Source organism: Paenibacillus sp. CCS19 (assembly GCF_033239625.1).
In the GTDB taxonomy this organism is placed as follows: domain Bacteria; phylum Bacillota; class Bacilli; order Paenibacillales; family Paenibacillaceae; genus Paenibacillus_T.
In genome coordinates, this window is record NZ_BTCK01000009.1 from 1 (window position 1) to 115,343 (window position 115,343).

Annotated in this window: 97 protein-coding genes and 1 pseudogene (1 of these 98 running past the window's edge); 66 read left to right on the forward strand and 32 right to left on the reverse strand. The window is 49.2% G+C overall.

Annotated elements, in window-relative coordinates; all coding sequences use genetic code 11:
• Window positions 1-539: 539 nt before the first annotated feature.
• The 10 genes from SBI19_RS08770 to SBI19_RS08815 all read left to right on the forward strand — a co-directional run bounded on the left by SBI19_RS08770 (window position 540) and on the right by SBI19_RS08815 (window position 7,747).
• Window positions 540-1,637, forward strand: a complete 1,098-nt coding sequence (locus SBI19_RS08770; protein ID WP_317967111.1) for a Gfo/Idh/MocA family protein — start codon at window positions 540-542, stop codon at window positions 1,635-1,637.
• Window positions 1,634-2,446: an HAD-IIA family hydrolase gene (locus SBI19_RS08775; RefSeq protein WP_317967113.1), complete on the forward strand. Its 813-nt coding sequence runs from the start codon at window positions 1,634-1,636 to the stop codon at window positions 2,444-2,446. Before SBI19_RS08770 ends, SBI19_RS08775 begins: the two co-directional genes overlap by 4 nt.
• A 36-nt stretch (window positions 2,447-2,482) precedes the next feature.
• The gene (gene mutM / locus SBI19_RS08780) at window positions 2,483-3,298 is read left to right on the forward strand and encodes a bifunctional DNA-formamidopyrimidine glycosylase/DNA-(apurinic or apyrimidinic site) lyase (RefSeq protein ID WP_317967115.1); all 816 of its coding nucleotides are present in this window, start codon (window positions 2,483-2,485) and stop codon (window positions 3,296-3,298) included.
• A gap of 1 nt (window position 3,299) precedes the next feature.
• Window positions 3,300-4,136 carry a deoxyribonuclease IV gene (locus tag SBI19_RS08785; protein ID WP_317967116.1) on the forward strand — a complete coding sequence of 279 codons (837 nt, stop codon included), beginning with the start codon at window positions 3,300-3,302 and terminating at the stop codon, window positions 4,134-4,136.
• Window positions 4,133-4,468 carry a cyclic-phosphate processing receiver domain-containing protein gene (locus SBI19_RS08790; protein ID WP_317967117.1) on the forward strand — a complete coding sequence of 112 codons (336 nt, stop codon included), beginning with the start codon at window positions 4,133-4,135 and terminating at the stop codon, window positions 4,466-4,468. The genes SBI19_RS08785 and SBI19_RS08790 overlap by 4 nt, the downstream gene beginning before the upstream one ends.
• 35 nt (window positions 4,469-4,503) lie before the next feature.
• Window positions 4,504-5,292, forward strand: a complete 789-nt coding sequence (locus SBI19_RS08795; protein ID WP_317967118.1) for an ABC transporter ATP-binding protein — start codon at window positions 4,504-4,506, stop codon at window positions 5,290-5,292.
• Window positions 5,289-6,341, forward strand: coding sequence for an SAM-dependent methyltransferase (locus SBI19_RS08800; protein WP_317967119.1), 1,053 nt, complete (start codon window positions 5,289-5,291; stop codon window positions 6,339-6,341). Before SBI19_RS08795 ends, SBI19_RS08800 begins: the two co-directional genes overlap by 4 nt.
• Before the next feature lie 231 nt (window positions 6,342-6,572).
• A complete protein-coding gene (locus SBI19_RS08805; RefSeq protein WP_317967120.1) occupies window positions 6,573-7,109 on the forward strand; it encodes a DUF6886 family protein in 537 nt (178 codons plus the stop codon).
• Between the two features lie 139 nt (window positions 7,110-7,248).
• On the forward strand, window positions 7,249-7,596 hold the full coding sequence (locus tag SBI19_RS08810; RefSeq protein WP_317967316.1) for a helix-turn-helix domain-containing protein: 348 nt from the start codon (window positions 7,249-7,251) through the stop codon (window positions 7,594-7,596).
• 16 nt (window positions 7,597-7,612) lie between these two features.
• A complete protein-coding gene (locus tag SBI19_RS08815; RefSeq protein ID WP_317967122.1) occupies window positions 7,613-7,747 on the forward strand; it encodes a hypothetical protein in 135 nt (44 codons plus the stop codon).
• Between the two features lie 141 nt (window positions 7,748-7,888).
• Here the strand turns inward: SBI19_RS08815 and SBI19_RS08820 are convergent, their stop codons facing one another.
• Window positions 7,889-8,149: a VOC family protein gene (locus SBI19_RS08820; RefSeq protein ID WP_317967124.1), complete on the reverse strand. Its 261-nt coding sequence runs from the start codon at window positions 8,147-8,149 to the stop codon at window positions 7,889-7,891.
• 48 nt (window positions 8,150-8,197) lie between these two features.
• Here SBI19_RS08820 and SBI19_RS08825 point away from each other — a divergent pair, with 48 nt between their 5' ends.
• Window positions 8,198-8,578, forward strand: a complete 381-nt coding sequence (locus SBI19_RS08825) for a hypothetical protein (protein ID WP_317967126.1) — start codon at window positions 8,198-8,200, stop codon at window positions 8,576-8,578.
• A 157-nt stretch (window positions 8,579-8,735) separates the two neighbouring features.
• Here the strand turns inward: SBI19_RS08825 and SBI19_RS08830 are convergent, their stop codons facing one another.
• Window positions 8,736-11,054, reverse strand: a complete 2,319-nt coding sequence (locus SBI19_RS08830; protein WP_317967128.1) for a helix-turn-helix domain-containing protein — start codon at window positions 11,052-11,054, stop codon at window positions 8,736-8,738.
• Between SBI19_RS08830 and SBI19_RS08835 the strand changes: the two genes are divergently transcribed.
• The 9 genes from SBI19_RS08835 to SBI19_RS08875 all read left to right on the forward strand — a co-directional run bounded on the left by SBI19_RS08835 (window position 10,981) and on the right by SBI19_RS08875 (window position 23,065).
• The gene (locus SBI19_RS08835) at window positions 10,981-12,699 is read left to right on the forward strand and encodes an extracellular solute-binding protein (RefSeq protein ID WP_317967130.1); all 1,719 of its coding nucleotides are present in this window, start codon (window positions 10,981-10,983) and stop codon (window positions 12,697-12,699) included. The two genes, SBI19_RS08830 and SBI19_RS08835, sit on opposite strands and share 74 nt — an antisense overlap.
• Before the next feature lie 207 nt (window positions 12,700-12,906).
• Window positions 12,907-14,469: an extracellular solute-binding protein gene (locus SBI19_RS08840; RefSeq protein ID WP_317967132.1), complete on the forward strand. Its 1,563-nt coding sequence runs from the start codon at window positions 12,907-12,909 to the stop codon at window positions 14,467-14,469.
• 139 nt (window positions 14,470-14,608) lie between these two features.
• Entirely contained in the window at window positions 14,609-15,541 is a 933-nt protein-coding gene (locus SBI19_RS08845) for an ABC transporter permease (protein ID WP_483312260.1), read from the forward strand.
• A gap of 30 nt (window positions 15,542-15,571) precedes the next feature.
• Window positions 15,572-16,447 carry a carbohydrate ABC transporter permease gene (locus SBI19_RS08850; RefSeq protein ID WP_317967134.1) on the forward strand — a complete coding sequence of 292 codons (876 nt, stop codon included), beginning with the start codon at window positions 15,572-15,574 and terminating at the stop codon, window positions 16,445-16,447.
• Window positions 16,448-16,469: 22 nt separating this feature from the next.
• Window positions 16,470-17,564, forward strand: coding sequence for a glycoside hydrolase family 88/105 protein (locus tag SBI19_RS08855; protein WP_317967136.1), 1,095 nt, complete (start codon window positions 16,470-16,472; stop codon window positions 17,562-17,564).
• A 112-nt stretch (window positions 17,565-17,676) separates the two neighbouring features.
• Window positions 17,677-19,275 carry a serine/threonine-protein kinase gene (locus tag SBI19_RS08860; RefSeq protein WP_317967138.1) on the forward strand — a complete coding sequence of 533 codons (1,599 nt, stop codon included), beginning with the start codon at window positions 17,677-17,679 and terminating at the stop codon, window positions 19,273-19,275.
• Between the two features lie 121 nt (window positions 19,276-19,396).
• Window positions 19,397-20,950, forward strand: coding sequence for an ABC-F family ATP-binding cassette domain-containing protein (locus SBI19_RS08865; protein WP_317967140.1), 1,554 nt, complete (start codon window positions 19,397-19,399; stop codon window positions 20,948-20,950).
• Window positions 20,951-21,011: 61 nt separating this feature from the next.
• The gene (locus SBI19_RS08870; protein WP_317967141.1) at window positions 21,012-21,710 is read left to right on the forward strand and encodes a response regulator transcription factor; all 699 of its coding nucleotides are present in this window, start codon (window positions 21,012-21,014) and stop codon (window positions 21,708-21,710) included.
• Window positions 21,707-23,065: a HAMP domain-containing sensor histidine kinase gene (locus tag SBI19_RS08875; protein ID WP_317967143.1), complete on the forward strand. Its 1,359-nt coding sequence runs from the start codon at window positions 21,707-21,709 to the stop codon at window positions 23,063-23,065. The genes SBI19_RS08870 and SBI19_RS08875 overlap by 4 nt, the downstream gene beginning before the upstream one ends.
• A gap of 337 nt (window positions 23,066-23,402) precedes the next feature.
• Here the strand turns inward: SBI19_RS08875 and SBI19_RS08880 are convergent, their stop codons facing one another.
• Window positions 23,403-23,891, reverse strand: a complete 489-nt coding sequence (locus SBI19_RS08880) for a C40 family peptidase (protein ID WP_317967145.1) — start codon at window positions 23,889-23,891, stop codon at window positions 23,403-23,405.
• Window positions 23,892-24,078: 187 nt separating this feature from the next.
• Here SBI19_RS08880 and SBI19_RS08885 point away from each other — a divergent pair, with 187 nt between their 5' ends.
• The 3 genes from SBI19_RS08885 (at window position 24,079) to SBI19_RS08895 (ending at window position 26,281) form a co-directional block, all read left to right on the forward strand.
• Window positions 24,079-24,864, forward strand: a complete 786-nt coding sequence (locus tag SBI19_RS08885) for an MBL fold metallo-hydrolase (RefSeq protein WP_317967147.1) — start codon at window positions 24,079-24,081, stop codon at window positions 24,862-24,864.
• 152 nt (window positions 24,865-25,016) lie between these two features.
• Complete coding sequence (locus tag SBI19_RS08890) at window positions 25,017-25,799, forward strand: trimeric intracellular cation channel family protein (RefSeq protein ID WP_317967320.1); 783 nt, start codon at window positions 25,017-25,019, stop codon at window positions 25,797-25,799.
• Window positions 25,796-26,281 carry a low molecular weight protein-tyrosine-phosphatase gene (locus SBI19_RS08895; RefSeq protein ID WP_317967149.1) on the forward strand — a complete coding sequence of 162 codons (486 nt, stop codon included), beginning with the start codon at window positions 25,796-25,798 and terminating at the stop codon, window positions 26,279-26,281. The genes SBI19_RS08890 and SBI19_RS08895 overlap by 4 nt, the downstream gene beginning before the upstream one ends.
• A gap of 361 nt (window positions 26,282-26,642) precedes the next feature.
• Here SBI19_RS08895 and SBI19_RS08900 read toward each other — a convergent pair whose 3' ends face one another.
• On the reverse strand, window positions 26,643-27,377 hold the full coding sequence (locus SBI19_RS08900; protein WP_317967151.1) for an alpha/beta hydrolase: 735 nt from the start codon (window positions 27,375-27,377) through the stop codon (window positions 26,643-26,645).
• 283 nt (window positions 27,378-27,660) lie between these two features.
• Here SBI19_RS08900 and pdhA point away from each other — a divergent pair, with 283 nt between their 5' ends.
• The 11 genes from pdhA to SBI19_RS08955 all read left to right on the forward strand — a co-directional run bounded on the left by pdhA (window position 27,661) and on the right by SBI19_RS08955 (window position 40,937).
• Window positions 27,661-28,743 (forward strand): pyruvate dehydrogenase (acetyl-transferring) E1 component subunit alpha, encoded by a 1,083-nt coding sequence (gene pdhA, locus SBI19_RS08905; RefSeq protein WP_317967153.1) that lies wholly within the window; start codon window positions 27,661-27,663, stop codon window positions 28,741-28,743.
• A gap of 37 nt (window positions 28,744-28,780) precedes the next feature.
• Window positions 28,781-29,758, forward strand: coding sequence for an alpha-ketoacid dehydrogenase subunit beta (locus SBI19_RS08910; RefSeq protein ID WP_317967155.1), 978 nt, complete (start codon window positions 28,781-28,783; stop codon window positions 29,756-29,758).
• 70 nt (window positions 29,759-29,828) lie between these two features.
• Entirely contained in the window at window positions 29,829-31,136 is a 1,308-nt protein-coding gene (locus SBI19_RS08915) for a dihydrolipoamide acetyltransferase family protein (RefSeq protein ID WP_317967157.1), read from the forward strand.
• Between the two features lie 6 nt (window positions 31,137-31,142).
• A complete protein-coding gene (lpdA, locus tag SBI19_RS08920; RefSeq protein WP_317967159.1) occupies window positions 31,143-32,558 on the forward strand; it encodes a dihydrolipoyl dehydrogenase in 1,416 nt (471 codons plus the stop codon).
• 155 nt (window positions 32,559-32,713) lie between these two features.
• Window positions 32,714-33,223, forward strand: a complete 510-nt coding sequence (locus SBI19_RS08925) for an acyl-CoA thioesterase (protein ID WP_317967161.1) — start codon at window positions 32,714-32,716, stop codon at window positions 33,221-33,223.
• A 98-nt stretch (window positions 33,224-33,321) separates the two neighbouring features.
• Window positions 33,322-34,281 carry a thymidylate synthase gene (locus tag SBI19_RS08930; RefSeq protein ID WP_317967163.1) on the forward strand — a complete coding sequence of 320 codons (960 nt, stop codon included), beginning with the start codon at window positions 33,322-33,324 and terminating at the stop codon, window positions 34,279-34,281.
• A 34-nt stretch (window positions 34,282-34,315) separates the two neighbouring features.
• Entirely contained in the window at window positions 34,316-34,807 is a 492-nt protein-coding gene (locus SBI19_RS08935) for a dihydrofolate reductase (RefSeq protein ID WP_317967165.1), read from the forward strand.
• Between the two features lie 325 nt (window positions 34,808-35,132).
• Entirely contained in the window at window positions 35,133-36,620 is a 1,488-nt protein-coding gene (locus SBI19_RS08940; protein WP_317967167.1) for a glutamate synthase subunit beta, read from the forward strand.
• A 244-nt stretch (window positions 36,621-36,864) separates the two neighbouring features.
• Entirely contained in the window at window positions 36,865-37,185 is a 321-nt protein-coding gene (locus SBI19_RS08945; RefSeq protein ID WP_317967169.1) for a hypothetical protein, read from the forward strand.
• Between the two features lie 80 nt (window positions 37,186-37,265).
• Window positions 37,266-38,435, forward strand: coding sequence for a hypothetical protein (locus SBI19_RS08950; protein ID WP_317967171.1), 1,170 nt, complete (start codon window positions 37,266-37,268; stop codon window positions 38,433-38,435).
• A gap of 168 nt (window positions 38,436-38,603) precedes the next feature.
• On the forward strand, window positions 38,604-40,937 hold the full coding sequence (locus SBI19_RS08955; protein ID WP_317967173.1) for a DNA topoisomerase 3: 2,334 nt from the start codon (window positions 38,604-38,606) through the stop codon (window positions 40,935-40,937).
• Window positions 40,938-41,063: 126 nt separating this feature from the next.
• Here SBI19_RS08955 and SBI19_RS08960 read toward each other — a convergent pair whose 3' ends face one another.
• Window positions 41,064-41,804 (reverse strand): HAD family hydrolase, encoded by a 741-nt coding sequence (locus tag SBI19_RS08960; protein WP_317967175.1) that lies wholly within the window; start codon window positions 41,802-41,804, stop codon window positions 41,064-41,066.
• Between the two features lie 197 nt (window positions 41,805-42,001).
• Between SBI19_RS08960 and SBI19_RS08965 the strand changes: the two genes are divergently transcribed.
• Complete coding sequence (locus tag SBI19_RS08965; protein ID WP_317967177.1) at window positions 42,002-42,139, forward strand: hypothetical protein; 138 nt, start codon at window positions 42,002-42,004, stop codon at window positions 42,137-42,139.
• Between the two features lie 117 nt (window positions 42,140-42,256).
• Here SBI19_RS08965 and SBI19_RS08970 read toward each other — a convergent pair whose 3' ends face one another.
• On the reverse strand, window positions 42,257-42,478 hold the full coding sequence (locus SBI19_RS08970) for a hypothetical protein (protein WP_317967179.1): 222 nt from the start codon (window positions 42,476-42,478) through the stop codon (window positions 42,257-42,259).
• Window positions 42,479-42,640: 162 nt separating this feature from the next.
• Between SBI19_RS08970 and SBI19_RS08975 the strand changes: the two genes are divergently transcribed.
• The 8 genes from SBI19_RS08975 to SBI19_RS09010 all read left to right on the forward strand — a co-directional run bounded on the left by SBI19_RS08975 (window position 42,641) and on the right by SBI19_RS09010 (window position 50,437).
• Window positions 42,641-43,366, forward strand: a complete 726-nt coding sequence (locus SBI19_RS08975; RefSeq protein WP_317967181.1) for a phosphonate ABC transporter ATP-binding protein — start codon at window positions 42,641-42,643, stop codon at window positions 43,364-43,366.
• 77 nt (window positions 43,367-43,443) lie between these two features.
• Entirely contained in the window at window positions 43,444-44,052 is a 609-nt protein-coding gene (locus SBI19_RS08980; RefSeq protein ID WP_317967183.1) for a DUF3298 and DUF4163 domain-containing protein, read from the forward strand.
• 42 nt (window positions 44,053-44,094) lie between these two features.
• The gene (locus SBI19_RS08985; RefSeq protein WP_317967185.1) at window positions 44,095-44,685 is read left to right on the forward strand and encodes a response regulator; all 591 of its coding nucleotides are present in this window, start codon (window positions 44,095-44,097) and stop codon (window positions 44,683-44,685) included.
• A gap of 139 nt (window positions 44,686-44,824) precedes the next feature.
• Window positions 44,825-46,489 carry an amino acid permease gene (locus SBI19_RS08990; protein ID WP_317967187.1) on the forward strand — a complete coding sequence of 555 codons (1,665 nt, stop codon included), beginning with the start codon at window positions 44,825-44,827 and terminating at the stop codon, window positions 46,487-46,489.
• 433 nt (window positions 46,490-46,922) lie between these two features.
• A complete protein-coding gene (locus SBI19_RS08995) occupies window positions 46,923-47,576 on the forward strand; it encodes an MOSC domain-containing protein (protein WP_317967189.1) in 654 nt (217 codons plus the stop codon).
• 52 nt (window positions 47,577-47,628) lie between these two features.
• Window positions 47,629-48,648, forward strand: coding sequence for a phosphotransferase (locus tag SBI19_RS09000; RefSeq protein WP_317967191.1), 1,020 nt, complete (start codon window positions 47,629-47,631; stop codon window positions 48,646-48,648).
• 60 nt (window positions 48,649-48,708) lie between these two features.
• A complete protein-coding gene (locus tag SBI19_RS09005) occupies window positions 48,709-49,617 on the forward strand; it encodes a polysaccharide deacetylase family protein (protein ID WP_317967193.1) in 909 nt (302 codons plus the stop codon).
• Window positions 49,618-49,777: 160 nt separating this feature from the next.
• Window positions 49,778-50,437 carry a class I SAM-dependent methyltransferase gene (locus SBI19_RS09010; protein ID WP_317967195.1) on the forward strand — a complete coding sequence of 220 codons (660 nt, stop codon included), beginning with the start codon at window positions 49,778-49,780 and terminating at the stop codon, window positions 50,435-50,437.
• A gap of 95 nt (window positions 50,438-50,532) precedes the next feature.
• Here the strand turns inward: SBI19_RS09010 and SBI19_RS09015 are convergent, their stop codons facing one another.
• On the reverse strand, window positions 50,533-51,546 hold the full coding sequence (locus SBI19_RS09015; protein ID WP_317967197.1) for a YpdA family putative bacillithiol disulfide reductase: 1,014 nt from the start codon (window positions 51,544-51,546) through the stop codon (window positions 50,533-50,535).
• Between the two features lie 168 nt (window positions 51,547-51,714).
• Between SBI19_RS09015 and SBI19_RS09020 the strand changes: the two genes are divergently transcribed.
• The 9 genes from SBI19_RS09020 to SBI19_RS09060 all read left to right on the forward strand — a co-directional run bounded on the left by SBI19_RS09020 (window position 51,715) and on the right by SBI19_RS09060 (window position 61,147).
• The gene (locus tag SBI19_RS09020) at window positions 51,715-52,248 is read left to right on the forward strand and encodes an ADP-heptose synthase (protein ID WP_317967199.1); all 534 of its coding nucleotides are present in this window, start codon (window positions 51,715-51,717) and stop codon (window positions 52,246-52,248) included.
• Between the two features lie 365 nt (window positions 52,249-52,613).
• Window positions 52,614-54,431 carry an ABC transporter ATP-binding protein gene (locus tag SBI19_RS09025; protein ID WP_317967201.1) on the forward strand — a complete coding sequence of 606 codons (1,818 nt, stop codon included), beginning with the start codon at window positions 52,614-52,616 and terminating at the stop codon, window positions 54,429-54,431.
• Between the two features lie 97 nt (window positions 54,432-54,528).
• On the forward strand, window positions 54,529-56,358 hold the full coding sequence (locus SBI19_RS09030; RefSeq protein WP_317967203.1) for an ABC transporter ATP-binding protein: 1,830 nt from the start codon (window positions 54,529-54,531) through the stop codon (window positions 56,356-56,358).
• 144 nt (window positions 56,359-56,502) lie between these two features.
• The gene (locus SBI19_RS09035) at window positions 56,503-57,894 is read left to right on the forward strand and encodes an outer membrane protein assembly factor BamB family protein (protein ID WP_317967205.1); all 1,392 of its coding nucleotides are present in this window, start codon (window positions 56,503-56,505) and stop codon (window positions 57,892-57,894) included.
• A 165-nt stretch (window positions 57,895-58,059) separates the two neighbouring features.
• Window positions 58,060-58,368: a hypothetical protein gene (locus SBI19_RS09040; RefSeq protein WP_317967207.1), complete on the forward strand. Its 309-nt coding sequence runs from the start codon at window positions 58,060-58,062 to the stop codon at window positions 58,366-58,368.
• A gap of 36 nt (window positions 58,369-58,404) precedes the next feature.
• Complete coding sequence (locus tag SBI19_RS09045; protein ID WP_317967209.1) at window positions 58,405-59,259, forward strand: SDR family oxidoreductase; 855 nt, start codon at window positions 58,405-58,407, stop codon at window positions 59,257-59,259.
• Between the two features lie 293 nt (window positions 59,260-59,552).
• Window positions 59,553-59,828 (forward strand): hypothetical protein, encoded by a 276-nt coding sequence (locus tag SBI19_RS09050; RefSeq protein ID WP_317967211.1) that lies wholly within the window; start codon window positions 59,553-59,555, stop codon window positions 59,826-59,828.
• A gap of 50 nt (window positions 59,829-59,878) precedes the next feature.
• Window positions 59,879-60,421, forward strand: a complete 543-nt coding sequence (locus SBI19_RS09055; protein WP_317967213.1) for a DUF3221 domain-containing protein — start codon at window positions 59,879-59,881, stop codon at window positions 60,419-60,421.
• A 114-nt stretch (window positions 60,422-60,535) separates the two neighbouring features.
• Window positions 60,536-61,147, forward strand: coding sequence for a hypothetical protein (locus SBI19_RS09060; RefSeq protein ID WP_317967215.1), 612 nt, complete (start codon window positions 60,536-60,538; stop codon window positions 61,145-61,147).
• Window positions 61,148-61,237: 90 nt separating this feature from the next.
• Here SBI19_RS09060 and SBI19_RS09065 read toward each other — a convergent pair whose 3' ends face one another.
• Both SBI19_RS09065 and xerS read right to left on the reverse strand, forming a co-directional pair.
• On the reverse strand, window positions 61,238-62,242 hold the full coding sequence (locus SBI19_RS09065) for an LLM class flavin-dependent oxidoreductase (protein WP_317967217.1): 1,005 nt from the start codon (window positions 62,240-62,242) through the stop codon (window positions 61,238-61,240).
• A gap of 23 nt (window positions 62,243-62,265) precedes the next feature.
• Window positions 62,266-63,342, reverse strand: coding sequence for a tyrosine recombinase XerS (gene xerS / locus SBI19_RS09070; protein WP_317967219.1), 1,077 nt, complete (start codon window positions 63,340-63,342; stop codon window positions 62,266-62,268).
• Between the two features lie 182 nt (window positions 63,343-63,524).
• Between xerS and SBI19_RS09075 the strand changes: the two genes are divergently transcribed.
• The 6 genes from SBI19_RS09075 to SBI19_RS09100 all read left to right on the forward strand — a co-directional run bounded on the left by SBI19_RS09075 (window position 63,525) and on the right by SBI19_RS09100 (window position 73,016).
• The gene (locus SBI19_RS09075; protein ID WP_317967221.1) at window positions 63,525-68,123 is read left to right on the forward strand and encodes a DEAD/DEAH box helicase; all 4,599 of its coding nucleotides are present in this window, start codon (window positions 63,525-63,527) and stop codon (window positions 68,121-68,123) included.
• Window positions 68,124-68,187: 64 nt separating this feature from the next.
• The gene (locus SBI19_RS09080) at window positions 68,188-69,150 is read left to right on the forward strand and encodes an AAA family ATPase (RefSeq protein ID WP_317967223.1); all 963 of its coding nucleotides are present in this window, start codon (window positions 68,188-68,190) and stop codon (window positions 69,148-69,150) included.
• A gap of 12 nt (window positions 69,151-69,162) precedes the next feature.
• Entirely contained in the window at window positions 69,163-70,266 is a 1,104-nt protein-coding gene (locus SBI19_RS09085; protein WP_317967224.1) for a DUF58 domain-containing protein, read from the forward strand.
• Window positions 70,263-71,591 (forward strand): DUF4129 domain-containing protein, encoded by a 1,329-nt coding sequence (locus SBI19_RS09090; protein WP_317967225.1) that lies wholly within the window; start codon window positions 70,263-70,265, stop codon window positions 71,589-71,591. The genes SBI19_RS09085 and SBI19_RS09090 overlap by 4 nt, the downstream gene beginning before the upstream one ends.
• An 84-nt stretch (window positions 71,592-71,675) precedes the next feature.
• Window positions 71,676-72,260, forward strand: coding sequence for a signal peptidase I (gene lepB, locus SBI19_RS09095; protein ID WP_317967226.1), 585 nt, complete (start codon window positions 71,676-71,678; stop codon window positions 72,258-72,260).
• 111 nt (window positions 72,261-72,371) lie between these two features.
• Window positions 72,372-73,016: a hypothetical protein gene (locus tag SBI19_RS09100; protein ID WP_317967227.1), complete on the forward strand. Its 645-nt coding sequence runs from the start codon at window positions 72,372-72,374 to the stop codon at window positions 73,014-73,016.
• An 85-nt stretch (window positions 73,017-73,101) separates the two neighbouring features.
• Here the strand turns inward: SBI19_RS09100 and SBI19_RS09105 are convergent, their stop codons facing one another.
• The gene (locus SBI19_RS09105) at window positions 73,102-73,713 is read right to left on the reverse strand and encodes a TetR/AcrR family transcriptional regulator (RefSeq protein WP_317967229.1); all 612 of its coding nucleotides are present in this window, start codon (window positions 73,711-73,713) and stop codon (window positions 73,102-73,104) included.
• A 194-nt stretch (window positions 73,714-73,907) separates the two neighbouring features.
• On the opposite strand from SBI19_RS09105, the gene SBI19_RS09110 reads away from it, so the two are divergent.
• The 5 genes from SBI19_RS09110 (at window position 73,908) to SBI19_RS09130 (ending at window position 79,535) form a co-directional block, all read left to right on the forward strand.
• Window positions 73,908-75,080 carry a YhgE/Pip domain-containing protein gene (locus tag SBI19_RS09110; protein WP_317967231.1) on the forward strand — a complete coding sequence of 391 codons (1,173 nt, stop codon included), beginning with the start codon at window positions 73,908-73,910 and terminating at the stop codon, window positions 75,078-75,080.
• A gap of 139 nt (window positions 75,081-75,219) precedes the next feature.
• Window positions 75,220-76,800 carry a spore germination protein gene (locus SBI19_RS09115; RefSeq protein WP_317967233.1) on the forward strand — a complete coding sequence of 527 codons (1,581 nt, stop codon included), beginning with the start codon at window positions 75,220-75,222 and terminating at the stop codon, window positions 76,798-76,800.
• A 20-nt stretch (window positions 76,801-76,820) separates the two neighbouring features.
• The gene (locus SBI19_RS09120) at window positions 76,821-78,020 is read left to right on the forward strand and encodes a Ger(x)C family spore germination protein (RefSeq protein WP_317967234.1); all 1,200 of its coding nucleotides are present in this window, start codon (window positions 76,821-76,823) and stop codon (window positions 78,018-78,020) included.
• A 20-nt stretch (window positions 78,021-78,040) separates the two neighbouring features.
• On the forward strand, window positions 78,041-78,301 hold the full coding sequence (locus SBI19_RS09125; RefSeq protein WP_317967236.1) for a hypothetical protein: 261 nt from the start codon (window positions 78,041-78,043) through the stop codon (window positions 78,299-78,301).
• Window positions 78,302-78,305: 4 nt separating this feature from the next.
• Window positions 78,306-79,535, forward strand: a complete 1,230-nt coding sequence (locus tag SBI19_RS09130) for a GerAB/ArcD/ProY family transporter (protein ID WP_317967238.1) — start codon at window positions 78,306-78,308, stop codon at window positions 79,533-79,535.
• 60 nt (window positions 79,536-79,595) lie between these two features.
• On the opposite strand, the gene SBI19_RS09135 is transcribed toward SBI19_RS09130, so the two are convergent.
• Window positions 79,596-80,186: a TetR/AcrR family transcriptional regulator gene (locus SBI19_RS09135; protein ID WP_317967240.1), complete on the reverse strand. Its 591-nt coding sequence runs from the start codon at window positions 80,184-80,186 to the stop codon at window positions 79,596-79,598.
• A 131-nt stretch (window positions 80,187-80,317) separates the two neighbouring features.
• On the opposite strand from SBI19_RS09135, the gene SBI19_RS09140 reads away from it, so the two are divergent.
• A complete protein-coding gene (locus SBI19_RS09140; protein ID WP_317967241.1) occupies window positions 80,318-80,965 on the forward strand; it encodes a peroxiredoxin-like family protein in 648 nt (215 codons plus the stop codon).
• An 84-nt stretch (window positions 80,966-81,049) separates the two neighbouring features.
• Here the strand turns inward: SBI19_RS09140 and SBI19_RS09145 are convergent, their stop codons facing one another.
• The 5 genes from SBI19_RS09145 to SBI19_RS09165 form a co-directional block, all read right to left on the reverse strand.
• Window positions 81,050-81,655: a P-loop nucleotide/nucleoside kinase family protein gene (locus SBI19_RS09145; protein ID WP_317967242.1), complete on the reverse strand. Its 606-nt coding sequence runs from the start codon at window positions 81,653-81,655 to the stop codon at window positions 81,050-81,052.
• Window positions 81,656-81,839: 184 nt separating this feature from the next.
• A complete protein-coding gene (locus SBI19_RS09150) occupies window positions 81,840-83,294 on the reverse strand; it encodes a SulP family inorganic anion transporter (protein WP_317967244.1) in 1,455 nt (484 codons plus the stop codon).
• A 950-nt stretch (window positions 83,295-84,244) separates the two neighbouring features.
• Window positions 84,245-84,946 carry a hypothetical protein gene (locus SBI19_RS09155; protein WP_317967245.1) on the reverse strand — a complete coding sequence of 234 codons (702 nt, stop codon included), beginning with the start codon at window positions 84,944-84,946 and terminating at the stop codon, window positions 84,245-84,247.
• 137 nt (window positions 84,947-85,083) lie between these two features.
• Window positions 85,084-85,464 carry a hypothetical protein gene (locus SBI19_RS09160; protein WP_317967246.1) on the reverse strand — a complete coding sequence of 127 codons (381 nt, stop codon included), beginning with the start codon at window positions 85,462-85,464 and terminating at the stop codon, window positions 85,084-85,086.
• Between the two features lie 52 nt (window positions 85,465-85,516).
• Window positions 85,517-86,668 carry an ABC-three component system protein gene (locus tag SBI19_RS09165; protein WP_317967248.1) on the reverse strand — a complete coding sequence of 384 codons (1,152 nt, stop codon included), beginning with the start codon at window positions 86,666-86,668 and terminating at the stop codon, window positions 85,517-85,519.
• A 459-nt stretch (window positions 86,669-87,127) separates the two neighbouring features.
• Between SBI19_RS09165 and SBI19_RS09170 the strand changes: the two are divergent.
• A pseudogene (locus tag SBI19_RS09170) lies at window positions 87,128-87,810 on the forward strand (transposase); the annotation flags it as partial.
• Window positions 87,811-87,818: 8 nt separating this feature from the next.
• A complete protein-coding gene (locus tag SBI19_RS29635) occupies window positions 87,819-87,959 on the forward strand; it encodes a hypothetical protein (protein WP_483312261.1) in 141 nt (46 codons plus the stop codon).
• A gap of 261 nt (window positions 87,960-88,220) precedes the next feature.
• Here the strand turns inward: SBI19_RS29635 and SBI19_RS09175 are convergent, their stop codons facing one another.
• From SBI19_RS09175 to SBI19_RS09255, 16 genes are all read right to left on the reverse strand, one after another.
• Window positions 88,221-88,649 (reverse strand): contact-dependent growth inhibition system immunity protein, encoded by a 429-nt coding sequence (locus tag SBI19_RS09175; protein ID WP_317967249.1) that lies wholly within the window; start codon window positions 88,647-88,649, stop codon window positions 88,221-88,223.
• A 13-nt stretch (window positions 88,650-88,662) separates the two neighbouring features.
• Window positions 88,663-94,674, reverse strand: coding sequence for a polymorphic toxin-type HINT domain-containing protein (locus tag SBI19_RS09180; protein WP_317967250.1), 6,012 nt, complete (start codon window positions 94,672-94,674; stop codon window positions 88,663-88,665).
• 94 nt (window positions 94,675-94,768) lie between these two features.
• Entirely contained in the window at window positions 94,769-97,060 is a 2,292-nt protein-coding gene (locus SBI19_RS09185; protein ID WP_317967252.1) for a hypothetical protein, read from the reverse strand.
• Between the two features lie 942 nt (window positions 97,061-98,002).
• Window positions 98,003-99,043 (reverse strand): polysaccharide pyruvyl transferase family protein, encoded by a 1,041-nt coding sequence (locus SBI19_RS09190; protein WP_317967253.1) that lies wholly within the window; start codon window positions 99,041-99,043, stop codon window positions 98,003-98,005.
• 45 nt (window positions 99,044-99,088) lie between these two features.
• The gene (locus SBI19_RS09195) at window positions 99,089-99,706 is read right to left on the reverse strand and encodes an NUDIX hydrolase (RefSeq protein ID WP_317967254.1); all 618 of its coding nucleotides are present in this window, start codon (window positions 99,704-99,706) and stop codon (window positions 99,089-99,091) included.
• A 20-nt stretch (window positions 99,707-99,726) separates the two neighbouring features.
• Window positions 99,727-100,194, reverse strand: coding sequence for an NUDIX hydrolase (locus SBI19_RS09200; protein WP_317967322.1), 468 nt, complete (start codon window positions 100,192-100,194; stop codon window positions 99,727-99,729).
• A gap of 528 nt (window positions 100,195-100,722) precedes the next feature.
• Window positions 100,723-103,242 (reverse strand): cellulase family glycosylhydrolase, encoded by a 2,520-nt coding sequence (locus tag SBI19_RS09205; RefSeq protein ID WP_317967255.1) that lies wholly within the window; start codon window positions 103,240-103,242, stop codon window positions 100,723-100,725.
• A gap of 1,108 nt (window positions 103,243-104,350) precedes the next feature.
• Window positions 104,351-105,637, reverse strand: a complete 1,287-nt coding sequence (locus SBI19_RS09215) for an ABC transporter substrate-binding protein (protein ID WP_317967256.1) — start codon at window positions 105,635-105,637, stop codon at window positions 104,351-104,353.
• A 788-nt stretch (window positions 105,638-106,425) separates the two neighbouring features.
• Window positions 106,426-106,647, reverse strand: a complete 222-nt coding sequence (locus tag SBI19_RS09220) for a hypothetical protein (RefSeq protein WP_317967257.1) — start codon at window positions 106,645-106,647, stop codon at window positions 106,426-106,428.
• Window positions 106,644-108,077 carry a dihydropyrimidinase gene (gene hydA / locus SBI19_RS09225; RefSeq protein ID WP_317967259.1) on the reverse strand — a complete coding sequence of 478 codons (1,434 nt, stop codon included), beginning with the start codon at window positions 108,075-108,077 and terminating at the stop codon, window positions 106,644-106,646. The genes SBI19_RS09220 and hydA overlap by 4 nt, the downstream gene beginning before the upstream one ends.
• Before the next feature lie 3 nt (window positions 108,078-108,080).
• A complete protein-coding gene (gene preA / locus SBI19_RS09230; protein WP_317967261.1) occupies window positions 108,081-109,367 on the reverse strand; it encodes an NAD-dependent dihydropyrimidine dehydrogenase subunit PreA in 1,287 nt (428 codons plus the stop codon).
• Window positions 109,368-109,424: 57 nt separating this feature from the next.
• Complete coding sequence (locus SBI19_RS09235) at window positions 109,425-110,843, reverse strand: NAD(P)-dependent oxidoreductase (protein ID WP_317967263.1); 1,419 nt, start codon at window positions 110,841-110,843, stop codon at window positions 109,425-109,427.
• A 39-nt stretch (window positions 110,844-110,882) separates the two neighbouring features.
• Window positions 110,883-112,163: a M20 family metallo-hydrolase gene (locus SBI19_RS09240; RefSeq protein WP_317967324.1), complete on the reverse strand. Its 1,281-nt coding sequence runs from the start codon at window positions 112,161-112,163 to the stop codon at window positions 110,883-110,885.
• A 54-nt stretch (window positions 112,164-112,217) separates the two neighbouring features.
• Window positions 112,218-113,582 (reverse strand): aspartate aminotransferase family protein, encoded by a 1,365-nt coding sequence (locus tag SBI19_RS09245; protein ID WP_317967264.1) that lies wholly within the window; start codon window positions 113,580-113,582, stop codon window positions 112,218-112,220.
• A 21-nt stretch (window positions 113,583-113,603) separates the two neighbouring features.
• Window positions 113,604-115,070, reverse strand: a complete 1,467-nt coding sequence (locus SBI19_RS09250; protein WP_317967265.1) for a CoA-acylating methylmalonate-semialdehyde dehydrogenase — start codon at window positions 115,068-115,070, stop codon at window positions 113,604-113,606.
• A gap of 138 nt (window positions 115,071-115,208) precedes the next feature.
• On the reverse strand, window positions 115,209-115,343 hold the 3' end of the coding sequence (locus tag SBI19_RS09255) for an ABC transporter substrate-binding protein (RefSeq protein ID WP_317967267.1). The gene runs 921 nt beyond the window's last position; 135 of the gene's 1,056 nt are visible here — the last part of the coding sequence; its start codon lies beyond the right edge, outside the window — the gene reads right to left on this strand; its stop codon occupies window positions 115,209-115,211.

Genomic DNA, 115,343 nt, shown 5'->3' on the forward strand with positions numbered 1-115,343 from the left:
TTTTAGTTTTATTTATTGTATCAGGTCGCTCTTGCAGAGTGTCTACTTTTTAGTCTAGCTCCAAAGCTCGGTGAAGTGACGATTGTAGGTGCAGAAACGCACCTTCAATCGTCACTTATGGGAGGTAAAACCGACAAACACACTAATCACCACAACAGTAAGCTGTGCCCAAAGGGCACGCGAGTCCTAGCAGTCATGAATTGATACGCGTCTCTATCTATCCAACGTTATTCCATCCGGGGTCCCGGGGTTGAAAACCCCGGAGGTCCTCCCTAGCAGGGAGGATTTAGGTGGGTAGAGAAAATTGGTTTAAATGGGTTACAGGGGCGAAGCCCTAATGTACTTAGCGGGGTTCAAGGGGCGAAGCCCCTTAATCGGGGTCCAAGGGGCTCCGCCCCTTGAGTCCTCCCTCATAGGGAGGAATTAGGTGGGTAACTTGGCAACAAGCGCGTTGCTATGGTATTGTGGCAGAGGGCTGTTCTTCCTCTAGTAGGCGTTTAGTAGGACGGCTGAAGTGACTGCAACAGGGGGAAATGACAATGAAAACGATTCGATTCGCATTCAGCGGCTTCGGTAATATAGCGAAGACACATATGACAGCGCTTCGTGCGCTGCCGATTATTAAGCAAATACCGGCGCTGCCTGTACTTGATACGATTATTACCCGCAATCCAGACGCAAACCGTGCACAAGCAGAAGCAATCGGCTTCCGCCGGGTTGTGTCCACCGTAGAGGAAGCGGCATCTGACGAGCAAGTTGATGTTATCGATATTTGTTCGCCGAACAATCGCCATGATGCAGATGTACGAGCAGCTATTGCTGGCGGCAAAGCTATTTATTGCGAGAAGCCGATAACGGACCAGTTCCTACAGTCTGAGGCGTTGGAAGCTGCAGTAAATGAATCCGGCCTCATGCAGCAACTTGCATTTACATTCCGCTATCATCCAGCAGCGATGCGAATCCGAGAGCTCGTGCGCGAGCAGGTCGTCGGAGATATTTTGCAATGTAAAATCGCTTATCGCCGTTCCGGCTACTTGAATCCAGAGCGTCCGATCAGCTGGAGGCTGGATAACAAAATGTCTGGCGGCGGCGCGATCAGTGACTTAGGCGTGCATGCGCTTGATTTGTTCCGTTATTGGTTCGGAGATATCGAGCATGCAGAAGGCCGTGTACATACGCATGTCAAGCGTCGTCCATCGGCTGCGGGAAGCAGCGAGTTGGTCGATGTTCACGTAGATGATTGGGCAATTATTCACCTGACGACTTCCTCCGGCATTAATGGTATGGCGGAAGTATCTCGAGTTGCACTAGGCTCGGATGCATTCGACATTCAAATCGTCGGTACGCGCGGTTCGATCACGTGCGATCTGGAACGCGATGCAGTTCCGGCTGTACATTTGTTGAAAGGCAGCCTAGGGGCGCGGCCTGAGCCTTCGTCCTTGGCACTTATTCCAGATGAGAAATCGACGATGGGCTTCTCCGTTGATAATCATTTTGGCGCGCTGCATCACTACATTCTTCGTCTTGCAGGGGACGATCGTTGGTCTGATCTTGCTCCGACGTTGAAGGACGGCGTTATCGTAGAAGGCTGGATCGACCGCATTCTGCAATCGAAGGCAGGCGAAGGTTCGGTATGACAGCACAACTACCACCGATGAAGGGTGTTCTGCTCGATCTCGACGGAACGCTCTATCATGGCAATGTAATGATTCCAGGTGCGGACCGACTGATGCAGCTGTTGATCGATAACGGCGTTCCGTTCCGATATGTGACGAACAATTCTTCTCTTACGCCAGGCGCTTTCGCTGATCGGCTACGCGGGATGGGGCTGCCAGCATCGCCAGAAGACGTCTGTACATCAGCAAGTGCAGCAGCAGAATATGTTGCCTCTATTCATCCCGGAGCGAGAGTATACATCATAGGTGAGACTGGACTGCGTGAAGCGGCGAAGGAAGCAGGTTTGGAGCCTGTAGACAATGCCGCAGATATCGTCTTGCAGGGAATTGACCGCGAATTGACTTATGCGAAGGTAGCAGGCGCTGTGGACCAGCTTCTGAAAGGCGCGAAGTTCGTAATGACGAATCCAGATCTTCTGCTTCCTTCTGAACATGGGCTAATTCCTGGCGCTGGCTCGATTGGCGCGATGATTCAAGCAGCCAGTGGTCAGGCGCCAACTGTAATCGGCAAACCATCGCCGATCTTAATGAATTATGCGCTTAAGCGTCTTGGTGCACGTGCAGATGAAACATGGGTCGTCGGCGACAACCTAGCGACTGACATCGGTGCTGGCAAAGCAGCTGGCTGCGGAACGGCGCTTGTGCTGACCGGTCTAACGACTGCCGAGAACATGGAAACGTACGCAGAGAAGGCGGGCTGCCGTGCTGATGTCGTATGCGCGGATTTGGATGCACTCGGCTCGTATATATTGGAACGAATCAGGCAATAAGAGAAGCAAACGTACGGACAGGAAGGAAGATGATGGATGCCGGAGCTGCCTGAAATGGAAACCTATCGCAAGCTGCTGTCGGAGCGAATTGCCGGCAGAACGATAACAGGCGCTGTCGTAACACGCGACAAAACGATTAATATACCGCCAGAACAGTTCATTGAAGCGGTTACTGGGCGAGTAGTCTGGTTCGTCGAACGCAGAGGCAAGCATTTGCTGCTTCATCTTGATGATGGACGGAGATTAATTATTCATTTGATGCTTGGCGGTTCCCTCTACTTTGGAGATGACGAGGATCGTCCTGATCGTACAGTTCAAGTGGAGCTGTCGTTCGGCGAACAGAAGCTGTTCGGCATCGGATTGCGCCTTGGCTATGTGCATCTAGTAACTGCGAAGGAAGCGATCGAACGCTTCCAAGAGCTTGGTCCAGAGCCGCTGGATACGAGACTGACGGTTGAGAAATTCAAGGAACGGTTCAAAGGCAAACGCGGCGCATTGAAGCCGGCCTTAGTCGACCAGCATACGATCGCTGGCATCGGCAACTGTTATGCGGATGAGATCTGTTTCACTGCATCGATTCGTCCCAATGTGCGAATCCCTGCAATCAAGCAGGAGGATTGGGAGAGACTGTTCCGTGCGATGCAGTCTGTACTGCGTGAAGCAACAGCCTATGGCGGCTATATGGAAGATCCATTCACCCGTGAGGATGCGCTGACTGGCGGCTACAATGAGCGCTGCCGTGTCTATGATCGCGGTGGCGAGCCTTGCGTGCAGTGTGGAACTGCAATTGTACAGGCGGAGGTTGCGACGAAGAAAGTGTTCTTCTGTCCGACCTGCCAGCCAGAAGCATAAGATGAGCTACGGCTGCCATGTAAGCACGCGTGGAGGTTATCGAGCGGCTGCTGTTCGAGCGGCGGAGGCAGGGGCGAGGTCGTTTCAATATTTTCCGAAAAATCCGCGTGGCTTGTCGGTCAAATCGTTCGATCGCGCGGATGCGGAGCGGTGTGCGGCATATTGTGCAGAGAACGGACTGGTGTCTATTGCGCATACGCCGTACCCAACGAATCTGGCAGCCGAAGATTCGGATCAGCGGCGGCGCACGGTTGATTCACTCTTGAACGATCTGGATATCGCTGAGAGCTGCGGCTCAATCGGCGTTGTTGTGCATTTCGGCGTCTATAAGGGACCCGAGCCGCTTGTCGGCTATCAGCATATTATCGCTGCACTCGATGAAGTGACGGCGCGATGGTCCGGCAGGACGAAGCTGCTGATCGAGAATCAAGCAGGCGATCATGCCTTCATGGGAACAACGTTCGAGGAGCTGGCGACGATACGGAAGCTGTGCAAGCTGCCGGAACAGATCGGATTCTGCCTCGATACATGCCACCTGTTCGCCAGCGGCGGTTGGAACGGCGAGCCTCAAGCACCTTGGCTGAGCAAGGCCGCAGATACGGATGTGCTGCCGCATATTGCGGCGATTCATTTTAACGACAGCTTGTTTGACTCAGGGATGAGACGGGATCGGCATGCTGTCATTGGAGAAGGTCGGATCGGAGAAGCAGGATTGCGCTGGATGCTGACGGAGCCTCTACTAACGCATATCCCATTCATATTAGAGACGCCTACGGACGGGACAGGCTCTCATACGAGTCAGTTGACGCGGATGCAGGAATGGGGAGCGAAGCGATGAATCATCTGTTTCTGGACGATTATCGGGCATGTCCCAAAGGCTTCATTCTCGCTCGGAATGCGGATGAATGCAAGCTGATGCTTAAGGAGCTGTCGATTGGCGTTTTGTCGCTCGACTATGATCTTGGATATGGGGAGCCCACGGGACTCGACGTTGTAGAATACATGGTCAGTCAACAGATCTGGCCGCAGGAAGTGTATTTGCACACCTCCAGCGATTATGGCCGGATGCAGATGTATCGGCTTCTGTCACAGCATGCGCCAATGACAACAGAGCTGCATTATGGTCCGATGTCGGATGAAGTGAAGAAGAAGGCCGCGCAGCAAGAGTAGAAGTGCGGAAGATACGGATGTAAGGGGGAACGACGATGATACATATGCAGGATATTACGTTCATTCGCGGTGATCGAACGATATTAAATGGCGTTAACTTTCATGTGCAAAAGGGCGAGCAGTGGGTCATTCTCGGTCGGAACGGATCAGGTAAGACGACTCTGCTTGAGTTTATGAATGGTTATCAATTCCCATCCAGCGGGACGGTTGATGTGCTCGGCAACCGATTCGGTGAATGCGATGTACGCGAGGTTCGTAAGAAGATCGGTTATATCTCGCAATCGCTGATGGAGATGCTGACGCTTCGCGATCCCGTGTGGGAGGTTGTCGCAACCGGAGAATACGCGTTTCTGCGTTTCTATCAGGAAATCCCTGCGGAAGTGAAGGAGAAGGCTCTTCGCTTAATCGATGAGGTAGGCCTGCTGCATACAGCGGAGCAGCCGCTCGCAACCTTGTCGCAAGGCGAACGCAAGAAAATTATGCTGGCGCGTGCATTGATGCAGGATCCGAAGCTTCTCATTATGGACGAGCCATGCTCGGGTCTCGACTTGTTTGAGCGGGAGAAGCTGCTCGTTGATCTGGATAATTTGCGCAAGCGGGATATTACCGTCATCTACGTCACCCATCATATTGAAGAAATTATGCCTTTATTTACGCATGTCGCGCTTGTGAGCGGAGGGCGGATTACAGCCGCAGGTTCGAAGGAAGAAGTGCTGCATCCTTCGGTTCTGAGTGAAGCGTATGAGCTTCCGATTGAAGTCGACTGGCAGCATGGGCGCCCTTGGATTCGCGTGGTGCCTTCGGAGAAGGGAGCCGCAGTGTGAGCAGTGTTACAGAAACCATGCCGGTTACGACATGGATCGGAACATCCAATACAGGTTATGCCCCGTTGGCGATGGAGGAAGTTCGCCGTACGATCGAAGGCGCAGCTGTCCGCATTCTAGCACCAGCTGAGACGTTCATCATCGAAAGTCCGTTAGACCGTGAAGAAACACTGCGACAGCTTCAAATGCAACCGCCAGTATTTCTGCGGCACATTCAGCCAATCGATGGAACGCTAGTTCTGTCAGAGGTCGAAGAGTCAGAAGTCCTTCCTTGGCTGGCAGCAGCGGTAAGTCAAGCCAGCGCTCAGCTTACGGGCAAACGGACTGCCGTGCACGTTCGTCGAGCAGAAGGATGTGCGTACACGCACTCCGTTTTCGATACGAAGACATCGCTTGACGGCGTGTTTCGTGATGTCGGCGCGACGGCGGACCAGCGTAAACCCGAGATTATCGTCTCCATCTACGCCGTGAAGGACCAGCTGTTTTTGGGGATTGGAACGCCCGAGGAGCTTATGTCGGACTGGCCTGGCGGCGCGATTCGGTTTCAACGGGAAGAGGAGCAAATCTCGCGCGCGAAGTTTAAGCTGCTTGAGGCCGAGCGTGCCTTTGGATTGGATTATACGCAATATCGGGAGGCGCTCGATATTGGCGCAGCACCGGGAGGATGGACGTCGCTTCTGCTCGAGAGAGGCGTATCGGTTACAGCCATTGATCCAGGTGCAATGCATCCGTCACTGCGTAATCATCCGAAGCTCACCTATCTGAAGCGTAACGCCTCGGAAGTGAAATTCAAGCCGAACACATTCGACCTGCTCGTATGCGATATGAGTTGGAGTCCGATGCAGATGGTGAAGCTTGTGCTTGATTTGAACGAGTCGTTGACGTATGGCGCGACGGCGATCGTTACGATTAAGCTCATGCACCGCAAGCCGTTGCAGACGATTCGCGATGTAATCGCAAAGCTGGAGTCGGCTTTCATCGTGCACCGAGCGAAGCAATTGTTCCACAATCGTGAGGAAATTACGTTGTTTATGACGAAACAATATTAACAATAGGAAGGCGTGCCACGGATGGTGGTGCGCCTTTCGTTTGTGCAGGGGAAGTGGGCACGTGCAGAAGAGTAGTCGTTGTTATAGCGGCGAGAAAGAACGATTTTACCAGACCGATAACTTCGTTCTAGTATCAAATTCTTATTGATGAAGTAAGGTGCGATATGCTAAAATGCAATTCCATGATTAGGAAGTATTTGTCCCATCCATTTTAATGCACGGAGGACAATAATGCGGCTGTTTCATTTTAGCGGTGAGAGCGATATTGAAGTTTTCTATCCGAGAGTGAAGGCGACGCGGCAGGACATGCCGCCGGTCGTATGGGCGATTGACGAAGAGCATCAATTTACTTTCTATGTCCCGCGAGATTGTCCAAGAATTATTTGCACGCGATCGGGGGATATGTCCGAGGAAGATATCGTCCGTTTCTTCGGCACCACGGCCTCAGACATCGTCATGACGGTCGAAACGGGCTGGTACGAGAGGATCAAGAATGCTGCCTTATTTCGATACGAGCTGCCCTCAGCGACATTCCGCCTATTTGACGAAAGTGCTGGTTACTATATTTCCGAAGAGGTTGTAACACCTGTCGGGATGGATGTCATCACCAATCCGCTCGACATGTTGATCCAACTCAATATTGATATTCGCTTCACGCCTAACCTTCATCCGCTTCGTAACGCCATCCTTGGTTCCACCTTGACTGACTTCGGCATTCATCGTTTTGGCAATGCGGCCCCAATGGCAGCAAGTCATGAAGCGCCTTGAGTAAATCGTTTAGCATGAATAGATTGCATACGATAAACATTGTACAGAACGACTTCTCGACGTTAATGGACATTAAGTGATATGATTAATACTAATACACTATACGACTAGATCGTGCTGGAGGATAGCGGTATTGGTTATGGGTAATAATAATCTTTCTTTTGCAGAGAAAATAGGGCAGCGATTGAAGCAAGTTAGACTTAACAAAGGACTCTCCGCAGTTGAAGTGTGCAAACAACTCAATATCGGTACGTCCTCAATGAGCAACTATGAACGCGGCGAACGGATGCCGAGTTTAGAAATACTGATTAAAATCTCTGAATTGTATGAGATGTCTATAGATGAACTGTTAGGTGTGGGCAAATACGCTAACGATGAAGACGCATGGCTTACGGATGTTAGATTCGCATCAGCCGTGAAGAAGAAAACATTGATGAACATCTGGATCATCCTCAACAAGATGGAAGGTGAGAACCCTGAGATCTGAAGATCAGATTAAACGAATGATCATCCAATTACAGCAGCTCCTTCAGAATATACATAGCGAAGAGAACAGAATCGAATTCGAATCGATTAAAGGTAAAATCGAAATGCTGGAGTGGGTCTTGAATGCGCCTGTAGAGAAGTACCATGTCTGAGTTCGTCTTGCATGGCTTCCTAGAACCAGGTCACTTCATATATTGAGAAGGATAGAACAGGTGTTATTCCTGACTCCCCTAGGAGAGCAGGGGCGTGTAACATCTCTCATTCCTTGAATGTACATCACCGGGAATAATCAACTACGTTGTCGGGTAGTCTTCCCACAGCTCAATCGCATTTCCATCCGGATCATAGATCTTGAATGACAGACCTGCATACTCGGACAACCTGCCTACCTGAATCCCCTTGTCGATGAATTGCTGATAAAGCGCTCGAACATCCTCGTCCACCGTAAAACCGTAAGCGGCTTGATCGCCATTCGAATAGTTGATTTGAGACGTTAAGCCAGTTTCATTAGAATGAGAAACACGCGAATCCCCGTCCTCGACCGCAAATTCCAAACAAATCGGATCTTCAATAATTTGTATTCAATTCAGGAGGCTGAACGAATGACAATGACGATACAACAGCGGTACGGTAGAGAGATTTGGAGACATATTCTTCATTCTGCAGTCGAACACAACCAATTGGTTACGAACCCAGATGATTTAAGCCCAGATACACCTACCGCTAATTTGTTTCCACCTGAAACAGACATCATTCGTTTTAAAGCTTTCATGGTGGACGTGTACAAATATGTCAATAAGTTAACATCCTCCAAGTACGAGATGACTTTCAGCATGGATAGCATATACGTTAATTTCGGCACCTTCAAAGATATATGGATTCACTTCATTCATCGATTGGAAATGGATGAGCGATATCCTGTAGAGGCAAAGCAACCGGATGCTGCAACAATGGGAGTCGTCGTTCCCTTCAGACGTAAATGATAGCAAATAGAGGAGCTGAACAATTTCAAATTGTGCAGCTTTTTTACTTTGTAAAGAACACAAGCGACTCCCGGCACATCGTACCTAAGAGCCGCTTGCAGGTTCTCGAGAGGCAATTGCCACAAGTGCCTTTCCCTCGAGGGAGGTTCTATGCATTTTATACCGCGATATGTTTCTCTCTATACTGCCCCGGCGTAATCCCTTCGGCCTTACGGAACGAGCGGATAAAGTTCTGCGGATTGTTATACTGCAGCTTGGCTGCAATATCCTTGATCGGCATGTTCGTCTCCGCAAGCCATTTCTTCGCCATATTGAGGCGGTACATCGCTAAGTACTCGCTGAACGAATAATTCGTCTCCTTGCGGAAGACGCCGCTCAAGTAGTTAGCGTTATAGTGCAGTGTTGCGGCACATTGCTCGAGCGTCAGATCCGTGTCGTAGTAGCGGCGCACTAACTCGATCATTTTCTCTGACAGGTTATGATACTGCGTGTTCTGCCTGTCATTCAGAATGCCGATGATCGGCTTGATGACGGTCGTCCAGAACCAATCCTCGATCTCGGCAACGATATGAAGATCGAGCATTTCCTCGAACAGAGAGTCATTGCCCTGATGGATCGCCTTCAGACTGATGCCGGATTCCTGCATCACAATCAACAGGTTGTTAAGCAGCCGGCTCATCGGAATCTGATACTCCTGCGGAGGCAGCTCGATCGTGAAGATCGCCTTCATCAACTGATTCAGCAGCGGTTTCGCTTTGTCTGGTTCAGTCAGCTTGATCGCATCCATCAGCTCGTTCTCCAGATGCGTCGGATAAGTTAGGTTAAGATAATGCTTACCCGAGCTGAAGCTTTCATACGGTACGATAATGCCTTCGCCAAGATGAATCCGATGCTTGAGCGCCTCCAGACCTTCGCGATAGGCGACTGCAATCGACGAGACCGAGTGGAAGGGGAGGCTGTGCCCGATACTAATATTCAAGCTCAGCACCGTCGCAATATGCTCCTGCACGCGTACCGCAAGGTCATTCAGACTGTCCTTGAACAACTTCAATTGTTCCGTCTCACTGCCAACAAGCGTAACGATCGTTCCATCGATAAAGACGGGATCGAGTCGATCATCGGCAGGGATAAGCTCTTGCAGCATATTGTGAACGGCGAACTGCAGCAGCTCCATGTCGCTCTTCTTATACCGCGTACCGTCTATGGAGTCGATCTGAACGTTCATAACGACCATGGTTTTCCATTGGGATAACTGCAGTCCATATCCGAATCGGATAAGCCGCTCCTCGACTTCGCTTTGCTTAATCGCCCCTTGGTAAGCCCGCATCAAGTCAAACAGCTTCACTTGCTGGAGATGCTGATTCGCCTCATCCTGCAGTCGTTCATTCGATTGGAACAAATGGTGCATATGCTCGCCGATGACCTGGAACTCATTCGCAAGGCGGCGGCCGGAAGACATGTCATTCGAACGAAGACGAAGCTGCGTCAGCAGCCGCTCGATCGGCGAGTACATGCGGCGAGAGCTTAGCCAAGCAACGATAATCGAGATGATGAGCATGATGAAGCAGACAGTTGCGGTGTACATACCGATTTTGTTCGATTCGCTGGTCAGACTGGCAATCGATGTTGCGGACAGGTAGGTCCAATTGTTCAAATCCGAGCGATGATACGTTATGGCAAAATTGCTTCCGCTCAGCATCAAGCGAAGCTGCCCGTCTGCTGCATTCCACTTAGCAAAGTCCGCCAAGCCTGCATCCGCGGCAGGGTGGCCGATCAGCTTTGGATCAGGATGCAGCAGCAGAAGGCCTTTGCTGTCGATAATAATAATGCTGTCCGATGCATCCGCCTCATCATCAAGCTGCACCATTTGCTGCAGGCTGCATACCGGAATGTTGGCAATTGCGGCACCATAATGCTCGAGGCCGGCAGACGGCCATTTCTTGATTAGACTGATGCTGTAATCACAAGAAGCCATATTCGTGTTTTCTTCGCTGTAGAACCATGTGGTTGGCGTCAGCTTCCAATCGGTATCGTCACTGCTATGAAGGAGTCCTGACAACTCAGGATAATGGTTATACTGCTCGAACGGATACAGCCCGGAGTTCTTCACCATCCAGTTGTAGCGTTCGTTCATAAGAATGACGTCCTCGACCTTCGTGTCGAACGACTGCATGTACCGAATTTCATTCTGAAGGTCGTTATACAGGGCAAAATCGCTTTCGGTCATCTTCTGCTTCATCGCCTTCTGGAAGACGGTGGAATGAATAACCTGATTTAGTGTTTGGTTGACAGTCATTAGCTTTTGCTCTACATTGGAGTTGATTTGACGAATGAGCTGCTGCTTGCCACGATTCACATGAGACTGAATTTCATTCGACGATGTGAAGTAGGAGAAGATGCCAATGAATAATACCGGTAGTGTACTTAACAGAAAACCGTATATCGTCAGCTTGCTCAGAAAAGTAAGCGATTTCAAGTTCATCAGCACCTTGTCTAGAAAATGGTCAGATATGCAGTCCGAAATTTATCCATTTGTGAATGACATTAATAAAATTATGCCAGCATTTGTCTCCTGGAACAAGGGGGAATTAGGACGAATCAGACGGATTCGCTGGAACCAGGCGCGCAATCAGGCAGTGCTAACCGTCTGCTCGGCTAGTCTCTTGCTGGTTTCAACAGGCTGTGCAATGGGCCAAGGCAATGCCCCAACCGCTTCAGCAGCGGAGGATCGACCGACAATTTCGATCATGGCGCCGCTCCATTTTCCAAGCCCGCCGAGTAATGATATAATCGACCGCATCGAGCAACAAACCAATACCAACGTTGAAATCACATGGGTGCCGGACGGCGTGTATTCGGACAAAATGGTCGCAGCGCTGACAACGAACTCGCTGAAAAAAGCAACTTTCGTGAAATTCACCGACTATATCTACATGGCCGATACAATGCGTTCAGGCGTGTTCTGGGATATTGGTCCTTACTTGGATGAATTCGAGAACCTGCGTCATTTGGACCATAATATCATGAAGCAAGCTTCCGTTGATGGTCATATCTACGGCTTATATACGGAACGACCTTCATCGCGGCAAGGTATTATTATTCGCCAAGATTGGCTGGAACACCTTCATCTGAAGCCGCCGACGACCATCGATGAGCTGTATGAGGTGATTCGGCAATTTACGTATAACGATCCTGATGGCGATGGGGTCAAGAATACAATTGGACTAGCAGATCGGAATGATCTGGTGTATGGCGCATTCAAAACGTTGGGTTCTTACTTCGGCGCGCCGAACAATTGGCAGCTGCAGGATGGGAAGTTCGCAGCGGATTTCGAGACACAGGCTTACGTCGACACGATGGATTTCATGCGCAAACTGTATGAGGAGAAGCTGATCAACTCCGATTTTGCAGTGACGAGCAAAGATATTCAGCGCAACCTGCTGATCACAGGAAAAGCCGGCGTCTATATCGGCAGTATATCGGATGCGCAGCGCCTGTCGACGGAAACAGTAGCGGTCAATCCGAAAGCAACCTTCACACTCGTGAATCGGATCGAAGGACCGCAGGGCTATCGGATCTGGTCGATGCCGAATTACAATGGTTTGTATTTGTTCTCCAAGAAAGCAATTAAGACGGAGGATGAACTGCGGGAGATGCTGGCGTACTTCGACCGTTCGATGGAGAAGGATGTAGCGAACATGATGTTGTATGGTCTGGAAGGCCGACACTATGAAGAGCGAAGCGGGATGGCTTATTTACCTGAGTCTACAAGTGAGCTGAGGATTAGTGAGGTTAACGCGCTTTATACGCTCATGATTGCAGATCTTAGTAATCCTAACGTCATGAAGGCGGCACAGAAGGAACCGTTAACGGAGTTGGCTGATCGGCTAGTAGCAGATAATGAGAAATTTCTAGTCAAAGATCCATCGGTTAGCTTGCACTCGAAGACATACGATGAGCATGGACAGGAATTAAACAATATCATTACGGAGGCGACCTATAACTATATGCTTGGTCAGATCGACCTAGAAGGCTTTAAGAATGAGGTGGACAAATGGAAGCGCAGCGGCGGGACGAAGGTCATCGATGAGCTGCAGGAACAGTATGAAGGCATGCAATAAGAACGAGATGAACCCCTGTTGTGCGGATGCACAGCGGGGGTTTTTCCATGAAGAGCAACTTAATTCCGCGTCATTACACCAATGCTCATTAGCTCACAATCCGCGCCGTTACAGGCTTTATGAGCTAATGATTGTTTCGGTAACCGCAACCATCCTTTATCGTAGACCTTGCAACCAACCACAAACAAATTCGGAGGTCTAAGCGCAATGAAGAGAAAATCTTTGTCCATTATGATGAGCGCAATGCTGTCCATCAGCGTATTCATGACAGCGTGCTCCAGTAAAACGGAAGACAAGCCAAGCGATGAGACGCAAGGTACGACGAAGACCGAAACAACGCAGACCGAACAAACAACAGACACGCCGAAAGCGGAAGAGCCGTTCCCGATTACAATTATGCTGCCGCTCAACATCGCAGAGACGCCGCCAGATGTCATTAAGAATGAAGTGGAGAAGCTGACAAACACAAAGCTGACGTATCAATTCTTCCCGGCTGATACGTATGAAGAGAAGCTGACGGCAACGTTCGCAACGGGTTCGCTGCCGCAAGTTACTTATTTGAAGAACCAAGCGACGTTCATGTCGATGAAGGAAGCGATCAAGGACGGTCAGTTCTGGGAGATCGGACCGCTGCTCGGCGAATTCCCGAACCTGAATAAGCTGAAACCGGAAATTCTGAATAATACGAAGGTGGACGACAAGCTGTACTCGCTTTATATCGGACGTCCGCTTGCTCGCCAAGGCATCATTTATCGCAAAGACTGGGCAGATGCACTCGGTTTGAAAGCGCCTGAAACAACGGAAGATCTGTACAACATGATGAAGGCGTTTACGGAAGGCGACCCTGACAAGAACGGCAATAACGATACGATGGGTTTGGCGGATCGTAATGACCTGATCTACGGCGCATTCAAAACCGTTGCTTCCTGGTTCGGTACGCCGAACAACTGGGGCGACAAAGACGGCCAGCTGCTGCCGGAATTCATGTTCCCGCAATACGTCCAGGCGATGGATTACATTAAGAAAATTCATGACGAGAAGCTGATGAACCAAGACTTCCTCGCAACAAGTAAAACAGACCAAACGAGCTTGTTCACGAGCGGCAAAGCTGGCGTATACATCGGCAGCATGCAGGACGTCGATTCGCTCAATAAGGACCTGATCAAGAACGTCCCAACAGCAGTCGTGGAAACTGCGGCGTTGATCAAAGGACCTGAAGGTCAACAATCGACTTGGTCGATCCCTGGCTACAACAACGTCGTTCTGTTCCCGAAATCGGCGATCAAAGACGAAGCCGAACTGAAGAAGATTCTCGGGTTCTTCGACAAAATGATGACGCCAGAAGTAGCGAACGTCATGTACTGGGGCATCGAAGGCGTTCACTACACCGTTCAAGACGGCAAAGCGAAGGTTGCCGATGACAAAGAGAAGGTCGAACGCGAAGTTAAAGGCTACAAAGACAGCGTAATCGGCGAGCCTGAGACGAACGGCATGTACCAGCCGCTCAACACGCTGCCAGCACGTATCCATGCGGATTCGGAGCTGATTCCAGCCAATGAGAAAATCGCAATTGCTGACCCGACGGCAGCGCTTGATTCGGCTACATTCGCTGAGAAAGGCGGCCAGCTGCAAGAAATCATTACGGACGCAACTTACAAGTACATGTATGGCCAGATCGATCAAGCCGGCTTCGAGAAAGCGATCGAAGATTGGAAGAGCCGCGGCGGCCAAGCAATGATCGACGAGTACAACGCATCGAACAAAAAGTGATCTCATTCAGTTCGTGCTTATAACAAATGAGTATCAATGATTAAAAATCGACGGGCTGTTCGGCTTCGGACAGCCCCGATCGCAAGCGAAACAACGTAAGAGGGGGATCAGCATGGAACAAGTCGTTGAGATGTCAGAGATGAAGCCGATGCCTCGCCGCGAACATGCGCTTGCCAAGCGTGTATGGCGTAACAAGTGGCTCTACGTCATGATCGCGCCTGGTGTCTTGTATTTTCTTATTTTCAAATACTTCCCGATGTTCGGCCTCATTATCGCCTTCGAGGATTATAAGCCTTATCCCGGCAAAGGGATTACAGGCAGCGAATGGGTTGGACTCGAGCACTTCCGCAGACTTTTCACTGAGCCTGATTTTCTGAACATTTTGGGCAATACGCTGACCTTGTTTGCACTGAATCTAGTCTTCTTCTTCCCGATACCGATCATCTTATCTTTGATGCTGAATGAGGTTCGACTCTCGATATTTAAACGGACGTTCCAGACGCTCGTTTATCTGCCGCACTTCATGTCATGGGTTATTATCGTTTCGATCAGCTTCGTCATGCTGACGATGGACGGCGGCATTATCAACTCCTTGCTCGAATATTTCGGCTTCAACAAAATCAACTTCCTGCTTAGTCCCGACTGGTTCCGCCCGGTCTATATCCTTCAGGTCATATGGCGTGAAGCCGGATGGGGAACGATTATCTACCTGGCGGCGATCGCATCTATCGATCCGCAGCTGTACGAAGCGGCGCGTATGGACGGTGCCGGACGGCTTCGCCAAATGTGGCATGTCACGCTTCCATCGATCCGCAGCGTCATCGTCGTACTGCTCATTCTGAAGATTGGCGATGTGCTGGAACTTGGCTTCGAACATGTCTATCTGCTGCTTAACTCGATGAACCGTGATGTGGCAGAGATCATTGATACGTATGTGTATACGGCGGGTTTGCGGCAAGGACAATTCAGCTACAGCGCAGCTATCGGACTATTCAAATCCGTTATCGGACTGGTACTTGTGCTGTTCGCGAATCGCCTTGCGAAGCGTATGGGCGAAGAGGGTATCTATTAATCGTTATTATTTAATAAGGAGGCAACCATCATGGTGGAAGATCGGACGTTCGGCAACCGAATGTTCAATGCGATCAACTATTTGCTGCTCACCGTGATCGCACTTATCACGATACTGCCGTTCATCCATATCGTGGCAGGCTCATTCACAACGAATGCGGAGCTTGCGGCGAAGCGATTCGTTCTGATCCCGACGCAGTGGAGCTTTGATGCGTACACGTTTATTTTCTCGACCAATACGATAATGCGGGCAATGGCTGTATCCGTCGGCATCACGTTATTCGGTACATTGTTCAGTATGCTCCTGACATCGCTTATGGCATATGGTCTCGCACGCAAGGACCTTGACGGCCGCCGTTTTCTTAACCTCTTCGTCGTCATTACGATGTTGTTCCATGGCGGTCTTATTCCAACCTTTATCGTTGTCAAAAATCTTGGGCTCATCAACAGCTACGCATCGTTGATTCTGCCCGCTGCGATCAGTGCGTTCAATATGATCATTCTGCGCAGCTTCTTCCAGAATATCCCCGACGGGCTGGAGGAATCCGCTCGCATCGATGGATGCAGCGATTTCGGCACGTTGTTCCGCATCGTACTGCCGTTATCGATGCCGGCGCTGGCTACGATCTCGCTTTTCTATGCGGTAACGTATTGGAATACGTATTCGAACGCGATATTCTATCTGTCCGATAGCGACAAATGGCCGATCCAGGTACTGCTTCGTCAGATCGTCGTTCTCGCAAGCGGCTTCGAATCCGATGCGAGCCTTGACAGTACCGTTCCGCCGCCGGATCAAGCGGTGAAGATGGCCGTTATCGTCGTCTCGACGCTGCCGATTCTGATCGTTTACCCGTTCTTGCAGAAGCATTTTGCGAAGGGCGCACTGGTAGGTTCAATTAAAGGATAACGAGAGATGGAGAGGAACTTCTATGAATAGACCAAATGAGATGCGACCGCTTGTTTGGGCGGCGACGGCTTGCGATTCGATCATAAGCCGCTATGCGCCAATCGAGCTGCCGCCAGCGCATCGCTGGCATTACCACCAGGGCGTATTTCTGTGCGGGATGGAGATGCTCGCAAGAGCAGTTTCGGAGGAGCGGTACTCGCGCTACATCCAGGGCTATGTCGACGAGCTGGTAGATGCGAACGGAAACCTGTATTTCGCTCGCGATGAGCTGGATGCGATCCAGGCTGGATTGCTGTTGTTCGATCTCGATGCCAGAGTAGGCGGGGGAGGCAAATATCGAGCAGCTGCCGGCAAGCTTCGCCGTTTATTCGATACGTTGAATCGCAACTCCGAGGGCGGCTTCTGGCATAAGGACAAATATCCTTATCAAATGTGGCTGGACGGCCTCTATATGGGCGGGGTGTTCGCGCTTAAGTATGCGAACGCGTTCGGTGACCATGAGCTGCGCGATATGGTGCTTCATCAGGAACGGCTCATGCGGCGCTTCATGTCAGACGAACGTACGGGCCTGCTGTTCCACGCTTGGGACGAGTCTCGCAGCATGTCATGGGCGGACTCGGACACCGGCTGCTCGCCGGAATTGTGGGGACGATCGTTGGGTTGGTATGGGCTTGCACTATCCCAGTTTATCGATTGCCTGCCTGAAGGTCATGCTGGACGGGCAGAGCTGTCCCAAGCGCTTGCTCGCTTCGTTCGGTCGATCATTCAATTCCAAGATCCGAACAGCGGATTATGGTTCCAAGTCGTGGATAAAGGCCACCTTCATGACAATTGGCTGGAAACTTCCTGTTCTTGTTTATTCATCTACGCTATCGCCAAAGCCGTTAAGCTGGGCATCGTGCCAGACAGCTGCGCGGAAGCGGCAGTGCGAGGGTATTATGGCTTGTTCGATTTCGTAAAGACAGATGAGGCTGGACAGTTCGTGTTATCCGGCATCTGCATCGGCACTTCGGCTGGCGATTACAACAACTATGTAACGCGGCCCACAAGCGAGAATGATCTACATGGCGTTGGCGCGTTCGTAATGGCTTGCGTAGAGGTTGAATCACTCGTATAATAAACCCATAATTGAATCGAACGTGACGGGAAAGAATCCCGGTATACTGCGCAGTGGGCTGCGTAATATGCCGGGATTTTTCTTGTTTCAATAAGGAGGTTGAATGGTGGGCATGGAACAAGATCAATCCACGATGCAAGTTGGCATGGGCGACCGAACATTGGAAGCGGGCATGATGATCGGGGGCCGATATCGAATTGCGGGCATTATTGGTCAAGGCGGGATGGGTGTCGTCTATGCGGCGGAGGATACGCGTCTGCAGGGCAAGCTTCGCGCTGTCAAGGCGGCAGGCCGGCACGGGTTCGACTATGACCAGTGCGCCGAAGAGGCGCGCATGCTGATGAGGCTGAGCCACCCGAACGTGCCTCAAATCGTCGACTATTTTCCTCCGGATCATATGGGGTTTGAATATGTCGTGATGGACTATGTCCACGGCGAAACCGTCGCGCAGCGGCTCAGTCGTTATCAAGGACGAATGCCGGTCGAGGAAATCGTCTCCATCGGGATTCAGTTATGCGACGCACTCTCTTATCTCCATGAACAGACGCCGCAGATCATTCATCGCGACCTGAAACCATCGAATGTCATGATAGATAAGCATGGACATGTTCGATTGATAGATTTTGGGATTGCCCGCTTCTATAAAGAAGGGGGGCGGTTCGATACCGTATTGCTCGGCACTCCTGGCTTCGCTGCGCCAGAACAGGAGGGAGGCAGTCAGAGTGATGCACGTACCGATGTTTACGGGCTTGGCGCACTGCTGTATTTCCTCCTGAGCGGCGGAATTACATATGCAGCGGGGAATACACGCCAGTTATTCGAATCGTCAGACCTTGAACTTGATGTTCCGCCGTCATTGCTCGCAGCGGTTCAGCGAATGCTGCTTGCGAATCCATCCATGCGATTTGCTGCGATGCGACAGGTTGAAGAGGCGCTTACGGATGCGATGCCGATCGGACGATCGATGAATCGAATGCTGGGAGGCCGTAATCACAGCAGGAGGCTGCCCAATCTATCGGTCGTTCTATCGTCTGCACCGGGAGCGGGCGCTACCTTCGTGACGATGACGTTAGCTCGTTTGTTGGCAGGCAGCGGTACGGCTGTCTCCGCGATCGAATCGACAGGCAGCAGGCCAGAGTGGCATGCATGGCTGAATGGCACTCGAGATGGAGGGACTGTTCATCCTGCTTCGGATGGCGTGTATTATCGAATGGAGCAGCCGAGACTGGATTGGTACTGCCAATCGCCGGATAGGCCGCCCTCCCATGCGGATGAGGAGGCTTCGTTTCGTCTGCTCGTAGAGCAGTCCTCGAGTATACGTAAGTCGCTGCTTGATCTGTCATCGGACTGGCATGAGCGAAGTAATCTTGGATGGCTGGGCAAAGCTTCTACTATAATCATTGTTGCCGATCCGAATCCGGCCAAATGGTCCGCAGTTCGGATGCGCCAGTTGATGAACGAATTGGCTGCTGCTCGCGAAGATGGGGCGAAGGTATTATGGGTTGCGAATAAGGATGTGAAGTTCGCTGCGCGAACGGAATGGCTGGCGATGTTTCCCGAGCAGCCAGCGGCTTCGGTGCCCTGCATTCCACATGAGGAATGGATAAAACTGCTGTGGGATGGGCGATGGGTAACGGATGTACCTGCGTATCGTCGAGCATTGACCGCTTCCTTACAGCAAGCGATTCGTGTCATAATCGGCGAGAAATGACAGCATCTGCGGCATTTGGTCATCCACAACGTTGCTTCGATATGGTACAATAAGTCCGGCGCATGCATGCTTCAAGGCGCATTTTTACAACCATATTAGATGAAGAAACGGAGTTTAATACATGAGTTTATTGACTGTCGAAGATTTGTCGCATAATTTTGGAGATCGGACGCTATTCAAGAACGTGTCTTTCCGGCTGCTTGCTGGAGAACATGTCGGACTTGTCGGAGCGAATGGCACAGGCAAATCGACAATGATGAATATTTTAACGGGATCGCTCCTGAAGGATAGCGGCCGCGTGGAGTGGACGCCGAAGGTCCGTTACGGTTATTTGGACCAGCATACGAAGCTGACGCCAGGGAAGACGATTCGCGATGTGCTGAAGGATGCATTCCTTCCGCTGCTCGAGCTGGAACAAGAACTGAATGATATCGCCGGTCAGATGGCCGACGCAGATCCGGATACATTGGAGCAGCTCCTGGAGCGCATGGGCGAAATTCAAGAAGCGCTGGATATCGGCGACTTCTATATGCTGGACGTGAAGGTAGAAGAGATGGCTAATGGCCTCGGTCTTAATGCGATCGGATTGGATCGCGATGTTTCTGCGTTGTCCGGCGGTCAGCGCACGAAGGTATTGCTGGCGAAGCTGCTGCTTGAGAAGCCGACCGTTCTGCTGCTCGACGAGCCTACCAACTATTTGGACGAAGAGCATATTACGTGGCTGACGAACTATCTGCAGAACTATCCATACGCATTCATGCTTATTTCCCATGAAACGAGCTTCATGAATGCGGTGGTTGACGTTGTTTACCACCTCGAATTCGCACGTTTGACGCGTTATTCGGGCAACTACGAGAAATTCCTCCAAATGGCCGATATTAATAAAAATCAACATATTGATGCTTACGAGAAGCAGCAGGAGTTTATTAAGAAACAGGAGGACTTTATTCAGCGCAATAAAGCCCGCTATTCGACATCCGGCCGCGCGAAGTCTCGTGAGAAGCAGTTGGACCGCATTGAGCGGATTGATAAACCGGAAGAAGCGCAGAAGCCGACGTTCGGCTTCAAGGAAGCTCGCACGAGCGGCAAGACCGTATTCGAGGCCAAAGGATTGTCGATCGGCTATGATCGTCCGCTGCTGCCGAAGATGGATGTGCTGATCGAGCGCGGCGACAAGGTCGCGATCGTTGGCTGCAACGGCGTCGGCAAGTCGACGCTGCTGAAGACGATTCTTGGCGTCATCGAACCGCTCGAAGGCAAGACGTACCGCGGCGACTTCCTGCACCCGGCTTATTTTGCCCAAGAAGTGAAAGCTCCAGGCATTACGCCGCTTGACGATGTATGGAACGAGTTCTCGAACTTGAACCAACACGAAGTACGTGCTGCACTTGCACGCTGCGGTCTTAAGAACGAGCACATCACACGTTCGCTCAATCAGCTCAGCGGTGGCGAGCAGGCGAAAGTTCGTCTGTGCAAGCTGATGATGCGCGAGAGCAACTGGATTCTGTTCGACGAACCGACGAACCACTTGGACGTTGTGGCGAAGGAAGAATTGAAGCGCGCGCTGAAGGAATTCAAAGGCACTGTCATCCTCGTTTCCCATGAACCTGACTTCTATGAAGATTGGGTCACGAAAACTTGGGATGTCGAATCGTGGTCGCTTCAGCCGCATTAAGGCATACTAATTGTATAATTGCGCGATAAACCTCAGAGAACAGAGAGCAGGTGAAGCTTACTTGAATGAACGAATTCTGGTTATTGAAGACGAAGAAGGCATATCGCGTGTCCTTCAGCTGGAGCTGGAGCATGAGAGTTATACGGTAGGAGTCGCTGGCGATGGCCGAACCGGACTCGAAATGGCACAAACCGGCAATTGGGATTTGGTGCTGCTCGATGTGATGCTTCCCGGCTTGAATGGGATCGAGGTTCTTCGTCGTCTGCGGCAGGGCGGGAACACTGTTCCCGTCATTCTGCTGACAGCAAGAGATACCGTTCCCGATAAAGTAAGCGGCTTCGAGCATGGGGCAAGCGACTACGTCACGAAGCCGTTCGCGATGGAAGAGCTGCTTGCGCGCGTTCGGAACATCCTTCGCATATTCGCGCAGCACTCGAAGGAAGTTGAAGGGTCCGACCTTATCAAGGTCGGCGACCTGACGATCGAGCTTCGCACGCGGAAGGTTTTCCGCAAGGAACTGGCAGTCGATTTGACGCCGCGCGAATTCGAGCTGCTTGTCTATTTGGCCGAGCATAAGAATGAGGAGAAGTCGCGTGAGGATATTTTGTCCGAGGTATGGGGCTACGATTTCATCGGCGAGACGAACTTGGTCGATGTGTATATCCGATACTTGCGGCAGAAAATCGACAAAGGGTTCCGCTATAAGCTCATCCATACCGTCCGCGGTGTAGGCTATATGCTGAAGGAGCCGAATGGATGACGCTTCGCAAACGATATACGTTATTCACGATTTTCTGGATTATCTTCATTCTGCTGCTATTCAACATCTTCGTGTACTTGTTCGTTATTAATATTACGACTCGCAGCGAAGAGCAGTCGCTGACCGATAAGGTGAAGCTGCTGCTGGAGAATACGCATCCTCAACAGTTGGCGACCTATAAGAATCCCGGGCTGCTCAACGATTTCTATAACGTCAACGAGCTCATTCGCATCGTGTCGCCGTCGGGCGAAATTTGGAGCGAGGAAGGCTCGGACAAGGAGCTGCTCAGTCAGCCGGCGGTCTATTACCGTTCGCATGATTCGGGTCTCATGACGATTGGCGGCAAGAGAGTGCTGTACATGCGTGTACCGCTATATGAAGGACCGATTCAGGTCGCGAGCATGGAAATTATGCGTAAGATGAATACGCTCGATACGTATTTGCAAATTCTCGTTGTCGCTCTCGCCGTCACGAGTGCCGGCGCGATACTGTTCGCCATATTCGGTACGTATTGGTTCACTTCACGGTTGACCTCTCCTATTCAGCAGATGGTATCAACCATGCGTGAGATTGACCGAAGCGGCAAGCTGCGCAAAATCGAATCCAAACCCGAAGACGATTCAGCCGAGATGCAGCAGTTGGTACGGGCGTTCAACCAGATGATCGAGCGGCTTGATCGAACCTTCGCTCGTCAGAAGCAGTTCGTTGCCGATGCCTCGCATGAGCTGAAGACGCCGCTTACGGTTATCGGCAGTTACGCCGGGATGCTGAAGCGCTGGGGCAGAGATGATGCCGCTGTGCGAGATGAAGCGATTGAATCGATTGCGCGGGAAGTAGAACGGCTGCAGAACTTGACGAAGTCCATGCTTACGCTTGCTGATGCAGAGCAGGAAGATTGGCTGAACTTGGAGTCGTTCGACCTTGTGCCGATTGTGGACGAGCTGTCCGAGATGATGCATGTCACCTTCAACCGGACGGTAAGAGTGAATGCAGCGAGCGGCAGCGTGTTCATGAAGGGTGATCGGGATAAGATCCGTCAATTGTTCGTTATTCTGATCGATAACGCAATCAAATATAGTAAAGACACGATCGACGTCACCGTAAGCTCTGTGAAGCAGACGGTTCGTGTATACGTGACGGACAAAGGGATCGGCATTCCAGAGAACGAAATTCCGTATTTGTTCGAGCGGTTCTATCGTGTCGATGGCGCTCGCAGCCGCGCGACAGGCGGGGTCGGTCTCGGCTTGTCGATTGCGAAACGTATCGTCGATCTGCACGAGGGGCAGATTGATGTGATGAGTAAACCAGGACACGGAACGACGATCATGCTGCAATTCCCGCAACGCAAAGGATAGTATATTGTTGTTGTGGACTAGAGGCTCTGCTTACCTATTCGGATGAGACCAAATGGGCGGGCAGAGTCTTTATCATGTGAAGGCTATATGTAATAAAGTAAGGTTGGAGCTGCTGCTAGCGCGTGTTCAAAAAGTCGGGTTTTCGTCCGCTGAGAAGATTCTCCGAAGGTGAACGCAAGCTTCGACGTCGAAAAGGCTTCCTGACTCTCTTCGTGATCAAGATGACTTTTTGAACAACCTCTATAAGGCATGGTTATACAAAAAAAAACGACAAACCTCGGACCCGCATGCTGATGCATGAAGCGTGTTTGCCGTTCTTGCTTGGGATGGAGCGCGATTACTTGATGACTCGACGCGCAGTAATATAGTTCTTCGTCCAATAGGTCGAAGTGAGGTTCGAGATCGTAACGCCGGAGCTTGTTGCAGCATGCAGAATCTTGTTGTTGCCCGCGTAAATGGCAACATGAGCGACATTCGAGCTGCTGTCTGAGCTGAAGAAGACAAGATCGCCCTTGCTCAGATAACCTTTCGCTACCTTCGTGCCTTCAGTCGCTTGTTCTTTGGACGTACGTGGAAGTGTAATTCCGTTCTCCTTGAATATGTATTGCGTAAACGAGGAGCAATCGAATGCATATGTGGCACCGCTCGGAGCGCCGAAGCGGTATGGGATACCAAGATAATCTTTACCAGTCGACAATACTTCTTCCGCTTTAGGTGTTGCTGCTGATGCTTGACCTGTAAATCCGAGCCCTAATGAGGATAAGCCAATAGTTGCACCCAGCACAACGCTGACGATAGTCTTCAGCCATGGTTTGTTTGTTTTCATGTTGTCCCTCCACCGTTAGACTAAGCATTTGCTGGATTAACTATAACACAGCCTTCATCTCCTAACGTTTTCCACGGAACGCGGAAAGTGGGGCTACTACACGGTTTACGGCGTTTTATGAAAGTTCAGTGAGAAAATTCTCATGTTCATATGAGCATAATGAGAGCAAATGAGAGGAAGTTTGCGCATGACAAGGTTGACTTTTCGCGGTACAGGAGATTCCATGGGCGTTCCTCGCGTTTACTGCGACTGTGAGGTATGTAATGAGGCTCGTTTAACTGGCGAGAATCGCAGATTTCGCTCCGTGCTTCAGATTGAAGACGAGGAGCTCGGTGAGCTCGGTCAGATGTGGATTGACTGCGGTCCGGACTGGGGACGTCAGATGGAAGCGGCAGGCGTTAGGGCGCCAGAGCGGATGCTCATTACGCATGCTCACTTTGACCATATCGGCGGATTGGTTGAGTGGGCGGATGCGTGCCGCTGGTTGGAGCAGCAAGGAGAAGCTTATTCGCCTGCCGAGGTGATTAATGAGATTAACAGTCGGTTCCCCTGGCTGAACAAACAAATTGATTTTCGCAAGGCTGACGATGGATTAACGTTTGGCGGCTGGCAGGTGAAAACGTGGAAGGTGTGTCACGGGAAGAACGGCTATTCCTATGCCTATCGGTTCGACCATAATGCGACGGGCCGCGCATGGGCTTATTGCTCGGATGCGATTGCGCTGACGGAAGAGCAGCGTGAGCCGTTGTATGGTTTGGATTTGTTGATCCTTGGAACGAGCTTCTATGAAGAGCCTTATCCATTCGACACTCGATCGGTTTATGATGTGAAGGAAGCGCTCGTATTGCTCGCGGAGCTTACGCCGAAGCGGACCGTGTTTACCCATATGTCGCATGACCTTGATCTGAGGCGGGACTATGGATTGCCAGAAGGTGTACAGTTCGCACGGACCGGTATGACAGTCAATATTTAACGCTTCTACTTAATGACGTGAAATAAACGCTATGATTTACGGAAATTGTCGTCTTGCGCTGTCGCTAGGACGCGTTTACAATGATCTTTGGACGACACCGACTAGTGCACGTCGGTCGAACAGAATCGGAGGCAATGAGAGCGGAAGTGGACATGGACATTTTTGGCGTGTTCAGTATTATTGGTACGATTGCGTTCGCGGTCAGCGGCGCCATCGTCGCGATGGAGGAAGAGTACGATATTCTCGGCGTGTTCGTGCTTGGTCTCGTAACGGCTTTTGGCGGTGGTGTGGTGCGTAACGTACTAATCGGCATTCCTGTATCAACCTTATGGAGTCAAGGGGAGCTGTTCAAGATTGCACTCATCTCGATGACGATTGCATTCATCTTGCCCATTTCTTGGCTGAATCGTTGGCGGAGAAGCGAAGCGTTCTTCGATGCGATTGGTTTATCTGCATTCGCTATTCAAGGTGCGTTGTATGCAACGCAGATCGGTCATCCGGTAAGCGCGGTTTTGGTTGCAGCGATGCTGACAGGTATTGGCGGCGGTATTATCCGCGACGTGCTTGCTGGGCGCAAGCCGCTCGTCCTTCGCGACGAGATTTATGCCGTGTGGGCGATGCTCGCGGGTCTATGCATTTATAACAAATGGTTCGAGTCAACGATTGAGCTGTTAACGTTGTTTGCTATCATTATTATTCTTCGGATGCTGTCGGTACACTTCCACTGGCGCCTGCCGCGCCGCTCGCTGAAACATGCATTCGCGCAATCGGTCTACGACCGTCCGGAGCAGCCACAATCGCAACCGCAAACAGAGCGGGCTACGACAGAGAAGCAGATGGATGCTCCAGTAGAGCTTAAGACTGCTGCGAAGATCAAACCTGCGTTAGGCAATCCGTTTGGCGCTTTGGTTAGAAAAGGATGGTGGAATCGTTGAAACACGTACTATTCGTTTGTTTGGGCAACATTTGCCGTTCACCGATGGCAGAGGCGGTATTCAGACGCAAGGTTGAAGAAGCAGGACTAAGCGGAGAGATTCGTATTGATTCTGCCGGCACGGGAGATTGGCATATCGGCAAGCCGCCTCATGAAGGCACTCGTAAGCTGCTCGATTCGAGAGGGATCTCTTATGAGGGCATGCGTGCTAGACAAGTTACGGGACGAGACTTCTCCGATTTCGATTACATTGTGTGCATGGATAACAGCAATGAGCGCAACGTTGATGCGATCCGCCAAGAGCTCGCTACAAGCGAACATGGTGAGGCGAAGTTGTTCAAGCTGCTCGACCTCGTGCCCGAGGCCGGAACGACGGATGTTCCTGACCCGTACTACACGGGCAACTTCGAAGAGGTGTACGAACTCATCTCAACCGGCTCTGACCGCCTGCTTGCGCAGATCAAGCAGGACCTGGCTGGTTAGCAAGTCGAACCCCCGACATAATGGATGTCGGGGGTTCTTTTTATAAGGCGCAATGCAGGTTACTGGGCAATGCGGTTACAGTGTGGTAAAGGTTGCTACAATGGATATTGGTGCAATTGAAGGCTGATCGGCGTTCTAACGGTTGTTCAAGAGGTTAATGAAACCGTAGGAGCTTTTCTACTCGAAAATGATCAGATTGGCACAATAGCGATCGTTAGTGCGAAACAGAAGCGATTTTAAACTAGATAGGCACGGTGGCAACTCTTACAGCTGACTGTCCAAAAACGCTGGACCTCAAGTGGTCTAGCGTGTTCATTCCCTGTAACAGAACTGACTGTATGAAGTTATTATCGCGGCAGCTTTACTTGTCCAGGAAGTGCGCAAGCCCGGCCGGAAGGTCCTTCTGCCAGAAGCCCCATGTATGCTTGCCGTCACGCTCCAGATAAGATACTCGCGCACCGCGCTCCTCGAGCAGCGCGCGCGCATCGCGATTGAGCTCGATGAAGTTGTGCACCCCGCGATCGATCGTCTCATACGCATCCTCTTGCAAGCCAACCGTCATGTAGATATCGAGCCAAGACAGATCTGCTTCAGCCTCAATTAGATCAAGCGAACAATCGAAGAATGCTCCCGACAGCGAAAGCACCTGCGTGAACATCGAACGATGATTCAATGCAATATGAAGGGAGGACGTTCCGCCGAGCGAATCACCCGCTAGCAGACGAGAAGCTGTATCACGCCGTACGGGATAGGTGCTCTCAATGAATGGGATAAGCTCCTCCGCGAAGAAACGTACATAATCTGCATGCAGCGATCCGTCGGGAGAGTACTCCTCCGTGCGGACCTTCTTGTCGACGTCCACGCCAACAACGATGAACGGTTCAATCCCTTCATCTAATATTAGTTGATTCGAGATCGTTGCGATACGGCCGAAATTGAAGAAGTCCTCGCCATCCTGGCAGTAGACGACAGGGTAACTAAGCACTTCATTATAACCAGGCGGCAGAAATACGCGAAGCTTGCGTTCGCCCTCCGGCAAGTAACGACTAGGTACGACTTCTTTGTTCACGGTTCGTTTCAAATATTTGTCATCCATATTGACATGCTCCTCTCGCCCTGCATGAGATGCGTCTCTCGTGGGCAAACAATAGATAGGAAGTCCGCGCTTTTCTAGGCTTCAACTGTGACGTTGTATTACACTGTAACACTATAGAATTGTTGCTGTTACATATACAATTTCGATGGAAATACGTCTAAAACTCTAAAAAACCGCGGCTATAACGTGTTTTTACTTTGACCATTTTCTCGAAACAGGTATATAATTATTCTATAACAGAGGTATGTGATATTCAAATTTTAATACGAGGTGAGCGTTTGCGATGAGCAAAGTGGTGACTAAACAACCGTCTTACGAAGTTCAGTCCGAGCCAGTTACACCGTTGTCCATTTTGTCGCCTGAAGGCGAAGTCGTAGCCCCGGACCTGGTTCCGAGCCTGTCCGATGAACAACTGAAAGAAATTATGTACCGTATGGTATTCACGCGCGCTTGGGATGAGCGTGCAGTAAACCTGGGCCGTCAAGGTCGTCTTGGTTTCTACGCACCGGTATCCGGTCAAGAAGCATCGATGGTTTGCAGTGAGTACGCTTTGAATAAAGAAGATTTCGTATGCCCTGGCTACCGCGATATGCCGCAGCTCGTATGGCATGGTCTTCCGCTGTACCAAGCATTCCTGTACTCCCGTGGTCATCAACACGGCGGTCAAATTCCGCAAGACGTTAACGTTCTGATGCCTCAGATCATCATCGGCGCACAAGTGCTTCACGCAATGGGCATCGCGATGGCATTCAAGAAAAAAGGCGAGAAACGCGTTGCTATTACGTACACAGGTGACGGCGGTTCGTCCGAAGGCGACTTCTACGAAGCACTGAACTACGCTGGCGTATTCAAGCTTCCAGTCATCTTCGTCGTTCAGAATAACGGCTATGCAATCACAACGCCATATGCGAAGCAAACAGCAGCACTCTCTGTAGCGCATAAAGCTGTAGCAGCTGGTATCAAAGGCGTTCAAGTCGACGGCATGGATCCACTTGCTGTCTATAAAGCAGTATCCGAAGCAGCGGAGCGCGGCCGCAACGGCGAAGGCGCTACGCTGATCGAGCTCATTACTTACCGTTACCGTCCACACTCGATGGCGGACGACACGACGAAGTACCGCACGAAGGACGAAGAGAACGATTGGGCAACACGCGATCCGCTCGTACGTTTCGGCAAGTACCTCGAAGCGAAGGGTCTCTGGACGGAAGAAGACACGAACCGTGTCAAAGAAGAGTCCAAAGCAACAGTGAACGATCACATCAAGAAAGCGGAACAAACAGAGAAGATGACGGTAGCGGGTCTGATCGACTCGATGTTCGAGAAAACGCCTCAGCATCTGGAAGAGCAAAAGGCAGATTTTCAATAATATTCGACTAAATCGCTGAAGGAGGATTCCATCGATCATGGCTCAAATGAATATGCTTGAAGCACTGCGCGACGCAATGCGCGTGGAATTGAAACAGGATCCTAACGTTCTTATTTTCGGTGAGGACGTAGGTAAAGTCGGCGGCGTATTCCGTGTAACGGAAGGCCTGCAAGAGGAATTCGGCGAGGAGCGCGTATTCGATACGCCTCTCGCAGAGTCCGCAATCGCTGGTATGGCAGTCGGTATGGGTACGCAAGGCTTCCGTCCGATAGCAGAAATCCAGTTCGTTGGCTTCATTTACGAAGCTCTCGACCAAATGTTTGTACAAGCTGCTCGCATGCGTTACCGCTCCGGCGGCCGTTACAACTCGCCAATCGTATTCCGTACGCCTTTCGGCGGCGGCGTTAAAGCAGCCGAGCTGCACACGGACTCGCTCGAAGGCTTGGCTATCCAAACGCCGGGTATAAAGGTAATCGTACCTTCGAACCCTTACGATGCGAAAGGTCTTATGATCTCCGCAATCCGTGATAACGACCCTGTCTTCTTCATGGAGCACTTGAACCTGTACCGTGCATTCCGTGACGAAGTGCCAGAAGGCGAATACACGATCGAGATCGGCAAAGCGAACGTTGTTCGCGAAGGCAAAGACGTAACGATCATCGCTTACGGCATGATGGTTCACACGGCGAAGAAAGCAGCCGAAGAGCTTGCTAAAGAAGGCATCGAAGCTGAGGTTATCGACCTTCGCACGCTTCTGCCGCTTGACATCGATACGCTTGTTAAGTCGATTCAGAAGACGAACCGTGTCATCGTTGTTCAAGAAGCACAAAAAACGTCCGGTGCTGCAGCTGAAGTTATCGCACAAATCAACGAGAAGGCAATTCTGCACCTCGAAGCGCCAGTGCTCCGCGTAGCGGGTCCTGACACGGTATATCCGTTCGCGCAAGTCGAAGATGCATGGCTGCCGTCGCCTGAGCGCGTAGTTAAAGCAGCGAAGCAAGTACTGAACTTTTAATTCATAATCGATCCTGCAGCGCTGTTAGGGCGAAGGTCGGTCACGTATACAGAACGAGGGAGGCATTCGGATGGCTAAATTCGAATATCGATTCCCGGAGCTGGGCGAAGGTCTGCATGAGGGCGAAATCGTCAAAATGCACATCAAGCCAGGCGACGCGGTTAATGATGAGAGCATCATTATGGAAGTTCAGAACGACAAGGCAATCGTAGAAGTACCTTGTCCGGTCGAAGGTAAAGTTGTTGAAGTGTTCGCGAAAGACGGCCAAGTGATGCATGTTGGCGAAGTTGTTGCTGTTATTGAAGTTGAAGGCGAACTGCCAGAAGGAGCAACGGTTGCAGCGGACAGCGCACCATCGGCTGAAGCTCCTGCAGCGGCACCATCGGCACCTGCAGCTGGGGCAGCAGCACCTGCTCCGCAAGCGAGCGGCGCACTTGTTCTCGCAACGCCAAGCGTACGCAAATACGCTCGCGAGCAAGGCGTTGACATCTCGGCTGTAACGGGCTCCGGCAAGAACGGCAAAGTTACGCGCGAAGATATCAATGCATTCGTATCCGGCGGCGCAGTACCAGCGGCAGCTACGGCTCCAGCAGCAGAAGCTGCAGCGCCAGCCGCGGCTGAAGCTCCTGCAGCAGCAGCGAAACCAGCGGCACCAGTTGCAGCAGGCGACGCTTATCGTCCAGAAGAGCGCGTACCATTCAAAGGTATCCGCAAAGCGATCGCGAATGCGATGGTCAAATCGGTGTACACAGCTCCGCACGTTACGCTGATGGACGAAGTTGACGTTACTGAACTTGTTGCACTCCGTGCTAAATATAAGCCTTACGCAGAGAAGAAAGGCGTTAAGCTGACGTACCTGCCATTCATCGTGAAGGCGCTCGTGGCAGCATGCCGCGAATTCCCGATCATGAACGCGACGCTGGACGAAGCAGCGCAAGAAATCGTTCTGCGCAAATACTATAACATCGGTATCGCGACGGATACGGAGAACGGCCTGATCGTTCCAGTTATCGAAGATGCAGATCGTAAGAACATTTACTCCGTTGCAAGCAAAATCAGCGATTTGGCTGCTCGCGGCCGCGATGGCAAGCTCGCACCGAACGAACTCAGAGGCAGCACGATCTCCATCACGAACATCGGTTCCGCAGGCGGTATGTTCTTCACACCGGTAATCAACTTCCCAGAAGTTGCAATCCTCGGTACGGGTCGTATCTCGGAGAAAGCTGTTGTTAAGAACGGCGAGATCGTGGCAGCACCAGTTATGGCACTGTCCCTGAGCTTCGACCACCGTCTCATCGACGGCGCAACGGCTCAAAACTTCTTGAATTTCATCAAAAAACTGCTGGCGCAGCCAGAACTGTTCATCATGGAGGTGTAACGAAACATGGTAGTAGGAGACGCTTCACTCGATATCGATACATTAGTCATTGGCGCAGGCCCTGGCGGTTACGTTGCAGCAATCCGTGCAGCGCAACTCGGACAAAAAGTACTGTGCGTAGATAAAGCAACGGTAGGCGGCGTTTGCCTAAACGTTGGTTGTATCCCGTCCAAAGCACTCATCTCGGCAGCTCACCAATACGAAGCAGCTTCCCACGGCGAAGCATTCGGCATTACGGTCAGCGACGTGAAAGTGGACTGGAGCAAAGTGCAAGAGTTCAAGAGCGGCGTAACGAAGAAGCTGACGGGCGGCGTTGCATCGCTGCTCAAAGCGAACAAAGTTGAGTACTTCAACGGCGAAGTGATGTTCATCAACCAGAACGAAGCTCGCGTATTCAACGATCAAGAAGCACCGCGCTACCGCTTCAAGAACTGCATCATCGCGACGGGTTCCCGTCCGATCGAGCTCAAAGCATTCCCTTACGGCGGCCGCATCCTGTCCTCGACAGAAGCGCTGTCGCTGCCAGAGATTCCGAAGAGCCTCGTTGTTATCGGCGGCGGCTACATCGGTATCGAGCTTGGCCAAATGTACAGCAAATTCGGTACGAAAGTGACGATCGTCGAAGGCTCCGACGCAATCATGCCTGGTTTCGACAAAGATATGTCCAACCTCGTAGCGAAGAAGCTGAAAGCGAAAGACGTTACGATCGTAACGGGCGCCCAAGCAAAATCGGCTGCGCAAACGGCTGACAATGTAACGGTAACGTACGCAGTAGGCGACAAAGAAGAGTCGGTTACAGCTGATTACCTGCTCGTAACGGTTGGCCGTCGTCCTAACACGGACGGCGAGTTGGGTCTCGACCTCGTTGGCATCGAAATGACAGACCGCGGTCTGATCAAAGTCGACCACCAAGGCCGCACGAATATCCCGCATATCTTCGCAATCGGCGATATCGTACCTGGCGCAGCGCTCGCTCACAAAGCAATGTATGAAGGCCGCGTAGCAGCAGAAGCAATCTCGGGTCTGCCAAGCGTAGTCGACTACAAATGCATCCCAGCAGTTGCGTTCTCCGATCCAGAATGCGCAAGCGTCGGCTACTCGGAGAAAGAAGCGAAAGACAAAGGCCACAACGTCAAAGCAGGCAAGTTCCCGTTCGCAGCGAACGGTCGTGCACTGTCGCTTAACGGCGCTGAAGGCTTCGTGAAAATCGTTTCCGACGCTGACAACGGCCTCGTACTCGGCGCGCAAATCGTCGGTATCGAAGCTTCCAACATGATTGCGGAGATCGGTCTGGCTATCGAGATGGGCGCTACGCTCGAAGATATCGCCCTGACGATCCATGCGCACCCAACGCTCGGCGAAATCGTGCTCGACGCTGCTGAAGTAGCGCTCGGACATCCGATCCACACGTTTGTAAAATAATATAAAGTTGCAGACTCTAACCCTTAGAGGTTAGGTCTGCGGCTCTAGAGGTCAGCGACTAAACGATCGCTGGCCTCTTTTTGCTGGGCAGTGGCATACACTAACATAATAACGGGACGGCAAGGTTCGTCAGTCAATAAGGAGGAAGTCAAGGTATGGCGGAACAAACTTCACAACCATTAACCGCGAAGCGTGCTTCGGATTCTCGATCGGTGCTGACGGATATTGTGTTCCCATCGGATACGAATCATCTCCAGACGTTGTTCGGCGGTGTCGTCATGGAGTATATGGACAAAGTCGCGGCGATCTCGGCGATGCGTCATTCGAGATTGCGAGTTGTGACGGTGTCGACGGACAGCATCGACTTCGTTGCGCCGATTCGGGTAGGCGAGGTCATTATTGTCGAATCGTTCGTCTCTTGGACGCATCGTACGTCGATTGAAGTGTTCGTGAAAGCGGAGACGGAAAATCTCAAGACAGGCGAGCGGGCAACGGCTGTAACTGCCTTTTTCGTATTCGTAGCGCTTGGAGATGACGGCAAACCGACGGAAGTGCCAGGTGTTATCCCTGAGTCAGACGAGGAGCGTTCTCTGTATGAATCAGGCGAAGAACGTTATTTGCAGCGGCGTAAGAGGGTAGATGATCGCAAGAATAAGGGACATTAAGGACGAATAGGGAGATATACAAATCTGTCGGCGCTGTCGCATTATATGTTACAATACAGCTAATAAGATGACAGGCAGACGGATGGGAGATAGAAGAGATGAGTCGCAACGAAGATCAATATTTGCAGCTGTTGAAGCATGTTCTGGAGAATGGAACGCGCAAGGATGACCGCACAGGAACGGGGACGATTTCGACCTTCGGTTATCAGATGAGGTTCGATCTACAGGAAGGCTTCCCGCTGCTCACAACGAAACGTATTGCATTCAAAACGAATATTGTGAGTGAATTGTTATGGTTTATGAAAGGCGACACGAACATTCGCTATTTGCTGCAGCACAACAATAATATTTGGAATGAATGGGCGTTTAAGCGCTGGATCGAAAGCGACGAGTATGACGGTCCGGATATGACGAATTTCGGGCTTCGCTCGCAGACAGACGAGCCGTTCGCCCTTCAATATAATGAGCAGATGGAACGGTTCAAGGAGCTTGTTCTGACGGATGATGCGTTCGCTGCGAAGTATGGCGAATTGGGCGACGTTTACGGCAAGCAATGGCGCGCTTGGCGCACGACACAAGGCGAGACGATCGATCAGCTTCAAGACGTCATTGAGACGATTAAACGCAATCCTGACTCGCGTCGTTTGATCGTATCCGCATGGAATCCGGAGGATGTACCGACGATGGCCCTGCCGCCATGTCATACGCTGTTCCAGTTCTATGTAGCGGATGGCAAGCTGAGCTGTCAGCTGTATCAACGGAGCGCGGATATTTTCCTCGGCATTCCGTTCAATATTGCAAGCTACGCGCTGCTTACCCATTTGATCGCACACGAGTGCGGGCTTGAGGTTGGTGAATTCGTGCATACGCTTGGAGACGCACACATTTATGTCAATCATATGGAGCAAATACAAGAACAGTTAAGCCGTGAGCCGAAGGCGCTGCCGAAGCTGAAGCTGTCAGGAGATTGGAAGTCCGTGTTCGATGCGGACGTGGCGAACATCACGCTCGAAGGCTATGATCCGCACCCGACGATCAAAGCGCCCGTAGCGGTATAATGAGGGCGCACCAGCGAACAGGAGAGTGGGTACAATGAGTCAAATTACGATGATCTGGGCGATGGATCGCAATCGCGGCATTGGCATCGAGAACCGGATTCCGTGGCGTTTGCCGGCGGATATGGCGTTCTTCAAGGCGAGTACAACAGGCAAGACGGTCGTAATGGGCCGCAAAACGTTCCAGTCATTCAAGAAAGCACTACCGAATCGACGCAACGTCGTGCTCTCTCGCAGCGCTGATCTTGTGCTGGAAGGTGCCGAAGTCGTCACCTCTGTTGAAGAAGTATTGAAACGTTATGGCAACGAGGAAGACTTAATGATTATCGGCGGCGCCGAAATATACAATTTATTCATGCCTTATGCCAATAAACTGCTCGTAACCGAAATCGACGAAGTGTTCGAAGGTACAGATGCCTTCTTCCCTGCGTATGATGAAAGTCAATGGGTGTTAACCAATAGTAGAGTCGGGGAGCAGAATGAGCAAAATCCGTACGTTTATCGCTTCTTAACCTATGAACGGTCGTGATTCCTGCCTTTAACGGTGAGTGGTAATTGTCCCCCAAATGTATAACGGTGCAAATGATTGTACGGATAATCCATTTATCTAGTGCGTTATCGGATGCTAATATGAACCATATTCAACTACTAGACTAGCGTTGTTTACGCATAAGAATAAAGCTATCAGTATGACAGGATAGTACAAATTCTTATCGGTGATATAGCTGCCTACAAACGCGGTCGCTGAGTTACCACGATAGGTTATATCATGCAAAGACTATGATTCAAGTTGCTGATCAATTCCCGAAGTATTCTTCGGGAATCGAGAATATATTGATGGGGGAGTTGCGATCATGTCTACACCAACGGGATTTATGGAGTTTAAGCGCGAACTGCCGGCAGATCGCGATCCGGTAGAGCGGATTAAAGATTGGGAAGAGTTCCATCTCCACATGGATGAGGAACATCTGCGCACGCAAGGCGCACGCTGCATGGATTGCGGTACGCCTTACTGTCACACAGGAATGGAACTGGCTGGCAACGCTTCCGGCTGCCCAGTCAATAACCTTATACCAGAGTGGAACAACCTGATCTACCGCGGACTGTGGCGCGAAGCGCTGGATCGTCTGCACAAAACGAACAATTTCCCCGAATTCACAGGACGTGTGTGCCCTGCGCCATGCGAAGGCTCCTGTACGGTTGGCCTCATCGGACAGCCGGTTACGATCAAGACCATTGAGCAAGCGATCATCGACCGCGGCTTCGAGGAAGGCTGGGTTGTACCGCAGCCGCCGAAGGAACGGACAGGCAAGCGTGTTGCGGTCGTAGGTTCGGGTCCTGCTGGTCTTGCAGCTGCTGCCCAGCTGAACAAAGCGGGCCACTTGGTAACGGTGTACGAGCGTGCTGACCGTATCGGCGGTCTGCTGACGTACGGCATTCCGACAATGAAGCTGGATAAAGGCGTAGTACAACGCCGCGTTGATCTGCTCGAAGCGGAAGGCGTAACGTTCATTACGAACACGGAGATCGGCAAAGATATTCCGGCTCAACAGCTTGTTGACGATTTCGATGCTGTCGTATTGTGCGGCGGCGCTACGAAATCCCGCGATGTATCGATGGAAGGCCGTGAACTGAAAGGCGTTCATCAAGCGATGGATTACCTGAACGGCACAATCAAGAGCTATCTGGATTCGAATCTGGAAGACGGCAACTACATCTCGGCGAAAGACAAGGACGTAATCGTCATCGGCGGCGGCGACACAGGCACGGACTGCGTTGCAACAGCGCTTCGTCATGGCTGCCGTTCGGTAACGCAGTTCGGTACGCATGCGAAGGCTCCGCTCGAGCGCGATACGGTGAACAATCCTTGGCCGCAATTTCCGAACGTGTACACGCTGGACTACGCGCATGAGGAAGCGAAAGCTTTGTACGGCGAAGATCCGCGCGCATTCTCGGTATTGACGAAGAAATTCGTTGGCGACGAGAACGGCAACCTGAAGGAGCTGCACACGGTGCAAATCCAGCGTACGGTTGACGAAACGGGACGCAAGGTTTATACGGAAATTCCGGGTACGGAGAAAGTCTGGAAAGCGGACCTCGTTCTGATCGCTGTCGGCTTCGAAGGACCAGAGAACACGATCATTAACGAGCTTAATCTTGAGCAAGACCGTCGTTCGAACGTGAAGGCGAAATACGGCCAATACATTACGAACGTTGACAAAGTGTTCGCTGCAGGCGATATGCGCCGCGGACAATCGCTGGTTGTATGGGCAATCAACGAAGGCCGTGAAGCTGCACGCGAAGTTGATAAATTCCTGATGGGTTCGTCGATGCTGCCTTAAGCAATAAGACGTTCATGATCATGAATGAAAATAGAGCACGATCGCGCTTACGAGCGGGTCGTGCTTTTTTTAATTTGCGTAACATAAGAGAGATTATGTTCCCTTAGGGGTTTCAATGAGGGGATCTTATTTCTCATTTTCGACAGCGTGATGGTTGTGTTAAGCTAAATAAGATGGACATAGGCCCTGTGCTCTGTCCGGAGACGTTGATAAAGAGAGCAGAAGCGTGGAGGTTGCATGATACATGATTCAATATGGATCGGATGATATTACAGAACTTAAATTCGTGAGCTTCCAGCCGTCGTTGGAGCGCCGCGACAATCAGTGGGTTGATATCGAGCTTGTTCCTGAGTTGTGGAAGGGGACGCCGGTCCCTGACGGAATTCACGAATTGACGATATATGTCATTGTTACGACAGGTGGTCAGATCGCGCAAATCGTGCCGTATGATGAAGGATGCGACTGCGAATTTCAGTTTACCGTGTCGGAAAAGGAGCAAATTACGGCGTACATTTTGTCGGAAGATATTCAGGCACGCATCCGCAATCTATCCTCCCCAATTTGAGGAAAGATATGCTAAAATCGGGGTATACAAAAGCTAGATTAATAGCTTCCTAGCATCCGATTGCAGCGGAGGTAGGTCCTATGTCCACCGATAACGCCAATATATTGACGCCAACAGAATTGCGCAATATAAGAGCGTATGTGCAGCACAAGTTCGCCGATTTGCCGCAGGACAAGCATGCCGATATCGTCGCGGACGCCGTACGTAAGATCGTGTACAGAAGATTGCCTGCTTTCGCAGACGATGTTCGGAATGATCTTACAACTCGGCTTATTCGAACGGCGCTTCTCGAGCGGTCAGGACCAGTCAGTGTCGATGATATCGTAGAAGCGTGTTTGCCTCTCCCGATGGATGATGCAGCGTTGTTCGAACCGTTCCATGCATGGGTCGAGCAGCAGCTCCAGGCGATGTTTCAACCGGAGATATTGAGGGATGCATTAGCAAACTTGTCGTCTGAGGACGGCAATCGAGACAAGCCTATATGGCAATCGATGGCCGAATACCTCGCTCCCCATGCACAGCCGTTAGAACCACTGCGTGAAGGGTCAGCAGTCATTATTCCGTTCATTCCTCCTGCAGGAGGCTCTGCTCTGTCCGTGGAGGCTGTGTCAGATGAAGCCGGCTTATCCGTCACAGTGTCTCTGTCCCAACGCGGGCTGCGTCCCTTGTTGTATGGATTGCTAAGCGTCATTATTGCCGCTGGGACAATTGTGTACGGCTGGTATCTTCAGCGGCCTGATACGGATCAGATTGCCGCTCCAGCAGCTTCAGACGTACATGTCTCGAAGCCAGTGTCGGTCATTCCTGCCAAGAATGAACTGCCGACAAGCCTTCAATATCGCGAGATTGACACCGATAAATTAACGGAATACCTCAATTCGAAGAACTCCATATTAGCCGATAAGAAGTACATGGAGCCAATCATTGCAGCGGCTAAGGAATTCGGAATTGATCCGCTATTGATGTTCGCCATAACAGGGCAGGAGCAGGCGTTCGTTCCGCGTGATCACAAGATGGTGTTGACTATCGCGAACAACCCTTTCAATGTTTATCATAGCTGGGAGGAATACAATACGACGATTAAGCAGTCCGCTAGGATTGCAGCGCGCACAATCGTCAATTCGAGCAAGAATCGGCCGGATGAGATTGATCCTTTCACGTGGATTAATCGCAGATATGCGGAAGATCAGCTCTGGGCGAAGGGCGTTCGATCCATCTGGAACGCGATGAGCAAGAGAATAGCTGATTAGGCACATGACAGGTTAACGTGATTAATGATAAAATAAGACAAACTCATACGTGCACCATGAGATGTCGGATCGGGAAGCACCTCTTTCGACCAAGCTTAAATACTTTAATGCGGGCTGCCTCGTCGCAGCCTATTTTGCATGACAAGAATGGCAAAGGAGCGCGATTTCTTGAAGACACTCATCATTGCGGAGAAACCAGATATGGGGCGTAACATCGCAGCCGCAATCGATCCGAAAGCAAAGAATCATCGTACCTATCTCGAGGGCGATCAGTACATTATTACATGGGCCATCGGCCATCTGATCGGGCTGGCGGAACCAGACGCATACGATGATAAGTATAAGAAATGGAATATTAACGATCTTCCGATTATTCCCGATGCGTTCAAGCTTGTACCGAATCGGAAGACGATCGATCAGCTTAAACTGATTGGCGAGCTCGCCAAGCGAAGTGACCTGCTTATTAACTCATGCGACGCCGGGCGCGAGGGGCAGCATATTTTCTCGCTCATTCAGCGGCATCTGAAGCTTAAGCAGCCGGTGAAACGGCTGTGGATATCGGACTTAACGCCAGAGACGATTCGCAAAGGCTTCGCAGAGCTGCGAGACGGCGTAGAATTCGAGAACTTAACGAAAGCCGCGAAGGCGAGAAGCGAGGCGGATTGGCTGGTTGGCATGAACGGTTCGCGTGCGTTCACGACGAAGCACAATGTGCTGCTGTCCGTCGGCCGCGTGCAGACACCGGTACTCGCTCTTATTTATGACCGACAGAAGCAGATCGAGGCGTTCTCGTCGCTGAAATATTTTGAGCTGGAAGGGCACTTCAATCAGCAGAACGTCAACTACAAGGGAATGTGGCAGGGCGATCGGATGACCGATAAGGCAAAGGCCGATGCGCTCGCTGCGAAGGTGAAGGGCAAGCCTGCACGTATTGCGTCGTACGAGGTGAAGGATACGAAGGAGTATCCGAACAAGCTGTACGACTTGACGCTGCTGCAGCGGGAAGCGAATGGACGATATGGCTTCTCCGCCAAGAAAACGCTGGATACGGCGCAGTCGCTCTACGAGAAGCACAAGGTTATTTCGTATCCGCGTACGAACTCGAACTATGTGACGGAACAGAATATTCCCGAGATGCATAAGGCACTGTCTGCCCTGCAAGGGACCGATTACGATGCGCTTGTGAAGGGAGCCAATCGTAACCTGGTGCATGTAGGCAACAAGGCGATATGCAACCCTTCGAAGGTTGAGGATCACCATGCTATTATGCCGACCCATCGGAAGGCAAACGGCCTCAATCCGGATGAGAAGAAGCTGTACGATATGATCGTTCGCCGCTTCTTATCGCAGTTCTACCCTGCGGCTGAGTATAAGATGCATACGGTGCTTACTGAGGTTGAGGGCGAGACGTTCAAGACGACGGTTAAGCAGCTGCTCAGCATCGGCTGGAAGATGATCTACGCCGATCAGCAGAAGGAGAAGAAAAGCACAAGCAAGGGCAATGCGAAGGAAGAGGAAGAAGACGAGGAGATTGAAGTGGACGAGCCGTTCTCAATCGAGCCGAATGTTCCTGTAACCTGTACAGACGCGATTGTGAAAGAGAAGGATACGCAGCCGCCGAAGGCGTTCACTGAAGGTACGCTGCTTAAGGCGATGGAGAGCGCGGGCAAGCAGATCGAAGACGAAGAGCTGCGAGACGCGATGAAGCAGTCTGGTCTTGGCACGCCGGCTACGCGCGCGGCGACAATCGAACGGCTGAAGCAGGTCGGTTATGTTGAGATGCAGGGCAAGAAAATCGTCATTACGCTCAAAGGTCGTACAGCTATAGAGCTAATACGCGGAGCGGGTGTCGAGCTTCTCACATCGCCGGAGATGACGGGTCAATGGGAACGCCGATTGAATGAGATCGCACGCGGTACGGCATCGGACGAACAGTTCATGAACAAAGTGAAGCAGTTTGCTGCGAAGATCGTTGATCAGGTACGTCTGCAGTCGCGTGCAGCGAAGACATCGTTCGAGAGCGAGGAGCAGCCGCGCAGTGCTGGCGCTAAAGGCCGCAAGGGTTCGGCTCGTACCAAGACCGCATCCTCTGGTTCGAGCGGCAGCAGCAGGGCAGTGAAGACGTCAGAGGCTGCTGCAGGAGACGGTGGATCTGTTGCTGCGAAGAAAGCGCCCCGTACACGCAATGCAGCAACAACAGCGCAACCAGCTTCTTCAGATGCAGGACCAGCCATCATTGCCGCTTGTCCGCGTATCGGCTGCGGGGGCAGTCTGTTCATGGGGCGTAAAGGGTACGGCTGCTCGAACTATCGGGAAGGCTGCAAGTTCGTGATCTGGAAGCAAAGCTTCGGGCGTTCACTTACCGATGCTCAAGTCAAAGCACTTGTGGAGAAAGGGAAGACGTCCAAGCTGAAGCTGGCACTTGAGGATGGCACGCCAGCCGAGGGACGAATCGTTCTCCGCAGTATAGATACGGGAGAATTGGCTGTTGAAGTCGATTGATTATTGATGCCATTAAATAAGGCTAGCTGCCGATCGTTCGATGTGAACGCGGGCAGCTAGCCTTATTCGTGTTATATCATTACGGCTTGTACGCCTTATGCAGCGGATTCTCATGGAAAGACGCTGCTACTGGCGATCTTGCACGTAACGCTGAATCGTTGGAGGTACGTCAGGCAATTGATTCAACGTGAAGAAAGCGCCTTGAGGTTGTACGGCAATCTCAACATTGTTATAGATCCATTCCGAGTCGATCTTCATATGAATTGCGTTTATGCCTGCCGTAAGCGCAGGGATAACGTCGGTACGAATCGAGTTGCCAATCATCCAAGTAGAAGGGCGATTGAACTCGCCTTCTTGCAATATCGATTCCAGCGCTTCATTGTTCTTATGGCGCCGAATGTAGATGCGAGGGCCAAAATAACGTTCAAGGTTCAGTTCGTCGATCTTCCGACGTTGAATGAGCAATTCGCCGCCTGTATACAGATGCAGCTGATGACCGGATTCGGCCAAATTGTTCAACGTGGATTCCATGAACGGATAAGGTTCCACTTGATGCTCGTACACACTGCGTCCAAGCTTCCATAAGAAGTCCTCTTCTATAGGGGAGCGTCTGCGGCCCGTCAAGTCGGAGAAGTACACATACGTATCAATGAACGATTGAGGAAAATGGTCGCTCTTAAAACCAAGTACATGTACGCCTGCAATATCGATCTCCGTCTGCTTATTCTTGATGATGTCTGCCGTAATCTCGGGGTATCCGGCAAACCAGGTAAGCATAGAGTCGCTGAATTGTTCGATGACGAGGTAGAAGTATTTGTTACAGTACACGAGCGTATCGTCTAGGTCAAACAGTATCGTTTGTTTCATCTTGGGCACGACTCCTTTACTTAGAAGATAAGCGACGGCGGCAGCCGTTCGTTCATCTATGAAGCCGGTAAGCGCTGTCTAGACAGTGCATTGGCTTGCGTATCCCCCTGACATCAATCTACCGTAAGGAGCATTCGTAAGTCAAACAGAATAATGGTTATGACATGCGCGAATGCTATGCGATGGAGGTGAGCGACATGCCGTTCAACAAGAGCGAGAAGATCCACAACCAGCGCAATGAAGCAAGTCTCAAGGAACAAGAGCGCACGCCAAAGGCAAAGAAACAAGGTGAAGTTCCACCAAGTCTTAATGGCATAAATAAAGAAACGGTGTAGCTCGATTCTCATTCTATAATGTATGTTGGAAGCACTGAATATGACTATGGCATGTTCCCATACGAACGAGGCATGCAATCGACTTAGCCGATGCATGCCTCGGATTGTTCAAACGCATTATGCATATTTCAACCGCTTCGCAGTCAAGTCGTTCTTAATGAAATCAATCCGCTTGCGAACGTAGAAGTCGAAGCTGTCTCCACGTAATTCTTTCGGCGCGATCGAAGCGCCTGACTCGTTGTCGATAATCGTTAATTTGCCGTCGCTATAAAATTTGAACGTTAGATCCCGGAAAGGGCGATTCTTCTCTACATAACGATAGTTCTCGCAGCGCTTCATGTTGATCGGCCTCCTTTAATTCCATGAAATGGATTGGTCAATGATTTATAGAACGTTTGTTCTTGTTTTTATTATACCAAACATTTGTTCGGATGGAAACTATTTTTTGTTTCTCGTAAGATAGAATGATAGAGAGGATTAACGCTTAAAGGAGACTAGGCAATGATTCGTGTATCGCACCTAACGAGGCAGATTCCAGGAGGCCCTAAAGTACTGGACGATATTAGCTTCGAGATTGAGCCAGGCGAATTCGTCGCGTTGAAGGGCGGCAGCGGCAGCGGCAAGACGACACTGCTTCGTTGTCTCGCACTCCGTGAGGCATGGACGAAAGGTTCATATGAGTTTGACGGGAAAGACGTGCTGTCTAATCCGTTGACGGGCAAGTTCAAAGTTAGACGCGAGGCTGCGTACCTTGAGGAATCGCCGATCCTGTATAAGACCAAGTCGGCGCTGCGCAACGTGATCATCGGTTCTGTGAACCAGACGCCATTCTGGCGCCGCTGGACAGGCGCAGTACGCAGCGATGATTATATGGGCGCAATGGATACGATTGAAAAGCTCGGACTGCTTGATAAAGCGAAATTGAAAGCGGATAAGCTGAGCGGCGGGGAGAAGCAGCGTATTGCGATTGCGAGAGCGCTTGTTCACGGTGCGAAAGTGATTCTAGCCGATGAACCGGTTACTGGGCTTGACCCGCACTCTGCTGACCAAGTGTTGAGTGATTTGAAGAAGCTGTGCAAGGAACAGGGGCTTATCGTTATCGCTTCCCTGCATCAAGGCGATTACGCGGAGCGGTTCGCAGATCGGACGTTCGGACTTAGCGGCGGCAAGCTGATGTTCGACGTAAAGGGCAGACGTCTGACCGAACACGAGAAACGCCAGCTGTAGCCCGAATTGATACGAATGGCTGCAAGAGGCGGGCGCATATAATGGACCATCTGATCGTATAGGAAGGTGGCTCCTGCATGGCTGTAGAACAACCGCTAGTCATTCATTCGCATAAAGTTACGCTGCCGAAGACTGAATTGCATATTCCCGTCGTCTCTGGCGCTCCGAATCCGGCTGCCGAGCAGGCGATTAATACGGAAATCCGCAAAGGTGTGCAGCAGCTTATCTCGGAACAGGGCTCATTGGAAGACCCGCGCTCCGAGATGATCGGCTGGTTCGAGACGAAGACGAACGAGAAGAATGTATTGAGCATCTCGTTGTTCAATTACGCATACACAGGCGGAGCTCACGGCATCACTCTGCAGAAGTCGCTGACGTTCAATACCGAGTCAGGCCATACTTACACATTGGCACAGTTGTTCAAGTCAGGCGCCGATTACGTGAAGCAGTTGTCCGATCTTATCGCTCAGCAGATCGCCGAACGCGATATTCAGACGCTGGAGCCATTCAAATCGATCCGTCCGGATCAAGACTTCTACATCGCGGATCGAGCGCTTGTCGTTTATTTTCAACTGTACGAGTTGACTGCCTATGCGTACGGATTCGCTTACTTCCCGATTTCGGTGTACGACCTGCAAGATATTAACGAGAATGGCCCGCTTGCCCTCATGGCTGCAAATAATTAATCGTTCGATCTACCGAAGTCATTAATGTTGTAGGAGAGAAGCATGTTGACGACAGTCATCGCGATTGCAGGACTAGTTGTTGTTGCTGGATTGGCCCTGCTCTTCAGAATGAAGCAGCCGCACCGCTATGAGCCTGAAAGCGTCTCAGAAGGTGAGAATAACAGCCTGTCAGATGCCGTGCATCTAGAAGAACTGTCTCATAAGGATCATGTAGCCCCTGTTGTGCGTGCGCATGCGGACAGACCTTCTGTACTTCTTGTGGATGATCACCCTCTGATGCGTCAGTTGATGACTGAGGTGTTGACGCAGACAGGCATTGGCGTGGTGAGTGCTGGCAGCAGCCAAGAAGCGTTGGAGCTGCTGAAGCAATATCGAGTAGAGCTCGTTCTTACAGATGTTCAGATGCCTGGCATGGACGGCATTGAACTGCTCAGACGGCTGCGTTCTATGAAAGGAAATCCGAACGCAGTCATTCCGTGTGTGTTCATGACTGGCAGCCTTGATGATGAGAAACGTCGAGAGGCGGAACGGCTCGGTGCGCTGGCCTTCTTCACGAAGCCGTTCGATATTCAAACAATTGGACAATTTATAGCGGAGCAGCTAATGAAGGACCGGCTCATCGTCTCACCTTGATGGAGAGACCGTATTATGCAGACAAGCATAATGCGGTCTTTTTGCTATGTACGGGCCTTGCAGCCTGCCGCTTGGTGCTGATCGAAATCACAGGCTCATACAATGAACCATCGAACAAGAGTGACGGAGGTGATAGACGTTGATCATTGGATTCGCAGCACTGGCTGTTTTCGCTGTCATTTGCTTACTCGCCATCGGATTGGCTGATGAAGCAGGGTCGAACATTCGTGCCTCCCGGCATCAGTCCTATGGCGGATCGACGTATGCGCAATTGGTGCATGACAAAGATGACCTGAATCGTTTAGGTTTTCCTCAGCTATTGCTGCGCAGCTATGGCAGTGCAGCGTCATTCGGATTGTCCTTCCATCAGCTTGGACTGATTGCGGGTTCAATCGCGGTATACAGTTTTGCGATCGAGCATGGAGGTTGGACCGTAATCGGTTGGGGATGGCTGATTGTTGGTTTAATTGGAGTTGCAGCCGGCGCTGCGATGGCAGAGTTGACTTCTGCGATGCCGACCGCTGGAGGGCTTTATCATTGGGCGCTTGCATTGGGCGGAGTCAGATGGAGCTGGGTTGCTGGGGGACTGCATTGGGGAGGCCATATCGCCATGCTGGCGCTTACGAATTACTGCGGTGCCAGCGTATTGGATACGCTTGCTGCTTCAAGCATCGGGTACACAACAGGAAGCGGGACGACGCTGGGCTGGATGCTGGTATTCTATATGCTGCAGTGGAGGCTAAATCTTATTAATGCTCGCAGGATGAGGCGTACGATTAACGTTGGCACGATACTTGCATTTGGGTTGGCTCTATTAGCAGTTGGCGGACTGGTAGGCATGGTTTATCCGGGATCTGCACCGGTGTTCTCGGTATTCGATTCCAGCATCGAGCTGGGCAATGGACTTGTCGTTGATTCGGGTGCTTCCTCCGTCTCAGGCTGGTTGATTGGGTTACTGCTGCTGCAGCGAATGTTTATTGGAAGCGAGGGTGGGGCCGCAGGAGCGGAAGAAACGGCAGATCCGCGTGTGAGGACGGCGTGGGCCGTGTTCTTGTCTCCCGTATACATGTTCGTTATTGGCTTCGTGCTGTTGTGTACCGTTACGATCAGTATTCCATTCGTTGCGAATTACAGTTACCTTGCATATGGAACATGGATCTCTGCTGTTATCCAGCCGTTGGTCAACTGGGATATCGTTGTAATCGTTCTCCTGATAATCGCAGTGCTGTTGTCCGGTGTGCAAAATATGAACGTCCTATCGCGCACCTTATTCGCTATATCAAGAGATGGCGTGCTGCCTGAACGTATGCGAATGGGGAGGGTTTCTGTTCGTACCGGCAAGCCATCGGCTGCCATTACCGTATCGGCTGTGCTGGCGGGAACTTGCGGGCTGCTATATGTGGGGTTGAAGGAGGGGGGAGAGTCGTCACTAATGACGTTGATCGGGTTCACAATCATAGCCGTTCAATTGGCTTGTGCGATTCCGATTGGACTTCGTCTATTAGGAGATCAGAACAGGGTAAGCAGCAAACTGCAACCAGCACCTTGGAGGCTTGGCCGAATTAGCAGGCTGGTAAGTTGGATAGCTTGGATTGGCATGCTAGCGGGTTCTGCAGGAAGCATTGTTCTGATATCGCCAATAGCGGGAGCGGCAGCAGCAGTGATCGGTATGCTCGCATGGCTGGCTTCTCTCATTCGGGGCAATGCGGTTAAACGCAAACTGCAGACGGCAGCGAGGATGTCACGTACGGAGCTTCAACGAATTGAAAGAAAATTCGGACCCTTATTTCTAGACGGGAAATGATCGGAAAATTTGAAAATATATTTCCCAGGGAAGCGCATAAAGATACAACTTCATTAATCATTCGACAGCAAATAGAAGTAATATTGCGACAATTTGTGTCGAACTTACAGATAAGACATTATGTATTTGCCAACGTTTGGCGTTTACCGTTATAATGGGCGCAATGATTGCGGGAAATGAAGCGGTCAGAATCGGAAATATTGCCCAGTATGACGATTGAGTGAGTGATTGGAAATTAGGTAGGTGTGTACATCTATTCTTGTGGTGTGGATAACTATTAGTATTATACTATATCTAGGTGCTACTTCGTCAAGTTAGTCAATCTATAGATTTGCCCCTAATTCTATAAAAGAATGGGGGTTTTGCCTATTGTTTATGCAGACAAGCGCCATGATACGCAGAATATGACCGCCAACGAGGGGGAAATCGGGAAATGAACGTTGGAAATACAATCGTCGCATCGATTAACGTAGGGATGCCGGATCAGCTGAAGCATGGGAATAAAGAGGTGCAGTCCGGCATTCGCAAGGCGCCAGTTGTGGGTAATATTCGAATTTCATCGAATGGACTGCCAGGTGATGGGCAGGCCGATCTCAAACATCACGGCGGCCCTGACAAGGCCATATGCGCATATAGCGCGGATCATTTCCCGTACTGGGAGGAGCGGCTTGGGTTCCCGTTGTCGGCTGGTGCTTTCGGCGAAAATTTCACGTTAACCGGTTGGTCTGAATCTGATTGGTGCATCGGCGATCATGTTCGAGTGGGTACAGCGCTTCTTCAGATTTCGCAGCCAAGGCAGCCCTGCTATAAGCTGGGGGCTAGGCATGAGAGACCTGAATTGACAGCTTGGGTGACAGAAAACGGCTATACGGGTTTCTATTTCCGTGTGTTAGTAGAAGGAGAAGCTGCTGCAGGCGATTCCATGGTCGTTATCGAGCGCGATCTTGCTGGCATTACGATCGCAGAGGCCAACCGAGTGATGCATCATGATAAGACGGATGCATCTGGTATTAAGCGACTTCTGGCCGTCCCGGCGCTCTCGGAGAGTTGGCGCGAGACATTAACCGAGCGGCTGAATCGTATCTAATTAGGATCAAAACATTCATATCGTTAATGAACGCAAGGAGACTTCATACATAATGGCAGCATTAGTCGAACAGTTACTAGCAGATATATTGAAGCAGTATCCAATCGCCGATAATTGGCAGGCCATAGATCGAGAGTCGGGCATGAATAACACGACCCGTCTAATTGAGACCGCTGCGGACCGATACGCCATTCGGTTATATGATAATCACCAGGATCGCGAAATCGTACGCTTAGAGCATGAGATGCTTCAGTTTCTAGTGGATTCGAATTTCAGCTTACGAGTGCCGGAGCCTGTTCGGAATACAGCAGGCGAGACCGTCACTTCCGCATCGACAGGCAAACTCGCATCCCTGTTCCGATACATAGATGGTAATCGTCCTTCTTCGTCGAAGACGGAGCATGTGCACTCACTCGGTCATGCTGCTGGCTTACTTAGCCGTGCGCTTGCACAATGCAAGACAACAAGTGAACCGCAATATAAGCCGTATTATGAATTAATGCAGTCGTATGACGGCTGGACCGATGAGAAAGTACGGAGTACCGCCGATGGCTGTTCATTTGATCCAGCAGTGTTGAGTGCCATTAACCGTGTTCTCGCCGTGAGGGAGAGCTTGGAGCGAACATTAATGACATTAAAGCAACTCCCGCACCAATGGATTCACGGGGATTTAAATTTCTCGAATGCAGTTGCTGTCGGTGATAAGATTGTTGGCATCCTTGATTTTGAGTTTTGTACCATTGATCTACGTGCGATGGAGCCGTCTGTTGTCATGGTCGATTTCATTGATGCCAATCGTACGAACGAGCAGCGACTGCGAGCGGTCGACACGTTTGCATCCGGGTTCGGCGAAGCGCTTCGATTAACGAGAGCGGAAGCAGAAGCGATTCCATCTTTAATGAAGCTGCGCATGCTTGATGTGTTTTTGCATTTTGCCAATCGCTGCGCCGATGGACTTGATGCTCCAGAAGTGTGGAAAGGGCAAATTCAGCATGCAGATGCTGTCTGTCAATGGATCGACGCAAGGCATGATGAACTGGCGCTTCTATTAAGTAACAGGCTAAGCGAATGAACGTACAACCCTCCGCCATATACTGGAATGAACGGCACAACGATCGGAGGGTGAGCAGCAATGAGCACAGCACGTTCACTAGGTTATGGCGATCAGGATCGTCTAGTGATCTTGAACGCTGATGATTTTGGACTTAGCCATTCAACGAATGAAACGATTACGAAGCTGCTGGAGGATGGAACCGTCTCTTCCGCGACGCTGATGCTGCCCTGCGGTTGGGCGCGAGAAGCGGCGTTATGGAGTGCGAGACGTCCAGACCTTGATGTCGGCGTTCACTGGACGATGACAAGCGAATGGGATGCGTACAAATGGGGTCCAGTCTGCCGAACAGCGCCAACCGATTCCTTGGTAACGGATGAGGGCTACTTCCCTAAGGATTCGAAAACATTCGAACGGCAGGCGGATCCGTCCCAGGTGAAAGCCGAGCTCATCGCGCAGGTCGAGATGGCGCTTAAGCTTGGCGTGAAGCCGACCCATGCCGATAACCATATGGGAAGTCTATACGGTCTTGCGACTGGAAGGGACTTTCTGACGCCTGTGTTCGAAGTGTGCGCAGCCTATGGGCTGCCGTTCCGACTGCCGAGGCATCTGCTCACGGAAACGGGGCAGATGGCACCGCCCGAGCTTGCGAGCATCGCGAAGCAGCGCGCTGAAGAAGCGGAAAGCTATGGAGTGATCGTACTCGACTATTTGCTTGGACTTCCGTTCGCGATGCAGACTGATGAAACGTATGAGTCGTATCGGGACCAGTTTATTTATATGCTGACCAACCTGAAGCCGGGCGTATCCGAAATCATTCTTCATCCGATGGAGCGGTCCGATGAGCTGGATGCATTCCATACGCAGTCCGTGAAGCGCGGCTGGGAATTGCAGCTGCTGCATGATCCATTGGTATTGAAGACGATCGAAGAGCAGCAGCTCATCCGCATTGGCTGGCGGGAGCTGCAGCAGCTGCAGCTGGCGCTCTGATTGTACGGTTTACTTTATTAAAGCTCTGCCGGATTATTATCGGCAGAGCTATTTTTCTATAACGGTCACTTCAGTCAACCAAAGTCATAAACGGAGTTTCGTCCCATAAATTAGTTAGTACTATATTGCACAATGCGTGCTGGGGAGGGAAGGTTTGTTGATGGATAATCAACTTGAAGCGCGATTCTTCATCCGTTCTGACCTACGAGAGGATACCTTCATCGTTCCGCTGCCGCAAACCTGGTGGAGCCGCCCTTATGAATATGCTTGGTGTGCACAGTTTGTTCGAGAACAGGAAGTTGTGTTAGACGCGGCTTGCGGCATCTCGCACCCGTTTAAGTTTTATCTGGGGTCCTGCAATTTATCTGAGGTGCACGCATGTGACTGGGATGAACGCATCGCGTCTAAGGAGGCCATCTTCGCCGATGCCGTCCACGATTTCGGAGAGGAAGCCGCTCATCGGCTCTTCCAACACACCGATTGGTCGAAGCTGCAACTAGCGCAAGCAAGCATTACATCGCTTCCTTACGAGGATAACTATTTTGATACAGTATTTTGCATATCGGTGCTTGAACATCTGAGCGAGCAAGACCAGCTTGCCGCTCTGCAGCAATTTCATCGGGTGCTGAAGCCTGAAGGCAGACTGGTGTTAACGTTTGATTATCCGATGGTAGACTTGGATCTGTTATATAATTATGCAACTAATGCGGGCTTCATCTGTCCGGCGTCGTTCACGGGGAATTTACCGCCCGATGCACTTCGATCGGAAATATGGGGGACATTGTACTGTTTTCGTGCCTTGCTGCAGAAGGGATCGTGACTGAGGTGGATCATTGTTCGGCAAAATGAAGAAGCCTCCAATACCATCACCATATGGGTGCGGTTTAGAGGCTTCTTACTTGTCATAGCGTTGAATTAGGCCTGTGTGATACGGGATGCTGCGATGTGATCGGCGATCCGATTGCCGTGGAAGCGGCCGGACTCGATAAACACCTCGTTCGCCTGCTTGCGGGAAGCGACTACACCGGCTAAGTACACACCAGGTACATTCGTCTCCATCGTCTCATCGTTGAAGGTTGGACTGCCGTCCTCTTCGATTGTCACACCGATACTCGAGAGGAATGCGCGGTCCGGATGGAAGCCGGTGAGGGCAAGGACGAAATCATTGCGGAGCTCTTCGCGCTGTTCGGGCCCTTCAATTGTGACGGTTGCTCGATCGATCTCCACAACGCGTGATTGGAATCGCATGTTGATGGCGCCTTTGGCAACAAGCGCTTCGTAGATGGGGAGCACCCACGGCTTAATCCCGCGAGCGTAAGTCTCGCCGCGGTAGACAACCGTAACCTCGGCGCCGACGCGCTCCAGCTCAAGCGCCGCATCAATGGCGGAGTTGCTGCCGCCGATAATCGCAACCTTCATTCTCGTGTAAGGATGCGCCTCACGGAAGAAGTGGCTTACCTTGTCCAGCTCTTCGCCCGGAATGCCCAGCGTATTCGGGTGATCGAAGTATCCTGTCGCAATGACAACGCGCTCCGCATGATAAAGCTTCTCTTCACCGAACCGTGTAATCGAACGAACTTGGAACGATTGCTCCTCTTTCACAACATCGGTTACCGTCTCGAATGCATTCACGCGAATGTTCTTGCGAAGCGTTACGGTGCGGTAATAAGCAAGCGCCTCTTGGCGTGTCGGCTTCTCGCCGTTCGTCGTGAAAGGAATATCGCCAATCTCAAGCCGCTCCGGCGTGCTGAAGAAGCGCATGTAAGTCGGGTATTGCGAGATGGAATGCACGATATTTCGGCTTTCGATAATAAGCGGATTAAGGCCAAGCTCGCTGAGTGCAATCGCTGCGGCTAGTCCGCACGGTCCTGCACCGATAATAATGACTTGCTCTCTACTGTCGGTTTCGCGTTCGAACGATCCGATCATTTTATCAGCCTCCTGCCCGGATGGTTCATATCATTAATATTGTAACTGCTAGCGGCCGCCTCGTGCAAACCAGTTGGCTAGACTTGTCACAAATCAGCGTTTGGTGCTGTGTACGAGCTTTCGAATCATGTATAATAGGGTTGACTTGCACGACTGGGAGGAAGCTAGATGCGACGGCGTTTTGTTATTGAAGCGGTGATGGTGGCAACTTATGGGCACTTGTTAGTGCCAAGTCGTCCGGTGGAGTATATCGTTCCTTATTCGACTATCGCGGAGCTATACGATATGAAGGACGGAGCTGATCCCGTCATGGAAGATCCATCAGATGATAAGCATGTAAAGGAGAAAATCGGCGAGTTGATCGCATTCTTCGAGGAACCGTTGAACCGGAAGAAGATCGAGAAGGCTCTGCAGGTGCCATGGCGCCAAAGTTCACCCTTGCTGCTGAACGAGAACATTCAGTTCACGATCGTTCACGCGCTCGACAACGCGCAATATGGCGAGTTGTTCGATCCGATCGAGACGGAAGTGCTGCTGGCGGGCATGAAGCTCGAGGTTCCGATTCTGTCGGATCAGATCGAGTTCCAGGAACGGCTCATCGAGGCCGAGATTCCCGTTCAGATCTACGATATCGATGACTTCGAATTCGCGGTGGAAGACGGCATTGAGCCGGAAGATCTGCTGGAGCATCGAGACTTGTAAAGCTTTTTATTTTCTAAAAAGGAAATAAAAAGGTTGCGCACCTTAAGATGGGATGCTAATATTTCCATGAACTCACTTAAATAAAAACGACATTTACGAAAGGAGGGACCGAATATGCCAAACGTTATTCCGTTTATGAGCGCTGTTAATGCCCAATTTGTTAACCAACAAATGTTTGCTTCCGTTAACGATGCGATGAACAGCTTTGCTGTATTCGGCCCTGACTTTTCGTAACCGCGCATATATCGAAGTCTGTCTCTGACTTCGTATATATCGTGTCGTCTGCGGGAAGACCCGAGCCTATGCGGCTTGGGTCTTCTTTTGTTGTTGCCGATTAGGGGAGAGTCAAGAGAGGAGAGAGAAGGTTGGCAACGTTACTTCGAATACTGAAATACGTAAGACCGAGCGCCTGGCTGGCTGTCGCAACGCTGGCACTCATGTTTCTCGCAACACTGATCGATTTGCTCGCGCCGTGGGTGCTGCGCAAAGTGTTCGATGACGGCATAAGCAAGAACGACATGAACATGGTTCTACTGTTAGTATTGGCACTGTTCGGCTTGCAGTTGGGCAAGAGTTTCGGCAACTTCGTGCAAGGGTACACGCAAGAGTTGATCGGACAGAACGTCGTATTCACGCTTCGGAAGCAGATGTACGCCCATTTGCAGCGACTGCCTTTCAAGTATTACGACAAAGCGCAGACCGGTCAGCTGATGTCTCGGATGACTGGCGATATTGAAGCCGTGAAGAACTTCGTCGGATTCGGCGGGATGATGCTTGTGGCGGGAATGGCTACATTCGTTGGTACGCTGATCTTCATGTGTTCCATGCAATGGCAGGTCACGCTGCTCAGCTTGAGTCCGATTCCGGTGCTGCTGCTTGTCATGTGGGTGTTCAGCAACAAGGTTGGTCCGGCTTGGGGCAAAATCCGTGAGCAGGCGGGTCGGTTGACGACTACGCTGCAAGAGAATATCTCCGGCATTCGCGTCGTGAAAGCCTTCGCTAGCGAAGGCAAGGAGAAGAGCAAGTTCGCTGGACGAAACGAGCAGAACTTCGAGACGAACATGCAGCGCGCGAAGCTGGAAGCAAACGCTTTCCCGCTGATGGGCTTCTTGGGCGGCATGACGTTCCTTATCATGATCTGGGTCGGGGCTGTCTATGTTGCAAACGATAAGATGTCGCTCGGTACGTTCATGGCATTCCAATGGTATACGTGGGGAATTATTTGGCCGCTTAACATGTTAGGCTGGCAGATCAACATCTTCCAGCAAGCGCTGAAGGCAGCCCCTCGGGTGTTCGAGGTGCTCGATACGAAGTTCGAGATCGAATCGCCCGCAGACGGCGGAATCGATACGTCCAATATTCGCGGCGCTGTGAAGTTCCAGAACGTCACCTTCGCCTTCGATAAGAAGTCGGATGAAGACCAGACGGGAGACGCTGGCAAGCAAGAAGCGGCCGCTGCTTCTGAACAGGAGCTATCGAAGCCAGACAGCGCAGTGCTTCATAACATTCAGCTTGATATCAAACAAGGCGAGATTATAGCCGTGCTCGGAGCTACAGGTTCCGGCAAGAGCAGCCTTATCGCTCTTCTGTCCCGCTTCTATGAGGTAACGGACGGCTCGGTGATGATCGATGGCATAGACGTTAAAGACTATGAGCTCGAAGGGCTTCGTCGAAGCATCGGCATCGTGCCGCAAGAGACATTCCTGTTCTCCGCTTCGATCCGTGATAACATTGCGTTCGGTCGTCCAGATGCAACGCAAGAGCAGATCGAGAATGCGGCTAAGAAGGCGCAAATCCATGAATTTATCGTCAACATGCCTTACGGTTACGATACGTTGATCGGCGAACGCGGCGTCGGCCTGTCCGGCGGACAACGCCAGCGTGTCGCGCTTGCACGTGCGATTCTGATGGATCCGCCGATTCTTGTACTCGATGAGGCGACGGCAAGCGTGGATACGGCCACCGAATCTGCGATTCATGAAGGACTGCTTGAAGTCATGAAGGGCCGTACAACATTCATCATTGCTCAGCGTTTATCATCGATTCGCCGTGCGGACCGCATCATCGTCCTGGACAATGGCAGAATCGTGCAGCAGGGCACGCACCGAGAGTTGAATGAACAAGATGGCTTCTTCCGCAGACTGTTGGAGCGGCAAGAGATGGCGACAGCGTCAGGTCATTAATGATGTTAATAATCGAAAAGGCGCGCAGTTGCAGCAATCATCATAATTTCATCATGCTAATGATTAATACCAATAACTATATAGAGGGGGAGTACCAGTGAGTCAAGTCGAATGGGATTCGGAAGACGAACTGGAGGAAAAGCCGTTTCAGCTCGCATACATGCGCAGGCTATTCCGCTACGTACTACCGTATCGGCGAACGCTCGGCATCGTCATCTTCATCGTGCTGCTTAACATGGGGCTTAGTCTTGCTGAGCCGCTTATGCTCGGTTATTTGATCGATTACGGCATCGTTAAGAACGATATGAAGCTCATTACCTGGATCGGCGTTTCGCTGCTTGTATTCCGGTTCATAGGCTGGCTGTTCGGATACTTACATACGAAGCTGATCAACTTCACAGGTCAGCGGGTATTGTTCGATCTGCGGCAGCAGTTGTTCAATCACTTACAGACATTGTCCTTCCGATTCTTCGATGGTCGTCCAGCCGGTAAAATCATGTCGCGGATTACGAACGACACGAATGCGATCGGGGAGCTGGTTAACGGCGGACTGATCACGACCGTTATGGAGGTTACGCATCTAGTCGGCATCGTCGCGATTCTGTTCTGGATGGATTGGCAGCTTGCGCTGCTGTCCTTCATTACGTTCCCAATGCTGTACTTGATCGTTAACAAGCTTCGTCCAAAGATTGAAGGCTCGTGGTCAAAGTCTAGACGTACGATGTCCGCGATTAACGGCAATGTGAATGAAACGATTCAAGGCATGCGTGTCGTGCAAGCATTCTCGCGTCAGCAGGCGAATGACAAGAAATTTAACGAGATTAACACGAACAACAAGTCGGCATTCATGCGCGCTATTCGATTGGAATCGACCGTATGGCCGCTCGTTGAGCTGATCGGGATGATCGGCACGTGTATTGTCGTTTGGTTTGGAGCAAAACGTGTAATTGATGGCGCGTTAACGATCGGTTTCGTGATGGCGTTCATCAACTACTTATGGCGGTTCTGGGGACCGATCAGCGCATTGTCCAAAGTATACAGCCAGCTGCTGTCTGCAATGGCTTCCGCGGAGCGCTTGTTTGAGATCCTTGATACCGAACCAGAGGTGAAAAATGCGGCGAATGCGAAGGAGCTTCCTCCGATTCGCGGCGAGGTCGAGTTCAAGGATGTCGCGTTCCAGTATGGGCCGGATAAACCGGAAGTGCTTCACGGGATAAACCTGAAGGTGAAGCCAGGTCAGCGCATCGCCATCGTCGGTCCGACAGGAGCCGGCAAAAGTACGATCGTCAACTTGCTCATGCGGTTCTATGATGCGACAGGCGGTCAAGTGAAGATTGACGGTCACGATGTGAAAGACGTTACGCTCGAATCGCTGCGCAGCCAGATGGGAATCGTGCTGCAGGACTCGTTCATTTTCTCCGGAACCATTGAAGAGAACTTGCGCTACGGCAATGAGGATGCAACGGATGAGCAGCTGCTCGAAGCGGCGAAGAGCGTACGGATCGATCAATTCGTGAGCAAATTCCCTGATGGATATGAGACGCAGGTGGAAGAACGCGGCAGCAAGCTGTCCGTCGGACAACGCCAGCTGCTTGCATTCGGACGCGTCTTGCTGAGCGATCCGCGCATCCTTATTCTCGATGAAGCGACGTCGAGCGTCGATACGGAGACGGAACAGCACATTCAAGCCGCATTGGCTCGGGTTCTGGAAGGCCGGACGGCGTTCATTATTGCGCACCGGCTATCGACGATTCGCGATGCGGATCTGATCGTCGTCGTACGAGACGGAAGCATTACAGAACTCGGCACGCATGACGAATTGATGAAGACGAGCGGCTTGTACGCGAATCTGGTCCAATCGCAGGTGCTCATGCAGCAATCGTTCAACGAAGTGTTGAACGAGAAATCGGAGCAACAGGTTGGGTAGTTGAAACTGAAGCGGATTACGGACTTTTTCCGTAATCTGCTTTTTTTATTTCGATGCAACCATTTGTAAGGGTAAAACGTCTGTTGTGGTGTGAATGAGACATAATTCAGATTAAAGTTTACATAAGAGGAGTGGAGCTTTCGGATGAAGCAGAAGTTGAACAAGGTGATGCCGCTATGGTCCAAGTTGTTCGTGGGTGCGACTGCGACAGCTCTTCTATTGTTCGGAGCATTGCCGGAATCCAATACGCAGTTCGTATTGGCTGATCAGCCTGTCGTATCGGAGAATTGGGGCACTTATGAACTCAACGCGCCGTTCAAGACGCCGCAATGGTCGCTGCCGATCAGCAACTGGAACTCCTCGTATAATGGAATTGAACCGCATGCTGCCATTGCAGAAGATGGACGCGTAATCGCCATAGATAGTAAAGGACATATCGTTGCAATCGATGCTGTCACAGGCAAGCAGCTCTGGGCGAACGGCAATAGCTGGCGGCCGCTGCTGACCTATACGCAGGGAACAGTATATGGCACGTTAAGCGATGGACGAATTGCAGCAGTATCCGCCGCTGCTGGCAAGGTAAAATGGACGACTTCCATGAAGGTGAATGGCGTTCAATCGATCGAACGAATCGGGGATGCGATCTACGTCACAGCTGGCATGAAGCTGTATGCATTCAACGCAGCGACTGGTGCACTGAACTGGAAGACGGTTGAGACAGGGGCTGAATACTCGGCGGGATTCGAAGGCTTGCAGCTTGTTGATGGCGTTATCATCCGTACTTATCTCGTTCAGGGAGCGTTGTCTTCCACTCAGATTAATGCATACGATGCGAAGTCAGGCAAGCTGTTGTGGAAACGATTCAAAGCACAGGAACCGATCGCGGTGCGAGGCGGTCTGCTCTACTCCGTGCAGGACAGCTATAACATGGGCGATTACGATCTGACGGACGATGGCCAGATTCGTGAATCGCTTATCATGAACGCGATCAATGCTCGTACCGGCGAAGTGAAGGGGACGCGCACCTATAGCTGGACGAGGAAGTTCGACCCGACGCAGTCCACACAATATGGCGTGACTGGTGCTCCAATGCTGGATGGCGATAAGCTCTACATTTTCCAAGGGGAGAAGCTCGCGCTCTACGACTTCAGTCAATATAAGCCGAATGCGGCGCCGCTTCAGACGTGGGGGCAGTTGATGAAGGATGCTTATCCGATGTATGCGGTGCACGGTGAAAGGATGCTGTACCGCAACTATATGACGGGTACGCTTGCTGCGATGAAGCTGGCGAATGGTCAGGTCATTGGCTGGCAGACGGACAATCCGGCTGTGCAGACCGATATTTATGGCAATGGCGTGTACATCGGCCAATCGGACGGCGTCTTCCACGCCTACGATTATGCAACGACGAAGCCGCTGTTCTCGGTGAAGACGAACTCCCGCTATTTCGGTCCGACGCTGAAGACGAACGGCATGATCATTGTGCAAAGCAAAGGAATGCTGCAGGCGGTGAAGCTGCCGGCGGCGTTGAAGTAAATGTAAGGTTAGGATTGTTGGAGAGACAGTGCCTTCGGGTGCTGTCTTTTTTGTCGTAGAGTGAGAAGATAGGTTTCAATTGACCTTCCAGTTATGAGAAAACAAGTCATCTTTCATGGGACACGACATAGGTTAAAGTGTACTTGCTGTGTGGGGAGGGTCGTCGTGAGATGGCAAATACTTCTGGTTGGTGTGATATTGCTTGTACTGATGTGGACAAACCCGAATCGTATCGATTTCGAGAATTGGGTACTCAAGAAAGAAGTTGAAAATTTTCAGAGAAAAACGCCTTTGGAGCCCGTATATCATCGAAGTAAAAACTATCTGTTGTTCTCCATACATGAGCTTTCAGTGCTTAGACAAAAGAGTGATTTTATGAGCGAGTACAACTCCTATGGGGGTGTAGGCATACTTGGCATGATATTTCCAACTGGAATGCCTGGTATGGATGGTAAGCAGTCCCCTGTATTTTAATTCGTCTAATAACCTTCCACAAAGGAGAATAGCCGAATGGGACCTTTTGCAAAAGATTTGCTCAAGGATAAAGTCGTTCTTGTAACAGGAGGCGCGACCGGGCTCGGGCGTGCGATGGGAGAGATGTTCCTTGAGCTGGGGGCGCATCTTGCCATTGCCAGCCGCCGAGAAGACGTGCTGAAACAAGCAGCCGATGAGATGGGCACGGAAGATAACCCCGTATTCTATCATCGCTGTGATGTTCGGGATCCTGTGCAAATCCAGGAGCTTGTCGATGCGGTGGAGCAGCGTTTCGGGCATATCGACGTACTTGTCAACAATGCGGCGGGTAATTTCATCAGCCCGACTGAACGACTTTCACCTCGGGCCGTCGACGCGGTGCTCAACATCGTGCTGCATGGTACGTTCTATTCGACGCTGGAAGTCGGCAAAAGGTGGATCAAGCAAGGACGTGGCGGCACCATGCTTAACATTGTGACGACATATGCGTCCAGCGGATCGGCGTTCGTCGTGCCGTCTGCAGCAGCCAAGGCAGGCGTATTGGCTCTAACGCGTTCGCTTGCAGTGGAATGGGCCCGCCACGACATCCGCCAGGTCGCCATCGCGCCGGGCCCTTTTCCTACAGAAGGCGCTTGGTCCAGGCTTTCTCCGACTCCGGAGCTGGAGGAGAAGATGATAAACCGCATTCCGCTAAGGCGGGTGGGCAACAAGGAGGAACTTGCCCATCTGGCTGCTTATCTGATCTCCGATTACGCCGCTTACATGAATGGAGAAGTCGTCACCATTGACGGTGGCGAGTGGCTGCTGGGCGCGGGCCAGTTTAACGACTTGCTCGAGGTCACCGAGCAGCAGTGGGATCAGCTTGCCGAGTTGACGCGGCAAGGCAAATAGAGAGAAGGATTACCCCACTTGAACCTGAGGAATGGGAACTACTAACGCCAATGTGGTGGGCTTGGCTCATTGAAAATGCTTGTCAAGATCTAGCGAAAGGTGTTCTCATTGACAACCATGGATGGGTTATTAAGCATCTGCTGAGACGCTCCCCGCTTATGGGACCAGATTCAGCTGAATTCAGATAGGCAGTTACTCAGTGGTCACTAGCAAACAGATATTCTAGTGCAACATTATTAAGAATGTAACGTCTAATAGGTGCAACCATATTCTGGGAAAACGAGGGGAAAGACATGTCGCAGAAGCATGGCTTTATGCTTGTAATAATGGTATGGCTTACATTCTTGACAATCTGGGCTGTGAATAAAGTTGTAAGTACTGATGATGAGTTTGTAACTGTTAATGGGATCCCTATTCAACCAACGCCGCAGCCGTTTGCCACCGTGCAAGTTGATAAAGATACAGTGTGGATTATTGAAAACAACAGTGACATGATCAAAATTATCAAACATGATGCGGATGGTTATCATTTGATCCAAGAAAGAATGTCTTTTGAAAATAATGACTAACCATTGTTCATCTAAGGTCAGGACTAAATGAAATAGGGGCTGTATGCGGAATGCAAAAATCAATGATTGGATTATCAATCCTATGTATGCTGGTATTTCTAGTCGTTGGTTGTGGTGAGGGGAAGGAATCAAGTAGTAGTACAGAGAGTACTGTGAATTCTGATTTTACTGGATACGTGACGAAGATTGAAAAGCAAAGAGCTCTAATCGTTACGCCAATAAGCAGACAAATAAATGAATCGAATAAAGAGTTCTATGATGCAATATGGGTATCGAATATGCCCCCTAATATTAAGATAGGTCAACATGTCGAAGTTTGGTTTAATGGCGGTATAGAGACATCTTATCCAGGTCAAGGAATGGCAACAAAGGTGACAATGTCTGAAATCCGCAAACCTGCAACGGCAACACTTACACAAGATGAAGTCATACGTAAAGCCCTTCTGGATCAGAAGATTGCGAATATTAACATCCTCGTTATCAAAGAAGTGACATATGATGAACAAACAACGATGTGGACGATTCGGTACAAGAACGCAGCTTTTACGGATGACGAGCTGGAAGAGTATAGGGTACAAATACCCGATCAATAATGACCTTGAAAAAGAGGCGGTCTGTGCTCGGTGAGACATCATCGTTTAGGCAGGCCGTTTTCGTGTAATTAACGTGTAGATACAAACGTCAAATGGTCTTAAAGGAGGAGGGAAATGGGTTCAAGAGTGATGCACTATGCTATTACCAGTGAGATCAACAAGCTCAAAAATTGCAGCAATCAATTTAGACTACATTTGGGTGGTCAAGCGCCAGATTTAACTCATCCAATCAATACTTCAAAATCATACACACATCTAGTCGAAATAATAAGTTCGGGAAAACGCAGAGTCAATTACAAGCGATTTATTCATGATTACAAGCATGGTTTTCATGATGAATTCTATATTGGATATTTAAGTCATTTAGTAGCCGATTATATTTGGTACGAGACGATGTATTACGAATACATAAAACCCCTTCCTGAGAATGAGAGACAAGCTGCTGTAGAGAAAGGCTATCGAGATTTCAAGAAGTTAAACAAGATTTTATTGCAGCGATTTAAATTAACTCCCTTAATCAACACCTCTCATACGGATGACGTATCCATTAAAGGACTATATAGTGGATTCATTCCTGAATTAGTAAGTCAACTAAATAACGATTTGATAGAGGAAGAGCGAGCGCAAGAGGAATCCGAATCATTGGAACTATATAGTTTAGACAGAATCACAGCGTACATAGACATCTCAGTAAAGGAAACAACAGTATTATTGAACACTTTGTAGTAGTCGCAAATTTAGTCAAAGGAGTTAAAAAGCGGCCTGCTCATCGGTGACGGTTCACCGATGAGCAGGCCGCTTTCGCATTTAACGACATTAACCTTGCATGCCGAACACTTCGGCAACAAGCTGGAACGAGCGAATCCGCGCCTCGAAGCTGTGCGTATTCGTTACGATCATAAGCTCATCGGCATCCATCCGCTCTCGGATGTCCTCGAGCTTCTGCTTAACGATGTCGGGGGTTCCGACGATCATATTGCTGCGGCGCTGGTTGAGAAACTCAATATCGATCTCATCATACGGATATGCTTCTGCTGTCTCGACAGAAGGGAAATAATCGAGTCTGCCTCCTCGATGGAGCATTAGGAAGAATAGCGAAGTACTCTTCGCGATTCGTTCTGCTTCTTCCTGCGTATCTGCGCAGAAAACAGCGACCGCAGCGAGTGCGTGTGGTTTGTCGTTGAACGATGAAGGCTGGAAGTTCGCGCGATAGCCGCGGATCGCTTGTTCGCCGCCTGGAACGCCGAAGAATTGAGCGAAGCCGAAGCCAAGGCCAAGCTTAGCCGAAATTCGAGCGCTCTCGAAGCTGGAACCGAGCAGCCATAGCTCAGGTATCGTCTCGATCACTGGAGCAGCTAACAAGCCCGGGTAAGCATGCGTTGGACCTGTCTCGTCGCGCAGATAGGTGATGAGGTCCGCTACCTGCTGCGGATAGCGGTCGACGGTCGTGAACTTGCCTTCTTGCAGCGCGCGAGTCGAGAGCGGCATGCCGCCTGGCGCGCGGCCGAGGCCGATATCGATCCGGCCAGGATGCAGCGCCTCGAGCAGGCGGAAGTTCTCCGCTACTTTATAAGCGCTGTAATGCGGCAGCATGACGCCGCCCGAGCCGAGCCGAATCCGCTTCGTATGAGCAGCCAGATGCGCGAGCAGCACTTCCGGGCTGGAATGCGCAAGCGCTCTTGTCGCGTGGTGCTCCGATATCCAATACCGATGGAAGCCGAGTCGATCGGCCTCCTGTGCCAGTCGTGTAGTCTCCATTAACGCATCCTTCGCCGTGCGGCCTTCTGCGATATGGGATTGGTCGAGTACGCTAAGCTTCATGGTGTTGTCTCCTCATTTCCTGCTCATGAATTATGGTCAATCGCCTCAGCCATCGTACGGTCGGTCAGATGGGCATAGATTTGCGTCGTCTCTGGCGACGCGTGGCCGAGCTGTTCTTGTGTCTTGTATATATCATTGCGCAAATAATAATCCGTTGCAAAAGAGTGCCGCAGCTTATGGACCGACAGATAAGGCTTGCCGAATCGCTTCGCGTATTTGATGACCATCTCTTGAATAGCTCGCTTCGTCATGCGCGAGCCTTCCTTCTTGCCGTTCGCAATGGCGAGGAAAAAGGCCTTCTCGCGTTTTGGCGCGTTATAGGAGGTATCGCGGATTTGCAGATAGCTGGCCAATTCGTCGACCGCGTCTTGACGGAAGTAGACTGGCGTCTTGAACGTATCGTCGTTCTTACCTTTTCGAAACACATAAGTCAGCTTCTTCTTGAGATCAATATCGTCCACGTTCAAATTCACGACTTCAGAGACGCGGAGACCGGAGTGCAGAATGAGGCTGATGATGCAAGTGTCGCGCACACGGTTCAACTGATAGCTGTACAGCGCTTGCTTGTTCGTCGCAACATCATGCTCGTAATCGTGGCTGACATAGGCGAGAAACGCCGAAATTTCTTCCTCTTGCAGCAGCTTGCCCTCCAGCTTGGCAGCCGTATCCTTCGGTTTGTGCGTGCGTTTGATCGATACCTTGGCCATGACATTGCGCTTGAGCAGCGGATAAAAGTTCTCGTCCTCCGCAATCTGGCTCAAATAGTGAAACAGCGAGCGGAGCGAGGACAGCTTGCGGGTAACCGACACCCGTTTGTTGTTATGCTCAACTCGCGTCATCAGAAACATACGGAATGCATCGATGCTGTCCATATGGAGACGCTCCAGCTCTTCAAGCTTTATATCCTTGAGCGCGGGTCCTTCTGCGAGTCCTTCCGCCAGCAAATAGGAGAAGAACGTATCATAATCGCGCACATACTCCAGCAGGGAAGAAGGCGACAGGTCAGGCAGCTTGAACTGAATGAATTTGTCGACGTACCAAGGCATGAGCGGCACTTTCCGGTCCAGCTCTTGGCGGTCTTTAATCTTAATGACGTTCATGTCGGCGGTCAGCTCCTTGCTTCATGGATGGGGCGGCTGTGAGCCGTTCGTAATCTTTTCCATTATACGCCCGCTTCAGGAGGGAGAACAAGTATTCGATAGGAGGAGGTTCGACATAGATTGATCTGTCGTCTGCTGGTATAATAAGGAGAACAAGAGAATAAGCAGGAGCTGATCACACGTTGAACAACTCACCGCTTCAAACGTTTCATCCCGTCATCGCTGATTGGTTCAGCGGGGCGTTCGGTCAGCCGACCGATGTGCAGACTCGCGCATGGACTTCGATTCAAGACGGTCAGCATACATTAATTGCAGCCCCTACGGGCTCAGGCAAGACGCTTGCAGCGCTGCTGCCTTGTCTTAATAACGTTGTTCTTGGCAAAATACTTCCGTCCAAGCCGCGCGCCGGTGTTAGGGTGCTGTACCTTTCGCCGCTGAAAGCGCTTAATAACGACGTGCACTATAATCTCGTCTCCTTCATAGAAGCAATCGATCGCAGCGCGGCGGACCGTGAGCCGAATTGGCCCGGTATACGCTGTGCGGTTCGCACAGGGGATACGCCATCGTCCCAGCGAGCGTCGATGGCGAAACGTCCGCCTGATGTCCTGCTCACAACGCCGGAATCGCTTTACATTCTGCTCACGTCTGAGCAGGGTCGCTCGATGCTTCGCACGGTTCAATACGTCGTCGTGGATGAAATCCATGATCTTGCCTCGGATAAGCGCGGCGCACATATGTCCCTGTCGCTTGAGCGGCTTGCAGAGCTGTGCGACCAGCCGTTTCAACGGATTGGCGTATCGGCTACGCAGAAGCCGATGTGGCGAGTCGCCCGCTTCTTAGGCGGCTGGGAGCCTTCATCGGAAGCGGCGGATGGACAGGTTGTCGGATTATTTGATATGCCCTCCGACGCGGATGATGAAGAGCGTTTACCGCACCCGCTCGGCTATGTGCCAAGACAGGTCGCGATTATTGAGAGCGCGATGACGAAGGCGATGCAGGTGCTTGTTACGATGCCGGACCTGTCTAAGCCGATGAAGACGCGCGAAGCGGTATGGCAGCCGCTGTTGGAGCGGCTGTTCACGCTAATGGAACGCTGCCGAACGGTGCTCATCTTCGTTAACAGCCGCCGATTGTGCGAGCGCGTCTGCCTGCGGCTGAATGATGCCGCGGGCTATGAGCTGAGCCGCGCCCATCATGGCAGTCTGGCGAAGGAGCGGCGGCTGGAAGCAGAGCGGCTGCTCAAGTCCGGCGAGCTGCGCTGCATCGTCGCGACGTCTTCGCTGGAGCTTGGCATCGATGTAGGACATGTCGATCTCGTGATCCAGATCGACCCGCCATTCGACGCCGCATCCGGCATTCAGCGAATCGGCCGCGCAGGGCACTCCGTCGGCGACATTAGCCGCGGCGCCATTGTCGTACGGCAGCGAGGGACGTTGGCCGAGTCAGCCGTTCTAGCGAAGCTCGTCGCGGAGCGGGAGATTGAGCCGATTCAGATTCCGCGTCATCCGCTGGATGTGCTGTCGCAGCACACGGTTTCGATGGTGGCAGGCGGAGAATGGACGACGACGGCCCTTTATCAGCTCGTCACGCGCAGCGATACGTTCCGGCTCATTCCTTATTCGAGAGTGCTTGCGATGCTTCAAGTGCTAAGCGGCTTCTATCCATTCGCTCGGCCGCTGCTCGACTGGAATCGGGATACCGACGTGCTGTCGGGGCGAAGAAGCAGCGGCATCGCTGCAATGACTGGGGCGGGTACGATACCGAGTACTTCCGCTTACCCGGTCCATCATCTGGAGAGCCGCGTCCATCTAGGCGAACTGGATGAAGAATATGTACACGAGAGCAATGTCGGCGATGTATTCCAGCTTGGCACGAACAGCTGGATGATTAGGCGCATTGATCGAGACCGCGTCTATGTGACGGAAGCGGCGAACAGCTTCAGCGAAATTCCGTTCTGGAACAATGAAGCGATGGGCCGGTCATCGGCGCTGGGACTTAAGATTGGTTCATTCATACGAGAGATGGAGGAACGTCTGTCCACGGATGAAGGCACGACGCATGATAATGTAACGAACAGTGATGCTGTCGTTAATGTTCAGATAGAGGATCAGCCGCTTGCTCGAACCGTCACTGAAAATGAGACGGCCGATTGGTTGATGGCAGCTTACGGGATGGACGGCACGTCCGCCTATAGCTTGGTAGACTATGTGAAAGCGCAGCATGCGTTCGTTGGCCTGCCGACCGATCGGCGTATTATTGTCGAGTACTATCAGGATGTCTCGAATAAAACGCATGTCATTATTCATAACTGGCTGGGCAGACGGCTCAATCGGACTTGGCTGCTCGCTATCGAGCGGCAGTTCGAACAATTGCTGCCCTATCGGTTGTACGGCAATGCGAAGGACAACGGCATCGAATTCGTTCTATCGGAATGGGATCCATCTTGGCTGCAGTCGATCTGGCATGTAACGCCGAGTAATGTGGAGCCGCTGCTCATGGAGGCAATTACGGGTTCGCCGCTGCTCGCTATCGCATTCCGTCATCTGGCCGAAACATCGCTGCTGCTGTCGCGAAGCTTCACGCGTACGCCGCTCTGGCAGAAACGGCTTCGCAGCGAGGAGCTGCTGAAGGAAGCGATGCCGTATGCATCGGACTTCCCATTCTTGGATGAGGCGATGCGGGAGTGTTTGAATCGGTTTCTCGACGTCGAAGGGCTGCAGCGCGTGCTCGAGGCGATTGGTACCGGAGAAATCGGTTTCGAAATCCGTGAGACACAGTACCCTTCACCGATGGCAACGCAGTTCATTGCAGATTACGTCAGCATGCGAATATACGAAGGCGATGGCTTAGACGACAGCGTTCGGATGCAGCTGCTGAGCGTAAGCCGCGAGCTTGCGGGCAGTGTGTTCGGCGAGGAAGCCGTTCGCGGCGCGGTTACTGCCGAGATGCTCGAGGCTGAACGCCGCAGAATGACGGAGCTCGCGGGGCAGCTGACTGCACCAGACGATGTACTATCGCTGCTGAAGCAGCGAGGCGACATGGGGACGGACGAGCTTGTGAAGGCGGGCGGCGAATCGGTGCTGCCGCTGATTGCTGAGCTGAGCGAGCGAGGCGCCATTACGCAAGTAGAGCTTGGCGATACAGCTGCAGAAGACGTTGGCAGTGGCAGCATGCTTCGCTGGATATGCCGCGACGAACTGGAGGTTTACGCACATTTTCCGACTGAAGCGTCATCTATTTCATTCATAATAGGTCGTTATGCCGAACATGAACTGTCATTCACGGAACCATCGTTGTGTGAACGATACCCGAAGTTAACATTGCGAGATGCTCGACAAGCGGTAGATGCGCTTATTGAACAAGGTAAAGTAGAGCAGGCACCGTTCGCGGATGGGCCGGAAGAACGGCTGTGGACAGGTCGACGAACGGCTCAGCGTCTTATTCGATTGTCGATCGGCGAAGCGCGCAAGAGGTCGCAGCCCGCTCATCCGAATCGATGGTTCGTACAGATGGCAATGCGCCAATATGCGCTTGGCGGCACGCAGCAGCGCGGCGAGGAAGGCTTACGCGCCGTAATCAGCAAGCTGCAGGGACTGTTTCTGCCGCTGTCGCATTGGGAGACGATTATTTTCCCATCGCGATTGTTGGATTATCGGCCGGAGCAGCTGGACTTGTTGTGCGCAACGGGGGATGTCATCTGGCTCGGACGGAAGCCGAGCGGTGAGAAAGAAGGCCGAGTCGCTTTCTTCTTAGCCGAAAGTAAACCGTTGTATGCGCCTTACTTAACCGATCTGGATGCGCAAGCATCTTCTCAGCCAGCGCTGCTGCAGCAGCTGCAGGCAGGCGGTGCCAGCTTCTTGACGAAGTTAGCACGCGATGCGGGGATATCGCCCACCGATATGCTCACGAATTTGTTGGAGCTTGTATGGGAAGGCCAGGCATCGAATGATCAATTCGCTCCGCTAAGACTGCACGCCGGGAAGAAGCAAGCGGATTGGGCTCGCGCTGGATCAGGTCTTGGCCGCTGGTATTGGACAGGATCATTAGCAGGTAATGAAGACCCAGTCATTCAATCATCAGGTGGCGGAGCGGGAAGCGGGACTCCATCCTCCGCTATGCATTGGGTGCGTCATCTTCTGGACAACTATGGCATTGTCACGAAGGAGCTGATAGCCGCCGTCTCTCCGCTGCCATGGGATGCGCTGCACCCTGTGTTGAAGCAGTTGGAGGAATGGGGAACCGTTACGCGCGGAACGTTCGTCGACGGCGAGGCATCGATGCAATTCACGACGTCTGAGATCGCAGAAGCGGTCAGAGCGCCAGTGCCTCTCTCTGCAGACAGCGGAGTGACGGTATTAGCGTCGGTCGATCCGGCGAATCCGTATGGAATCATTGCTGATTGGCCCAAGGCATCGACCTGCGCATTCGCGCGCAAGGCTGGTCATTTTCTTGTGCTTCGAGGGGATCGGTGGTTGTTCTGGATCGAAAATAACGGCAGACGCATCCACATGATGGATTCAGGAACCGCTAATTCATCCTCCTCTGCTGACGCTGACCCGAATCGCACAGACGATGCATCGGATTTACATGATCCATCTATGCTGAATGAGCTTCGGACGTCTCTAGCTGCTATTCTGCGCCGCCAGCGCATGTCCAAGATCGTAATCGAGCTGTGGAATGGCCAGCCGATCTTGGATTGTGCCATCAGCGAAGAGCTGCGCACCATCGGAGCGGAGCGAGACGGTCAACGCCTTGTGCTGTGGCCTAGTGCGCTGCGCTGAACAATTTCAAGTTTAAGTTCGTTAATATAGTTAAATATATGACCATTAGAGGAGACAACAGACTATGAGCATCCATTCCGTACAAGCATTAGCCGAACAAATTCGTACGAATGTTGGACAAGTCATCGTAGGCAAGGAGGCGATGATCGATAAGCTGCTCATTGCGCTGCTAACTTCAGGACACGTTCTGCTCGAAGACGTGCCAGGCACGGGCAAGACGCTGCTTGCCAAGTCGCTCGCATTGTCGATCAGCGGCAGCTTCAAGCGCGTTCAGTTCACCCCGGACCTGCTGCCGTCCGATCTGAGCGGCATTAACTTCTATAATCAGAAGCTTGGCGAATTCGAATTCCGTCAAGGGCCATTGTTTACGAATCTGCTGCTTGCCGATGAGATCAACCGCGCTACGCCGCGAACGCAATCGAGCTTGCTGGAATGTATGGAGGAGCGGCAGATTAGTATCGACGGCGAAACGCACCGGCTGCAGCCGCCTTTCATGGTTATTGCCACGCAGAACCCAATTGAGCAGCAAGGTACGTTCCCGCTTCCAGAGGCGCAGCTTGACCGGTTCCTGTTCAAGCTTCATATGGGCTACCCAACGTCTGAAGAAAGTGTACGTATCTTAAGTCGGTTCAAAGGCACGAAGCCGCTGGAGAGCTTGAAGCCAGTCGCTTCCGCCGATGCGATTATCGAAGCGCAGCGCGCGGTTTCGCAGATCGAGGTTAACGAGGATGTGCTGCGTTATATCGTTGCCATCGGCGAGCATACGCGTACGCTGGAGGAAGTGGCGACGGGCGTCAGCCCCCGCGCGATGCAGGCGCTCATGGGAGCGTCGCAGGCGCATGCGGCGCTTAGCGGGCGTGACTTTGTCACTCCTGATGATGTGAAGAAGCTCGCCGTTCCGGCATTATCGCACCGACTCGTCTTGAAAAGCTCGGCACGTGTACGCGGCGACCGATTCGCAGCGGAGCGGATTATCGAACGCGTGCTGGACAGCGTCGAAGTGCCTGCCGAGCGGCTGCATTCGTAGAGGAGCAAGCAGATGACGGCGTATTGGTTTCTTCTCATAAGTGCCCTCATAGTAGTCATTCAGAATCGGATCTTCAAAGCGATGGGTCTGCGCCGCGTCACTTACAGTCGACAGTTCGACCGCCGAACCTGCTACGAAGGGGATGAGGTCGCGCTCGTGGAGACGATCGCGAACGAGAAACGTTTCCCGCTTCCGTGGCTGCGGGTTGAATCGCTGCTCAGCGCTTCCCTGCGATTTGGTCACGATCATGCTTCGAACTTGGATATTAGTTCGGGTCAATTCCAGCAAAATCATCGCAGCTTCTTCAGTCTTATGCCCTGGCGTCGCATACGGAGGACGCATCACGTTACGGCTGCACGCCGTGGCTGCTATGAACTATCGACGGTGACGCTGACTGCAGGTGATTTGTTCGGACTAAGCGCAGATTCCAATACGCTGACGTTCTCAGAACGGTTGATCGTTTACCCGCAGCTAGTGCTGCCTGAGGATCTGGCGCTTCCGCCGCGCAGCTGGCAAGGCGATATGTCGGTGAAACGATGGGTCGTAGAGGACCCATTCCGTCGAATTGGCGTTCGGCCATATCGTTCGGGTGATTCGCTTCGTCAGGTGAACTGGAACGCCACGGCGCGTACTGGCGATCTGCAGGTGCATCAGCTCGATACGACGGCTGATTATAGCGTTCTAATCGTCCTTAATGTAGAGGATCACGCAGAAGTGTGGAAGACGATTAATGATGTCGAGACGATTGAGCAAGGCATCCGTATTGCAGCGGGTACGGCGAGTCATCTCATCCGCAACGGGATGGAAGCGGGATTCGCCAGCAACGGCATGCTTGTCGACGATCTGCAATCGGTTATCTATGCGCCTCCATCTGGCGGTGAAGCGCATTTGTACGGAATTCTGGAGATGATGTCGATGCTGGTTATCGAACGTCAGATGTCGTTCTATGATTATCTGCTGTTGTTGTCGGAACGGCTAGATCGTCCGACTGATCTGCTGCTGCTCACAACGCATACTGATGATCGTGTCATTGAGGCGATCGATCTACTGACAGTTGAAGGTCATCGTGTTGTCATCAAGCAGCTGTATCCAGAGAGCGAGGCGAATGCTTCATGATCACCTCGAATGTTTGGTGGAGCATTGGACTTCGAATGCTGCTGCGAGCTTGTTTCTTGACGTTGCTGCTGCTGCCTGCTGTTATTGCATTAGCGCTCAAGGTCATCCCTGATGATGACCGCGTATTATGGATGGTGCTTGTCCCAATCGCCCACATGGCAGGGGATGGGCTTAGCAGACTGCTGGCACGGTGGTGGCGTTGGATTCCGGAGACGCTAATTGTTGTCATCGTACTTGCGTATGTATATTACAACTTTGGTCTATCTTCGGCTGGTGTTATTACGGCCCTAGTGTACGGATTTTATATGATACACGGGACGGTTCGACCAACGAATGGACGTATATTATCGTTTCGTGAGATCTATTATGTTTCTTCATTCATCCTGTACTTCATCCTAACGTTCTGGTATCGCAATAATACGGAGCATGAAGGTTATGTGTGGCTGATGAATATCGGCGGGATGCTGACACTTGTGCTGTGTTTGTTCATATTCAATAACAGCAACATGAATAGAGAATCGTACTCAGACAACAGCGGCAGTGCGCCTGTGTCGCGTTCAATCGTTCGGCACAATCGCGTTCTCGTTACGGTCGTGGCCATCATCGCGTTCCTCGTTACTTCGATCCCTTGGATCGGTGATCTAGTCAGCCGCGTATATGATGCACTTATCGATCTGCTGCGCCGGTTGTTCGCGACGTCATCTGAAGAACCGCCTCCTATGGAGCAGCCAGAACAGGAGCCAGCTAATAATCTGATGATTGAGCCGCCCAAAGATCCAAGCTGGCTCATGGAGTTGCTCGAGAAGATCGCGATGTTCATCGGCGGCGTGTTGGTCGTCGTACTCACGCTGTGGATCGCCTATAAGCTGCTGCGCAAGCTGCCGATTATTGCGAAGTGGATTGAACAGTGGCTGCATCGGCTGTCAAGGAAAGAACGGCTTGCCGCGACGAATGCTGGATATGAGGATGAAGTCGAGCAAGTCGAACACGAGAGAGGAGCTTCACGTCTGCGTCGTTGGTCTTCGTCTCTGCTGCGAGGACGAGCGGAGGACATGTGGGACAAGCTGCCTGATAACGCTGCGCGTATTCGTGATCTGTATCGTTCCGCCTTGCTGCGCCGCGAGCGTCACGGCTATTCGCCTAAGCCGCAATTGACGCCAAGAGAAACGGCTGGCGAGCTTCAGCACAATAAGGGCGATGCGGCTTCGCTGCCACAGCCGCTGGTTGAGTTATATGAGCGCGCGCGCTATAGCACATCGCCGATCGATACTCGTGAGGCGGAACAAGCACGTGAGTTGGAGCAGAAGTCAACGAAGAAGAAGTAAGGCTGGAACAGCTAGAATACACAGCGAAGGAGTATCATGCCTACTGGGCGGATGCTCCTTTTTTATCGAGTGGAGGGAATGGATATGAGTTTTAGAGCGAATCGTAATTTCTTGTTACTTGTCTCAACTATGATACTAACGCTGTTTCTAAATGGATGCTCAGAGACAATTAAAGATACGGCAACTGAGATGACAATAAAATCGATTCCGTCTCCAGACCCTGCCCTAACCAAAGTTAAAGTTCAAACGGATGGAATGCTAGCGGATCTTGGTTATGACAACGGACGACACCCCTTTAGCTTAGGTCAAGAAGTATTGGTTGATATCAATTACTATAAGACTAACAATATTTCCCGAGGCGATATCGTATGGTTCAGAATCAAACAACAAACGGAGTATCAAGATACGGACATCGCAAGAGTGGTAGGTCTCCCAGGTGAAACGGTTAACATAAAAAAAGGTCAAGTCTACATCAACGGCAAGAGATTGGATGCATTTTACGGTAAAGATACTTCATTTGATAAGAATGATTCGTTGAAGGAACCATCGACACTGCAAGATAACGAATATTTTATCTTAGCGGATATTCGTTGGAGAGGCTTCAATGACAGTCAGCAATATGGTCCTTACGATAGAGAAGAAATCTTGGGTAAAGTAATCGGCTATTAGCATAAACATGCATGCAGCAAACGAAGAACGCATGATCAAGGGTACGGAAGTGGAGTGCGGAGTTGACAACATTTTGGCCGGTTGCTGCGTTTAATTAGTTGAGGTGAGCGGATGAAACGATTGTATATGTACCTAATCCTAATTGTTGTCGTGTTAGCAGGCTGCTCTAGGACCAGTTCGGAGCCGAGTACAGAACAGTCCTCCTATCCAGACTATGTCACAGTTGATGGCAAGAACTACTTGAATGCTTGGGAACTGGCCTTGATTGATCTTGATGGATTGAAGGCTATCGGCAAGGTGGAGCAAAGTTCGGTCGTCCCATTAGGTGTTCCTGTTTATGAGATCGCCGGTTATCCCGAGGAGGATGTCATTGCAGTAAAATTCGATGGTCATCCAGGGGGCCTGGTCGCGAACCTGTCGGGTTACCTCATCTATGTGCAGCAAGAGGACAACGGGAAATCGCATTATCCGACGGACATTGCGAAGGAGCCAATCAAACAAATTCAGATTTACCGAGGCAGTGAGCTGCTGCGGGAACTGCGTAATGAAGAGGAAGTGAATGCTTTTCTCGCTCTCTTCAAGCAGCAAGGGCCCTTCAATGAAATACAATCGGAGAGAGGCACCGAATATACGGTATTGCTGATCGGAGACGGCACGTTCGGCTTTAACTACGGCGTCATGGTGAAGGATGGTCATTACGGAGTTACGCATACGGAGAGTAAGCTGCCAGATGAAATGGCGGGTTATTTCAAGTAAGTCACTTCGATCTCGCAAAACAGCGACGGCTGGAACCTATCGAGGTTTTAAGCACGTCGCTGTTTGTTTTATACAATCGAACGTTTTACTTGGTATGCGGGGTACCGGTTGTCGTCATCGGTCCGAGATTGGAGATGCGCATCAGAATAAGCGTAACCTCTTCCGGTGACAGCTTGATATCCGTATTAAGCCAATGCTTCAGAACGCCGAAGTTCGCTGATGAAATATAGGCGATCAGGTAATCGCGAGGAACGAGCATATTCTCGTCAATCGGCTGCCAGTCTGCGAGCCGACTGGTGATGCGCGTAGTGAATTCGGTTAAGATTCGTGCGGTGAAGGCAGGATCGCCTGTGGGACCGAGAATGACTTTCAGGAAATCCGCATTGCGAGCGAATTCGGTTAGCAGATCAACGAGCTTCGGATAAGGAGCATCGTTCCGTGCATACTGTCTCATCTCGGCAGGGTCCATGTGCTGCATCTTGCTCAGCAGCGAGGCGGTAATATCGCTCATGATTTGATTCAACATATCCGGCGCATCCTGATAATGGAGATAGAACGTTCCGCGATTGACGTCCGCCCGATTCGTAATGTCGGTGACGGTAATCCCGTCCACGCCTTTCTCGGCAATAATGTCGAGAAGTGCCCTGCGAAGCAATTGTTTGGTCCGTGCCTGCCTTCGATCTAGTCGTTCTGTCATCGTATATGCCTCCAGTCACCAGCTGTAACAATAAATTTAAGAAGATAATGAACATGTCGGACCTGAAGTGATGCATAATTATCATTCGCGCACAACATTGACGATTGAATGGATGGTTCCTCTCATTATAATTAACGTCATGGCATTTAATCAACATCATGTTCATTAACGTAAAGTAAGGGGAGTGAGCTAATATGGCTCTATTTAAGCAAAAGATGGTATGGATCGGCATCGTCATCATATTCGTTGTGTTAATGGTGTTCGGTCTGGCGATGATGGGTTCGGTCATTGGAGCGAAGCCGCAAAATCTGCCGGTCGCACTCGTTGTGGAGGACCAGGCGGTCAGTCTGCCTAACGGGACGGAGCTTAATGTCGGTCAACTGGTGAAAGAGAAGCTGACAGCTAATCCAGCACTGCCGATCAAGTGGACAATTGTAGGCTCAGAGGCGGAGGCGCGTGAAGGGCTGGATCAACAAGATTATTATGGCGCCTTCGTGCTTCCAGCTGATCTAAGCGCAGGAGTCGCTTCGATAACAACTGCCTCTCCTAAGCCAGCAGTTGCGAAGATCATTGCGAATGATGGCATGAACGCACAAGCCTCAAGCGCGGTGAAGCAGATCCTTGGTCAGGCGGCGCGAATGATCAGCAGCGAGTTATCCAATCAGCTGTTGACGCAAATAAGCACGAATTCCGAGGTCGTGCCTGTTGGAACGGCGAAGGCGTTGTTAACGCCATTCACGGTGCAAGAAGAAACCGTCCATGCCATCGGCGCGAACAATGCAAGCGGCAACGCGCCTGGCATGCTGACGCAAATTATGTGGATCGGAAGCTTGGTAACGAGCCTGATTCTGTTCTTCGCAAGTCGTAAGGCAGCTGAATCAGGAGCGGAACGAATCGGCACAACGATTGTGCAAGCGATAATCGGGATCGTGTTCGTGACTGCGGTTTCTGGCTTCCTCGTATGGATGGCACATTCGTGGTATGGAATGGAGCTTGTCGATGCTGGCGGGACTTGGCTGATGTTATTAGTTGCAGGGATTGCATTCTTCCTGCTTCAATCCGCACTGGTGAACTGGCTTGGCATGGCAGCAATGCCGATTCTCATCCTGCTCATGTTCTTCTCGTTGCCTGTGGTGAACATGGCACCTGAGTTTCTGCCGCAGACAACGCACGATTGGCTGTATTCGTGGACGCCATTCCGTTTCGCGGCATCGGGTCTGCGCAATTCGATGTATTTCAATGAAGTGGATGCAGCTACAACTAATCTAACCGTATTGGCTAGTATTGCAGCAGCAGGATTAGTGCTTGTGCTCGCTTCTGCTTTCAAGAAGAGCAAAGCTGGAGAAGGTGAAACAAATCCACAATAATAAGGTGGAACTTTTACTAACATGAGAGCCCCTTCAGATGAAGATCTGAGGGGCTCTTTGATTTTGGCTCGTTTAGCATAATTTGTCGAAGGCAATAATGGATATATACGCCATGACATGGAGAGGTGAGACTTGAATCATGACATCGTTGAGCAAACAAGATCAAGAACGAACGTACTCACTTCAAGACCTCCTTGTCAGTCATCTGGATGCTAACGTGAATGCAATCCGAGTGGCCACTGGCGGTAGTTGTGATATTATTTATCGGGATTTGAAGCTGGTCAATGGTTGTCGAGCCGTCGTTGTTGCAGCGGATGGTCTTGTCGATAATCAACAGCTGCAGCAATTCGTAATTGATTCTTTAACGATCGATCATACGTTGGTTTCGCTAAATCAATTGCCGACCGAGATGAAAGAAATGCCGTTCGCTGAATTGCTGCGACAGTCCATCTTGAAGGCAGGCAGTATAGAGGAACACTCGCGCCTCGATCAGACGCTTGATGCGCTGGTGTCGGGATTAGCCATTCTGCTCGTCGATGGTTTCGATCGTGCTTTTGCCATTGATGTGAAGCATTACCCCGACAGATCCATTACTCCCTCGGAAGCTGAGACGGTTGTACGCGGTCCCAGAGACAGCTTCACGGAAAATATTCGAACGAACACAGCGCTCATACGCAGGCGGATCAAGCATCCTGATCTACGCATCGAAGGTCATCGAGCAGGGCGCGTTACGATGACGAATCTGTCGATTCTATATATCAAAGGAATAGCCAGGCACAGCATTGTTGATGAGGTGCGCAGCCGCTTAAGACGAATTGATATTGATGCGATTCTCGAGAGCGGTTATGTGGAAGCGATGATACAAGATAGTTCGAGGTCAACCTTCCCTACGGTTTATCACACCGAGCGGCCGGATGTGATCGCTGCCGAACTGCTTGAAGGTAAGGTTGCCATTTTGGTGGATGGAACACCGATCGCACTCGTCGTACCTGCGTTATTCGTATCTTTCTTTCATTCGCCGGAGGATTACTACCAGCGGGCGGACGTTGCGAGTTTCATACGGTTACTGCGCGGCATTGGTGTCTTCTTCACCTTGCTTGGCCCGTCTCTGTATATCGCTCTGACAACCTTTCATCAGGAAATGTTGCCGACACAGTTGATCGTCCGCCTTATTTCACAGCGCGAAGGCGTCCCGTTCCCGGCGTTTATCGAGGCGATGCTAATGGAAATTACGTTCGATATTCTGCGCGAAGCGGGCGTGCGCATGCCGAAAATGTTCGGACCAACCGTCTCCTTCGTTGGAACGCTAATCATTGGCCAGTCAGCTGTTGAAGCGGGGATCGTGTCGCCGGCGATGCTTATTGTTGTGGCTTTCACTGCGATATCCAGTCTTGTCATCCCGGAGACGAGCATGTCGATGTCACTGCGGCTGCTTCGTTATCCGCTTATGATACTTAGCGGGACATTCGGTTTGTATGGCATGATGGCAGGCATTATTCTGCTGACGCTCCATCTGTGCAGCTTGCGATCGTTCGGTGTACCTTACATGAGTCCACTTGCTCCTTTTACTGGACAGGATGTCGGGGATACACTAATTCGGCTGCCGCATTGGGCTTCTAGCAAAAGACCGCATCAGCTTGCTGTTGAACCAAGTAATCGCAATCGTACGCCGAAACCACATCCGGAGCCGCAGGCGACTCCAACCGAGGATCATAAGTAAATGAAGGGCAGGGGGAACGTTTGTTCCGTTTGGTGAAAATGGCACTCGTCTTGTCGCTTCTTATCCCGCTCGCCGGTTGTTGGGGGCGGCTGGAGCTTAGCGATATGGCGATTACGATGGGGCTTGGAATGGATCTAGCCGAAGACAACAAATATATCGTCTCCATTCAGGTCGTTGATGCCGGTGAAGCTTCAGCTACCAAAGGCAGCTTAGGCCGTTCACCTGTTGTCCTTTATTCTGCCAAAGGCGAAACAATCTCAGAAGCGATGCAGCGAATGACATCATCCAGTCCGCGCACCATTTTCAACTCCCATCTGCGTGTGCTGATCATTGGTGAGAAGCTTGCGAGGCAAGGGATCAGTGAGGTGCTTGACTACGTATCCCGTGATCGTCAATTCCGAACGGATTTTCCTGTCGTGATCGCTAAGAACGAAACGGCAAATTCAACATTGAAACTGCTGACACCGATCGAATCGATTCCTGCCATTCAGATGAAGAGGGCATTGGAAAATTCGGAGAAGCATTGGGCTCCGACGGTTTCGATTCATTTTGACGAGCTGATTCAAGGCCTCATTGCCAAAGGACGACAGCCTGTCGTCACTGGACTTGTCTTGATAGGAAGTGCGGAAGCGGGCAGCAAGCGGTCGAATCTGCAGACGACATCGCCGAAGAACCGGCTTAAGTTCACGGGCTTGTCCGTCTTCCGTAAGGATCGTCTCATTGGTTGGTTGACGGAGGAGGAGAGCCGCGGCTTCAATATTGCAATGGGGAAGGCTTACAAAGGTACAGGGAACGTTGGATGCGATGATGGCCATAAGGTGGCGCTGGAGGTCCAAGAATCGTCTTCCAAGCTGCGGAGTAAGCTTCGAGGCGATGAGCTTAATCTGGCTATTGATCTGACTATCGAAGCGAATATTGAAGAGGTAGCCTGTTCAATGCCGATGACCAAGGAAGAAACGATCCGTGAACTAGAGAAGCGCGCTGAAGCAAGGCTTAGAACCATTATCGGCAAGACATTGAATCGTGTCCAGCATGATATGAAAGCTGATATATTCGGCTTCGGAGATCAGGTGCATCGACAATATCCATCCTATTGGAAGAAAGTTTCGAACGATTGGGATTCGCATTTCGCAGAACTGCCGGTGACGCTCAATATTGATGTGAAGATACGTTTGCTTGGTACGGTAACAGACGTATTGGAGACCGATGGTGCACAATAACAGAAGGAAGGATGTCGGATATGTCATTACAAATCATATGGATTCTGATAATAGCCGCCATCCTTCTTGGCCTGCAGTGGAAGATTCTGTTCAACCAACGGAATGCGAACAAAGGTTCGGTCGGCGAAAAAATCGCATTTTGTACACTATTGGTTCTTGGCGTTGGGCTTAATATCGCTTTGTTTGAAGATTGGCTGACCGCCTCACCGCTAAATGTTCTGCGCAGGTTGCTGGGTCCAGCTGCAGAGGCGATTGCGCAATGGGGAATGGTGGGGAAGTAACGTGATGGAAGAACGAATAGGCGTACGTCAGTTGACGGTTCTCGTTATTCACTTCATGCTTGGCACTTCGATCCTTATTGCACCTTCCAACCTTGCATTCGTAGCGAAGCAGGACGGCTGGCTTGCTGCTATACTGGGTATTCTCATTGTTGCAGCTTCCGTCTTTCTATACGATGCTTTGGCGAAGCGCTACCCAAAGCTGACTTACACAGGGATAATCGAAGTGATCTTCGGCAAATGGATCGGCAAAGTAATCTCTCTGCTTCTATTCGGCTATTTGTTTCTGCTGACGGCTTTTCTCGTACGGGTAGCAGGCAATTTCATTACGACTCAGATACTGCCAGAGACGCCGATCGAAGCCGTATCGATTATCCTGCTTGTGGTTATCGTTGCTGCGGTCGGTTATGGAATCGAGACGATTGCGAGAGCGTCTGAGATCTTGTTCTTTCCGGTTCTGATATTGCTGCTGCTGTTGGTACTCTTCCTGCTGCCGGAGAGTAAGCCGACAAACCTGCTTCCGATGCTGGAGCGGGGACCGAAGCCGATCGTGCTCAGTGCATTCTATTTGTTTACGTTACAGGAAGTGGCCGTTTTCCTTATGTTGTACCCGAACGTCAGTAAACTAGAGAAACGGCAAATGGCGATGCTGAAAGGAATCATGATTGGCGGGATTGCGGTTATACTCACTACAGCGTTCTGTCTGATGGTTCTCGGTACGGAACTGACGGAACGGAACCTGTTCGCCAGCTATTCATTAGCGAAGAAAATATCGGTCGCTCAGTTTCTCCGTGTCGATGCGTTCATGGCGATTATTTGGCTCATTGCATTGTTCTTCAAAGCAGCAATTTGCTACTATGGCGCTTCTGTCGCGCTGGCAGAAACAATCGGCATTCGCCGACACCGGGTACTTATCCTGCCGTTTGGAATGCTCGTGATGTGGCTCTCGATTATTGTGTATCAGAACATCGTGGAGTTTCTTAATTTCACGCCGGCCATCTGGTCGCTCTATTGCAGCTGCTTCGTTGTTGTATTGCCGATCGTGCTGATTATTATTGATCGACTGCGGTTCGGGAGCAAACCTGGCGGGCAGGCGCAACAGAGTCAGCAGCAAGGCGGGCAAGAGCCGTCAGGTGCGCAGGGTCAGCAGCAGAAGGCTGAAACAAAGCAATCGGGTTCAAATGCGGTGCAGCCAAGCAATGACCATATTCCTCCGCCGTCGACTCAGCCTTCGTAGACGACTACAACAATCAGACGCAGCATCGTTACAGGGTGCGGCGTCTATTTGTATTTGATTTCAAAGCTTAAATTGCTTCAAGTAAGCTGAGAAGCTTGCCGTATTCATCTCCATATGACGATTATTTCCCTCGAGTTTGCTAAGCAGGATTCCACCTTCCAACAGCGATAAGGCAAACGTAGCGATAGCTTCCGCTTGAATGTCAGGTTTGAATTCGCCTTGCTGGATCCCATCTTGAATAATCGCTTTCATTTTGTCCAGCGTTGACTGTAGACTCAGTTGGGCTCTCGCACGTAATAACGGATGGGCGTCATCGCTCTCAACGGCTGTATTCTGCAGCGGGCATCCGCCGATGAATGGCGGGTTGTTAACGACATCTGCGTACACGTGGAAATAAGCAAGCAGTCGACCGGAGGCAGATGATTCTTCGTTCATCGCTTCCGTAAATTTACCGCCAACGACATTTACGGCGTGCTGATAGGCTTCCAATGCAATCTCGTCCTTACTGTTGAAATAGCGGTAAATCCCGCCTTTCTTAATACCTGTCGCCTCGATAATATCGTTCAAAGACGCACCTGCATAGCCTAGTTGATTAAACAGCTCTGCGGACTTCACGACAATATGTTCACGTGATCGATCACCTTTACGCATAAGTCCTCCTAATGAATGAACAATTGACTCTTGCCAATTGTTGGATGTCTGTTACAATAGAAAATACCGTTCGGTATCTTTTATTGTAACAGATACTTCGTCGGAAGAGAAGACATGGGGAGTGGAGAGCGATGACGATGAGAGAAGCGTTAGAGCAGGCGAAGGCGAGTTTTATTGCAAGGCTGCCAGAGGAAGCGCAGGAGGCTGTCTTCGGCCATATTAGGGAGCAGATTCATTCGGGGCAAACGTTCGGACTGGGAACCGGAGACCTGGCGCCACACTTTACGCTTAGTGGATCGTTAGGTGATCAAGTGTCCTTGTATGACGAACTATTGAAAGGTCCTGTCGTAATAATATTTTATCGGGGCGCTTGGTGTCCTTATTGCAATATTCAGCTTCGTGCATTTGAACAACGTCTGGCAGACATTCGTGCGCTTGGTGCGCAGCTAATCGCAATATCACCGCAAAATCCGGATCACACGTTAAGCCAGAAGGAGAAAGAAGAGTTGTCCTTCCATGTTCTAAGTGATCCCGATGGGCATGTGGCAGAGCGTTATAAGCTGTTATTCGAGCTTCCTGACTACCTTCAGCAGACTTTCCTTAACGTGATGAAGCGGGATTTAACCGTGTATAATGCATCGAATCTTTGGGTGCTCCCAGTACCAGCAACCTTGGTTATCGATCAAGTAGGGATTATACAGTTTGCATCGGTAAATCCGGATTTTATGGAACGAACAGACCCTCAGTATGTCATTGAACAATTAGAGAAGCTTCGATAACAGGGCTAGTCGATTAACTACAAAAGGCCGATGGCGGATTATTCCACCATCGGCTTTTTGTATATGCTGTAAAGATTCAGCTGTTTAAAGCGCAACAGTCTGTTTGCCCTCGGCAAATTGGAACAGCGTCTCCATTTTCTCATCTGTCAAAACGCCGCTATTGTCGAATACGATGACCGACGATTGCGGAATGTCCCAGTTGATCTCAGGCACGAACTGAACGCGTGTTGCGAACGCATCCCAGTTATCGAGCTTCCATTGATCGCGAACCGTCTGGCGATCGATAATCCGCGTTTTTTGCGTTTCCATATCAGACAGCGTAACGACAACAACTTTCACATCGACATCGGAGCGGGATAGGCCAGCAGCGCTGATGACGTCCTCAATCCATTGTTTGTTCTTCAGTTCAGCCGTGAACGGGCTGATCATGAATACGTTCTGGCCAGCTGCCAGGTTCTCGATGCAGATGTCCTTAGTTGTGTCGTACTCGAGATCACGCAGGTTTTTCTTATAGAAATCAGAGTCGCGGTCATTCGGATCCAGACCGTTCTGAATGAGCATGTGCTCTACGAAACGTCCGCCAACCGTATCACGATCGAGGAAAGCGGCAGGAATGCGAGTCGATAATTTGCGTGCAACCGTTGTTTTGCCCGTACCGGCCACGCCTACGAAGAAGATAAGCTTTTGCAAAGTAAATGCCTCCACATTAGATGATAGATTGCATTATTATAGCACTGATTGTCGAAGAACTGAATAGCGTGTCTAATCGTTTACATAAATATGATTATGTACAGTTATGGACCATGGGGTGGTCAATAAAATGCAATAAGACAGCGAATGATCTATTCGCTGTCTTGATTTGTTTGAACTATGCTTAATGTCCCGAAGGAGCAGTAAGGCCAATCTGAGCGACCAACTGCTTGCTTTCCTCATTGAGCCCGATGATCGTAACGGTCTTATTCATCCGTTCGTATTTGGCAACGACTTTGGCGATTGCGGTTACGCCTGAATGATCCCAAACATGCGAACGACTGAAATCAAGCGTAATGGCAGCGGGGTCGTTCTTATAATCGAACAAATCCGCGAATGCAGCCATCGTTCCGAAGAACAGCTGCCCCGTAATCGCATAAGTCTTCGCACCGGATGTGCTTACTGACGTGTGCGTCTGGATACGCGCGGATCGCCAGCCGAAGATCAATGCGCTAAGCACGACGCCAGATATAACGCCGATCGCCAGGTTGGACGTTGCGATAACGATTGCGACAGTGACAACCATAACAAGCGCGTCAGAACGAGGAATTCGGCCGATCGTAATGACTGATTTCCAGTCAAATGTGCCGATCGACACCATGAACATCACGCCAACAAGCGCAGCCATCGGAATCTGCTTCACAACATCGCCAAGCACGAGAATAAGGAATAGAAGGAATACGCCTGCAACCAAAGTAGATAACCGCGAGCGGCCACCGGATTTTACATTAATAACGGTCTGGCCAATCATTGCGCATCCCGCCATACCGCCGAACAGACCGGATACGATGTTCGCGATTCCTTGTCCTTTGACTTCCGTATGCTTATTGCTCTTCGTATCCGTCATGCTGTCAACGATCGTTGCTGTCATTAAGGATTCTGTAATACCGACGACTGCAAGCGCAAGCGAGTAAGGGAGAATAACGCCGAAAGCGTGAAGCGTCAGCGACATATCCGGCAGATGGAAGAACGGCATTGTCTGCGTAATTGCTCCCATATCGCCAACCGTACGCAAATCCAAGTGCATCGAGATTGAGACGGCTGTCATGACGATGATGGCGATCAAAGCCGACGGAACAGCTTTCGTAAGCAGCGGCAGTAAATAAATGATCGCGAGTGTGCCAGCTACCATCGCATACATGATCCAAGTAGCATCCTCGAAGTTCGTCAGCTGTGCCATGAAAATAATAATCGCCAGCGCATTGACGAAGCCGGTTACGACTGACTGAGGGATAAACGTGAAGAAACGACCGAATTTCAGCACACCCATAAGGAATTGAATAAGTCCTGTTAGGATGGTAGCGGCGAATAAATACTCGATTCCGTATTTGGACACGAGCGGGCCCATAAGCGATGCCATAGCACCGGTTGCAGCCGAAATCATCCCCGGACGCCCGCCAACAATAGAGATCGTCAGCGCAATACAGAATGAGGCGTATAAGCCGACCATCGGGTCAACACCTGCAAGAATCGAGAATGCGATCGCTTCGGGAATAAGCGCAATCGCGACTGTCATGCCTGACAGAACGTCTCGGCGGGTGTTGAATAACCACGTCGCTTTTATTTTGTCAAAGAACACGAATTTGCTACACTCCTTCATGATGATTGTTACGTACTTTCATACCCTAGCATTCAAACAATGCTTTTTATTATAACGTTACATGGGCGATTGCACTAGAATAAAATGTCGAATACGTGTGTTAGATAAATGTAAAAAAAGCGAATATGCCGTGAACTCAGTGTCCATAATGATTACATATATTAAATTATGTAGCCTAGATGAAATGAAGCAGCGGGGAGGGTATTTAAGAAAATTAATAATTAGGTCCTATGAAATTACTTGAAATCGCTTACATTAGAGATTTGAGAAAGCTTGATGCATGACGGCCGTCTGCATATGCAGATGACGGTGCTTTAGGTGAAGATTTTAATTGAATTCAAATTAAAAAGACCGAAATTACAATATGGCTGCAGTTGGTTGCACAACCGATTAAATCATTGAAAGTTACGTAGAGTTTGCAAAGCGATTCAGTTATGCGCAAACTTAGAAGCTATAATTAAATTAACTCGTCTAGATAGCTAGATAGCGACACAGGATTTTATAAAGCGAACGCGACACAGTACTTTATAAAGCGATTAGAAACCATAAAAGGAATAATAAAATTAAACCAACTACAGTATATAAACAACAGTGTAAACAGAAATCGCTGGCTCCAGATCTTTTGCTTATAGACTTTTACACAAAACCCGTATTTTATACATATGTCTATAAAGCGAATATAGGCAGCCTGCCGCTGGTATCTAAGGACACAAACCTTCAAACATAAATGACACAATTGTACAAACATACTCCTCCAGATCTAACCTCCCAGATCATAATAACTGTTCCCAAGCCCTTAGGAACATAAAAAGTCGCTCAATCGAGCGACTGCAGTTATTATTCATATCAGGAAAAGTAATTCGTGGTTACTCCGGAGAATTTGTCGACGTCCATAGTTTATAAGCGAACCTGATGTCGACGATCAGGTGTTATGTTAACTCAAGCATTTTAAAATAATCGAGTAGATTTTTTCCGAATTCCGTTAATCTAGTTACAGGTCTCCCGACACCTTCGCCTGCTACAATTCCTCCCTCGAATTCTTTGTGTATTAGTCCAATTTGAGTGAGTTTAGATTCCACATATTTTTCATATCCACTTACCGTTGACTGTGTTCTTCTTCCTTCACGAGATCGGTCCATAATTAAGTCTAAGTTGATATTGAGTTCTCGGTTAATGTTTCTGAGATCAAATTCTATCAACTTTCGAATTTCTGCCATTCTTAATTCTTTAAGAACATCATGATATGCAATAATTACAGATTCCTCTGTGATCATTCCTTCAACTGCACTTTCAAATCCATTTATGATAAACTCTATTTTCTCTAGTTCTAGTTCATCTTGAACGTAATCGAATGTTATCGGAAGTACACGAGCAGCTATATTATGTCTTACTTCATCAGTGAGATTATCAAGCTTAGCATCAAGTTTTCTGGTTCGTTTGAGTAGCGATTTCAAAGCTTGGGTAGTGTTCTCCTCGAATTTCCTCTGTTTATAGGATAATCTGAAGGAGACAAGTCCACTTGCGATTTGACCTAGAACACCATCAATTGATGCTTCGAGTATTAAAGGCAATCCCTCTTCAGATAATGGTTGAAAATTATCTTTTATCATAGCAATAAGTTTATTTCCCAAAGAACGCCCTCCTTTTCTAACTATTCATATTTTAGACAAGTATATCAGAAATAACTGTAACCGGCTCTTGATAATCGAGCGTTACCTCCTAACGCTGCATTGGATCAACAGGAGGCAATCGACGAAACTAATTAGTCTCATTGAACAATCGATACAATTTTTAACCTCGCTAAATAACGCTCCGCTTCTCGCTTTTCGTTTTCATATCCATTTTTCATTGCTAATCGAATAGGTAAAAACGACACTTCGTCTTCAGATATCTTTCTGTACCGTTTATCTTCATATGGGCATGATAAAGTTTCCCTAAGGGATTCTTTCGCGTGGTTAGTATACAATAACCTTATTTTGTTCTCATCCTTTATTATTGATAACAAGTGATCTGGCCATAATTTTGCATCGTACTTTGTAATTGGCCGTATTGCTTGCGCTGCATGCTCTCTTGCAACGTTAAGCCATGCCTCATATGAATTTCTTGCCAGCTGCCAAGTTAAATGTGAGAATGCCCACTTCGTTGCCATAAAGGAGATACTTTTATCAGTTTGAACGGATCTTAATAGTGACTCTACACCATCAGCGTGTTCGTAAAATGGAACTTTGAATTCTGATACCAATTTCCGGACTATCAGCTAGGCTATGATACACTCCAGGTATCGTTGATTCTGGTGGTGTCAGTTCTCTTATGGTTTCCTGTCTCGAAGTACATTCAATAAGGATAAGTTGTCCTTGTTCCGATTCACTTTTAGATTGATGAATTATTGAAATTTTGTCACACTGATTTTCCCAAAATCTTATTAATCTACCTTCAAAATCTTCAGCTAATTCAGCATCTATAATTTCGTCCTCAATCCATTTATCGATATTAACATCTGCTCTCAAATAGTCAGAAATCGCATTTAGTATTTTTCTTTCGGGAAGATTGATTTTTTCTAGTTGTTGTAAATATATTGGTCTTTTATCCACTTGTTCTTGAATTTTTATTTTTACATCCTCTTTTGAGTAATGCATTGTAAAATCAATTAATTCTCTACTTCGGGAACGATCGAATAGGACTTTAAATTGATGATCAAACTCTTCCCATCTAATAATTGCATTTATTTTCTTTGCAATACGATCAGTAATAACTCTTAATAACCAACCATTTAGATTATCGATGAAAAATTCAATTTGACCTTCAAATACATGTTTCTTTTTAAGCTCTAGCCTTACTTCATCCATGCCTGACTCGTTTCCAATTTGCAATTCAAATCTTTTAATTATCTCCTTAAGTAATGTTTCATTTTTATTTACAACATGGTCATAGTATTTCCAGATCTCATGATCAGGCTTGGTTTTACCTAACTTACTTTTGGTATGTTTTATTGCAGCAGTAATAGCTGGCTGATCTATGGCATCATGAAACTTGTTAACGATACTTGGCCTACCTGATTGATTTGTAAATAAGATGAATTTTGTTTTTTCAACAATAAGTTCACCATCTGAAATAGCTTCAATCCAATTTGAAAATGTTTTCCACAAGTCAACTGATCGATCAGTAAGTGGATTACTATTAATAGAAGATTTGTCCTCTTCGGCCTCAATCTCACCATTTGATTTTATTATTGCTACATCACCAAGTACTTCAACACAGATACAATCCTGAGGTGAACTCCTTAATAAATGATACAATGCACGGGGGAATTGGATCGCAAATCCTAATAACTGACCAGGTGCGTTGGATTTCATAGTGCCTCCTTTTTTATAGTGAAAATTACCTAAGAATAAATTTCAACAATTTCCCTCATTTTCCTCCAATTAATTTCCGAAATAGCTCTAAGTTTTTTTGAAAACTTGATTAATTCAATTTAACTCTGCGTTTGAAGTTGTGCTGCTCTGTCTTTAGAATTGTGTCGTTTGAGTAAAATTCCTCTAAATTTATGCATTTTTCTAAACAGAAGTGATGACACCAAAAAACAATAAAACTTGATTTCTCAAGCTTTATTACGCTCAGTTAGGACTCCTATTTTGTTTACAATTTAGAACGGTTTCAGTAGTGGACATTAAAAAAAGATGACTCCTGATGAATACGAGGCCACTGAAAAAGTCCTTAGTATGAAAAAGACACGCCCTCCTCATGTTTTTATTGAGGAGGGTGTGTCTTTTCTCTGTATAATTAAGGTATTAAACCGAGAGTAGGTGAAAAAGATGATTCAAAAACAACAATCTATGACTTTTAGCCCTTATTTGGAACTTTATAACTTAGTGGTACCGAAAGACAATATGTTACGTCAGAACAACGAACTGGTTGATTTCTCTTTTGTATATGAAGAACTGAAAGAACGTTACTGTCTGGATAACGGCCGAAATGCGATCGACCCCATTCGAATGTTCAAGTACTTGCTATTGAAAGCCATCTTTGAGCTGTCTGACATTGACATCGTCGAACGTTCGAAATACGACATGTCGTTTAAATATTTTCTTGATATGGCACCTGAAGATCCAGTGATTGACGCCAGTTCCTTAACCAAGTTTCGGACGCAACGACTGAAAGACTTGAATTTACTTGACATGCTCGTGGGCAAAACAGTTGAAATTGCAATGGACAAGGGCATTATTAAAAGCAAAGCCATCATTGTTGACGCCACTCATACAAAAGCCCGTTACAACCAAAAATCGCCTCGAGAAATCTTGCTGGATCGTTCCGCAAGTTAAGAAAAGCAGTTAATAAAGCCGATGAATCGCTGAAAGCCAAGTTCCCAGTCAAGAATACCAGTAATGTACTTGAGGACGAGATCGGCTACTGTCAAAAACTCATTGCTGTGATTGAAACTGAAGTCGGTATTTGCGAATTGCCAAAAATTAAAGAACCATTGAATTTCTTAAAAGACGCTACAAAATAGAAGCAAAGAACAGTGAACTCAAACGTAGACACGGATATGACGTAGCGTCATCTTCGGGTCTTGTTGGCATGGAATTACAAGGGGCGATGGCGATCTTTACCGTTAACTTAAAGAGAATATTGAAACTGATGAAGTAAGAAACCAGTCATAAAGGCTTTCCTAGACAGCAAGAAACGACCTTCGTCCCCTAAAATTGGGAACGAAGGTCGTCTTTTGTTTCACGCTCTTCAATTGTTACGTGAAACCACGAGTTCTTCAGTGGCCTCGATGAATACAGAAGTCATCTCCTAGCTGTGTAAGACTATGCTAACCGCTTTTTAGACAGTGTCCATAAATGGGGTTACAGTTCAACACTCGCATGTGGCTTGCATTTAGATCACTAATAAATTTAGGACAACCTAATATAGGTTTTTAAGTAACTTGTCATAATCTTTCAAAAAATTTGACCTAAACGAATCAGTAGTCCATATACGTTGGTTGATATTTAAGTACTCACTTGAAATTATCTTTTGCAGGTCTCTTTTTAAAGTCTCGTTTTGTCCCCAAGTATCGAAAGGGATACGAGATAAAACCGCCACTAATTCACCATCGTATTGCTCCCCTGCAAAGAGATTAGCTTGTAAATATTCTACAGCTTTTGGGACAATATAAGATACATAAAGTTGTTGTCTAAGAAGCCTCAGAACATCACCTAATTTCAACTCGTATACAAACTTGTCCCTAATATTTTCATACCACAATGATAATGGACTTTCTGATGAAGATGAATCATAGATAATCCCTAGCTCAACTTCAATCTCTTTTATCTTATAGCTTGTTACATCCAATCATGACTCCCCCTTAAAATGAAATACCATATTTAGTAAACATTGATGTAATCCTGGCTACATAAAAATTCGCTTGATTTAAGTTAGCTTGCAGCACTTGTCTCGAGTATGTGCTTAAATTTGGATTTTGTAAACTTCCGTTCAAACTCCTTTGAATTCCTTGGAGTCCTCTCAATGAATCTTGCATCTCACCAAGATGATCCCAGTAACCTCCTCCCGGTTTCGGAACTGGATTCCCCTGCAAATCACGCAGTGTTCCGGAAAAATCCATATCAGTGAGATGATCATTGATAATATTTTGTAAAGTTGTTATCGTTACTTGTTGTGTTCTGGTCAATTTACAACTTGAATTATGAACCCAAATCCCGAGATCGGATACAAAATACGTATGAAAATCATCGACCGTAAAGTTGTAGACTGTAGTTCTCATTTTTAACAACTTGATACTAAGGATCTTAAGTGTTTCTCCAGTACTCTGTTCTAGCTCATCTCCCACTTTAAGATCCTTTACGAATTTCCATCCCTCTCCACTCACCCAAAAAGGATGATTATACGTCGCCTCAATTACTTGATTACCCACTTGGATTTGATAAATCTCATCAGTTTCATGATTAAATATGTCGGTTACTTCTTTATACTCCAATTCTCCTGTTACTTCATTTTTAGAAAGTACCGAGTCCCCTTCTTTAATGTCTTCAATTGCCTTTTCTCCACTTTCAGTTAATACTTTTGTGCCCGCAGTAAAACAATTACATTCAATCAAACCAGCAGGTGTCAGTGCGTATTCTTTAGTTGATGAACCTATATCTTGCGAAATGATTCTAAAGCCATCTCTAACGCCACTGAATGTAGCGGTACCATCTAAACAGCTTACATATGAACAAGCATTATTTCTAATATCAATTATCGCACCATACGCTTTATTAATAACCGCAACCGTAGACGCACGACACATATCAGTGACACATCCACTTTTTAATAGAAACATCGACTGATCTATTAGTGCTAAATTGTTATTAAGTTGTGTAGGGTCAATAATAAATTGATCGTACTGCCCCATCATGGGGTCACTTTGCAGTACTTGAGTAACATACTGACATTCACTTTGTGAGGAACAAGACATATTTCCGCTAGGGTCAATTGAAATTAATGGATTATTCTCAACATACGTATAAAAATTCAACGTCAACGGATTCGTCAAACTACCTTTATACGTATCCTCATTAATAAACCGTCCTACGCTTGGATCATACCAGCGCGCCCGTAGATACTGCAAATCTGTAGAATCGTCCCAGAACTCTCCAGAATAACGAAATTGATTAGTCATTGTTCCGGCTGCATATGACGTTTGTTCAGTTGATGCTATTGGGTTGCCCCAGATATCATAATCGTATGCATTAATTAAAAGTCCAGTAGCGTCCCGCATCTCCATAACATCACCATGACCGTTAAAGAGATAATACCCCTCCATGTTGGTCGATGCATCAATCTTTGAGATCAACCCATTACCACGAATGTAACTACTCGTTATTGTCACCGAACCATTGGCTGCTACAGTTCCTTCAGCAATAATATCGGATCCAAGATAATAGTACCTGGTAGTGACACCATTCTCCGTTCGACCTACTAACAGATCATCACCATTATAAGTATATTTCACTTGATGCCCATCAGAGGAAGTAACGCTCGTCAACCTGTTCCATGCATCATATGCATATGTCCCAGTGTCAGGCGTGATTAATTGATCCGATTGTAAGGTCTGTCGATTCCCTTGCGTGTCATAATTATACACTTCATTATTGGGAGAAGCCGTCATAATCCGGTTCAGTGCATCATAGGTAAAGCTTGAGGTAACCGTTGATCCATTTCCACTTGGATTAAGGTTTATACTCGTCTGATCGATATTTTCCCTATTATCTGTATGATAGTGATAAGAATTTAATATGGTTCCATTATTAGTCCTTGTATCAACAACATCAGATAAGTAAGGACCGTCATACGTTTTTGTTGTAGTAATGCCATTACCCAAAATTGTTGTCTTATTCAATCCATTCTTGAAGTAATCATAGGATGCCTTTAACTGGCTATTTACTTTGACCTCGAATAAATTACCCTTTAAATAGCTGTAATCAATTGTTTTATTCGCTGGATCTATCATCTGGGTCAGACTGCCATTTGCATCATACGTTTTCATTTCTATTATTTTGCCGTCCGGATATGTGATAGAGCTAAGTGCACCGGTATCCGGTTTGTAGAAGTAACTTGTTGTATTGGTACCTTCCGTCATGGTTTTACGACTTCCATCATCATTATATGTGTACACAATCGTCGTTTCACCTGGTGTACTCTTACTTAACAACCAATTCCGTGCATTGTATTGATAGCTAAGCGTTTTCTGGTTACGATCTACTACCGTAATCAAATTGCCGTTCTTATCATAACCATACCTCGTGCTAATGCCACTCTCATCAATTTGCTTTACCAATTGGCTTAATTCATCATATTCCTTGGTTGACGTCATAGCATTAGGATACGTAGTAACCGTTTGGTTACCTAACAAGTCATACTGATATGCGTAGTTTCCTCCTGTTCCCATCGGTTGATTAACTGTTACTAACTGTCCAAGCGAATCATACGAATATGTCGTGGTGTTGTTCTGTATGTCACTTATGGTCTTCAGTCTTCCTTGTTGATCATAGGTTTGCTGGGATACGATCGCAAAAATACCTGCTGACCCACGTTTTTCTTGTGTCTTAATTGTCTGGCCATATATGTCCATCGTTGTTTTGGTCTGGTTGCCTTCCGCGTCCGTGGATATGACTTCTCTTGTCATATCGTTATATGCTCTAGTGGCTATTCCTAGATTAGGTTGTGTTACTTGAGTAATTCTTCCCCAGTCATCGTAAGCAAAAATTGATCGATTTGCCAACGCATCTTCTGTCCAGAGAGCGCTGCCATTCAAATTGTAGCCAGTTAGGCTTTTCTTTTTGTATTGTCCCGCCTCGTATAAATCTTTTTCAATAAGCCAACCAAGTGCATTCCACTTACTCTTTGTTTTTTTACCTAACTCATCCTTTGACGTGACCTCATTATTTACATCGTCATACGTGTACTCTTGGTAAGTTGTTTGCTCCGAGTTTTTAACTGTTTTTACACGGTTTTTAACATCGTAAGTATATGTGGTTGTCTTTTGGTTACCATCGGTGTACGTGAGCACATTACCCGTTGAATAGTCGTATGTTGCACTAATGACTCGAGATTTTCCCGTCCCATCCATATCTGTATAATTCGAAGACAATTGGATTGGGTAAGCATGGGTTGTCGTGTCGTAAATAACGCTCGTTATTTGATCTTTCTCTCCATTTTCCTTTGTGATGCTGGTGATATTGCCATAAATATCGTACCCATAACCCACTTGTCTCCTCAAGACACCACTAATGGAATTATCTCGAATTTCTATTTTCGTTACAGAACCTTGTCCATTACGAGTTAGTGATGTAAATAAGTTAGTTGTCCCATTTGCTGTCGTGGTTGAGTTTTCTAAGAGATGCGTTGAAGCATTATAAACATTAGTTGTAATATTATTTCTTTCATCTATGGATGTTAGTATATTACCGTAGTCGTCATAGGTAGCAGATGTGATTAAATGTGGAGTTTGGGTCGTCGTCGTTGTCGTGGTCTGTTCCGAATATGACTCGGTCTTAATCGGATTAGGATTACCCTTCACCTCGTCATACGTATAGCTGGTCTTGCGGCTCAGGTTCGATTGTTGAACACCCGTTACATCTACATTAGTAAGATAATATTGTGCTGCAACATCTTCACTTGGGAATACCTTCTTGAATCTATAATTTGTTGTGGTATCTGTTGTAAATAGATTTGTAGAAACGATCGCACCTGTGGTCGTATACGTTTCACCGATATCTTTCGGGTATGTTACATATGCATAATTGTAAGTTTTCGTCAGTCCATTCTCTATCAACTCTTCACTTCGATCATGGATTCGATAGACTTGATTTACTTGATTAGCTTTAACAAATCGTGTGACAGGTGCCGATTCGTAGTGGAATACAGATTTTGCACCCGTAGGATGCGTAATGCTCTTCAATAACGCATATGGGTTATCTGTGATCGGTGTTGTTCCCAGGTTATTAAACTTCGCACTTGCAATATCATAGGTATAGCTTGTTGGTAGACCAAGTGGGTTTATAACACTGGTTAACAGTTCTTTGCCGTTCTGTGAAGTTTTGTTATAGATGACCGTCTTCGTTCCACTGGTTAGCGTAACATTTGTCGTGGTATAGCTGATTTGAATCGTATTTCCGATTGCATCTGTTATGGTCGTCAGCACTTGGCCATATGGACTTACGGATGTGTACTTGAATGAAACGGTGTTGTTGTATGCGTCCGCGATCTGTAGCAGTTTACCATCACTTGCAAAAAACATCTTCGTTCCGTCTATCTTCTGGAGCACATACTGCGATTGTACATTATTGACCTGAACGGATGTATTACTTACGAATTGTAAATCCTTCCACGGATAGCCTTTCAGATTTGTTCCACTGACTTCATAGGACCCAGAATTCCCTAAATTGACATACTGTTTGCCGTTATATGTTGAAACATAAGGGATGTTCCATCCCCAGCCTTTACCGATTGGATAGCGATTCTCGTCATCAGGCGAATATACAGTATTACTACTTGAGTCATAACCCGATTGGTTGATTTGAGCATTAGGAGAACTTGCCACATAGGTCCGAGTATAGTATTGAATTTGACTATCGTTTCCGATTTTTCCACTTGAGGAGAGAAGCGCATCTGCACTGCTATTTAGTAAACTCTGAACGCTTTGCGCATCCGAATAGAAGTAATAAGGTCCTGCAGTACCCGATGAGATCACTGATGAGGATCCTGTGGTATATTCAGCAGGAGATGATTTACTACGAAATGGATACGTATAAATATATTTCTTATCTGTTCCGATCTCACCGCAAGGATGGACAGTCTCCGAGGCTATTGAAGGAATTGCTGCCGAGAGAGCAGCATTATAAGTTGTAAAATTCGAAGATGTCGTATAATACTGACCTGAACCGGTCGTTGAGAGAACCACTCCTGTGCTGCATTGAATCGTTTGAAGATACTTATCATAGGTATAAGATACGCTGTAGCCTACCGTATCCGTTTGTATGCGCGTAGCATAGCCAACCATATAAGTGGCGTAGGTATACGATACACCTGTGTCATAGAACTGCGATGCACCTGAATTATAGGTTCGTGTCAGAGCAAAGCCCAGCCCATTTCGACCAGGAAGAGTTAAGTCGGTTTCCGAGGTTGACAACGAACCAGATAGGAATGAAATCGTTTCGTCATGTAGGGTTGCTTGATACGGAGCCTCGTTTATTTTAGGCGTAACTTGTCGTATTTCAGGCTCAGGAATCACCGCACTTGCAACTGCTTGTTCAGTGGTCTGCTGCATCTTGCTCATACTCGATTGAGTTGATACCTGTGAAAATTGATTAACCTTGGCCAAGTCTACATTGTCACCATAATCCGAAGTTACGGGTTCTGTAGATTCCGGAATATCTGTCGTTTGTAACTCCATCTCAGGATTCAAATGATCTACAGAGGATTTTTCCCGGCTGATACTCCCGGTTCCTTCTACAAGAGCAACATATATTTGTGACAGTGTCATTCCATTGTCCAATTGATTTTGGACCGATGATTCCGTTACACCAAACTCATCGACGATCTGAGATATTGTCAATCTCCCTTCTTGTTCTGCGAGGGACTGATTACCTTGTTGAACGGCATTCATCTGCTTCATATAAGTTGCAATGGCTTGTTCATCTTCACTTAAAGAAACAGTTTGAGGTATTTGATCGAATATTATATTTTCAGGCTCTTCTATTGGTATCAAAGATGCTGTGTCAACATTGGATGTTTCAACATTCTCAGCTAGAACAGGTATATTAGCAAGTGAAAAAAACAAAGAGAAAATGATTAGAATACTGGTTATTTTTCTCAATCGAAGTTCCTCCATTTATTAATTTGAACACCATTTCTGAACTTCACTATCTATAATCTCCTAATTTCAAATTCGCGATAGAATGGTAAACTCTCTATCCCTTATAAACTAATTGCATATCGTCTACCAATGTGGTCCCAGTCCCGTTCTCCACCTGCACGACAATTCTCAAGAACCTCGTGTCCTTAGAAGTCTGGAAACCTATTTCCTTATAAACCCAGTCACTTCCCGCGCTACTATTCGCATCGAGTTTAGTCGACTTCACCAATTGATTAGAGGCGGAATATTCATCAAGGCGAACGTAAGTTTTTCCCGACAGGTTTACATTTTTGAACCAAGAGCCATATACATAGTTTTTGAGAGGCTCAACCGGGATGTCAGTTTCGGTGTTAACGCTCGCAGTTCCTGCCTGTGGAGAGGAGAAAACTATCGTATAGTTGCCGTAGCCGTTATCGATATTACTATGACTGTCACCAGAAGATTGAATTTTCATGATTCCGCCATTCGTCCAATTAGATTGGCCTAATTCAAAGTCTGCGTTCCGAACGCCCGGACTTATTTTAATGCCGTCGAAATATGCGGAGCCCTTTGTCCCGGGATCCGCTACGATATCGACGGTCATCCACGAGGTCATACTGCTAGGACTAAACGATATACTTTTAAACTCCCATGTGTTTGTCCCTTTGCTGGACGATAAAAGTTTGCTCCCTGTACGTATTAACCCAAAGTAATAATGGTATTCCTTCCACGTAATATAAATATTACCTGATGCTGTATTGTCCATTAAATATCCAGACAAGGTGTATTGATCGCGGAATTTAACAGCGATCGGATAGCTGGACGTTGTGCTTGCTTGCGCCGTCGCTGTTGAAGATGAGAAGCCGAGACTAAACGTATCTTTGCTAATTGTCTGAGAGATCTGCATTTGATCGCCCAAATTCCAATTCATTCCTCCTAAGTTGAAATCTCCGTTCTCTAGAAGGTTGTATTGCAAGGAGGATCTAAGCAAGTTACCATTCCGGTCGAATGAGTTGCTTTTCAAGTGGCCAGTAGACAATCTGCTAGAAGCTAATCTGTTATTCGCATCATACTGATATTGAATTGAGCTTGTATTAAAATAAACGCTCAGGGAGGGTTTCGCAGTATTAAAATCCCCATTAACCGTGCCGAAGGTTGAATTCGAAGGATATAAACCGATCATAGTGATACCATTGCGATATGTATCAGCTACCATCCCTGATACATCCCAGGAATATTGGTCTCCTTTCGACCCGGGATTGTTTGCAATAATACGAGTCGTTTGGTTATTCATTGAATATTTTGGCCTACCCGTCGTACTGTTCTGGCTAACTGGTGTTGTAACTTGGCGGGCCCTAATATCATAATTATTACCATAGCTCATTAGCACGTTAACGAGAACGTAAGCATTTAGAATCGTTGCATTTCGGGGAATATTATTCGTGTAAAACGTGAGATAGGATTCGCACTGTTTGTTTGGATCCGTGGAGACAAGGAATCCATCATTGACAGTAGTACCATTCGTGCAGTAATAATATGAATTTGAATAGGTGATCCCCACCGTTGGATCGATGTGTATCGGGTACGATAGTCCAACTCCATCCCAAGTCAGTGAGATAAACGTCTTGTTCCCCTTCTTCTGCGTTTTCATCGCAACGTCCCTCTTGTTACCGTTGCTATCCTCTAGCCAGGCGGGGAGAAGACGAAGTGGCCCAGAATTAAGTTTCTGGTCCAGAGCACCTTTAACCTCGAATTCCAGTTGATTTGGTGCCTTAGCATCTTGAAGGTAAATGTCTTCTTTTACACCATCAGGTAATATTGACAAGGTCACAGTTGTGGATGGCCAAGCATTTTCGTATCGGATTACGCTCTTATCGTTATTGTCGATCGAACCGATCGATTTCTGCGTATTCTGTGGAGTGAAGGTTAGCTGGTCCTTACCAGAGCCTATCGTATATCCCTTGGAGAAGTTTTTGGGTAGTACTAGCTTATAAGGTACCTGCAGGGCATAAAAGGAGGTTTCTTCATTGGGGATTGATTTTTTCGCTTTGTCGGCATCTTTTCGTTTGCTCCTGGCCGTTTGGAACTCCTCTTGGATTTCACTGGAGACGGGCTTGTCTACTTGAGCTAAAGAATTCTCGTCCGTTGCCGACGTATTAATATCGTAATATTTCTGGTCATTTCCTATATAGTGAACAGCTGAGCCATAAATAACCGACTTGTACTGTCCGGGGATCGAAGTGGGATAAGATTTGCTATTGGGCGTCCGAAGTTCTGGAATGTCCTGTCTCTCATCGGCCACTCCCAAAATTGTTTTATCCTTCTCACTTGCCGCGTTCTGTTCGTATTCTGGCTGATTAGCATTCACTAATGTCGATCCTTGAATTAAATATAAACAAAGTACTATAAGTCCTATTAGTCGAAATCTACTCCGAGCCAACATTTTCAACTTCCTCTCAAATATAAGTTAAATTCCGTGTTAATCAAGCTCTCCTTAAAATGATGCTGTATTAAGTTTATCGATGGACCTTCCCCCTCTGTCAAAACCAAGTGAATAATACAAATTTCCATTACTTGATAATTATACATATTATGCTAATTGTAAAATACCTTACAAAATCAACTATATCTAGAATCTACGACAAACTTCTTCCTTCTAGCGATGTTTGTGTTTAGAATCATCTCTCTCACGATGGTGCTAATTTCAGCCTAAATGGGGTTGTTCATATCCGTCATGTAATCTGTTTGGCTCGTATCGTGACGACAGACATAACGTTCTCCAATGATGACGACTATGTATGCAATTTTGTGTCTCTGGAGCACAATGATTGAGAATTTGTGCTTTTTTCGATGACACAAATTTTCCTACATTAATAATAAAAAGCCTTATATTAAAGGCTTTTTCTTTAATCTTATTGTGGGCACATTTGTGTCGCTGGACATCGGATGACAAGAACTTATATCAGCCTGTGCTTAGAAAATAAATAAAAGCCGCAGTGGCTGCTGCGGCTCTTGGTTTTGTCAACTATTGATTGGTTGGTGTTCATTTGAGCGACCGCATATATTTATATGCTAACTCGCGTTTGTCTTCGTAGTCGTCTGCAAAGTTTTGAAGATCTGAATTAGTAAAAGAAGCGCTGATTCTGTAGGAATCTGCGTAGGTCGGGGTGGTCTTCTGCCTCCCAGCCGTACTGGCCAATGAATGCGTAGTCGTCGAGGAAATGCGTACCGCCTTCCCCATCCCCTTCCCACAGCCGCTAAGCTACCCTTGACCTTACCCTTCATTTAAAATAACTTGCCGTTATTTATGTTAAGGTTCCCTGCGCGATTCCAAAGAATCTTTAAGAAATTGAAGTGAATGATGACGAAATGAACTTGTTTTTAATTCGTCTATATGATCAAAAGTAACATCATCAATATTCGGAATATTTGATGGATCATACACGAAGAAAGATGATAAGCCGAACGTATCCAACAGAGCTATCAGTCTTGAATCGATTGATTGGGGGGCTCTTGGATTAGTAGATACCGGGAATACTAACAATGGTACCTTATATAAAATGGCAAAAACAGCCCCATGAAAAGCACTAGTAATAAAATACTTCGCGTGTTTTATGTACCCTACAAATTCCTTCGGACCAACTGCAGCTGCTCCATCAGTTGCAAGAGATATAATCTCGTATCCATACTTTTGTGAAAGTGCTTCAGCGTACTCCTGAATCACTGTAATATCTCGTAAATCATAAGTGAGTATATAGTCTTTTTCTGTCGGAGTAGCAGCTATAGCATCCCATTCTGTTATATCAAGAAGCATTACAGGATCCAATACATGAGTAACATCTCCATTGTACATTGCTGATACAAAAGGGATTGCACATTCTTCGCGAACAGAAACAAAGTTTAAGGAATTAACATATGGAGCAAGAATATTTTTTCGATCGTACTCTATCTCTGATCCTCCCATGCTAGCTGCGTATGCAATTTTCGTTTTTGATGCTGGAACAAAAGAAAGTGCCATACGGGGTAAAATGTCATCGGAAATAACCCATGGTAAACCCCATATTTGGTCGCTGCCACAAACAAAAATATCGTAATCATCAACACATTCTGTAATATCAGATACTGTATATAAGCGATCGCTGTGAGGAATGCTTTCGGAAAAAGTCCTAAATTGTTCAGCACATTTAGTACTTTCATATGTTTGTAAGGTGTATTCGTTTTGCCACTTGAATGTAATTTGCTCACAATGAAATCCTAACTTAGCTATAGCTTTTTGCAGTGCATAAGCTCCAAGTTGGCCACCGTAATTATAGTTTTTGTAATAAAGAGTAATAATTCCAACTCTTCTCATAACAAGCTCCATTCCTTCAGTGGGATGTGACGCGGATGTTCCGAATCATCTTATTTTCTCAGCGATCAATTTTACAACGTTTTCATAATATGATATTTCGTGTGGAACAAAGTTATCTTTGTTTATTATTTTATCAATACTTATTTTACTTTCTTCAATCATTTCATATCCTTCAACTCTAATTTGATCTAATTCACCCATCCAGAATTTATAGAAGGATTCAAATTCAGTCCTCACAATACCTGCTACTTCTTCCCTTTGAAGTAATGCTTCCTTGAGAATATTTTCACCTATGAATAAATAAACATTGGTAAGTTCCTTATCAATAAAGCCTGTTCTATTTACGCAATACTCGATAATTCCTAGTGGTATTAATTCTTGGATTGAAACATCAATTCCAATCTCTTCTTTAATCTCCCTTACTCCGTCCAACACAGTTTCGTGAGCCAATAAATGTCCAGCTGCGGTAATATCGAATAGGCTGGGGTAATCTTTTTTCATGGCACTTCGAAGTTGGAGATAAATATATCCTTTATCTTCTTTACTAATAAACCAGCAATGGAACGCTTCATGCCAATGCCCTAACTTATGGACTTCCTCACGAGTAGCAATGCCAATTTGATTTCGGTTATCATCGAATATCTTTAACATTTCATTCTCCATTATCATCAGGTCCTCTCTAATTAAACGCCTACACGTAACCACTCTGTAGGACTCTTTCTTACAAAATGCTTCTCGATAAACGCAAGGGCTTCATCATTTCCTGGTAAACTGACCCTTTCAATTGCTTCATTAATTGTGACCCATTCATATTCACTATGTTCATAGTTTAAAATTACATCTTGATCGTCATCGACATATCCCACAAAGACAGGTGCAACATAAATATAATTTTCTTTTGCTGAATAAAATTGATCGAACTTATTTGAAGTGAAAAGAGAAACTTTTGTAATGCCTGTTTCTTCACGAACTTCTCTTAAAGCAGCTTCCCACGCTTTTTCCCCTTCTTCAATGCCTCCACCAATATAGCACCAAGTATCCCTTAATACAGAAGAGGTCCGCTTTAGTAATAACACTTTGTAATCATATTGTGTTCTCTTTAGCAAGACTACTGCAACACCACTACACCTTAATGGAACTTCATAAAGCATTTCACTCACAATTCACAATCCTTTCCAATGAAGTGACCGAATGGACAAAAGTTAAATTCAAATCCATTCAGGTAGTCTCTACCATGAAGTTTAACCTATTTCCTACATATGGTATGTAAACTGCTTTTTTCGCATTTAAACTCCCTCTATGGGGAATCGCGTTTCTATTAAATGCTCTTTGAATAACAGCTTGTTCATCTAATATTGCACCCTCTTGTTTCTGAGCATGAATAATCGACAGTTTCTTTGTTCTAGATTTTCTTTTCCGAAACATCATCGGTACTGAACGTATTGGAATCCCCCGCCAACGACGGTGCCGACCGCAGACAGGGTTCTGTGTTGCTACATCATCATCGGGGCTAACAATATAAGTGCTTGTCACTATTCGGCAAACGATATAAGTTCTTGTCAATTGCTTTTTGTTAGCTTAAACCAACGTAATGAAAAGACCTCATACAATGTATACTGTATGAAGTCTTTTTTATCTGAATAATTTGTACCAGACCTTATTGTCTTATGCTTAGTATCCTATTGACCTGTAGCTTGGGACATCAAGTATTGAGCATCCCGGATCAGGAAATCAGCAGCTTCCGCCGAAATATGCTTACCTCTTTGAGCATTCACTTCATTCACCAAGGCAGTCAGAGCATTCGAATTCAACTTGCTTTGCAAGCTGTCAGCGATACCTGCATTATCAATCCATCCGGCATTCTTAAAGCTTGTTACCATGTCCTTCAGGGATTGAATACTGGTATTAGTTTGGAATACGATTTCTTTGGTGCTAATATTTCCTGCCAGATCACTTGCTGTTACGATAAGGGTATGTGAACCGAGCGGCAGCTTATAGAGCTGGATAGTTGCTCCTTGCTGCACATCCTTCCCATCCACTGTGACCGTGGTCTTGCTGGTGTCAACCCCGGAGAACTTATCATCCAGAGTAATAACAGGTGAAATATCCGTAGAATCGTTGTATGTGCCATTCACTACACCAGCAGTCGTAATCGTCGGACCAGTCAAATCCAATTTGAAGCTAATGGATTTCGTTGTTTCTACATTTCCCGAGTTGTCCGTCGAACGATAGCTAACCGAATACTGGCCGTCATTATTCAATGTGAATGGTGCCGTGTAAGTTTGCCATGTAGTCCTGCCATCCAGACTATACTCTGTTTTTGATGAATTATCATTTGTAGTTAAGCTGACTGTCACACCCGATGTATACCAGCCGTCATTGCCGTTTGGTGTTGTCGGATCTATTGCTGCTGTAGTTACTACAGGAGCAGTGTATGTCAATTGACCATCAGCTTGATTAATTAAGAGATCCTGTACTTCCCCAGACTGGAAATGTAACTTTATCACAAATTGAGGTAATGTTTTGTCATATTCCTGGTTAAAGAATTTGTCTGTCATTGTTATTGTATTAGCTGTATAGTCAACTTTGTATGCCTCGAAAGGTTTATAATTTGACCAACTCAATTCTCCAACATGCGGATATGAACCATCTACTTTCACAGCTTCTAAAGATCTAAGCTTTGAACCATTAAATTGTACAGGAATAACAAAATTTGATGTACTTCCTGTTACTGAACCTACAACTGGAGTTGAATATCTAATTAAATCAGTATCCCAATCAGCACCTGCTGAAAATTTAAAAGTCAAAGTAGCTTTAGTCCCATAACCATCAATCATTAGGTTGCTTACATAAGAACCTTTTAAAGTTACAGTACTATTGGCATAAGTATAATCTTGTCCTTCTACTAACTTAGTCGTTCCCTTATAAATTGAATTTAAGGTATTGCCATTTAAGATCACTGGTATATTAGCATCGCTATTCTTATCTTGATCTTTAATGAAAACTCTGTCTGATGCTGTATAAGAATTTCGTCCAGCCCAAGCACCTTTTAACGCTGCCATTAATTTTGGTTCTTTCCAAGTTAAGTTAATTCTATCTAGTGCTTGACCAGCATCCCAATACATCGGGGTTATTCCAGATACTTTATTAGCATAATAATTTATATATTCGAAATACTGCAGCCTGTCGCCTGGTTCACTATATTCATTGCCAGCCCAAGTCTCATCCTGTACAACCCCTATTCCTTTACTTACAAGCGCATTATAAGCACTATCAACATATTCCCTAACATTTGCCTTCGTTAATTCGTTGAAGCTATCATATCCAGCTATACCTTGATCGTAAAACCAGGCAGAATAACCATGAAAAGCTCCCATTATATTAGGATCGTTTAAATCCAGTATTGTTTTAGCCAAAGGCTCGGTCCATTGTGAACTGGAGTTATGCCATACAGGAGGCATAATCAACATACGAGTTGCGTTATTTCCACCTGTGGATCTGACAATATCATGGAAATGCTTATTAAGGTCTGCCATCCTCTGATTCACAATTGGCGCTTTTTCAGCTTTATCAGCATCAGTACCATATTGGTCATATATTTCGCCACTATGGTTCCTCGGCATAACCTCGTTCGTTGACTCAAAGCTTACCTTAGAATCAAAATCCTTAAAGGTATTAGCTAACTGAGTCCAAACAGCCTCAAATTTCGCCTTTGTTTCTCCATTATCATCATCTGCTTCATAATAACGCAACCAATCACTGTCATGATGTGTATTTACGATTACATAAAGGCCATCCTCAACTGCCCATTGAACAGCCTGGACATAACGCCCTAAAAAGTCTGGTTCAATTGTATAAGCTGGAGCTGCTCCTAAACGGGTGTTAACTGTTAAAGGTATACGTAAACTCTTGAAGCCTTGAGCTGCTATTGCATCTATTTGGGCTTTAGTCACACGTGGGTTTCCCCAAATTGTTTCATCTGAATATTCCCAGGCCCAATTATTAACAGCATCAAAGGTATTACCAAGATTCGTTCCTGGATACATGGCTGCTGCATACTGTGTGGATGCAGTTTGTGGAATTGGCTTAGGGCTTTCGTTATCCACTGTTTCTGCTTTAACCGTTAAAGCAGGTGTAACGAAGAAAGTTGTTAATGCTGCTGTACACGCCATAACCAGTAGCTTTTTGGTTTTTTTCATTGTTATGATCCTCCCTTAATTTTATTAATTGTACGATTGGTAGATTGTTATTATGTAGATGAACTGTTCTACCATTGTCTAATCCGAATATTGCTGGCAGCGCCTGTTAAACCTCCTTTCTTCATACAACTTCCGCACATCCCGATGGATAATGAGGGGCAGATCGGTAACTTCGTTTCGGCAGCCTTGGGGCGCAAAAAAAACTACTCTGACAGAGAGGACGAGCTGCCATTGCCGGTTGTAGCATAATTGCGTGTAAATTCATGGATTTGCTTCAGCATCACCACCTTAATTGGGAAGCGCTTTCATTCCCTGCTTTTCATTATACTGATTTGTACAAAAGCGACCTTGATTTTATAGTCAGAAACATAGCACAATAAGGACAATGCGACGACTGGTCGGGGGAAATACAAATCGTTGATAAACCCATCTCTTTTCAATGTTCAGAGTGCAGAACGAGTACCTGCGCCGAACTTCGTGGAAAGAAAATTCAGGTAAATTGCACATAAAAAAACCAATCACTTATTTCAATATAAGGCGCTGCAGCTTGCAATTCGAACTGATCGGTAATGTAAAATAGTTCTTGTTATTCCTCGGGAATGTTATCAAGTTCTTGTCATTTGGTTATGACAAGAACTTGATAACATAAAACAAAAAAGCCGCAGTTTATGCGACTTTTAATGTTACTATGTTCTTGTCACCCGACACTGGTTCCTTTTTTGTCGCTGGTGCCGCTGACACGGCAGCCGTATCTCGGCTGCCGTTCATTTTATTCACCAAATATTGCTTTTGCTAAGTTAAAGGCCGACCATGCCTTTGGCCATCCTGCATAGAAAGCTAAATGGGTAATCAATTCCACCATGTGGTTAAAAAACATTCTCCTAAACGGACATTTTGTTGAAAGTTTGAGAGATTAATAGATTCTATAATGCTGCCGGTAGCCATCTCTGATGACTGGATTATAGCCACCGGCTACAGCAGTTTGTCATGCCGAGAGAAGCAGAAGCAACAAGGCTACTGTCATAATGACGATTGTTCTACTTATTCTTATCGTCAAGATTGCGCTCCCTTTAATGTTTTCGGTTTGTCATCCTTATGCTGAATTTAGCTACCAATTGCCCCTTTGTGTCTGAAATAGCGTCTCTACATGGCTTGCAAGCATCTCAAGCGCAGGCTTTATGGAATTTGGCTCGAACAACATTGGGAATACGTCTGCGAACTCTTTAGAACGCTCATTAAGAATACCGTAATGATTAAAAAACATAGGATTTAACTGAAACGTTGCAGGCACGGAATTGGCCGTCTCCATCTCCATGACACGAAGCAATTCTTCTTGTTGTAACAGCGGCTTATCCATATAATTAAACCTCATACCCACCAGCGCATTGTAATTCGCGAAGCGCAACGCTTCCCCTTCGTTGTCGCCGGCCAGCGCCTTTAGCAATTCCACTGCCGCTGTCTTATTCTTCGATTCGGCAGATACCGCCAGCCCTGTCGTCAGCATTGTATTATGCCTCTTGCCATCAGCGAACAGTGGCATACGGGCGATTCGAAGATTGATATTATCATTCAGCAAGGCGTACAAGTCTGATGGCCTTCCGATTCCTAGCGCCTTTTGACCGCCCTTATTTGCCGCATTAGATCGCTGAACGCGCATATCCGAAACATATCGCTCGAAAGCGGCTACCGTCGAATCGCTGTCTAAATGCTCGATAAAATGCAAGCCGTCCTCAGAAGTATAAGCGCCACCCAATCCCTGAATGATAGGCTCGACCGCATCAAACTTATCGGGAATATCGGTAATGAAGCCATTCGAATTCAATTGTTGCGATGCTGAAACGAAATCGTCCCACGTCCAGCTTTCATGCGGTGCAGGTATATTGAGTTGTCCAAATATTTGTTCATCATAATATACAACCATCGGCTCGCTCTTGACAGGAATCATAATGGCCTTTCCGTTCACCCTAGTACGGTCGATTAGTTGTGCATATGCCCCATTCCACCCGGACAACTGCACGACAGGATCAAGGTTTTCCAACTCATTTGGGCCGGCGACCCATCGAGTCTGATACGGAACCACCTCGATAATGTCAGGCAACGGATCTGTAGGAATCGTGGAAGGCTCATCTGTTATGAAACTAATATCGATTAACTCAATGTCTAAATTAGGATTTTGAGTTTGAAAATCTCTTAACTTGTCATAAAGCGGTCCCTTAGAAGCTTCGTCAAGCTGATGTACGCGCCCGTTTCCAACTTTTGTGGGACTGACAATTGCTATTCGCAATTTGCCCGACAGACCCTCCTCTTCAACCATTAGGTTGGAATCGTTCTGACATGCCGATAACAGCAGCAGGACCATCGTGACAATCAAGGATGTTTTTAGCACTCTTTTCATCAAGATTCCTCCTATTAAATTTTGGCCTGTAAATACCATTCTGCTTGGGAAAACAATTGCAGAAAGAAGGATAAACCCTCCATTGTTCACCTCCAAAAGGATAGAACAAAGACCAGAACATTAAGTCTGGTCTTTGTTCTTTGTTCTTAGCTTTGATTAAGACGCCGATCAGACACAATCTTTTCGGCAAACTTGAACTGCATCAATGAAATACCACAAAAATTTATTAAATCCTGAATTACAAAACTCATTGCTGCAATATGCAGAAGTAGGTGTTGCATCTTGCGCATACAAGAGTTTTTTACATATTTATACTATTCAAACAGAGAAAAGGGGACAACCCTTCAAATGATATGTAATCTGTATGATGTCCTAATATTTGTAAGGTCATATTAAACGAACCTGGCAACGAGTGTGAAAGAAGTCGTTAACCATTTCGCCGTGGGTGCAGCTTTCATCACTCGTTTTTTCTTCGTTTACGCACCATAACGCATAAGAAAGTTAGATTTCAACAGCAAAAACCATTTCAAGCCATGGGAATCTCCTCTAGCAATGCGTGCCTACAGCTTTCTTTCTTGTTAATCGGCCGCAGATCTTCCACTTCCCATTTACCTTCCTTCCACGACCCGGTCGAGAATCGCTTCAATATCTCTATCGCTATTAACAAGTAGTTGTGACACGCTTCAGCTAGGCAAGGAACCTCTAACGACTAAACAACGTAATTCCTCTCACTTGGATACGAACGAAATGAAGAAGGCCGCCAGTTTTAATTCATGGCGGCCTTCTTGTCATCCCTTCATCCGAGCTATCAGCAGTGTCACCACATACTTGCGCGCATCCGCTGTCAACAATTGCAACCGGGATTGCTCCACCGCATCGACCGTATCGCCGCGTGTGAAGGTTACGGCCGAGCCGTCCAAATCCTCGCTGATGCCCACGATCCGATAACCATCGTTCAGCAATAAGTCAATCGCACGCTTCTCTTCGAGGAACGCCGCGTACGCGCTCATGGCCCAACACGCTCGGTCGTCTCCGCCGCTTTCGGAGGAACGTTCACGGTTTGGCCGAATCGGCTGCGCCGCAAGTACTGCCCGCTGCCCGGTATGCCGACGAATTGTTTGTCACGGACGACGAATTCGCCGCGCACGAGCACCGTCACTGGCTCTCCGATTACCTCCATTCCCTCGAATGCGTTATAGTCTACCCGCATATGATGCGTCTCCGCGGATAATGTCCGCTGCGCGTTCGGATCGAAGATGACAAGGTCTGCGTCGCTGCCGACGGCGATCGTCCCTTTCTTCGGGAACAGCCCGAAGAGCTTCGCACTGGCGGTCGATATGATATCGACGAATTGATTCACGGTTAAACGTCCCTTCGCTACGCCCTCCGAGAAGAGCAGACTGAATCGGTCTTCAATGGTCGGTCCGCCGTTGGGGATTTTGGAGAAGTCGCCAAGCCCCAGTTCCTTCTGCCCTTTGAAGTCGAATGAACACTGATCCGACCCTACGGCTTGCAACGAGCCGTTCCACAGCGCATCCCACAGGACAGCCTGATGATGCTTCTCCCGCAATGGAGGAGACCAGACATACTTCGCTCCTTCGAAGTTCGGCCTCTCTAGATAAGACACATCCAGCGTCAAATATTGCGGGCATGTCTCACCGTACACCCGTAAGCCTCTGCGCCTGGCTTCCGCAATCTTCTCTACCGCCTCAGCGCAAGTGACATGGACGACATAGAGCTGCGAATCCGCCAGTTCTGTCAAGCTAACCGCTCGTCCCGTCGCCTCGCCTTCCAGTACGGACGGTCGCGTGAGCGCGTGATAGATCGGATCGGTGTTCCCTTCCTCCAGCGCTTTGTCGATCAGATACGCAATCACATCGCCGTTCTCAGCGTGGACCATGACCAGCGCACCTTGCTGGCGAGCAAGCTGAAGCGTGCGAAGCAGGGTGCCGTCATCCGCCTGAAGCACATTCTTGTAAGCCATGAACACCTTGAGCGAGGTGATGCCTTCTTCTTCTATGATTTGCGGCAGCTCCAGCAGCACATTGTCGTTCACTTCGCCGACCATAAGATGAAAGCCATAATCGATCACGGCTTTGCCGGAAGCCTTGGCGTGCCACGCTGCCACGGACTCGTTCAGCGGCACTCCCTTGGTTGTAAGACAAAAATCGATGATCGTCGTCGTGCCGCCGAACGCCGCAGCGATCGTGCCGCTCTCGAAGTCATCCCGCGTCACGGTGCCGCCGAACGGCATATCCAAATGCGTGTGCGGATCAACGCCGCCAGGGAACAAATAGCAGCCGTCAGCATCGATCACCTCGGCGGCATCATCCGAAAGATCGGCACCGATGCTGGCAATGATGCCATTCTCGATCAGAATATCGCCTTTGTAGCTGTCCGTTGCAGTGACGACCGTACCGTTCTTTATCAGCTTCCTCATCGCTTACCTCGCCTCCATTCCCGCCTTGCCGGCATTCAGATTCGCCATCGTACGCACTCGATCATTCCAGCTCATAGGCGCTCCGGCCGGTTCCGCCTCCACCATCTCAATTGCGCCATCAACCGGGCAAACGATCGAACACAAGTTACAGCCGACGCAATCCTCCTCGCGCACCTGCAGATAAGGACCGCTCTCGCTCGTCAGTCGATCAATGCACTGATGCGACGTATCCTCGCAGGCGATATAGCACTTGTTGCAGTTGATGCACGTCTCCGTATTAATGCGAGCCACAACGCGGTAATTTAGATCCAGGTCGCCCCAATCGGAGTAGCGCGGAACCGCCTTGCCGACCAGTTCCTTAACAGAGGCAATTCCCTTATTGTCCAAGTAATGATTCAGTCCATCGATCATTTCCTCCACAATTCGGAAGCCGTGGTGCATCGCTGCCGTGCATATTTGTACCGCGCTGGCTCCCATCAACATGAACTCTGCGGCATCCTGCCAGGTCGCAATGCCGCCAATACCGGAGATGGGAACGCCGATATCCGAATGACGGGCGCATTCCGCGACCATATTGAGCGCAATTGGTTTCACCGCGGGTCCGCAGTAACCGCCATGCGCGCCTTTGCCCGCAACATGGGGAATGGTCTGCCATGAGTCCAGATCGACCCCGGCCAGCGAGTTGATCGTGTTAATCATGCTGATCGCATCTGCGCCGCCCAATACGGCATGACGGGCGGTCACCGTGATGTCTGTAATATTCGGCGTCAGCTTAACGATGACCGGCGTACGTGCCGCTTCCTTCGCCCACATCGTCTGCATCTCCACCAGATCGGGCTGCTGGCCCGAAGCTGAGCCCATTCCCCGTTCCGCCATTCCATGCGGACAACCGAAATTGAGCTCCAACCCGTCGACTCCGACATCCTCCACCCGCTTGACGATCTCATGCCACTTCTCCCGCTTGGGCTCCACCATCAAGGATACGACAAGCGCATGGTTCGGAAACTTCTTCTTCGTTTCATAAATTTCTCTCAGGTTGACCTCCAGAGGCCGATCGGTAATTAATTCGATATTGTTAAAGCCAGCGACGCGCTGTCCGCCGAAGTGTACCGCCGCGAATCGCGAGGAGGTATTGATGATCGGCTCTCCGAGTGTCTTCCATACGGCGCCGCCCCACCCTGCCTCGAAAGCGCGCTGCACCTGATAGCCCGTGTTGGTCGGCGGGGCAGAAGCCAACCAGAACGGATTCGGCGCTTCGATGTCTGCTAAGCTAACGCGTAAGTCAGCCATGCTTCCAACCCCTTTGCTTTCTTATTCAAAAAGAAGCTTGATCTAGGTAAAGTCTGCCTAAATCGCCGCATCCTCCTGCACTTCGACCACATCAGCTGCCGCTTCCGCTTCTGAATCCAGCAAGAAGAAGAGAGAGATGGCCTGCGCCGTACGCTTGCCCTGCTCAGCTGCAGAGACGACCATCGCTTCGCCTTGACCGGCTCCGAACACAATATCTCCACAGGCGTAAACCTTCGGATTGCTCGTTCGAAAGGTTGCGCGGTCAATCATCACTACCCCTCGATCATGCGTCAAGCCGAGCTTCTCAATCAGTTCAACGCGCCGCTTCTGGCCGATCGCTGTCACGACCGCATCGACAGGAATAAGGAACTCTGATCCTTCGATTGGAATCGGCATCCTGCGGCCATCTGTACCTGCTTCGGACAGCTGCATCCGCACACATTCCAAATGCGTGACCCGGCCTTGCTCATCGCCAATGATTCGCACTGGATTGGTCAGCCAGTTGAATTCAATGCCCTCTTGCTTGGCGAATTCGAATTCGAACGCATAGGCCGTCATCTCTGCCTTCGTCCGCCTGTACACGATCCGGACGTGCTCCGCGCCGAGCCGGACCGAACAGGTGGCCGCATCAATGGCTGTGTTGCCCGCGCCGATGACGGCAACGCGCGCTCCTGCCAGCTCCGGATAGGAATGCGTGTCCGATTTGGTGGACTCGACAAGACGGATTGCGTCATATACCCCTTTCAGCTGCTCGCCCTCAATGCTTAGAGGAGGCACTGTGCCCATCCCAGCAGAGAGTACGACGGCATCGTATTGCTGCAGCAGTTGCTCCACCGGGAGGTCATCTCCGACCTTCACGTTGGTTCGGATATCAACGCCAAGTCTTTCGACCTGCTCGACCTCCCATAAAGAGATCGACTGCGGCAGTCTGAACGAGACGATGCCGTGCGTATCCAGTCCTCCCGCCAGCGGTTTCGCCTCATAGACCGTTACGGCGAAGCCGTCTCGCGCCAGCTCTCTAGCCGCGGACAACCCGGCTGGGCCGCCGCCGATGACCGCGACGCGGCGGCCGTTCGCTGCGCCAGGTTGAAACAGCGGGCGGCCGTCTGCAATCGCCCAATCCGTCGCATACCGCTGCAGCTTGCCGATCATGATCGGTTTGGAAGCATGATTCAATACGCAGGCGCCTTCGCACAGCACCTCTGTTGGACAGACGCGCGCGCAGGTGGCGCCGACCGGATTGGCGTCCATAATCGTGGTTGCAGCCCCTTTGAGGTTATCGGTCGCTATCCGCTTAATGAAGGAAGGGATGTTAATGCCAGTTGGACAAGCGTTGATGCAAGGCGCATCGTAGCAATACAGACAGCGGTTCGATTCCTCGATCGCGGCTTTGTTCGTCAGTCCACATTCAACCTCTGCAAAATTACGAGCGATCATCTCAGGGTCTAGCCTACCATTCGGAGTGCGTCGTTCCATCCATGGATCCCTCCCATATGGATATGCAGCCTGCGCTGGTCAGACCGAGTCGTTAATCGAAGCTGGAGAGCTTGCCGTGCACAGCCGCAGAGCTGTCTTATATAGCAGTTCGCACCCAAGCGCAATATCTGCCTGCGAGGAGAACTCCTTCGGATTGTGGCTGATTCCTTCACGACATCGGACGAATATCATCCCGTAATCGCAGTAGGTGGACATCGCCAGCGAATCGTGGAACGGACCGCTCATCAGCTCCGGCAGAGTCAGCGCAAGTTCGGCGGCCGATTCGCGAATGGCGCTCTTGATACGCTCAGCGCAGTATCGCGGCTCGCTGTTCGTATCTACACGAATTTCGTACGTGAGCCCATTATCTTCCGCAGCTTCATCGATAAGCAGCCGCAGCTCTCGCTCCAGTCTGTCACGCCGGGCGAGATCGATATCGCGCAGGTCGATGGTGAAGCGTACATGCTCGGGGATAATATTCCGTGAGTCCGGAAAAACCTGCAAGGAACCGACCGTTCCGACCGTTGGCGCATGCGGGTCACGGCTAGCCAATTGTTGGAGACCCGTAATAATCCGTGCCGCCCCGGCAAGCGCATCCCGGCGCATCTGCATCGGCACCGATCCGGCATGACCGGCGAAGCCGTAGAGATCGACCGTCCACCAGATCGGGCCTGCGATTCCCGTCACAAGTCCTACTGGCGCGCCGAGCGCTTCCAGGACCGGGCCCTGCTCGATATGCAGCTCCAAGAATGCGCCTACCTTGCCCGGAGGGTAGACCGACTCCGCGAATCGGGCGGGGTCGCCGCCGAAGGCGATCAGTGCCTCCAACCGAGTGATTCCTTCCTTGTCCGTGCGAGCTAATTCCCCTTCCTCCAGCTGATTCAGTATTCCGCGAACGCCGAACAGTCCCTTATTAAATCGACAGCCCTCTTCATCGCAAAAGGCTGCTACCTCAATGGGAACAGCAGGCGTTATTCCCTGCTCGCGCATCGTCTGAAATGCCTCAAGCGCTCCGATAACGCCAATGATGCCGTCGAAGCGGCCGGCATAGGGCTGCGTGTCGATATGCGAGCCCATCATGACTGCCGGCGCAGCCGGATCAGCACCCTCGAAGCGGCCGATCAAATTACCGAACGCATCGATGCGGGTCGCAAGGCCTGCTTCCTCCATCCAGCTTTTCACGAGCAGAACCGCTTGTAGATCCTCTGGGGAAAGCGCCAGCCTGCACACGCCGGTTTCACTGATTTTGCCAATTTCGGCAAGTGCCATAATCCGTGCTTCCATTCGCTCTGAATGAATCGTAAATGCTTCCACGCTTATCCCTCCCAACCTGAATGTTCAAGCCTATTCCAGAGTGACAACCTAAAACTTCATCTATTCGGCTTCCTGCGCCATCACCTGCATGATCGTCTCCACGATGAAGGCTAGATCGTTATCGGTACACGACAGCGGAGGGCTGATCGTGAGCACATTGTTGAAGCCAGCTACCGTGTCGCCATTCTTGCCAATGATGAGACCCGAACGCTTGCAGGCGCCGATGATTCGCTTCACGACATCGGCACCTGCCGGCTCCTTCGTCGCTTGATCAGCAACCAGTTCTATGCCTAGCAGGAAGCCGAAGCTTCGGATGTCACCGACTAGCGGATGGCTTCGCAGAGGCTCCAACGCGTTTCGAAGCCGCGCGCCGAGCTCGAAGCTTCGCTCCACCAGACGTTCTCGCTCCATCAGCTTCAGGTTAGCCAAAGCCAGCGCGCATCCCGCTGGATTACCGCCGAAGGTGTTCACATGGCGCAGGTGGCTGTACATCTGAGGGTCCTTGAACGCTTCATAAATCTCCTTGCGCACAGCCGTTGCTGCCAGCGGCAGATAGCCGCTCGTCAGCCCTTTAGCCATTGTAATAATATCCGGCTTCACGCCATAATTCTGATGCCCGAATTTATACCCGGAACGTCCGAAGCCGCAGATGACCTCGTCGATGATGAGCAGCACGCCGTGTTTGCGGCAAGTGGCCTCGACGCGCGGCAGGTAAGCATCGTCCGGAACGATGACGCCGCCGCCCGTTATGGCCGGTTCCATAATGACACCAGCGATCGATTCCTTCCCTTCCCATACGATCGTCCGCTCAATCTCGTCAGCACATTGCCGGTTGAATGCTTCTATGCTGACGCCCTCCGGGCGGCGGTAGCTGTCCGGAGGAGAGACATGCAGGAAGCCGCTGGCTAGCGGTTCATACTTGTATTTGCGCTGCGCCTGACCGGTCGCCGCCAGCGCGCCTAGCGAGCTGCCGTGATAAGCACGGTAGCGCGAGATGAATTTATAGCGGTTGTGCTCGCCAATTTGCTCCTGGTATTGACGGGCGATTTTGAAGGCGACCTCATTCGCTTCCGAGCCGCTGTTGGAGAAGAACACCACGTATTCGCCTTCGAGCCACTCGCTGAGCTTCTCCGCTAGTTCAATTGCCGGCCGATGGCTCTGGGTCAGCGGATAATAGGGCAGCGTAGCGAGCTGCTGATATGCCGCCTCCGCCAGCTCCCGCCGACCGTAGCCGACATTGACGCACCACAGGCCGGACATCCCATCGAGGTACCGGTTGCCCTCGCTGTCCGTAATCCAAGCGCCTTGTGCTTCTGTTACAATCATTGGCCGGTCATTCTCGCTGTAGGGAGACATGCTGTGCCACAAATACTGGCGGTCTTTATCGGCCAGCGCCTTCGTATCGGTATCATCTACGCCGGGCATAACAGCTCAGCTCCTCTGCGGTTAGGAATAACGGGCAGTGATCATTTTCTTGCGCGTATAAAATTCGACGCCGTCGCGGCCGTTGGCATGCAGATCGCCATAGAAGGATTGTTTGTATCCGGAGAACGGGAAGAACGCCATCGGAGCAGGGACGCCGAGATTGACGCCGAGCATCCCTGCGTCGATCTCTTCCCGGAAGGTGCGAATCGCTCGCGCGCTGTCCGTATAGAGACAGGCACCGTTGGCGAAAACCGACTGATTGGCAATGGCGATGGCTTCTTCTAAACTTTTCACCCGTACAACAGCAAGCACAGGGGCGAAAATTTCGTCATTCCAGATCGTCATCCCCGGCTTCACCCGGTCGAAGATCGTCGGGCCGACGAAGTAGCCTGCATCCCCTGCCGTTGCCGCATCAAGCCGGCCGTCTCGGACGAGCTCGGCCTGCTCCGCCATACCAAGTTCGATATAGTGGAGCGTGCGCGCCTTGTTGGACGCCCGTATGACTGGTCCAAGGAATACGCCCTCCTCCATCCCGTTCCCGATCGTAATAGCGTCTGCCGCTTCCACCAACTTCGCAACAAGCGTATCCGCAATTTCATCGACCGCCGCAACAACCGAGCAGGCCATGCAACGCTCCCCGGCAGAGCCGAAGGCGGCAGTCGTAATATTGCGTACCGCATTGTCCAGATCGGCATCGGCGAGCACGATGGAATGATTTTTGGCCCCTGCGAGCGCTTGCACTCGTTTGCCGTTCGTGGTGCCGGTCTTGTACACATATTCCGCGACGGGCTGAGAACCAACGAAGGAGATCGCCTGCACATCGGGATGTTCCAGCATGGCGTTCACGACGGCATGCGCCCCATTCACGACAGTGAGCACTCCCGGCGGGAAGCCGGATTCAACGAACAGCTCCGCCAATCGGCCTGCCAGCAGCGGGGTACGCTCAGATGGTTTAAGCACGAACGTGTTGCCGCAGGCAATTGCGAGCGGGAACATCCAGCACGGCACCATCATGGGGAAATTAAAAGGCGTAATACCTGCTATTACGCCGAGCGGATAGCGGTACATGCCGGATTCAATGCCCGAGGCGATGTCCGGCAGCTGGCTTCCCATCAAGAGTGTCGGCGCACCTGCGGCAAATTCGACGCATTCAATCCCCCGTTGGACCTCGCCGAGCGCTTCCTCCAAGCTTTTGCCGTTCTCTCTCGTAATGAGTGCGGCGAGCTCTTCGATATGCTCAGAGAGAAGCTGTTGATACCGGAACAGATAGCGCGCCCGCTTCGGCGCGGCGACCTTGCGCCACTCTCCGAACGCCCGCGCCGCCGCCGCCACCGCCTCATCTAGTTCGTCCGCCGTCGACAATGGCACTTGTGCGATGATCTCTCCTGTCGCCGGATTGTACACATCCTCGTACACCGAGGCGCGGGATTCCACCCATACGCCTCCGATCATATTGCGAAGCTTCAACGGTTGTTCGGTCAGCGCCATCGCAGCCTCTCCTTTCGCATCCCCATTCTTGCGAGATCCGGGCAGCGCCTCTGACGTTTAACAGAGGACGCCGCTCCCGAATCGCGCTTACCAGCGGTTATGATAGTTGTCTACTTTAACTTATGTCGGATAAAGCGCCTACTTGCCCGCCATCTCAACTATCTCTGTTGTATAGGCCGTGGCAAGATCGGCCGGCTGCTTGATAACGCCGAACTGAAGAGCGATATCCGCCGTCTGCTTAAATTTCGCTTCGTCGATGACGCCAAGCTTGGC

What these genes read in the sequence shown, in the direction of transcription:
- SBI19_RS08770 (WP_317967111.1), top strand. Translation starts at nt 540, where the DNA reads ATGAAAACGATTCGATTCGCATTCAGCGGCTTCGGTAATATAGCGAAG.
- SBI19_RS08775 (WP_317967113.1), top strand. Translation starts at nt 1,634, where the DNA reads ATGACAGCACAACTACCACCGATGAAGGGTGTTCTGCTCGATCTCGAC.
- mutM (WP_317967115.1), top strand. Translation starts at nt 2,483, where the DNA reads ATGCCGGAGCTGCCTGAAATGGAAACCTATCGCAAGCTGCTGTCGGAG.
- SBI19_RS08785 (WP_317967116.1), top strand. Translation starts at nt 3,300, where the DNA reads ATGAGCTACGGCTGCCATGTAAGCACGCGTGGAGGTTATCGAGCGGCT.
- SBI19_RS08790 (WP_317967117.1), top strand. Translation starts at nt 4,133, where the DNA reads ATGAATCATCTGTTTCTGGACGATTATCGGGCATGTCCCAAAGGCTTC.
- SBI19_RS08795 (WP_317967118.1), top strand. Translation starts at nt 4,504, where the DNA reads ATGATACATATGCAGGATATTACGTTCATTCGCGGTGATCGAACGATA.
- SBI19_RS08805 (WP_317967120.1), top strand. Translation starts at nt 6,573, where the DNA reads ATGCGGCTGTTTCATTTTAGCGGTGAGAGCGATATTGAAGTTTTCTAT.
- SBI19_RS08810 (WP_317967316.1), top strand. Translation starts at nt 7,249, where the DNA reads ATGGGTAATAATAATCTTTCTTTTGCAGAGAAAATAGGGCAGCGATTG.
- SBI19_RS08815 (WP_317967122.1), top strand. Translation starts at nt 7,613, where the DNA reads ATGATCATCCAATTACAGCAGCTCCTTCAGAATATACATAGCGAAGAG.
- SBI19_RS08825 (WP_317967126.1), top strand. Translation starts at nt 8,198, where the DNA reads ATGACAATGACGATACAACAGCGGTACGGTAGAGAGATTTGGAGACAT.
- SBI19_RS08835 (WP_317967130.1), top strand. Translation starts at nt 10,981, where the DNA reads ATGAATAATACCGGTAGTGTACTTAACAGAAAACCGTATATCGTCAGC.
- SBI19_RS08840 (WP_317967132.1), top strand. Translation starts at nt 12,907, where the DNA reads ATGAAGAGAAAATCTTTGTCCATTATGATGAGCGCAATGCTGTCCATC.
- SBI19_RS08845 (WP_483312260.1), top strand. Translation starts at nt 14,609, where the DNA reads ATGAAGCCGATGCCTCGCCGCGAACATGCGCTTGCCAAGCGTGTATGG.
- SBI19_RS08850 (WP_317967134.1), top strand. Translation starts at nt 15,572, where the DNA reads ATGGTGGAAGATCGGACGTTCGGCAACCGAATGTTCAATGCGATCAAC.
- SBI19_RS08855 (WP_317967136.1), top strand. Translation starts at nt 16,470, where the DNA reads ATGAATAGACCAAATGAGATGCGACCGCTTGTTTGGGCGGCGACGGCT.
- SBI19_RS08860 (WP_317967138.1), top strand. Translation starts at nt 17,677, where the DNA reads ATGGAACAAGATCAATCCACGATGCAAGTTGGCATGGGCGACCGAACA.
- SBI19_RS08865 (WP_317967140.1), top strand. Translation starts at nt 19,397, where the DNA reads ATGAGTTTATTGACTGTCGAAGATTTGTCGCATAATTTTGGAGATCGG.
- SBI19_RS08875 (WP_317967143.1), top strand. Translation starts at nt 21,707, where the DNA reads ATGACGCTTCGCAAACGATATACGTTATTCACGATTTTCTGGATTATC.
- SBI19_RS08880 (WP_317967145.1), bottom strand. Translation starts at nt 23,891, where the DNA reads ATGAAAACAAACAAACCATGGCTGAAGACTATCGTCAGCGTTGTGCTG.
- SBI19_RS08885 (WP_317967147.1), top strand. Translation starts at nt 24,079, where the DNA reads ATGACAAGGTTGACTTTTCGCGGTACAGGAGATTCCATGGGCGTTCCT.
- SBI19_RS08890 (WP_317967320.1), top strand. Translation starts at nt 25,017, where the DNA reads ATGGACATTTTTGGCGTGTTCAGTATTATTGGTACGATTGCGTTCGCG.
- SBI19_RS08900 (WP_317967151.1), bottom strand. Translation starts at nt 27,377, where the DNA reads ATGGATGACAAATATTTGAAACGAACCGTGAACAAAGAAGTCGTACCT.
- pdhA (WP_317967153.1), top strand. Translation starts at nt 27,661, where the DNA reads ATGAGCAAAGTGGTGACTAAACAACCGTCTTACGAAGTTCAGTCCGAG.
- SBI19_RS08910 (WP_317967155.1), top strand. Translation starts at nt 28,781, where the DNA reads ATGGCTCAAATGAATATGCTTGAAGCACTGCGCGACGCAATGCGCGTG.
- SBI19_RS08915 (WP_317967157.1), top strand. Translation starts at nt 29,829, where the DNA reads ATGGCTAAATTCGAATATCGATTCCCGGAGCTGGGCGAAGGTCTGCAT.
- lpdA (WP_317967159.1), top strand. Translation starts at nt 31,143, where the DNA reads ATGGTAGTAGGAGACGCTTCACTCGATATCGATACATTAGTCATTGGC.
- SBI19_RS08925 (WP_317967161.1), top strand. Translation starts at nt 32,714, where the DNA reads ATGGCGGAACAAACTTCACAACCATTAACCGCGAAGCGTGCTTCGGAT.
- SBI19_RS08930 (WP_317967163.1), top strand. Translation starts at nt 33,322, where the DNA reads ATGAGTCGCAACGAAGATCAATATTTGCAGCTGTTGAAGCATGTTCTG.
- SBI19_RS08935 (WP_317967165.1), top strand. Translation starts at nt 34,316, where the DNA reads ATGAGTCAAATTACGATGATCTGGGCGATGGATCGCAATCGCGGCATT.
- SBI19_RS08940 (WP_317967167.1), top strand. Translation starts at nt 35,133, where the DNA reads ATGTCTACACCAACGGGATTTATGGAGTTTAAGCGCGAACTGCCGGCA.
- SBI19_RS08945 (WP_317967169.1), top strand. Translation starts at nt 36,865, where the DNA reads ATGATTCAATATGGATCGGATGATATTACAGAACTTAAATTCGTGAGC.
- SBI19_RS08950 (WP_317967171.1), top strand. Translation starts at nt 37,266, where the DNA reads ATGTCCACCGATAACGCCAATATATTGACGCCAACAGAATTGCGCAAT.
- SBI19_RS08960 (WP_317967175.1), bottom strand. Translation starts at nt 41,804, where the DNA reads ATGAAACAAACGATACTGTTTGACCTAGACGATACGCTCGTGTACTGT.
- SBI19_RS08965 (WP_317967177.1), top strand. Translation starts at nt 42,002, where the DNA reads ATGCCGTTCAACAAGAGCGAGAAGATCCACAACCAGCGCAATGAAGCA.
- SBI19_RS08970 (WP_317967179.1), bottom strand. Translation starts at nt 42,478, where the DNA reads ATGAAGCGCTGCGAGAACTATCGTTATGTAGAGAAGAATCGCCCTTTC.
- SBI19_RS08975 (WP_317967181.1), top strand. Translation starts at nt 42,641, where the DNA reads ATGATTCGTGTATCGCACCTAACGAGGCAGATTCCAGGAGGCCCTAAA.
- SBI19_RS08980 (WP_317967183.1), top strand. Translation starts at nt 43,444, where the DNA reads ATGGCTGTAGAACAACCGCTAGTCATTCATTCGCATAAAGTTACGCTG.
- SBI19_RS08985 (WP_317967185.1), top strand. Translation starts at nt 44,095, where the DNA reads ATGTTGACGACAGTCATCGCGATTGCAGGACTAGTTGTTGTTGCTGGA.
- SBI19_RS08995 (WP_317967189.1), top strand. Translation starts at nt 46,923, where the DNA reads ATGAACGTTGGAAATACAATCGTCGCATCGATTAACGTAGGGATGCCG.
- SBI19_RS09000 (WP_317967191.1), top strand. Translation starts at nt 47,629, where the DNA reads ATGGCAGCATTAGTCGAACAGTTACTAGCAGATATATTGAAGCAGTAT.
- SBI19_RS09005 (WP_317967193.1), top strand. Translation starts at nt 48,709, where the DNA reads ATGAGCACAGCACGTTCACTAGGTTATGGCGATCAGGATCGTCTAGTG.
- SBI19_RS09010 (WP_317967195.1), top strand. Translation starts at nt 49,778, where the DNA reads ATGGATAATCAACTTGAAGCGCGATTCTTCATCCGTTCTGACCTACGA.
- SBI19_RS09015 (WP_317967197.1), bottom strand. Translation starts at nt 51,546, where the DNA reads ATGATCGGATCGTTCGAACGCGAAACCGACAGTAGAGAGCAAGTCATT.
- SBI19_RS09020 (WP_317967199.1), top strand. Translation starts at nt 51,715, where the DNA reads ATGCGACGGCGTTTTGTTATTGAAGCGGTGATGGTGGCAACTTATGGG.
- SBI19_RS09035 (WP_317967205.1), top strand. Translation starts at nt 56,503, where the DNA reads ATGAAGCAGAAGTTGAACAAGGTGATGCCGCTATGGTCCAAGTTGTTC.
- SBI19_RS09045 (WP_317967209.1), top strand. Translation starts at nt 58,405, where the DNA reads ATGGGACCTTTTGCAAAAGATTTGCTCAAGGATAAAGTCGTTCTTGTA.
- SBI19_RS09050 (WP_317967211.1), top strand. Translation starts at nt 59,553, where the DNA reads ATGTCGCAGAAGCATGGCTTTATGCTTGTAATAATGGTATGGCTTACA.
- SBI19_RS09055 (WP_317967213.1), top strand. Translation starts at nt 59,879, where the DNA reads ATGCAAAAATCAATGATTGGATTATCAATCCTATGTATGCTGGTATTT.
- SBI19_RS09060 (WP_317967215.1), top strand. Translation starts at nt 60,536, where the DNA reads ATGGGTTCAAGAGTGATGCACTATGCTATTACCAGTGAGATCAACAAG.
- SBI19_RS09065 (WP_317967217.1), bottom strand. Translation starts at nt 62,242, where the DNA reads ATGAAGCTTAGCGTACTCGACCAATCCCATATCGCAGAAGGCCGCACG.
- xerS (WP_317967219.1), bottom strand. Translation starts at nt 63,342, where the DNA reads ATGAACGTCATTAAGATTAAAGACCGCCAAGAGCTGGACCGGAAAGTG.
- SBI19_RS09080 (WP_317967223.1), top strand. Translation starts at nt 68,188, where the DNA reads ATGAGCATCCATTCCGTACAAGCATTAGCCGAACAAATTCGTACGAAT.
- SBI19_RS09085 (WP_317967224.1), top strand. Translation starts at nt 69,163, where the DNA reads ATGACGGCGTATTGGTTTCTTCTCATAAGTGCCCTCATAGTAGTCATT.
- SBI19_RS09090 (WP_317967225.1), top strand. Translation starts at nt 70,263, where the DNA reads ATGATCACCTCGAATGTTTGGTGGAGCATTGGACTTCGAATGCTGCTG.
- lepB (WP_317967226.1), top strand. Translation starts at nt 71,676, where the DNA reads ATGAGTTTTAGAGCGAATCGTAATTTCTTGTTACTTGTCTCAACTATG.
- SBI19_RS09100 (WP_317967227.1), top strand. Translation starts at nt 72,372, where the DNA reads ATGAAACGATTGTATATGTACCTAATCCTAATTGTTGTCGTGTTAGCA.
- SBI19_RS09105 (WP_317967229.1), bottom strand. Translation starts at nt 73,713, where the DNA reads ATGACAGAACGACTAGATCGAAGGCAGGCACGGACCAAACAATTGCTT.
- SBI19_RS09110 (WP_317967231.1), top strand. Translation starts at nt 73,908, where the DNA reads ATGGCTCTATTTAAGCAAAAGATGGTATGGATCGGCATCGTCATCATA.
- SBI19_RS09115 (WP_317967233.1), top strand. Translation starts at nt 75,220, where the DNA reads ATGACATCGTTGAGCAAACAAGATCAAGAACGAACGTACTCACTTCAA.
- SBI19_RS09125 (WP_317967236.1), top strand. Translation starts at nt 78,041, where the DNA reads ATGTCATTACAAATCATATGGATTCTGATAATAGCCGCCATCCTTCTT.
- SBI19_RS09130 (WP_317967238.1), top strand. Translation starts at nt 78,306, where the DNA reads ATGGAAGAACGAATAGGCGTACGTCAGTTGACGGTTCTCGTTATTCAC.
- SBI19_RS09135 (WP_317967240.1), bottom strand. Translation starts at nt 80,186, where the DNA reads ATGCGTAAAGGTGATCGATCACGTGAACATATTGTCGTGAAGTCCGCA.
- SBI19_RS09140 (WP_317967241.1), top strand. Translation starts at nt 80,318, where the DNA reads ATGACGATGAGAGAAGCGTTAGAGCAGGCGAAGGCGAGTTTTATTGCA.
- SBI19_RS09160 (WP_317967246.1), bottom strand. Translation starts at nt 85,464, where the DNA reads ATGGCAACGAAGTGGGCATTCTCACATTTAACTTGGCAGCTGGCAAGA.
- SBI19_RS09165 (WP_317967248.1), bottom strand. Translation starts at nt 86,668, where the DNA reads ATGAAATCCAACGCACCTGGTCAGTTATTAGGATTTGCGATCCAATTC.
- SBI19_RS09190 (WP_317967253.1), bottom strand. Translation starts at nt 99,043, where the DNA reads ATGAGAAGAGTTGGAATTATTACTCTTTATTACAAAAACTATAATTAC.
- SBI19_RS09195 (WP_317967254.1), bottom strand. Translation starts at nt 99,706, where the DNA reads ATGGAGAATGAAATGTTAAAGATATTCGATGATAACCGAAATCAAATT.
- SBI19_RS09200 (WP_317967322.1), bottom strand. Translation starts at nt 100,194, where the DNA reads ATGCTTTATGAAGTTCCATTAAGGTGTAGTGGTGTTGCAGTAGTCTTG.
- SBI19_RS09205 (WP_317967255.1), bottom strand. Translation starts at nt 103,242, where the DNA reads ATGAAAAAAACCAAAAAGCTACTGGTTATGGCGTGTACAGCAGCATTA.
- SBI19_RS09215 (WP_317967256.1), bottom strand. Translation starts at nt 105,637, where the DNA reads ATGAAAAGAGTGCTAAAAACATCCTTGATTGTCACGATGGTCCTGCTG.
- SBI19_RS09220 (WP_317967257.1), bottom strand. Translation starts at nt 106,647, where the DNA reads ATGAGCGCGTACGCGGCGTTCCTCGAAGAGAAGCGTGCGATTGACTTA.
- hydA (WP_317967259.1), bottom strand. Translation starts at nt 108,077, where the DNA reads ATGAGGAAGCTGATAAAGAACGGTACGGTCGTCACTGCAACGGACAGC.
- preA (WP_317967261.1), bottom strand. Translation starts at nt 109,367, where the DNA reads ATGGCTGACTTACGCGTTAGCTTAGCAGACATCGAAGCGCCGAATCCG.
- SBI19_RS09235 (WP_317967263.1), bottom strand. Translation starts at nt 110,843, where the DNA reads ATGGAACGACGCACTCCGAATGGTAGGCTAGACCCTGAGATGATCGCT.
- SBI19_RS09245 (WP_317967264.1), bottom strand. Translation starts at nt 113,582, where the DNA reads ATGCCCGGCGTAGATGATACCGATACGAAGGCGCTGGCCGATAAAGAC.
- SBI19_RS09250 (WP_317967265.1), bottom strand. Translation starts at nt 115,070, where the DNA reads ATGGCGCTGACCGAACAACCGTTGAAGCTTCGCAATATGATCGGAGGC.